The 85,463-nt window shown below is 70.1% G+C and carries 62 protein-coding genes, 5 pseudogenes and 1 riboswitch; of the genes and pseudogenes, 35 read left to right on the top strand and 32 right to left on the bottom strand.

The genetic code is table 11. The features are described 5' to 3' along the window. Both HY68_RS45630 and HY68_RS28730 read right to left on the bottom strand, forming a co-directional pair. A partial coding sequence (locus HY68_RS45630; protein WP_041997459.1) for a type I polyketide synthase occupies window positions 1-4,165 on the bottom strand: 4,165 nt, incomplete at its 3' end. Window positions 4,166-4,350: 185 nt separating this feature from the next. Next, window positions 4,351-5,385 (bottom strand): GDP-mannose 4,6-dehydratase, encoded by a 1,035-nt coding sequence (locus tag HY68_RS28730; RefSeq protein ID WP_041994261.1) that lies wholly within the window; start codon window positions 5,383-5,385, stop codon window positions 4,351-4,353. A gap of 273 nt (window positions 5,386-5,658) precedes the next feature. Between HY68_RS28730 and HY68_RS28725 the strand changes: the two genes are divergently transcribed. Further along, a complete protein-coding gene (locus HY68_RS28725) occupies window positions 5,659-7,416 on the top strand; it encodes an ABC transporter ATP-binding protein (protein WP_041994258.1) in 1,758 nt (585 codons plus the stop codon). Beyond that, a complete protein-coding gene (locus tag HY68_RS28720) occupies window positions 7,394-9,310 on the top strand; it encodes an ABC transporter ATP-binding protein (protein ID WP_078863841.1) in 1,917 nt (638 codons plus the stop codon). Before HY68_RS28725 ends, HY68_RS28720 begins: the two co-directional genes overlap by 23 nt. Here HY68_RS28720 and HY68_RS28715 read toward each other — a convergent pair. Continuing rightward, window positions 9,274-11,352, bottom strand: coding sequence for an alkaline phosphatase family protein (locus tag HY68_RS28715; protein WP_041994255.1), 2,079 nt, complete (start codon window positions 11,350-11,352; stop codon window positions 9,274-9,276). The genes HY68_RS28720 and HY68_RS28715 overlap by 37 nt on opposite strands. Window positions 11,353-11,620: 268 nt before the next feature. Here HY68_RS28715 and HY68_RS28710 point away from each other — a divergent pair, with 268 nt between their 5' ends. The 3 genes from HY68_RS28710 to HY68_RS28700 all read left to right on the top strand — a co-directional run bounded on the left by HY68_RS28710 (window position 11,621) and on the right by HY68_RS28700 (window position 15,356). Beyond that, window positions 11,621-13,057, top strand: a complete 1,437-nt coding sequence (locus HY68_RS28710; RefSeq protein WP_078863840.1) for a lamin tail domain-containing protein — start codon at window positions 11,621-11,623, stop codon at window positions 13,055-13,057. 60 nt (window positions 13,058-13,117) lie between these two features. Next, window positions 13,118-14,080: a polyphosphate kinase 2 gene (gene ppk2 / locus HY68_RS28705; protein ID WP_041994253.1), complete on the top strand. Its 963-nt coding sequence runs from the start codon at window positions 13,118-13,120 to the stop codon at window positions 14,078-14,080. Between the two features lie 160 nt (window positions 14,081-14,240). Further along, the gene (locus HY68_RS28700) at window positions 14,241-15,356 is read left to right on the top strand and encodes an aromatic acid exporter family protein (RefSeq protein ID WP_041994250.1); all 1,116 of its coding nucleotides are present in this window, start codon (window positions 14,241-14,243) and stop codon (window positions 15,354-15,356) included. 92 nt (window positions 15,357-15,448) lie between these two features. Here HY68_RS28700 and HY68_RS42305 read toward each other — a convergent pair whose 3' ends face one another. From HY68_RS42305 to HY68_RS28695, 3 genes are all read right to left on the bottom strand, one after another. Beyond that, the gene (locus HY68_RS42305) at window positions 15,449-15,604 is read right to left on the bottom strand and encodes a DUF6131 family protein (protein ID WP_107070236.1); all 156 of its coding nucleotides are present in this window, start codon (window positions 15,602-15,604) and stop codon (window positions 15,449-15,451) included. Between the two features lie 222 nt (window positions 15,605-15,826). Continuing rightward, window positions 15,827-16,003 (bottom strand): CsbD family protein, encoded by a 177-nt coding sequence (locus HY68_RS41155; protein ID WP_078863838.1) that lies wholly within the window; start codon window positions 16,001-16,003, stop codon window positions 15,827-15,829. A 188-nt stretch (window positions 16,004-16,191) separates the two neighbouring features. Further along, entirely contained in the window at window positions 16,192-16,854 is a 663-nt protein-coding gene (locus HY68_RS28695) for a TetR/AcrR family transcriptional regulator (protein ID WP_041994247.1), read from the bottom strand. Window positions 16,855-17,447: 593 nt separating this feature from the next. On the opposite strand from HY68_RS28695, the pseudogene HY68_RS45625 reads away from it, so the two are divergent. Next, window positions 17,448-18,149 (top strand): annotated as a pseudogene (locus tag HY68_RS45625) (PP2C family protein-serine/threonine phosphatase); the annotation flags it as partial. Between the two features lie 33 nt (window positions 18,150-18,182). Here HY68_RS45625 and HY68_RS28685 read toward each other — a convergent pair. Further along, entirely contained in the window at window positions 18,183-18,908 is a 726-nt protein-coding gene (locus HY68_RS28685) for an SDR family oxidoreductase (RefSeq protein WP_041994244.1), read from the bottom strand. Between the two features lie 145 nt (window positions 18,909-19,053). Between HY68_RS28685 and HY68_RS28680 the strand changes: the two genes are divergently transcribed. Beyond that, a complete protein-coding gene (locus HY68_RS28680) occupies window positions 19,054-19,662 on the top strand; it encodes a TetR/AcrR family transcriptional regulator (protein WP_041994242.1) in 609 nt (202 codons plus the stop codon). Between the two features lie 22 nt (window positions 19,663-19,684). On the opposite strand, the gene HY68_RS28675 is transcribed toward HY68_RS28680, so the two are convergent. Further along, on the bottom strand, window positions 19,685-20,248 hold the full coding sequence (locus tag HY68_RS28675) for a helix-turn-helix domain-containing protein (protein WP_041994239.1): 564 nt from the start codon (window positions 20,246-20,248) through the stop codon (window positions 19,685-19,687). 60 nt (window positions 20,249-20,308) lie between these two features. Here HY68_RS28675 and HY68_RS28670 point away from each other — a divergent pair, with 60 nt between their 5' ends. Both HY68_RS28670 and HY68_RS28665 read left to right on the top strand, forming a co-directional pair. After that, the gene (locus tag HY68_RS28670; protein ID WP_041994237.1) at window positions 20,309-20,890 is read left to right on the top strand and encodes a dienelactone hydrolase family protein; all 582 of its coding nucleotides are present in this window, start codon (window positions 20,309-20,311) and stop codon (window positions 20,888-20,890) included. Between the two features lie 206 nt (window positions 20,891-21,096). After that, entirely contained in the window at window positions 21,097-21,420 is a 324-nt protein-coding gene (locus tag HY68_RS28665; RefSeq protein WP_241778705.1) for an STAS domain-containing protein, read from the top strand. A 114-nt stretch (window positions 21,421-21,534) separates the two neighbouring features. Here HY68_RS28665 and HY68_RS28660 read toward each other — a convergent pair whose 3' ends face one another. The 4 genes from HY68_RS28660 to HY68_RS28645 all read right to left on the bottom strand — a co-directional run bounded on the left by HY68_RS28660 (window position 21,535) and on the right by HY68_RS28645 (window position 29,026). Continuing rightward, window positions 21,535-23,550 (bottom strand): LamG-like jellyroll fold domain-containing protein, encoded by a 2,016-nt coding sequence (locus HY68_RS28660; RefSeq protein WP_078863837.1) that lies wholly within the window; start codon window positions 23,548-23,550, stop codon window positions 21,535-21,537. Between the two features lie 202 nt (window positions 23,551-23,752). Continuing rightward, window positions 23,753-26,077, bottom strand: a complete 2,325-nt coding sequence (metE, locus tag HY68_RS28655; protein ID WP_041994231.1) for a 5-methyltetrahydropteroyltriglutamate--homocysteine S-methyltransferase — start codon at window positions 26,075-26,077, stop codon at window positions 23,753-23,755. A gap of 161 nt (window positions 26,078-26,238) precedes the next feature. Then, a riboswitch (cobalamin riboswitch) is annotated at window positions 26,239-26,459 on the bottom strand. 96 nt (window positions 26,460-26,555) lie between these two features. After that, window positions 26,556-28,115 carry a cytochrome bc complex cytochrome b subunit gene (locus HY68_RS28650; RefSeq protein WP_041994228.1) on the bottom strand — a complete coding sequence of 520 codons (1,560 nt, stop codon included), beginning with the start codon at window positions 28,113-28,115 and terminating at the stop codon, window positions 26,556-26,558. A 155-nt stretch (window positions 28,116-28,270) separates the two neighbouring features. Further along, window positions 28,271-29,026 carry a DeoR/GlpR family DNA-binding transcription regulator gene (locus HY68_RS28645; protein ID WP_041994227.1) on the bottom strand — a complete coding sequence of 252 codons (756 nt, stop codon included), beginning with the start codon at window positions 29,024-29,026 and terminating at the stop codon, window positions 28,271-28,273. Window positions 29,027-29,100: 74 nt separating this feature from the next. On the opposite strand from HY68_RS28645, the gene HY68_RS28640 reads away from it, so the two are divergent. The 5 genes and pseudogenes from HY68_RS28640 (at window position 29,101) to HY68_RS28620 (ending at window position 34,902) form a co-directional block, all read left to right on the top strand. Further along, the gene (locus tag HY68_RS28640; protein ID WP_041997447.1) at window positions 29,101-30,318 is read left to right on the top strand and encodes an MFS transporter; all 1,218 of its coding nucleotides are present in this window, start codon (window positions 29,101-29,103) and stop codon (window positions 30,316-30,318) included. A gap of 33 nt (window positions 30,319-30,351) precedes the next feature. Next, complete coding sequence (locus HY68_RS28635; protein WP_041997445.1) at window positions 30,352-31,113, top strand: alpha/beta hydrolase; 762 nt, start codon at window positions 30,352-30,354, stop codon at window positions 31,111-31,113. Between the two features lie 248 nt (window positions 31,114-31,361). Next, window positions 31,362-32,780: a family 2B encapsulin nanocompartment shell protein gene (locus HY68_RS28630; RefSeq protein WP_041994225.1), complete on the top strand. Its 1,419-nt coding sequence runs from the start codon at window positions 31,362-31,364 to the stop codon at window positions 32,778-32,780. Between the two features lie 94 nt (window positions 32,781-32,874). Then, window positions 32,875-34,008: pseudogene (locus HY68_RS28625) on the top strand (family 2 encapsulin nanocompartment cargo protein terpene cyclase); the annotation flags it as partial. 15 nt (window positions 34,009-34,023) lie between these two features. Further along, window positions 34,024-34,902: a geranyl diphosphate 2-C-methyltransferase gene (locus HY68_RS28620; RefSeq protein ID WP_041994223.1), complete on the top strand. Its 879-nt coding sequence runs from the start codon at window positions 34,024-34,026 to the stop codon at window positions 34,900-34,902. Window positions 34,903-35,000: 98 nt separating this feature from the next. Here the strand turns inward: HY68_RS28620 and cobF are convergent, their stop codons facing one another. The 3 genes from cobF to HY68_RS28605 all read right to left on the bottom strand — a co-directional run bounded on the left by cobF (window position 35,001) and on the right by HY68_RS28605 (window position 37,388). After that, on the bottom strand, window positions 35,001-35,795 hold the full coding sequence (cobF, locus tag HY68_RS28615; protein WP_041997441.1) for a precorrin-6A synthase (deacetylating): 795 nt from the start codon (window positions 35,793-35,795) through the stop codon (window positions 35,001-35,003). Window positions 35,796-35,895: 100 nt separating this feature from the next. Further along, window positions 35,896-36,756 (bottom strand): alpha/beta hydrolase, encoded by an 861-nt coding sequence (locus tag HY68_RS28610; RefSeq protein WP_041994220.1) that lies wholly within the window; start codon window positions 36,754-36,756, stop codon window positions 35,896-35,898. 74 nt (window positions 36,757-36,830) lie between these two features. After that, window positions 36,831-37,388 carry a TetR/AcrR family transcriptional regulator gene (locus HY68_RS28605; RefSeq protein WP_041994217.1) on the bottom strand — a complete coding sequence of 186 codons (558 nt, stop codon included), beginning with the start codon at window positions 37,386-37,388 and terminating at the stop codon, window positions 36,831-36,833. Between the two features lie 104 nt (window positions 37,389-37,492). Here HY68_RS28605 and HY68_RS28600 point away from each other — a divergent pair, with 104 nt between their 5' ends. Continuing rightward, window positions 37,493-38,395: an NmrA/HSCARG family protein gene (locus tag HY68_RS28600; protein WP_041994214.1), complete on the top strand. Its 903-nt coding sequence runs from the start codon at window positions 37,493-37,495 to the stop codon at window positions 38,393-38,395. A gap of 331 nt (window positions 38,396-38,726) precedes the next feature. On the opposite strand, the gene HY68_RS28595 is transcribed toward HY68_RS28600, so the two are convergent. Beyond that, complete coding sequence (locus tag HY68_RS28595; protein ID WP_041994211.1) at window positions 38,727-39,626, bottom strand: DUF3626 domain-containing protein; 900 nt, start codon at window positions 39,624-39,626, stop codon at window positions 38,727-38,729. A gap of 83 nt (window positions 39,627-39,709) precedes the next feature. Between HY68_RS28595 and HY68_RS28590 the strand changes: the two genes are divergently transcribed. From HY68_RS28590 to HY68_RS28560, 7 genes are all read left to right on the top strand, one after another. After that, window positions 39,710-40,345, top strand: a complete 636-nt coding sequence (locus HY68_RS28590; RefSeq protein WP_041994208.1) for a DUF1345 domain-containing protein — start codon at window positions 39,710-39,712, stop codon at window positions 40,343-40,345. A gap of 147 nt (window positions 40,346-40,492) precedes the next feature. Continuing rightward, window positions 40,493-41,497 (top strand): LacI family DNA-binding transcriptional regulator, encoded by a 1,005-nt coding sequence (locus HY68_RS28585; RefSeq protein ID WP_041994206.1) that lies wholly within the window; start codon window positions 40,493-40,495, stop codon window positions 41,495-41,497. Between the two features lie 222 nt (window positions 41,498-41,719). Next, window positions 41,720-43,054 carry an extracellular solute-binding protein gene (locus HY68_RS28580; protein WP_052457210.1) on the top strand — a complete coding sequence of 445 codons (1,335 nt, stop codon included), beginning with the start codon at window positions 41,720-41,722 and terminating at the stop codon, window positions 43,052-43,054. Window positions 43,055-43,061: 7 nt separating this feature from the next. Beyond that, window positions 43,062-44,009, top strand: coding sequence for a sugar ABC transporter permease (locus tag HY68_RS28575; RefSeq protein ID WP_041994202.1), 948 nt, complete (start codon window positions 43,062-43,064; stop codon window positions 44,007-44,009). Next, window positions 44,006-44,863: a carbohydrate ABC transporter permease gene (locus tag HY68_RS28570; protein WP_041994198.1), complete on the top strand. Its 858-nt coding sequence runs from the start codon at window positions 44,006-44,008 to the stop codon at window positions 44,861-44,863. The genes HY68_RS28575 and HY68_RS28570 overlap by 4 nt, the downstream gene beginning before the upstream one ends. Window positions 44,864-44,876: 13 nt before the next feature. After that, a complete protein-coding gene (locus tag HY68_RS28565; protein WP_041994195.1) occupies window positions 44,877-47,594 on the top strand; it encodes a glycoside hydrolase family 38 C-terminal domain-containing protein in 2,718 nt (905 codons plus the stop codon). 74 nt (window positions 47,595-47,668) lie between these two features. Beyond that, complete coding sequence (locus tag HY68_RS28560; RefSeq protein WP_041994192.1) at window positions 47,669-50,644, top strand: glycoside hydrolase family 2 TIM barrel-domain containing protein; 2,976 nt, start codon at window positions 47,669-47,671, stop codon at window positions 50,642-50,644. A gap of 89 nt (window positions 50,645-50,733) precedes the next feature. On the opposite strand, the gene HY68_RS28555 is transcribed toward HY68_RS28560, so the two are convergent. Beyond that, window positions 50,734-52,662, bottom strand: coding sequence for a Xaa-Pro dipeptidyl-peptidase (locus HY68_RS28555; RefSeq protein ID WP_041994189.1), 1,929 nt, complete (start codon window positions 52,660-52,662; stop codon window positions 50,734-50,736). A 290-nt stretch (window positions 52,663-52,952) separates the two neighbouring features. On the opposite strand from HY68_RS28555, the gene HY68_RS28550 reads away from it, so the two are divergent. The 3 genes from HY68_RS28550 to HY68_RS28540 all read left to right on the top strand — a co-directional run bounded on the left by HY68_RS28550 (window position 52,953) and on the right by HY68_RS28540 (window position 56,269). After that, window positions 52,953-54,245 carry an MFS transporter gene (locus HY68_RS28550; protein ID WP_241778800.1) on the top strand — a complete coding sequence of 431 codons (1,293 nt, stop codon included), beginning with the start codon at window positions 52,953-52,955 and terminating at the stop codon, window positions 54,243-54,245. Between the two features lie 83 nt (window positions 54,246-54,328). After that, on the top strand, window positions 54,329-54,787 hold the full coding sequence (locus HY68_RS28545; protein ID WP_041994186.1) for a MarR family transcriptional regulator: 459 nt from the start codon (window positions 54,329-54,331) through the stop codon (window positions 54,785-54,787). A 51-nt stretch (window positions 54,788-54,838) separates the two neighbouring features. Next, on the top strand, window positions 54,839-56,269 hold the full coding sequence (locus tag HY68_RS28540) for an MFS transporter (RefSeq protein ID WP_041994183.1): 1,431 nt from the start codon (window positions 54,839-54,841) through the stop codon (window positions 56,267-56,269). Between the two features lie 36 nt (window positions 56,270-56,305). Here HY68_RS28540 and HY68_RS28535 read toward each other — a convergent pair whose 3' ends face one another. Next, entirely contained in the window at window positions 56,306-57,256 is a 951-nt protein-coding gene (locus HY68_RS28535) for an NADP-dependent oxidoreductase (protein WP_041994179.1), read from the bottom strand. A gap of 49 nt (window positions 57,257-57,305) precedes the next feature. Between HY68_RS28535 and HY68_RS28530 the strand changes: the two genes are divergently transcribed. Further along, window positions 57,306-57,929, top strand: a complete 624-nt coding sequence (locus tag HY68_RS28530; protein WP_041994176.1) for a TetR/AcrR family transcriptional regulator — start codon at window positions 57,306-57,308, stop codon at window positions 57,927-57,929. Window positions 57,930-57,986: 57 nt separating this feature from the next. On the opposite strand, the gene HY68_RS28525 is transcribed toward HY68_RS28530, so the two are convergent. The 3 genes from HY68_RS28525 to HY68_RS28515 are packed head-to-tail and all read right to left on the bottom strand — an operon-like array spanning window position 57,987 to window position 59,988. Further along, window positions 57,987-58,685 (bottom strand): hypothetical protein, encoded by a 699-nt coding sequence (locus tag HY68_RS28525; RefSeq protein ID WP_041994173.1) that lies wholly within the window; start codon window positions 58,683-58,685, stop codon window positions 57,987-57,989. Continuing rightward, window positions 58,685-59,584, bottom strand: a complete 900-nt coding sequence (locus HY68_RS28520) for an ABC transporter ATP-binding protein (RefSeq protein ID WP_041994170.1) — start codon at window positions 59,582-59,584, stop codon at window positions 58,685-58,687. The genes HY68_RS28525 and HY68_RS28520 overlap by 1 nt, the downstream gene beginning before the upstream one ends. After that, window positions 59,581-59,988 (bottom strand): GntR family transcriptional regulator, encoded by a 408-nt coding sequence (locus HY68_RS28515; protein ID WP_041994167.1) that lies wholly within the window; start codon window positions 59,986-59,988, stop codon window positions 59,581-59,583. The genes HY68_RS28520 and HY68_RS28515 overlap by 4 nt, the downstream gene beginning before the upstream one ends. A 336-nt stretch (window positions 59,989-60,324) precedes the next feature. Between HY68_RS28515 and HY68_RS28510 the strand changes: the two genes are divergently transcribed. Continuing rightward, window positions 60,325-60,990: an SDR family NAD(P)-dependent oxidoreductase gene (locus HY68_RS28510; RefSeq protein ID WP_041994165.1), complete on the top strand. Its 666-nt coding sequence runs from the start codon at window positions 60,325-60,327 to the stop codon at window positions 60,988-60,990. 21 nt (window positions 60,991-61,011) lie between these two features. On the opposite strand, the gene HY68_RS28505 is transcribed toward HY68_RS28510, so the two are convergent. Then, window positions 61,012-61,839, bottom strand: coding sequence for a helix-turn-helix transcriptional regulator (locus tag HY68_RS28505; protein WP_041994162.1), 828 nt, complete (start codon window positions 61,837-61,839; stop codon window positions 61,012-61,014). 102 nt (window positions 61,840-61,941) lie between these two features. Between HY68_RS28505 and HY68_RS28500 the strand changes: the two genes are divergently transcribed. From HY68_RS28500 to HY68_RS28485, 4 genes are all read left to right on the top strand, one after another. Then, a complete protein-coding gene (locus tag HY68_RS28500) occupies window positions 61,942-62,769 on the top strand; it encodes an SDR family oxidoreductase (protein WP_041994159.1) in 828 nt (275 codons plus the stop codon). Window positions 62,770-62,835: 66 nt separating this feature from the next. Next, entirely contained in the window at window positions 62,836-64,602 is a 1,767-nt protein-coding gene (locus tag HY68_RS28495) for a GAF domain-containing sensor histidine kinase (RefSeq protein WP_041994156.1), read from the top strand. A 141-nt stretch (window positions 64,603-64,743) separates the two neighbouring features. Further along, window positions 64,744-65,367 carry a DoxX family membrane protein gene (locus HY68_RS28490; RefSeq protein WP_078863834.1) on the top strand — a complete coding sequence of 208 codons (624 nt, stop codon included), beginning with the start codon at window positions 64,744-64,746 and terminating at the stop codon, window positions 65,365-65,367. Between the two features lie 65 nt (window positions 65,368-65,432). Next, window positions 65,433-66,140, top strand: coding sequence for a response regulator transcription factor (locus HY68_RS28485; RefSeq protein WP_041994153.1), 708 nt, complete (start codon window positions 65,433-65,435; stop codon window positions 66,138-66,140). A gap of 33 nt (window positions 66,141-66,173) precedes the next feature. Here HY68_RS28485 and HY68_RS45620 read toward each other — a convergent pair. The 8 genes and pseudogenes from HY68_RS45620 to HY68_RS28450 form a co-directional block, all read right to left on the bottom strand. After that, a pseudogene (locus HY68_RS45620) lies at window positions 66,174-67,712 on the bottom strand (glycoside hydrolase family 3 C-terminal domain-containing protein); the annotation flags it as partial. A gap of 636 nt (window positions 67,713-68,348) precedes the next feature. After that, window positions 68,349-69,641: pseudogene (locus HY68_RS45615) on the bottom strand (discoidin domain-containing protein); the annotation flags it as partial. Window positions 69,642-69,919: 278 nt separating this feature from the next. Further along, entirely contained in the window at window positions 69,920-72,076 is a 2,157-nt protein-coding gene (locus HY68_RS28475) for a glycoside hydrolase family 36 protein (RefSeq protein WP_041994150.1), read from the bottom strand. A gap of 32 nt (window positions 72,077-72,108) precedes the next feature. Beyond that, window positions 72,109-73,674, bottom strand: a complete 1,566-nt coding sequence (locus HY68_RS28470; protein ID WP_041994147.1) for a glycosyl hydrolase — start codon at window positions 73,672-73,674, stop codon at window positions 72,109-72,111. Between the two features lie 26 nt (window positions 73,675-73,700). Continuing rightward, complete coding sequence (locus tag HY68_RS28465) at window positions 73,701-74,912, bottom strand: glycosyl hydrolase (protein ID WP_052457209.1); 1,212 nt, start codon at window positions 74,910-74,912, stop codon at window positions 73,701-73,703. 35 nt (window positions 74,913-74,947) lie between these two features. Then, window positions 74,948-75,838 (bottom strand): carbohydrate ABC transporter permease, encoded by an 891-nt coding sequence (locus HY68_RS28460; RefSeq protein ID WP_041994144.1) that lies wholly within the window; start codon window positions 75,836-75,838, stop codon window positions 74,948-74,950. Continuing rightward, window positions 75,839-76,702 (bottom strand): ABC transporter permease subunit, encoded by an 864-nt coding sequence (locus HY68_RS28455; RefSeq protein WP_041994141.1) that lies wholly within the window; start codon window positions 76,700-76,702, stop codon window positions 75,839-75,841. It lies immediately after the preceding gene. Between the two features lie 143 nt (window positions 76,703-76,845). Then, window positions 76,846-78,552 carry an extracellular solute-binding protein gene (locus tag HY68_RS28450; RefSeq protein ID WP_078863833.1) on the bottom strand — a complete coding sequence of 569 codons (1,707 nt, stop codon included), beginning with the start codon at window positions 78,550-78,552 and terminating at the stop codon, window positions 76,846-76,848. A gap of 258 nt (window positions 78,553-78,810) precedes the next feature. On the opposite strand from HY68_RS28450, the gene HY68_RS28445 reads away from it, so the two are divergent. Together HY68_RS28445 and HY68_RS28440 are read left to right on the top strand one after the other, a co-directional pair. Continuing rightward, window positions 78,811-79,890 carry a LacI family DNA-binding transcriptional regulator gene (locus HY68_RS28445; protein ID WP_041994137.1) on the top strand — a complete coding sequence of 360 codons (1,080 nt, stop codon included), beginning with the start codon at window positions 78,811-78,813 and terminating at the stop codon, window positions 79,888-79,890. 45 nt (window positions 79,891-79,935) lie between these two features. Then, entirely contained in the window at window positions 79,936-81,546 is a 1,611-nt protein-coding gene (locus HY68_RS28440) for an FAD-dependent oxidoreductase (protein WP_041994134.1), read from the top strand. A gap of 16 nt (window positions 81,547-81,562) precedes the next feature. Here the strand turns inward: HY68_RS28440 and HY68_RS28435 are convergent, their stop codons facing one another. Further along, complete coding sequence (locus HY68_RS28435) at window positions 81,563-82,576, bottom strand: quinone oxidoreductase (RefSeq protein ID WP_041997425.1); 1,014 nt, start codon at window positions 82,574-82,576, stop codon at window positions 81,563-81,565. 98 nt (window positions 82,577-82,674) lie between these two features. On the opposite strand from HY68_RS28435, the gene HY68_RS28430 reads away from it, so the two are divergent. Beyond that, on the top strand, window positions 82,675-83,256 hold the full coding sequence (locus tag HY68_RS28430) for a TetR/AcrR family transcriptional regulator (protein WP_041994132.1): 582 nt from the start codon (window positions 82,675-82,677) through the stop codon (window positions 83,254-83,256). A 13-nt stretch (window positions 83,257-83,269) separates the two neighbouring features. Here HY68_RS28430 and HY68_RS28425 read toward each other — a convergent pair whose 3' ends face one another. Continuing rightward, the gene (locus HY68_RS28425) at window positions 83,270-84,865 is read right to left on the bottom strand and encodes an FMN-binding glutamate synthase family protein (RefSeq protein ID WP_041994130.1); all 1,596 of its coding nucleotides are present in this window, start codon (window positions 84,863-84,865) and stop codon (window positions 83,270-83,272) included. A 328-nt stretch (window positions 84,866-85,193) separates the two neighbouring features. Between HY68_RS28425 and HY68_RS44175 the strand changes: the two are divergent. Further along, a pseudogene (locus HY68_RS44175) lies at window positions 85,194-85,463 on the top strand (acyl-CoA dehydrogenase); the annotation flags it as partial.

The raw sequence follows: 85,463 nt of genomic DNA, 5'->3' as shown, positions 1-85,463 counted from the left end.
CCCGCACCTCGCCGCCGCGTACGACCAGTTGAGGCTCGTCCACGCCCAGCGCCCGGCGCGGCAGGGCGGCCGGCGTCTCGGGGTCCAGGTCGACCAGACCGAACCGGCCGGGGTGCTCCGTCTGCGCGGAGCGGATCAGGCCCCACACCGACGCGGCGGCCACATCACGGCCACCGACGGCGCCCCGCGTCACGAACACCAGTCGCGCTCCGGCGAACCGCTCGTCGGCCAGCCAGGCCTGCGCCGTCGCGAGCGCGTCCGCCGCCAGCGTGTGGGCGGAGTCCGCCGCGTTGTCGGTCATGTCGCCGGTGACAGCGGTCAGTACGACGTCCGGGACCGGCGAGTCCGCCGCCGCCAGGGAGGGCAGATCGGGGTGGGTCACGGCGGTGCCCGCCGCTGCCAGGTCGTCGGCGAGCCCGAACACGTCGGTGCCGACCAGGGCCACCCGTCCGGGGTCCGTCGTGCCGGTCCGTACCGGTATCCAGTCGAGACCGAACAGCGCGTCCCTGCCCACCAGGGCGACGGCGCCGAACTGCTGCGCCGCGACGGGCCGCAGCACCAGCGCCTCGACGGAGACGACCGGCCGGCCCGATGTGTCGGCCACGGCGAGCGACACCGCGTCCTCGGCGGCGGGGGTCAGCCGTACGCGCAGCGCGGAGGCGCCGGTCGCGTGCAGCGACACGCCCTCCCAGGAGAAGGGCAGCCCGCCCTGGCTCTCCGTGCCGAGCTGTGCGAAAGCGGCGGCGTGCAGGGCCGCGTCGAGCAGCGCCGGGTGCAGTCCGAACGCGTCGGCCTCGGCCTCGCCGCCCTCGGGCAGCACGACCTCGGCGTACACCTCGTCGTCCCGGCGCCAGACGGCCCGCAGGCCCCGGAAGACCGGGCCGTACTCGAAGCCCTCGTCGGCCAGTTGGGGGTAGAGCCCTTCGATCGCCACCGGTTCGGCGCCGGCCGGGGGCCAGACGTCGGTGTCGAGGACGGAGCGCTCGTCGCCGATCTCACCGACGGCGAGCACACCGGTGGCGTGCCGGGTCCAGGCGCCCTCGTCGCTTCCCTCGGGGCGGGAGTAGACGTTCACGGTGCGGCGGCCCGAGTCGTCGGGGTTGCCGATCCACAACTGGACCTGGACCGCGCCCTGTTCGGGAAGGATCAGCGGCGCCCCCAGGGTCAGCTCCTCGACCCGGTCGCAGCCGACCTCGTCGCCCGCCCGGACGGCCAGCTCCAGGAACGCGGTGCCGGGGAGCAGTGTGGTGCCGCGCACGGCGTGGTCGGCGAGCCACGGGTGGGACTGGAGCGAGAGCCTGCCGGTGAGCAGGACCCCGTCGGAGTCGGCCAGTGAGACGGCGGCGGAGAGCAGCGGGTGGTGGGCCGCGCCCAGTCCGGCGGCCCGCAGGTCGGCGGTGTGTCCCTGGCTGCCCTTGGGCCAGTACCTGCGGCGCTGGAAGGCGTAGGTGGGCAGGTCGGCCCGGCGGGCGCCGGTGCCTTCGAAGTAGTCGTCCCAGCGGACGGCGACACCGCGCACGTGCAGACCCGCGAGGGCCGTGGTGACGGTGTGGGTCTCCGGGCGGCCGGCCCGCAGTACGGGCAGTGCGGTGGCGCCGTCGGCCGCGGCGGCCTCGATGCCGTCCTCGGTCATGGCGGACAGGACGCCGTCGGGGCCGAGTTCGAGGAAGGTGGTGACGCCGTGGCCGAGCAGCCAGTCGACTCCGTCCGCGTACCGTACGGCGCGTCGGACGTGGTCCACCCAGTAGTCGGCGGAGGTCACCTGTGCGACGGTCGCGGGCTCACCGGTGACGTTGGAGACGAACGGCGTCAGCGGGGCCTGGAGGCTCAGTCCTTCGACCACGGCGCGGAACTCCGCCAGCATCGGTTCCATGAGCGGCGAGTGGAAGGCGTGCGAGACCCGGAGCCGCTTGGTCTTGCGCCCTTCGGCCTCCAGCCGTGCGGCGATCTCGCCGACCGCCTGCGCGTCACCGGAGAGTACGAGGGCGGCGGGGCCGTTGACGGCCGCGAGGGAGACCTGGTCCTCGTGTCCCGCCAGCAGTGGCGCGACCTCGTCCTCGGTGGCCTGTACGGCGACCATCGCGCCGCCTGCGGGCAGGGCCTGCATCAGCCGGCCGCGGGCCGCGACGAGGGCGGCGGCGTCGCCGAGGGAGAGCACCCCTGCCACATGGGCGGCGGTGATCTCGCCGATCGAGTGACCGGTCAGGTAGTCGGGCTTGATGCCCCAGGACTCCACGAGCCTGGCCAGGGCGACCTCGACGGCGAACAGGGCGGGCTGCGCGTACTCCGTACGGTCCAGCGCTTCGGCGTCCTCGCCCCACAGCACGTCGCGCAGCGGCCGGTCCAGCCGGTCGTCCAGCTCGCCGAGCGCAGCGTCGAGGGCTTCGGCGAAGACCGGGAAGCGGCCGTACAGTTCCCGGCCCATGCCCAGGCGCTGGGAGCCCTGTCCGGTGAAGAGGAACGCCAGTTTGCCGTCGCCCTGGGTCGCGCCCCGCACCAGGTCGGCCGCCGGTGTGTCCTCGGTGAGTGCGGTCAGTCCGGCGAGCGCGGCGGCGCGGTCGGCGGCCAGGATCACGGCGCGGTGCTCGAAACCGGCCCGGGTGGTGGCCAGCGAGAAGGCCGTGTCGACCAGCGGCGTTGCGGGAGCGGGTTCCGCCTCCATCGCGGCGAGCAGTGCGGCGGCCTGGGCGCGCAGCGCCTCGGGGGTCCGCCCGGACAGCGGTACGGGTACGACACCGGGCTCGACGGTGGGTTCGGTGTGCGTACTGCCCGTGGCGTCGGTGTCAGCCGCTCCGGTGTCCGCGGCCTCGGGTTCGGGTGCCTGTTCGACGATGGTGTGCGCGTTGGTGCCGCTGATGCCGAACGAGGAGACGGCGGCGCGCCGGGGCGCCCCGGTCTCGGGCCAGGCGGTGTTCCGGTCGAGGACCTTGACGGCGCCCTGTGTCCAGTCCACGTGCGAGGAGGGCTCGTCGGCCAGGAGTGTGCGCGGCAGTACGCCGTGCCGCATCGCCATGACCATCTTGATGACACCGGCGACACCGGCCGCCGCCTGGGTGTGGCTGATGTTGGACTTGACCGAGCCGAGCAGCAGCGGACGGCTCGCGTCGCGGTCGCGCCCGTACGTCGCCAGCAGGGCCTGTGCCTCGACGGGGTCGCCGAGCGTGGTGCCGGTGCCGTGCGCCTCGACGACGTCGATCTCGTCGGCGGAGAGCCGGGAGTTGATGAGGGCCTGCTGGATGACGTCCTGCTGGGAGGGGCCGTTCGGCGCGGTGAGGCCGTTCGACGCGCCGTCCTGGTTGACGGCGCTGCCCCGCACGACGGCCAGGATCTCGTGGCCGTTGCGCCGGGCGTCGGAGAGCCGTTCCAGTACGACGATGCCGACGCCCTCGGCCCAGCCCGTGCCGTCGGCGGAGTCGCCGAAGGAGCGGCAGCGTCCGTCGGCCGAGAGGCCGCCCTGCCGGCTGAACTCGACGAAGGTACCCGGGCTCGACATGACGGTGACACCACCGGCCAGCGCGAGGGTGCACTCCCCCGCGCGCAGCGCCTGTGCGGCGAGATGGATGGCCACCAGGGACGACGAGCAGGCGGTGTCCACCGTGACGGCGGGGCCGACCGTGCCGAACGAGTAGGAGATCCGGCCGGACAGGACACTGCCCGTGTTGCCGGTGAGCTGGAACCCTTCGGCGCCGTCTGCGGGCCCGACCCGGTAGTCCTGGGCCATCGCGCCCATGAACACACCGGTCTGGCTGCCCTTGACCGAGGTGGGGTCGATGCCCGCGCGCTCGAAGGCCTCCCAGGCGGATTCGAGCACGACGCGCTGCTGCGGGTCCATCGCGACGGCCTCGCGCGGCGAGATGCCGAAGAAGTCGGCGTCGAAGTCGGGCGCGTCGTGCAGGAAGCCGCCGGAGGTCGTGCTGGACGAGGCGAGCGCCTCGGCGTCCCAGCCACGGTCGGCGGGGAACTCGGTGATGCCGTTCTCGCCGGCCTCGACCATCCGCCACAGGTCTTCCGGCGACGACACACCGCCGGGGTAGCGGCAGGTCATACCGACGATGGCGATCGGCTCCCGGGCCGACGTCTCCAGTTCGGTCACCCGCTGGCGCGTCCGTCGGAGATCGGCGGTCGCAAGCTTGAGGTAGTCCCGGAGCTTCTGTTCGTTGTCCATCTCAACTCAACCCATCTCGACAGCCAGCGACCGAACATGAATCACGCCGGACATCACACGCTCGTCGTCCAAAGCAATAAATGAAAAAGCCACATGGCTTCACAGCGGATTACGGAGAAGCCATGTGGCGAGTGTCGTCGCGACCGCGACAGGAATTCCCTAGTCCTGCCCGGTTTCCCGGACCACTACCAGCTGGAGGCCAGCAGAAGGTCCCCGTACTGGTCCTCCCGGTGGACCTGCGCGAGGTCGGCGTCGACCATCATGTGCATCAGTTCCGGGAAGTCGACGCTGGGTTTCCAGCCGAGCCTGGTCTGCGCGTGCTTGCTGTCGGCGCAGAGGATCTCCACCTCGGCGGGGCGCACCAGACCGGGGTCGATGACCACGTAGTCCTCCCAGTCGAGGTCCACGTGCTCGAAGGCGATCCGGACGGCGTCGGAGACCGAGTGCATGCTGCCGCTGCCCACCACGTAGTCGTCGGGGTCGTCCTGCTGGAGCATGAGGTGCATGGCGCGTACGTAGTCGCCGGCGAAGCCCCAGTCGCGTACCGCGTCGAGGTTGCCCAGGTGCAGTTTGTCCTGGAGCCCCAGCTTGATCCTGGCGACCGCGAGGGAGATCTTCCTGGTCACGAACTCCGAGCCGCGGCGCGGGGATTCGTGGTTGAAGAGCATCCCGGAGACCGCGTACATGCCGAAGGACTCACGGTAGTTGCGGGTGATGAAGTGCCCGTACGCCTTGGCGGCGCCGTAGGGGCTGCGCGGGTGGAAGAGCGTCGTCTCCCGCTGCGGCGTCTCGGCCGCCTTGCCGAACATCTCCGACGACGACGCCTGGTAGAAGCGGATCTGGCCGGCGTTCGCCGCGGTGCGGGAGCTGTTGAGGCCGCTCACCATGCGGATCGCCTCCAGGACCCGCAGGACGCCCATTCCGTTCACCTCGGTGACCAGTTCGGCCTGCTGCCACGACATCGGCACGAACGAGATGGCACCGAGGTTGTAGACCTCGTCGGGCTGGACCGTGTCGACGGCGGACACCAGGCTGCCCTGGTCCATGAGATCGCCCTCGACGAAGGACAGATCCGAGACGAGCTTGCTCACCCGCGACTTGCGCGGGTTGGCCTGGCCCCGGATCAATCCCCATACCTGGTAGCCCTGCGAGAGCAGGTGCTCGGCCAGATACGATCCGTCCTGCCCGGTAATTCCGGTGATCAGCGCGCGCTTGGACATTCCAACCCCTTCTCGACCACGAGAGACCGCCCAAACGCAGAGCTAGGTCGACGACCTTGCATCGAATACGCTTCTGTCCGGACGATAGACATCGGAACGCTCGCAAGCCGCCGACCTCGGTGTCAAGAAATCCCCGGCATACTAGGGAATTCCTGAGTGCGACCGCCGGCAAGAAAGCAAGAAACCGAGAACACTAGTGATTTTCGGGCCTCCGGTGCGGTGCACTGGATGCGTCGGCGTCCGGGCCGGCTCTGTCAACCGGAGTGTCATTCCGTGCTGTTCGGACTCCTGCGCATCCATATACGTCCCCACCGGGGAGCGGCGGCTCTGCTGGTCCTTTTGCAACTGGCCCAGATCCTGGCGACGTTGGTGCTGCCGACGCTGGGCGCGGCCCTCATCGACAACGGTGTGGTCCGGGCGGACAGCGGCTACATCACCCGGGTCGGGGCGGTCATGGTCGCCGTGGCCCTCGTCCAGATCGTCTCGGCCGTCGGCGCCGTGTCGCTGGGCTCGCGCACCGCGATGGCGATGGGGCGTGACATCCGCTCCGTCGTCTTCCGCCGGGTGCTGGACTTCTCGGCGCGCGAGGTGGGCAGGTTCGGTACGCCCTCGCTGATGAACCGTACGGTCAACGACGTCCAGCAGATACAGACCCTGGCCGTCTCGGGTTTCGGCATCGTGGTGTCGGCGCCGCTCATGTGCCTGGGCAGCATCGCGCTGGCCCTCCAGCAGGACGTGCCGCTCGCCCTGATCCTGGTGCTGCTCGTGCTGGTCGTCGGCGTCGCCTTCGGTCTGCTGCTGGCCCGGATGGGCGTGCTCTACGAGCGGATGCAGACCTACCTCGACCGGCTGGGCAGACTGCTGCGTGAGCAGATCACCGGCGTACGGGTGGTGCGTTCCTTCGTCAGGGACGACTACGAGCGCGCGCGGTTCACCCGTACCAACACCGAACTCTTCGACGTCTCGCGGCGCGTCAGCCGTCTCATCGCGACCATGCTGCCCGTGGTGCTGCTGCTCATGAACGTGTTCATGGTGGCCGTCCTGTGGGTCGGCGCCCACCGGATCGACGCGGGGTCGATGCGGATCGGCGCGATCAGCGCGTTCCTCAGCTATCTCTCGCTCATCCTGATGTCGGTCGTGATGGTCGCGTTCGTCTTCCTCTCGGTGCCCCGCGCGAAGGTGTCCGCCGGCCGCGTCCAGGAGATCCTCGGTACCCCGACGAGCGTCACGCCGCCACCGGACCCGGTCGGCGCCTCCCCCTCGGCCGCCGGTCAACTCGTCCTGCGCGGGGCGGAGTTCCGCTACCCGGGTGCGGAGAAGCCGGTGCTCCAGGGGATCGACCTGACCGCGGGGCCCGGCGAGAGCGTGGCGATCCTCGGCAGCACCGGCAGCGGCAAGACGACCCTGCTCAATCTGGTGCTGCGGCTGTTCGACGCGACCGACGGGTCGGTGCGCGTCAACGGCGCCGACGTACGGGAGCTGGACCCGGACACGCTCAGCCGGGCGGTCGGCTTCGTACCGCAGAAGCCGTACCTGTTCTCGGGCACCGTCGCGAGCAATCTGCGCTTCGGGCGCCCCGACGCCACCGACGAGGAGCTGTGGGAGGCCCTGCGGGTCGCCCAGGCCGCCGAGTTCGTCCGGCGGCTGCCCGGCGCGCTGGACGCCGAGATCTCCCAGGGCGGCACCAATGTGTCCGGTGGGCAGCGGCAGCGGCTGGCCATCGCGCGCACCCTGCTGCGCCGGCCCGACATCTACCTCTTCGACGACTGCTTCTCGGCGCTCGACTACGCCACGGACGCGGCGCTGCGGACCGCCCTCGCGCCGGAGACGGCGCGGGCGACCGTGATCACCGTCGCCCAGCGGGTCGACACCGTACGGACCGCCGACCGCATCGTGGTCCTGGACGAGGGGCGCGTCGTCGGCACCGGAACCCACGCCGAACTGCTGCGTGACAGCTCGACCTACCGCGAGATCGCGCTCTCCCAGCTCACCGAAGAGGAGGCCGTCGATGGTCTCGCCCGGCAGCCGTAACGCGTCCGATGCGCACGCATCCGAGACACGCGAACCCGAGAGGCGGCAGCCCGAGGCCACCGGGGCGGGGCGGCGGCTCGTCGGGCTGCTCCGGCCGCACCGCTCCCGTATCTCGCTGGCGCTCGCCCTGGGCATCGGCGGCATCACCCTCAACGCGTTCGGCCCGCTGCTCCTCGGCAAGGCCACGGACCTGATCGTGGACGGCACCGTCGGCGGCGCCCCGGGCGGCGCGGCCGGCTCCGGAACACCCGGGGTCGACTTCGGCGAGGTCGGCCGGGTGCTGCTGCTCCTGCTCGTCCTCTACGTCGCGGCCTCGCTGTTCATGCTCGCGCAGGGGCGGCTGATCGCCGCCGTCGTGCAGCGGGTCGTCTTCGACCTGCGGGAGAAGGCGGAGGACAAGCTCGGGCGGCTGCCGCTGCGCCACTTCGACCGCCATCCGGCGGGCGAGGTGCTGAGCCGCGCCACCAACGACGTCGACAACCTCCAGCAGACCCTTCAGCAGACCCTCGCCGAGCTGATCACCTCGGTCTTCTCCGTCGTCACCATGCTGATCCTGATGCTGGTCATCTCGCCGTCACTGGCGCTGGTCATGCTGGCGAGCGTGCCCGTCTCGGCGGTGCTCGCCGCCTGGATCAGCAAGCGCGCCCAGCCCCGGTTCGCCGACCAGTGGGCGGCCACCGGCTCGATGAACGGGCATGTCGAGGAGATCTACACCGGCCATTCCCTGGTCAAGGGCTTCGGCAGGCGCGCACAGGCCGAGGAGCGGTTCGACGCGCACAACGAGGCGCTGTACCGGGCGGGCAGGAAGGCCCAGTTCGCCTCGGGCACCATCGAGCCGTCGATGATGTTCATCGCCAACCTGGGCTATGTGGCCGTCGCCGTGGTCGGTGCGTGGCAGGTGGTGCACGGCTCGCTGAGCCTCGGGGACGTCCAGGCGTTCATCCTGTACTCCCGCCAGTTCAGCCAGCCGATCGTGGAGGTCGCGAGCGTGGCGGGCCGCCTCCAGTCGGGAATCGCCTCGGCGGCACGGGTCTTCACCCTGCTGGACGCGGACGAGCAGCACCCCGACCCCGCGCACCCGCACACGCCCGAACGGGCCGCGGGGCGCGTCCGGTTCGACCGTGTCTCGTTCCGCTACTCCCCCGGCACGCCGCTGATCGAGGATCTGTCGCTGACGGTGGAACCAGGCAGCACGGTGGCGATCGTGGGCCCGACGGGTGCGGGCAAGACCACACTGGGCAATCTGCTCGTCCGGTTCTACGAGCTCGGCGGCGGGCGCATCCTGCTCGACGGTGCGGACATCGCGTCCATGACCCGCGACGACCTGCGCTCCCGGTTCGGCCTGGTCCTCCAGGACACCTGGCTGTTCCGGGGCACCATCGCCGAGAACATCGCGTACGGCCGGGCCGGCGCGACGCGCGACGAGATCGTGGCGGCGGCCCGCGCCACCTGCGCGGACCGGTTCATCCGTACGCTGCCCGACGGCTACGACACCGTGCTGGACGACGAGTCGGCAGGCGTGAGCGCCGGCGAGAAGCAACTGATCACGGTGGCACGGGCGTTCCTCGCCAAGCCGGCGGTGCTGCTGCTCGACGAGGCGACCAGTTCGGTCGACACCCGTACCGAAGTGCTCATCCAGCGCGCGATGAACACCCTGCGCGAGGGCAGGACCAGCTTCGTCATCGCGCATCGGCTGTCCACCATCCGTGACGCGGACGTCATCGTGGTGATGGAGTCGGGCCGCATCGTCGAGCAGGGCACCCATGACGATCTGATCAGGCGTCAGGGAGCCTACGCCCGCCTGCACGCCGCGCGCGCCCACGACGCTTCCGGTGTGCGGACGGACGCTCCGGCGGATCAGTCCCGGTCGGCCGTGGCGACGCGGCCGGCGTAGCGCCGGCTCCAGGTGGTGTCCTCGTCCACGGTGACGACCACGTCGTAATAGCCCTCCTGGGTGGGCCAGGTGACGGTCCTCGTGCGGCCGTGGGCCACCGTGATCCGCTGGGTACGGCCGAGGTAGTCGTTGGCGGTGAGTACGTAACGCACCGGCGCCGCGCCGTCGTTGTGCAGCGTGAGCTTCACCTCGGCGTCGTGCTTGCCCTTGGCCCGCACCAGGTCGGCCTCCACGCGCGGCAGGCCGCCGTCGTGCTTGTGTGCGGGCGCGACCCGGCCGGCGAAGGAGCGTACGAAACCGTCGTTGGAGTAGATCGAGAACGCGTACGCGCCGTCGGTGGCCCCGGCGTCCCAGGTGTACTCGCGCGGCTCGCGGGCGGTGACGGTGAACGGCGTGCTGGAGAAGGGCCGGTACTTGTCGGGGAAGACCTGGAAGCTCAGGGCCTTGCCCTTCGGGCCGCCGGTCAGCGTCATCCTGGCGGTGACCGTGCCCGCGGCGCGGTCCTCCGAGATCGTCGCGTGCGGGTGGAAGCCCAGCGGGCGCGGCGTCATGTGGCCCGCCGCGATCGACACCGGCTGCTCGGCGAGCGGGTCGGGGAAGGCGGCGGGGCCGGGCTGCGGGTGGGCGAAGTCGAGGGCGCTGGTCAGGTCGCCCGCGACCGAGCGCCGCCAGTCGCTGATGTTGGGGCAGCGGAACGGCTTGCCGAGGTGGGCCGCCCAGGTCTCCAGGAACGTGATGGTCGAGGTGTGGTCGAAGACCTCGGACGCCACGTGCCCGCCACGGGTCCACGGCGAGACCAGCAGCATCGGCACCCGGGGCCCGAAGCCGAGCGGGTAGTCGCCGACGTACTCGCCCGCCGTGCCCGGCTCGGGCCACGGCGGCAGGACGTGGTCGAACTTCCCGTCGTTCTCGTCGTAGTTGAGGATGAAGAGGGTGTGGTTCCAGATGTCAGGGTTGCTCTGCAGGCTGTCGAGCACCTTCTTGACGTAGCGCTCGCCGTGCAGGGTGTCCGCGCTCGGGTGCTCGGACCAGCCGTACGGCGCCACCAGCCAGGAGACCGCGGGCAGCGGATGCTCGGCGCCCGGCCGGCAGGCGTCGTGGAAGTTCTTGAGCACCGCGTCGAGGTTGGCGTCCGAGTCGTCGTTCGGGGCGGTCATGCCGGCGTAGTACGTGGCGTTGCCGCGCCAGATCAGCCCGGTGCCCGGCCGCAGCTTCGGGTCGTCGGCGCTCAGCCCGGCCGGCTCGAACCCCTTGAAGTACTTCAGCTCGTTGTCGCCGTAGTCGCCGACCCAGCCGCTGAGGTAACCCTGCCGCCCGTCACCGCTGTTGTCGGAGTAGAGCCGCCAGTCGATGCCGGCCTGCTGGAGCTGCTCGGCCACCGTGATCCAGGGACGGGAGTAGTTGGACTCGTCCGTGTTGCCCGTCTCGCTGTTGGCGGTGCCGCTCCACAGATACTTCCGGTTGGGGTCGGTGGGCCCGAACTCGGAGCAGAAGTTCTGGTCGGCGACGGTGTACTGGGCGGCGACCGAGTGGTAGAAGCCCATGTAGCCGTCGCTGTGGTAGTTCATGGCGCTGGCGCCGTTGTGCTGCACCCACTTGTCCCAGGTGCGGTGACCGACGTCGCCCCAGGCTCCGTGGTCGTTGCCCCAGGCGCCGTCGTCGACCTGGGGCGAGACGGTGTTGCCCTTGCCGTCCTTCTGCTGGAAGACGGTGGTGCCGTCCTGGAACCGCAGCGCCTGCTTGTCGTTGAAGCCCCGTACGCCGGGGAACGTGCCGAAGTAGTGGTCCTGGGAGCGGTTCTCCTGCATGAGGATGACGACATGCCGCAGGTCGGACAGATTGCCCTTGAAGCCCTTCGGCAGGACGTACCGCTGCTTCGTGCCGGCGTACGCGCCGCCCGCCCCGGCGGTCCCGCCGAGTACGAGCGTTCCGGCGGCGACCCCCGTGCCCTGGAGGAACCGGCGGCGGGTGGTGCCGCTCGGCGCGTCGAATGTGCCTGCGGTGTCGGACTCGGGCGTCGTGGGTGTCGGACCGGGGGCCATGGAGGCTCCTCCCATGCGTGGGGGCAGTCGGGTTCGGGGACAGTCGGGACAGGTGCTGCGACCCGTTCATCGAAGCAAGTGGACACCAACACCGTGTGAACGCGGGCTGAGCGGTGATCACTCCGGGCGGCGGTCCGGGGTAACTCCTGCGGGTTACACGCATTGTTCGTAGCGTGTTCAGCCCCTGGTCGCCGGGGTGCCCGATGCTTCGCCGGGAGCGTGAGCGCGCTCCTCGCCTGCTCGATCCCCGACATGAGGAGCGGCCATCGTGCGTACGCACTGGCGTAGTCAAGCCCCCGTCACCGCCGTTGTTCTGACCTTCCTGGCCCTCGGCCTGTCCGGTGCGCCTGCCTCGGCACAGACCCAGGCCCAGGCCGCCCAGGCCGCCCAGGCCACGGTTCGGATCAACGAGGTCGAGTCGAACAACGGCAGTCCGGGTGACTGGGTCGAGATCGTCAACACCGGTTCCGCGGCGGTCGACGTGTCCGGATGGCTCGTCAAGGACAACGACGACGACCACTCGTACAAGATCGCCAAGAAGACGACGCTGGCCGCCGGCGCTTTCCTGGCGCTGGACGTCGACCCGTCGTTCGGCCTGGGCAGCGAGGACTCGGCGCGGCTGTACAACGGCTCGACGCTGGTGGACTCCTACAGCTGGGACGACCACGCCGACACCACGTACGGCCGCTGCCCGGACGGCACCGGCGCGTTCACCACCACGACCACGCCGACCAAGGGCAAGGCGAACGCCTGCGGCACGACCGGCGGGGGCGGCGGCCAGCCGGTCCACGGGGCCTGGCCGGGCGGTTCGGCCGTGACCAACGCCGACGGCTCGAACGTGTTCGGGGAGAACCTCAGCGGGCTGTCCTTCGAGAGCAGCGGCGTCCTCTGGGCGGTGAACAACGGCCCGAGCAAGCTCTACCGGCTGGTGCCCAACGGCTCGACCTGGCGCCCCGACACGACCGGTGGCTGGTCCAAGGGCAAGGCCCTGCACTACCCGGGCGGCAGCGGCGACCCCGACGCGGAGGCCGTGGTCAGCACCCCCGAGGGGCTGTTCGTCGCCACCGAGCGCGACAACGACAAGGACTCCACCAGCAAGCCCGAGATCCTGCGCTTCGACGGCTCCGCCACGTCGTCCTCGCTGAACGCGACCGCGGAGTGGAACCTCACCTCCGACCTGCCCTCGCTCCCCGAGAACGGCGGGTTCGAGGGGATCTCGTGGATCCCCGACTCGTTCCTGACCGCGCACGACTTCCGTGACGAGCACACGGGAGCGGCCTACGACCCGGCGTCCTACCCGGGCCACGGCAGCGGTCTGTTCTTCGGCGGTGTCGAGGACAACAGCACGATCTACGCGTACGCCCTCAACCAGTCCGGCGGCGGCTTCACCCGGATCGCCACCGTCGCCAGCGGCCTGTCGGCCGTGATGGAGCTGGAGTTCGAACCGGCCACCGGGCATCTGTGGGCGGTCTGCGACGACTCCTGCCAGGGCCAGAGTTCGGTCCTCGACATCAACGCCCAGGGCCAGTTCGCAGCGACCGCGGTGTACGACCGCCCCTCGGGGATGTCGAACTACAACAACGAGGGCTTCGCCGTCGCCCCCCAGTCGGCCTGCGTCTCCGGCCACAAGCCGGTCGTCTGGTCCGACGACGCCGACGACGGCGGCCACGCGCTGCGCGCCGGCACGCTGAACTGCACCGCCTGACACGTCGACACGGGGTGGGGCGGCCGGTTTCCGCCCCGCCCCACCGGGCACCGGCACCACATGGACCGTAAAGAGGCGGAAAAGGCCCTGCTCGACGGCCTCAAAGTGGATGACAGCAGACCCGAGCAGCCGGTCCTCCTGGACGAGCACGGCCGGACGATCGGCACCTGGCGGGAGAACCACCCCTACGACGAGAAGGTCTCCCGCAAGGACTACGAGCGAAGCAAGCGCATCCTGCAGATCGAGATGCTCAAACTCCAGCGCTGGGCCAGGGACAGCGGCGCGCGCGTCATGGTGGTGTGCGAGGGACGGGACGCGGCGGGCAAAGGCGGCACGATCCAGCGCTTCACGGAGCGGCTGAACCCGCGCGGGGCCCGGGTGGTGGCTCTCGACAAGCCGACCGACCGCGAATCCGGCCAGTGGTACTTCCAGCGTTACGTGGCCCATCTGCCCGCGCGCGGAGAGATCGTCTTCTTCGACCGGTCCTGGTACAACCGGGCGGGCGTGGAGCGCGTCATGGGGTACTGCAGCCAGGAGCAGTACGAGCTGTTCCTCACGCAGTGCCCCGGCTTCGAGCGGATGCTCGTCGACGAGGGCATCGTGCTGGTGAAGTTCTGGTTCTCCGTCTCCCGCAGCGAGCAGCGCACCCGCTTCGCCATCCGCCAGGTCGACCCGGTACGCCAGTGGAAGCTCTCCCCCACCGACGTGGCGTCCCTGGACCTCTGGGACGCGTACACGACGGCGAAGGTCGACATGTTCCGCGCCACCGACACCGACCGCGCCCCGTGGACGGTCGTCAAGAGCAACGACAAACGCCGGGCGCGGCTCGAAGCGATGCGCAGTCTGCTGTTCCGCATCGACTACGCCAACAAGGACGCCGAGGCGGTCGGCGAACCCGACCCCCGGATCATCGGCCCGGCCAACACCCTTCTGGAACCGGGCGAGGAGGACACCAGCCTCTCCCCCACGGTCCTGACGGAACGCACGGAAGGCCCGGGCGACCACCCCACCGACCTCACCTGACGCCTGGCCCGGTGACCGTTGGAACTTCCCGTTGCGAAGAGGGACATTGATGGCAAAGAGATCCGCCGGCCCGACCGGCCAAGGGAGTTCACCACGCGGGCGCGGCGTAGCGGGGGCGCTTCGGTGGTATGCGGGGGCGCCTCGGCGTACTGGTGCGCGGGTGGTTCGTCATTGCGTCCGGGGGATCGCCTCGTCCGGTCCCGAGCGGGACGACCTGTTGCTTCAGGCGAAGGGCGTCGTGGCGGCGGTGGCCGCGTGGATGCTGGCCAAGTGGCTGCTGCCGCCGACGGTGACCACGTTCGCGCCGTTCACCGCCCTGCTGATATTGCAGGTCACCCTCTACAAGTCGTTCCGCGACTGCGTCCAGTACCTGACCGCGATGGTCCTCGGCACCGCGCTCGCCGCCGGCCTCGGGGAGACGGTCGGGGTACACGCGTGGAGTCTCGCCGTACTCATCCTCTGCGCCCTCGCGATCGGCAAGACCCAGCGGCTGGGGTACCAGGGGACGCAGGTGTCGGTGATCGGCATCTTCGCCTTCTCGGCGGGGCACGGCAGCATCGCGTACATCGGTCATCTGGTGGCGTCCGTGACGCTCGGCGCGGCCTGCGCCATCGTCATGCACCTGACCCTCGCCCCCGCCCGGCGCACCGGCCGGTCCGAGCAGGTCGTCGAGACGCTCTCCGCGCGGGCCCAGCACGTCCTCGTCACCATCGCCACGGCGACCGCCTCGGCGGAAGGCCTCGACGAGAAGGACCTTCAGGACTGGAACGACCAGTGCACGCTGATCTCCGCCGACGCCGCAGCGGCCCTGCGTGTCATCGACGAGGAGACCGAGAACTCCCGGCTGAATCCGCGCCGTTCACTGCCCGACGCCCGTCGGCTGCTGGTCCGCGCCCCGTCCGCCATCACCGTCGTCGACAGGGCTCTGTGGCACATCCAGTCCATCGTCCGGAGCCTGTCCTACGCCGCCCGCACCGGGGACTACGACCTGCTGCCACGCGAATTCCTCGACGACTACGGCGACTTGCTGCGCCGCTCGGCGGACATCCTGGACGAATTCATGCGGCGGCAGCACGATCCCGCCGACCTCGACGCCGCTCTGCGCGAGGCCGACGACCGGCGCCAGGCCCTGGAGAGCAGCAGCCACCACGGGCGCTTCGACTCACCCGCACAGACCGCCTTGCGCGGCTCGCTCGTCACCGACATCGGCCGGCTGCTGCACGAACTGCGGCAGACCGCTGAGCGGGGTACGCCGACGGGGCCCGGCGGAAGGTGATTCCGCCGGACCCCGGGTTTACTGAAGGGTGCCGTCACTCGGCAGGACAGGACCCTTTTCCCATCGCTCAACAACCGCGCAGGGTGCGGTTCTTAGAAGTAGTGTTTACGCCCACCGACCTTGCGTCCCGTCGAGCCAAGGATCCACAGGACCGCGCCGACCACTACAAGGATGCCGCCGACGGTCGTCAGCAGCGAGACACCGACCAGCAGGCCGATTATGAGCAGAATGACGCCAAGGACAATCATTTCAATTCCGATCTTCACGTCTCTTCGGTGCGTACAGATCCTCATTCCGACGGATCCGCAGCACCCTCTTCCCGCGTTGTCTCCGTGTGCCCCGCTCTCGGGCACCCATGCACGCCGTCCCCATCTGATTTTCGACGGCTCCCACGGCTGCCACCAGGGCCGGAACAGCACTGATCCCGGGAGCCGACGAAAGGAGCGGCTACCCGGGACCGGTGTGTGATGTTACTTGGGCTTGATCGCGTCCTTGGCCTTTTCCTTGGCCGAGCGCAGGTCGCCCTTCGACTCTTCGGCACGGCCCTCGGCACGCATGGACTCGTTGCCCACAGCGCCTCCGACGACCTTCTTGACCTTGCCCTTGGCCTGCTCGCCCTTGCCCTGAGCCTTTTCGTCCGCAGCCACAACCACTCACACCCTGTCCCACTCGAAGATGTTGCACCACCACGCCTCACCCCGAATTCCGCACCTAAACCAGGAAAATTCGGAAGCGGAAATCGCAGACGGAAGTCAGGGCGCTCCGGAACGGTAATTCCCGGGATGTACGGCTCGGCCGGCCGTCCCGGCCGGCCGTCCCGATCAGGCGGGCCCGGTCAGGTCGGCCCGGTCAGGTGAGCCAGCGCGGCGATGATCCGCTCGGCGATGTCCGGCGGCCAGGGGAACGCGGGGGCCACCGCGCGCTGGTGCGCGAGACCGTGCAGACCCAGCCACAGCGCGACCGCGTCGCTCGACGGATCGGTGCTGGCGGACTCCCCCGCGGCGGCGCACTCGGCGAGCGCGTCGATGAGGATCTGCATCGTTTCGTCGCCGAGGGCGGCCAGATCCGCCTCGGTCAGGGAGCTGTCGTCCAGATCCGGCATCCAGAGGCCGCCGAACATCGTGCGGTAGCGCTCCGGGCGGAGCTGGGCGAAGTCCAGATAGGTGGTGCACACGGCGTACAACCGCTGCCGGGGGTCGCTGCCGGCCTTCGCCACCGCAGCGCGCAGACCGTCACGCAGCTCGGCGAACTCGCGCTGTACGACGGCGAGCATGATGGCCGGCTGGTCCGGAAAGTGCGGATAGATCGAGGGGGCGGCGATGCCGACCTTGCGGGCGACCGATCGCAGCGTGATGGCGCGTTCGTCCCCTGCTTCGTCGAGGAGTTCCACAGCGGCGGCGATGATGTCGTCCCGCAGCCGCCCGCCCTCGCCGCGGCGGTTGCGCGTACGGGCGGCCCGCTTCGGTGCGGCCTGGGCTGCTGTTCCGCTGTTTTCCATGGTGTCAGCTTACGCCGTGAAGCTTATCGCCGACCTCCCCGTGGGGACTCCCCCGCCGGGCGGGCCGCAGCCGTGACGCCACGGATGTTCGTGCGGTTCCGGGGAAGGCGTGGTTGCACACGGTCACAAGGACCGATGCCCCGTGGCGGGAGGTGCAGCACCGGACGGCACGGGCGGAAGGTGAGGTGTGCCAGATGTTGGAGGCCATGGACAACCATGAGGAGACAGAGAACCTCGGCGTGACGGACGGTAGTGGCGGGACGAACCGTCTCGGCCGGACGGGGAGTCTCGGCCGGACGGGGAGTCTCGGCCGGACGGGGAGTCTCGACGGGACGGGGAGTCTCGACGGCAGCACCGACAGCCCCGGTGCGAGGTGCGGCACGACGACCGGCATCCCCAGTAGTACGTCCGACACGCCACCCTCCCCGCAGACGAGTGATCTCCTCGCGGCCCTGACCCGCTCGCGGTCGAGCGTGGCCGAGCTGAAACGGCGCGTGGCCGAGCTGGAACAGGCCCACGGGCAGGTAACGGCCCTCAGCGAGGATCTCGCCGCCGAGCTGGAGGAGACCAACCGCGGGGTCGTCGCGCTGTACAGCGAGGAGCACCAGTTCGCCGTAACGCTCCAGCGCACCTTCCTCCCCGACTCGCTGCCCGACCTGCCCGGCGTGGAACTGGCCGTGCGCTACCTTCCGGCGGCTTCCCAGTCCGAGATCGGCGGCGACTTCTACGAGGCCGTCGAGACCCCGGACGGACTGCTGCTGGCCGTCGGGGACGTGGCAGGACACAGCCTCCAGGCCGCGATCGTGATGGGCGAGCTACGTCACGCGCTGCGCGCGTACGCCAGCGAGGGCCATCCGCCGAATGTCCTGCTGTCGCTCCTGGACGGGCTCCTGGTGCAGCACCGCCCCGGCTGGACGGCGACTCTCTGTATCGTCCTCGTCGAGCCCGGTACGGGCCGGATCCACATTGCCAACGCGGGACATCTGCCGCCGCTGCTCATGACGTCCGACGGCGCGGCCCGCTATCTCCACGACCATGGCCCGCTGCTGGGGCTCGGGCTGTCCCACCCGACGCCCACGACCCACCACGTCTCCCCCGGCGCCCGGCTGCTGATGGTCACCGACGGACTCATCGAGATCCCCGGCGCCCACATCGACCGCTCGCTCCAGGAGCTGAGTGACGCGGTCGTCCAGGGCCCGCAGGACTCACAGACGCTGTGCGACACCTTGCTGGAGACCTTCGCCGGCCGGCAGACCGACGACATCGTCATCTTCACGGCCGTCGTCAAGGCCTGAGCCCGGCCCGGCTCCGCCGGGCCGCCCGGCGCGTCACGCGCGGGCGTGTACGCCGATGCCCCCGGAAATCACGAGGTCGTCGCCGGTGATGTACCCGGCGGCGTCCGAGGCGAGGAAGGCGACGGCCTCGGCGACGTCGGCGGGAGCGCCGGCGCGGCCGAGCGGGACGTCCCTCCCCCAGGTCTCGATCATTTCCTGCGAGACACCCATCTTGCTGTAGGCGGGGGTGTTGATCAGCCCCGGGCTGACGGCGTTGACGCGGATCCGGCGGGGCGCGAGTTCGAGCGCGAGGGACCGCATGAGCGGCAGCAGAGCGCCCTTGGCCGCCGTCATGGCGGCCCCGACCCCTTCGCCGGCGCCCACGGTGAACACGACCGAAGCTCCCTCGTTGAGGAGCGGGAGCGCCTTCTGCAGGGTGAAGAAGGTGCCCTTGACGTTGATGTCGAACAGCGCGTCGAAGGCGGCTTCGTCGGTCGACTCGATCGGGCCGGGGCGGGAGATGCCCGCGTTGAGGTGGAGCAGGTCGAGGGAGCCGAACTGCCTGCGTACCTGCTCCATCGCGCGGTCGAGGTCCGGCAGGGACCGCGCGTCCGCCTTGACGACCGTGATGTCTTCGGGAAGTCCGGTGTCGGCGAGGCTGCTGGCGCCGGTGACCATGACGCGGTAGCCGCGGGAGTGGAGCAGTTCTGCGGTCGCCTTGCCGATGCCGCTGGTTCCGCCGGTGATGAGAGCTGCGGGGGGAGCTGCGGGTGCGGACATGATGCGTTCCTTCGCGTTCTTGAGGGAGAGGGGAGGCGGCGGGGCGCGTCGTGACGGCCGCCTTATAGCAGCGTACGACCACGTGGCAGCGACTGCCAACTTGCATGCGAGTGCCACCCTGGCAGCGCTGCGCTAATCTGGGCGCATGACGCAGGAAGCCGAACCGGCGAAGGGCAGACCGGCCACGCTGTGGGACCGGACACGGCTGCTCGCCTCCCGGGAGATCCTCGACACGGCCCTGCGCCTGTTCACCGAGCAGGGCTACGACGAGACGACCATCGCCCAGATCGCCCGCGAGGCCGGCGTCTCCCAGCGCACCCTCTTCCGCTACTTCGGCACGAAGGAAGACCTGCTGGGCGGCGGCCAGGAACGGTTCGGGCAGGTGCTGACCGGCACGATCAGCGGGCTGCCGGCCGACGTCGGCGTGTGGGAGGCCCTGCGCGCGGGAGTCGCCGCCGTACTGGCGTTGCACAACAGCCGCGAAGAGGCGCTGGAGCGGTTCCGTCTCCTGCACAACACCGCTTCGCTGCGGGCCGGTTGGCTCGAAAAGCGGCTGCGTTTCCAGGAGGAGCTGCTGCCGCTCGTCGAGGCGCGCATGGACGCCGCCACCGACGGCGCGGGCGCGAAGGCGCGCGCGGTGATCGGGACGGCGTTCGCCTGCCTGGACGCGGCGTCGGTGACATGGGTCGACCACGACGGCAAGGGCGACATCATGGAGCTGTACGACGAGTGCCTTGCCGCGGTGCGCGGCTGACCGGCCGACCGCCGCCGTCGCGCTAGGCGCGGTCCGGCAGGACCGGGTGGTCCGTCGGGTACAGGCCCGCCACGAAGCTGTACGTCACGTCACCTTCGGCGGGAAGTTGCGAGAACTCGTTGGCCAGCGCGTCCACGCGCCGCCAGAACTCCGACGCCCTGTCAGCGGGGATGCGGGTGTAGCGCTGCGTCGTGTACAGCCGGTCGGCCTCGTGCGCGTCGGCCGACTCGGCGGCCGCCGTGGTCAGCGAGTTGACGCACCGAGGGGTGTCGACGTCGCCCGGGGCGCGGAACACGCGGTTGTGGATCGTACGACCGGTGCGCCCGTAGAACCGCTCGTCGATCGCCCGCACCTTCCGGGTCCGCACTATTCGCAACAGACCGGCGTCCACCAGCACCTTCACATGGTGCGCGACGGTGCTCTTGGGCCGTCGCACCGCCTCGGCGAGCTCCGCGACCGTCGCGGCGCGTTCCAGCACCAGGTCGAGCAGCGTCATGCGCAACGGATCAGCGAAGGCCCGCAGTTGCGCCTTCGTCAGGATCTCGACCGATTCGGCGATCTCGTAGTCCGGCGTATTGATCTGCATTCTTGGATCAATCTATAGTCATGGATCAATCGACAGTTACGGTTCGAAGGAAGTGTACGCATGGCCGAGGTAGTCGTCTTCCATCACTCCCACGGACTCACGCCGGGCATCAGCGCGTTCGCCGACCGGCTGCGCGGCGCCGGGCACACCGTGCACACGCCCGACCTCTTCGAGGGGCGCACCTTCGCCACGGTCCAGGAGGGCGTCGCCCACGCGCAGGAGATCGGCTTCGGCGAGATCGCCCAGCGCGGCGTACGAGCCGTGGAGGGCCTCCCGGCCGAGCTGGTGTACGCGGGCTTCTCCCTGGGCGTGGTACCCGCCCAGCAGTTGGCCCAGACCCGCCCCGGCGCCCGTGGCGCACTACTCCTGCACGCGGCGCTCCCCGTCTCGGAGTTCGGCGACGCCTGGCCCCAGGAAGTCCCCGTCCAGGTACACGCGATGGACGCGGACCCGTTCTTCGTGGACGACGGCGACCTCGACGCCGCCCGAGCCCTGGTGGCCGGCGCGAAGGACGCGGAACTCTTCCTCTACCCGGGCACCGAACACCTCTTCACGGACGAGTCACTGGACTCGTACACCCCGCAAGCCGCCGCCCTACTGGAGGACCGAATCCACACCTTCCTCGCAAAACTCCCCCGGTAGCCCCGGGCCGACTACTCGAACGGACGTGGGCGGCGTAGCCCGGAACCTCCTCGCCCAGGGCGCCGGACCACGTCGCTGAGCAGGGATGTTTGTGGCTTCGCCGGGCAACTCGTGGTCGCGGCCGGTGCCCCGGGTGTCCGAACGGGCCTAGGCTACCGTCGTAGTAGCACCACCTGTGCCCGGCCCCCGCATGGATCGAGAAGCCCTTGACAGACAAGCCCGCGGTTATCGCGGCCCACGGCGACGTTGACATCGACAGCCTCGGCCCCCTGCAGGACGAGCTGGGAAGCGCCGCCGCGTCGCATCGGACGGTCATCCTGGATGCCAGTGACATCACGTTCTGCGACTCCAGCTTCCTGAACCTGCTGCTGCACATCCACCAGGCGACCACCCTGCGGATCGCCGCTCCCTCCGAGCCGGTGCGGCGGCTGCTGGAGGTGACCGGTGTGGACCGCGTGATGAATCTCCACCCCACGACGGACGCCGCCCGCGCGGCGACCGCGGGTACCCGTCTTCCCCTGACGCGGTGACACCGGCGCCGGCGGGCGGACGACGGCCGGGAGGACTCGGCGCCGTGACACGCCTGACCGTCCCGGCCGCCACGGCCCCGGTGCCCCCGGCCGTCACCGCACTGCCGCCGCGGATCAGGCGTTCATGAACTGGCCCGGCTTCAGCGCCCGGTCGGCGATCCGTACGTCACCGATGGTGCCGTGGAAGACCTGGCTGACGGCGCCGGCCCACTCGTAACCGCCCAGCATGAACGGCATGTTGAGGGTGGCGAGACCGACGGCGGGGCTGGTCGGGTTACGGCCTTCCTCGCAGCCGTTGACGTACAGCTTGCTGATACGGCCGTCGTTGACGACGGCGACATGCCACCACTCGTCCTGCTGCAACAGATGGCTCCAAGCCGTCGTGGCACCGGTCTGGTTGAGCGGATAGGCGTTCCACTGCAGTTCGACGGAGCTCGACAGGCTGATGGTGAGCACGGGCTCCTCGGCGGTCGCCGACGGACCGTTCTTCCCCGCCTCGGCCGCCGTGCCCCAGCGGCTGAGCATCGACGACCAGCCGTTGCGGTTCGGGTCCCAGTCGGCGGGCACCTTGAAGAACAGCTCGAAGGTGAAACCGTGCCGGAAGGTCTCCCGGTTGATCGGGGCGCGGTCGAGGGTCTGGAGATACGCGCCGCTGACCGGGTTGCCCTGTCCCGCGAAAACCAGCGCGCCGTGGCCCGGCTGGTCGGGGTGGTGGTCGTCGGTCCAGGTCAGACTGTGTGCGGGGGAACCGGGGACGGTGCGCAGCACCAGGTCGTTGCCATGTCCCGTCAGATCCTTGATCTTCGTGTCGCCCGCGACGTCGCTGCCGGCGGCCTCGCCCTCGTCGAACCGCCAGTAGGCGAGTGTGCCGGGCACCAGCATCCGCCGGGCCGGGCGCGGCGCGCGCGGCGGTACCGGCGCGAAGCCGGCGAAGCGCTCGTCGAAGTCGATCGCCATGGAGAAGTGGTCGACCTTGGAGGTCAGTTCGATCTCCTGCGCGGCGAGGGCGTTCAGCTCGTCCTTCGCCGCCAGCTCACGTATCCACGGCGAGAAGGTCGCGATGTCGATCACCCCGCGGTTGAGGTCGAAGCGGTAGGAACGGATCATCCCTGCGCCGCCGTAGTACCGGTCCTGGTAGTTGGTGATGTGCAGGTGCACGTCGTGGCCGGCGCTGTTCTTCAGCACGGTGTTCCCGGGCGGCCAGAAGTGCCCGTTGAGGGTGAGGAAGATCTGGTCGTTGTCCTTGATGAGCTTGTCCCACATCTGCCGGCCGTACTCGGACAGCGAGGCGTTGCCTTCCCCGTCCGAGTCCACGATCTCGTGTGTGGTCACGATGACCGGCAGCGTCGGGTTGTCGGCGATGACCTTGTTCGCCCAGGCGAAGCCCTTCTCCGACAGCCTCCAGTCGAGGGAGAGCAGCATCCAGGACCGGCCGCCGGCCCGGAAGATGTGGCAGGTGTTGTAGCCGTCGGGGCTGGAGGAGTGGTAGCCGGGCGTCTTCCTCGCCCGCGCGGGGCCGAAGGTGTCCAGGTACGGGGTGGCGCCGCGCTGGTCGTCAGCCGAGACGTCGTGGTTGCCCGCCAGCACCCCGTACGAGGCGCCGGCCCGGTCGAGCATGTCGAAGACCTTGGTCGCCGCTGAGTACTCCTCGGCGAGGCCGTTGTTGGTCACATCGCCGAGGTGGGCGAGGAAGACGATGTTCTCGTCGTCGCCTCCGGCCCGGCGCTCGGGGTCGAGGACGTACCGGAAGGACGCCTCGACGGGGACCGGGTGGATGCGGTCCTGGTCGAACATGTACTGCGTGTCGGGCATCACGACGACCGTGAAGCGCGGATTCTCCGGGTCCGGCCGCCACGTGCCGCGCGGTGCGTGGGTCATCGTCGTCCGGCCGTACGGGTCCTCGTCCGGCCGGCCGGCACCGGCGGCGGCCAACGCCGGTGTGGCGCCCAGCAGTCCGGCCGCAGCCGCGCCTGCCCCCACCGCGCCCGCGCCCCGCAGGAAGGTGCGCCGGCTCGCCGCGGCGATGCTGTCGCCGTCGAGATCGGCCGTGCGGGGGCAACCGCAGTCGTCCGCGTGGTTGTCGACCGGTCCGGGTTTGCCGCCGCTGCCGACCGCAGGAGAGCCGTCCATGATTTCCGCTCCGCACGTTGAGAAAGGGGGATTCGAACGGCGTCACGGTACGGATCATGTCGGAACGGCAAGATTGCTCATCGGCTGCGGACTGCCGAACACTCCCCCAACACCGCGGCGGTCAGCGACCCCGACACGCGGGCAGCACCAGGCAGGTCCGGGGCAGACACCCGTGGTGTCCGCCCCGGACCGCTTCCGTCGGTCAGGAGCCCTCGGTGGCCAGTTCGGCGCGGATCTCGCGGGCGGCCGCGACCAGGTTCTCCAGCGAGGCCCGGGTCTCGGGCCAGCCGCGGGTCTTCAGGCCGCAGTCGGGGTTGACCCACAGCCGCTCGGCCGGGATGGCCTCAAGTCCCTTACGCAGCAGGGCCGCCGCCTCTTCGGCGCTCGGCACGCGCGGCGAGTGGATGTCGTACACGCCGGGGCCCGCCTCACGCGGGTAGCCGTGTGCGGCGAGTTCGCCGGCGACCTGCATGTGCGAGCGGGCGGCCTCCAGGCTGATGACGTCGGCGTCGAGGTCGTCGATGGCCTGCACGATGTCGCCGAACTCGGCGTAGCACATGTGCGTGTGGATCTGGGTGGCCGGGCCGACACCGCTGGTGGTGAGCCGGAACGACTCGGTGGCCCAGTCCAGGTAGGCGGCGTGGTCGGCGGCACGCAGCGGCAGCGTTTCGCGCAGGGCAGGTTCGTCGACCTGGATGACCGAAGTACCGGCCGCCTCAAGGTCGTTCACTTCGTCGCGCAGCGCGAGGGCGACCTGGCGCGCGGTGTCGCCGAGCGGCTGGTCGTCGCGGACGAAGGACCAGGCCAGCATGGTGACGGGTCCGGTGAGCATGCCCTTGACCGGGCGGTCGGTCAGGGACTGCGCGTACGTCGTCCAGCGCACCGTCATCGGCTCGGGCCGTGAGATGTCGCCGGCCAGCACCGGCGGCCGGACGTACCGGGTGCCGTAGGACTGCACCCAGCCGTGCTGCGTCGCCAGATAGCCGGTCAGCTGCTCGGCGAAGTACTGCACCATGTCGTTGCGTTCGGGCTCGCCGTGCACCAGGACGTCGATCCCGGCCTTCTCCTGGAAGGACAGGACGTCCCTGATCTCGTTCTTGATGCGCTCCTCGTACCCGGCGGTGTCGATCCGGCCGGTCCGCACGTCGGCCCGGGCGGTGCGCAGTTCGTCGGTCTGCGGGAACGAGCCGATGGTCGTGGTCGGCAGCAGCGGGAGCCCGAGGTGCGCGCGCTGGGTGAGGGTCCGCTCGGGGTACGGCTGCGAGCGCCGCCCGTCGGCGTCGGTGATGGCCGCAGTACGGGCCCGTACCGCGGGGTCGCTGGTCAGTTCCGACCCGGCGCGGGAGGCCAGATCGGCGCGGTTGGAGGCGAGTTCGGCAGCGATGGCATCGGTGCCCCGTGCCAGACCGCGCGCCAGGACGGCGATCTCCTGCGTCTTCTGCCGGGCGAACGCGAGCCAGCGGGCGATCTGCGGATCGATGTCGCGCTCGGCGTCTGCGTCCAGCGGTACGTGCAGCAGCGAGCAGGACGACGAGACGTCGACCCGGTCCGCGAGACCGAGGAGGGTGCCCAGCTTGGCCAGTGAATTCTCGTAGTCGTTGAGCCAGATGTTGCGGCCGTTGACGACGCCGGCGACCAGCCGCTTGCCGGGCAGTCCGCCGGCCGCTGCGAGGTCTTCGAGGTTGGCGGCGCCCGACTCGGTGAAGTCGAGGGCGAGGCCTTCGACCGGCGCCTTGGCCAGGACGGCCAGCGCCTCGCCGAGCCGCCCGAAGTACGAGGCGACGAGCAGCTTCGGCCGGTCGGCCGCGCCGCCCAGGTCGCGGTAGGCGCGGGCGGCGGCGTTCAGTTCGGCGGGGGTGCGGTCCTGCACCAGCGCGGGCTCGTCGAGCTGCACCCACTGGGCGCCGGCCGCCCGCAGATCGGCCAGCACCTCGGCGTACACCGGCAGCAGCCGGTCCAGCAGGGTCAGCGGCTCGAAGTCGGCCGCGACGCCGGGCGCGGGCTTGGCGAGCAGCAGGTACGTGACCGGGCCGACGAGGACCGGCCGCGCGGTGTGCCCGAGCGCGACAGCCTCCTTCAGCTCGGTGACCTGCTTGCCGGAGTCTGCGGTGAAGACGGTGTCCGGGCCCAGCTCCGGCACGAGGTAGTGGTAGTTCGTGTCGAACCACTTGGTCATTTCGAGCGGGGCGATGTCCTGATTGCCCCGGGCCATCGCGAAATACCCGTCGAGCGCGTCGGCGCCGACCGCCGCGCGGTGCCGCTCGGGGACAGCGCCGACCATGACGCTGGTGTCCAGAACATGGTCGTAGTACGAGAAGTCACCGGACGGCACCTCCTGGATGCCGGCCTCGGCCAGCTGCTGCCAGTTCGAACGGCGCAGGCCTGCCGCGGTCTCCCGGAGGGCGTCGGCGGTGACTCGGCCCTTCCAGTACCCCTCGACGGCCTTTTTCAGTTCACGGTTCTGACCCTGGCGGGGGTAGCCGTGGACGGTGGCTCGTGCTGCCGCGGCTGCGGGCTTCGCTGTCACGGAACTCTCCTTCGCGAGATGTGTCCTGGTATCCCGGGGACGGGACCGCGGACGCGAAGGGACGGACCAACCGGGCCGCCCGCGAGGCTGTGCCGCCGCGTATGCCGCTCGATGTGTACGCCGACCCGCCCACGAGGTCACCGGGATGTCCGCGCGCGATCGGTCGCGCACGGGCAACGGGCAGGTCTTCGGACTCGTGGGCTCGTCTCGTGAAGGTCACGGGACACCTAATGGCCGTCGCTTCCCAGACCCGGCCGGGTCCAGTGCGTATGACGGCGGTCGTTCCCACTCACCGCTGCGGGGCAGTCCCGGATTCTCACCGGGTTCCCTCTTACGAAGCCCTCTCTGGCGGACAGGGCTCACCAGTCGCACGGACCAGCCTAGAGGGAAGAACGGCCCGCGCGCACCCTCGCCCGTAATCCGGGACCACGTCGGACAGGTCGGTGCACGCCGCTCGGCGCACGCCGGCCGCCGCCCGTCACACCCGCGACTTCTCGTCGTAGAAGGCCCGTGACAGCCGTACCCGTACCCGTTGGGCCAGGCCGGTTCTGCGGGTCACGCCGTTGCTGTCCGTCGTGGGGCCGAGCTGGAGCGGCTGCGGCTGTTCGCCCTGCGTCAGGGTGAACAGTTCGGCAGGCGAGAGCTGCTCGTGCACCTCGACGAACTCGCCGTGCGGCAGCCGCTTGACGATGCCGGTCTCCCTGCCGTGCAGCACCTTCTCCCGGTCGCGCCGCCGCAGTCCCAGGCAGACGCGTCGGGTCACGACGAAGACGATCACCGGCATCACGAAGAACGCGACCCGCACGGTCCAGGTGATGGCGTTGATGGACAGATGGAAGTGGGTCGCCCACAGGTCGTTCCCGCCTCCGACGAGCAGGACCAGGTACTCACTGATCCACGCGGCGCCGATGGCCGTGCGGACCGGCCGGTCGCGCGGCCGGTCCAGCAGATGGTGTTCGCGGCGGTCGCCGGTTATCCATGCCTCGACGAACGGATAGGCCCCGATGAAGACCAGCATCAGCGGGAAGACCATCAGCGGCACGAACACACCGAGGACGAGTGTGTGACCCCAGGCGTTGATCTCCCAGCCCGGCATGATGCGGATCAGTCCCTCGGAGAAGCCGAGGTACCAGTCGGGCTGCGCACCGGTCGACACCTGGTCGGGCCGGTAAGGGCCGTACGACCAGACGGGGTTGATCGCCGCGACCGCCGCGATCACCGCGATCGTCCCGAAGACCAGGAAGAAGAAGCCGCCGGCCTTCGCCATGTACACCGGCATCAGCGGCGCCCCCACGACGTTCTTCTCCGTCCGTCCGGGGCCCGGGAATTGGGTGTGCTTGTGGTAGACGACGAGGATCAGATGGACGACGACGAGCGCGGCGATGATCCCCGGGAACAGCAGCACATGCACGGAGTAGAAGCGCGACACGATGTCGTGTCCCGGGAACTCCCCGCCGAACAGGAACATCGACAGGTACGTGCCGACGACGGGCGTGGAGAGGACGGCGCCGTCCACGAAGCGCATCCCCGTACCGGACAGCAGGTCGTCCGGCAGCGAGTAGCCGGTCAGCCCCTCGAAGAGCCCGATGATCAGCATCAGCCAGCCGAACAGCCAGTTGATCTCGCGGGGCTTGCGGAACGAGCCGGTGAAGAAGTGCCGCATCATGTGCACGAGCAGCGCGGCGAGGAAGACGAGTGCGGCCCAGTGGTGGATCTGCCGGATCAGCAGTCCGCCGCGCACGTCGAAGCTGATGTCCAGCGTGGAGGCGTACGCCTCCGACATCCTGATGCCGTTCAGCGGGGCGTAACTCCCGTGGTACACCACCTCGTTCATCGACGGGTGGAAGAAGAGAGTCAAGTAGACGCCCGTGAGGACGAGGATGATGAAGCTGTAGAGGCAGATCTCGCCCAGCATGAAGGACCAGTGGTCCGGGAAGACCTTGCGCAAATAGGTCCTGCCCAGGCCGTAGATGCCGAGCCGGCCGTCCGCCCAGTCGGCCATGCGCTCACCCGCGGGTGCCTGTCGTGTCGTGCTCATCCGTGTCCCCCAGAAACGGCCAGGATGGACAGTTCCGTCCGGACACATGACGGCGCGGGGGGCGCGGTTGTGACACCGACAGGGCCTGATGTGGCGCAGGACACACGGTCGTTGGCCGCGACGTAGGGTGCGATCGCAGCGGGGTCAGCCAGGAGTCACACCTTCCGTACGGTGACCCCGGCCGCGGTCAGCCCGTCGATCTCGTCCTGCGGGGCGGACCGCTCGGTCACCACGGCGTGCAGCGCGGCGGCCGGGGCGACGAACGCCAGGGCCGTACGGGAGAGTTTGGCGGCCTCGGCCACGGCGATGACCCGGCGGGCCGAGGTGATCGCGGCGCGCTTGATCGTCGCGTCGGCGAGATCGTACGCGGTCAGGCCGTCGGCCACGGTCAGGCCGCAGCAGCCGATGACGGCGGTGTCGAAGCGCAGGGCGGCGAGCGACGCCTCGGCCAGCGGTCCGGTCAGGGCCAGTTCGCCGGGGCGCGGCTGACCGCCGGGCAGCAGCAGCGTCAACTGTGTGCCGCTGGTGAGTTCGTTGGCCGCGTGCAGGGACAACGGCATGACGGTCAGCCGTCGGTGCTGAAGCGCGCGGGCCACTTCCAGACAGGTGGTGCCGCTGTCGATGACGACCGACTCACCCTCCGCGATCATGGTGGCGACCTCGGCGGCGATGAGCTGTTTCGCCTCAAGGCCTTCCTGGGTCCTGAGCGCGAAGGGCGGCTCCTCGCCGCGCAGCAGCAGGCTTCGCGCGCCGCCGCGGTAGCGCTCCAGGACCCCCTGGTCGGCCAGCACCTCCAGATCACGGCGGACGGTCATCTCCGAGGCGCCGGTGAGCTCGGCCAGCTCGGCGACGCTGCGTCGGCCGGTCTCGCGCACCGCGTCGCTGATCTGCCTCAGTCGGTCTGTGCTCATATCCCACATTGAACATCGGATGCGTTTGAAACGCAATCTTGTGAACACTTTCCATGTTCGTTATGTTCGTAACCATGGACAGATCACTTCGCGCCGGCCGACTGGCCACGTTCGCCTACTTCGTTCTCAACGGGTTCATCATGGGGATCTGGATCGTCCACATCCCCACCGTCGAGCAGCGGACCGGCGTCAGCCACGCGTTGCTCGGCTGGCTCCTGCTGCTGCTCGGCGGCAGCGCCTTCGCGGGTATGCAGCTGGTGGGGCCACTGACCGACCGGTTCGGCGCCCGGAAGGTCGTCCCCGTGAGCGCGGCCGTGTGCAGTGCGGCGCTGGTGCTGCCCGGTCTGGCCACCAACGCCTGGACGCTGGGCGGCGCCCTGGTGGTGCTGGGCTTCGGCAACGGCTGTCTGGACGTGAGCATGAACGCGCACGCGGTACGCGTCGAGCGCGGCTACGCGCGGCCCATCATGTCCGCCTTCCACGCGCTGTTCTCCATCGGCGGCGTGCTCGCCGCGCTCGTCGGCGCGCTCACCCTGCGGGCGGGCTGGAGCGCCGCGACGACGCTCGGCATCATGGCGCTGCTGGGCATCGTCACGGCCGGTCTCGTCGCCCCCGCACTGCTGCGGCCCGAGCCCGTTCTCCATGAGGACGGCGCCCGCCCGGCAGCCTCGGCGGGCAAGCGCAGGACACCCCGGCGCATCTGGATCCTGGCCGTGCTCGCCTTCATGCTGATGCTCTGCGAGGGCGTGGCCAACGACTGGAGCACGCTCCAGCTGCATGACGTGCTCGACGCACCCGCTGCCACCGCCGCCTTCGCCTACGGGGCCTTCGCCACCGCCATGACCGTCGGCCGCCTGGTCACCGACCGGGTGGCCGCGCGGGTCGGACCGGTCGCCGTGCTGCGCTGGGGCTCGGCCCTGGCCGCCGTCGGCCTGACCCTGGCCGCGCTGTCCCCTGCCGTCCCCCCGGCGCTGGTCGGCTGGGCCCTCTTCGGTGCCGGTCTGTCGGGCTGCATCCCGCAGCTCTTCAGCGCCGCAGGCCACACCGACCCGGAGGCGGCCGGAACCAACGTGTCGCGTGTGGCGGGTCTCGGCTACCTGGGCATGCTCGCGGGACCTGCCGTGATCGGCCCGCTGACCGCGTTCGTACCGCTCAACGTCACGTTCTTCCTGCCCGTGGCCTTCTGCGTACTGGCAGGCTTCACGGCCAGGATCCTGCACGCGAAGCCGTCGGCGCCGGCCGAGGAGGAGAAGACCCCGGTCGCCAACACGACGGCGTCCCAGGAGGCCTGATCCACACGAAAAACCCTGGATATGCTCGGCCCCATGCCGAGCCCCGCCGTGTCCTTCTTCCCCGCCCGTGACGGTGTCCGCCTCGGCTACCGGGAACTGGGCGAGGGCAGGCCGCTGGTCCTGCTGCACGGCATCTCCACCGACGCGACGCTGTGGCTGCGGCACGGCCAGGCCGAGACGATCGCGGCGCACGGCTACCGCGTGATCCTGCCGGACTTCCGCGGCCACGGCGCGAGCGCGAAGCCCCATGAGGCCGAGGCGTATCCCGCCGACATACTGACCGACGACGCCTTCGCGCTCCTCGACCACCTGGGGCTGGACGACTACGACCTCGGCGGCTACTCGCTGGGGGCGCGCATCGTGGTGCGGATGCTGGTGCGCGGCGCCACACCCGGGCGGGCGGTGGCCGCGGGCCAAGGGCTGCGGCAGGTGCTCGGCTTCGGCGGCGGTGCGGGCTCGTTCATGCGGCAGGTCTACGCAGGATCGGCGTCCTTCACGCCGGGTTCGCGGGAGGAGCAGGCGGCGCAACGGCTCCTGGCGGGCGGCGGGGACCCGGTCGCGCTCGTACATGTGCTGGATTCGATCGTCGCCACGCCGGTGGAACTGCTCGGCGGCGTTCAGGTACCGACCCTTGTGATGGTGGGCAGCGAGGACGAGCGGGCCGACTCGGCGGACGCACTGGCAGAGGCGCTGCCCCACGGCACGCGCGCCGTGGTGCCGGGAAACCACGGGACGGCCGTCGCGGCACCGGAGTTCACCACTTCGATCGTGAATTTCCTCACCGACCACCGGTGAGGGCCGGGCTCACCCAGTCCGTATACCGCCGGTCACGGCGATAAACCTGATGCGTGGCGAGATCGCCGCATCGAAGTAACTCAACCGGCATCCCGGGCGAGTTGGGCACACGCCCCGTTACGGTTCCTTGGTGTCTGGACGGATTGCCAGCGATTCACCCTCTGTCTCCCCATAACTCCCCCTATCTCCTCTTTTCTCGCCTGGCGCGCGCACGCCCATCACCGCCGTCGTAAAGGAGCAGTCGCCCGATGACCGTAGAGACCAGTCCGGAAGCCCCGGCGGAGTCGCCTCCGCAGTCCAGCCTGGGCACCGCCGCCGCGCGCAATCTCGCCACGACGACCAAGTCCGCCCCGCAGATGCAGGAGATCACCTCCCGCTGGCTGCTGCGGATGCTCCCCTGGGTGGAGACCAAGGGCGGCACCTACCGGGTGAACCGTCGGCTGAACTACACCGTCGGCGACGGTCGGATCGAGTTCGTCCAGGACGGCGGGAATGTCCGCGTGATCCCCCGTGAGCTGTGCGAACTGGCTCCGCTGCGCGGCTTCGAGGACGACGAGGTACTGGCGGCGCTGGCCGGCCGGTGCGTCCAGCGTGAGTTCCGCGCGGGTGAGGTGCTGGCCGAACGCGGCTCCCCCGCCGAGCAGATCCAGCTGATCGCCCACGGCAGGATCAAACAGACCTCCGTCGGGAAGTACGGCGACGAGGTGACCGTCGCCACGCTCGCCGACGGCGGCAGCTTCGGTGAGAACGCCCTGCTGGACACCGACGCCACGTGGGACTGCACCGCCACCGCCCAGACCGCCGGCACCTTGCTCACCCTGTCCCGCGCCGACTTCGACGCCGTGGTGTCCTCGGCGCCGGGCCTGCGGTCCCATCTGCAGGAGTTCGGCCCGCGCGCCGACCGGCGGCAGAACCGGCACGGCGAGGCCGAGATCGCCATGTCGGCAGGGCACACCGGCGAGGCCCAACTGCCGGGTGCCTTCGTCGACTACGAACTCCACCCGCGCGAGTACGAACTCTCCGTCGCGCAGACGGTGCTGCGCATCCACACCCGGGTCGCCGACCTCTACAACGACCCGATGAACCAGACCGAGGAGCAACTGAGGCTCACGATCGAGGCGTTGCGCGAGCGCCAGGAGTACGAGCTGATCAACAACCGCGAGTTCGGTCTGCTCCACAACGCCGCCTTCAAACAGCGGATCGAGACCCACTCCGGGCCGCCCACCCCTGACGACCTCGACGATCTGCTCTGCCGCCGCCGTGGCACCAAACTCTTCCTGGCCCACCCCCGGACGATCGCGGCGATCGGGCGCGGGTTGAACGCCTACGGGCTCCATCCCGACCACATCGACCTCGGCGGCCAGCGGGTGCCGGCCTGGCGCGGGGTCCCCATCCTGCCGTGCAACAAGATTCCCGTCAGCAAGGAGAACACCAGCTCGATCCTCGCCATGCGCACCGGCGAGGACAACCAGGGGGTCATCGGTCTGCGGCAGACCGGGCTGCCGGAGGAGTACGAGCCGGGCCTGTCCGTGCGCTTCACGGGCATCAACGAGCAGGCGATCATCTCGTACCTGGTCACCACCTACTACTCAGCGGCGATCCTCCTGCCCGACGCGCTCGGCGTGCTGGAGAACGTACAGATCGCGCACCGGCCGGACAGGGCCTAGGCCGCCCCATCGGTCCCGTGGCGAAACCCACCACCTCACCTAGGAGTTACGGATGCCCGATCCTGGGCCCTCCCCTCTGCAGCTGAGCCCCGTCCTGGAACGGCTCCTGTGCGGCCCGAGCGGTCTCGGCACGACCGGTCTGCACTTAGGCCGGCGTGCGGAGCCACCGGCTCCTCCCGATCCCGGCCCACCGGCGGAGGGGGCGCCGGAGGAGGCCGCGCCGGAGACCACACCGGACAGCGCACCGGAGGGCACACCGATCCCGGGGCTCTACCACCATCGGGTGGCGGAGCCCGACGCGGCGCGGGTGGCGGAGGTCAGCCGCAGGATCAAGGAATGGGCGGTGGACGAGGTCCAGGCGTTCCCGCCCGAGTGGGAGGACCAGTTCGACGGCTTCTCCGTCGGCCGCTACATGGTCGCTTGCCATCCGGACGCGCCCACCGTCGACCACCTGATGATCGCCACCCGGCTGATGGTCGCGGAGAACGCCGTCGACGACTGCTACTGCGAGGACCACGGCGGCTCACCCGTGGGCCTGGGCAGCCGCCTCCTGCTGGCGCACACGGCGCTCGACACCCTGCACACCACGAAGGAGTACGAACCGGCCTGGGCCGCGTCGCTGCAGTCGGACGGCCCACGGCGCGCCTACAGCTCCGCCATGGCCTACTTCACCGAGCAGTCCACCGCCTCACAGGCCGACCGGTACCGGCACGACATGGCGCGGCTGCATCTCGGCTACCTGGCGGAGGCCGCGTGGTCCGAGACGGAGCACGTGCCCGAGGTGTGGGAGTACCTGGCGATGCGCCAGTTCAACAACTTCCGCCCCTGCCCCACCATCACCGACACCGTCGGCGGCTACGAACTCCCCGCCGACCTGCATGCCCAGCCGGCCATGCAGCGGGTCATCGCACTGGCGGGCAACGCCACCACCATCGTCAACGACCTCTACTCGTACACCAAGGAACTCAACAGCCCGGGCCGGCATCTCAACCTGCCCGTGGTGATCGCCGAACGGGAAGGCCTGTCCGACCAGGACGCCTATCTGAAGGCGGTCGAGGTCCACAACGAACTCATGCACGAGTTCGAAGCCGAGGCCGCGGCACTGGCGGCCGCCTGCCCCGTCCCGAACGTGCTGCGTTTCCTCCGGGGCGTGGCCGTGTGGGTCGACGGCAACCACTACTGGCACCGGACAAACACCTACCGGTACAGCCTGCCGGACTTCTGGTAAGGAGCGCATCTCACTGTGACCAGCACCGAACTCACCAACGGTACCTCCGTGTTCATCCCCACCCCCGCCTCTCCCTACCAGGGTGACATCGCCCGGTACTGGGACGGCGAGGCGCGGCCGGTGAACCTGCGCCTCGGCGACGTGGACGGGCTCTACCACCACCACTACGGCATCGGCGACGTCGACCACGCCGCCCTCGGGAAGGCGCACGAGAGCGGCCACGAGAAGAGGCTGATCGCCGAGCTGCACCGGCTGGAGTCGGCGCAGGCCGAAGTCCTGCTGGACCAGCTCGGTTCGATCGGGCGCGCGGACACACTGGTGGACGCCGGGTGCGGCCGGGGCGGTTCGATGGTGATGGCCCATCAGCGGTTCGGCTGCAACGTCGAAGGTGTCACCCTGTCGGCCAAGCAGGCCGACTTCGCCAACCGCCGCGCCCATGAACTGGGCATCGACGACCACGTCCGCGCCCGGGTGTGCAACATGCTCGACACGCCCTTCGAGACCGGGCAGGCCGCCGGCTCCTGGAACAACGAGTCGAGCATGTACGTCGATCTGGACGACCTGTTCGCCGAACACTCGCGCGTGCTCGCCGTCGGCGGCCGGTACGTCACCATCACCGGCTGCTGGAACCCGCGTTACGGCCAGCCGTCGAAGTGGGTATCCCAGATCAACGCGCACTTCGAGTGCAACATCCACTCGCGCAGGGAGTATCTGAAGGCCATGGCCGACCACCGTCTCGTCCCGCAGGCGGTCATCGACCTGACGCCCGAGACGCTGCCGTACTGGGAGCTACGGGCCACGTCCGAACTGGTCACCGGCATCGAGGAGGCGTTCATCAACTCGTACAGGGACGGCTCGTTCCAGTACGTCCTGATCGCGGCGGACCGCGTCTGACCGTCGCGGAGCGCCGACCGCCGGCGGAAGGTCAGGGGCCCAGTACCCCGGGCCCCGGGCCTTCCACCGGTCGACGGGTGTTCGTTCGAGGGGCTTCCTCAGCCGTTCGTGCCAACGGGACCGGGGCGCAACAAGTAGGTGTCCATGATCCAGCCGTGCCGGGCCCGCGCTTCGGCGCGTACCTGCTGGATGTGGTCGGAGACCTCGTCCAGCGGCCCGGCCACCAGGATCTCGTCCGGCGTGCCGATGTAGGCACCCCAGTAGATCCATAGGCCCCTGCCCGTCAGATGCCGGAACGTCTGGTGCCCGTCGAGCATGACGACGATGTCGCCGTCGTCGTCGGGGAAGCCTTCGGCGAGTCGGCGGCCGGGGGTGATGTGGACGGGGCGGCCGACCTGGTTGAGGTTGACGCGGTGGCGCGCGGCCAGGGCGGAGACGCTGCTGATGCCCGGGATCACCTCGTGGTCGAAGGCCACGTCGCCGCGGGCCTTGATGTCTTCCAGGATGCCGAGCGTGCTGTCGTACAGCGAGGGATCGCCCCACACCAGGAACGCCCCGCACCGGCCAGGGGCGAGTTCGTCGCGGATGAGCCGTTCGCAGATGTCGGCGCGCCGCTGCCGCCAGTCGTGGACCGCCGTCGTGTAGCCGGACCGTTCGTCCTGAGTGCGGTCACGCCAGGGGTCGTCGGCCTCGACGACGCGGTACGGGCCGGACGCGTGCTCGTCGAGCATGTCCCGGCGCAGCTGTGTCAGGGCGTTCTTCTCCGGACCCTTGCCGAGTACGAAGAAGACCTGCGCCCTGCCGATGGCCTTCACGGCAGCGAGTGTCAGATGGTCGGGGTCCCCTGCCCCGATGCCGATGACCAGGAGGTGCCGCGCCTCAGTGTTGCTCATGGGGCGATTGTCCTCCTCGACCGGCCCGACCCGCCCCGCCCCGACGGGCTCGACCGGCTCGACGGGCTCGACCGGCTCGACGGGCGATTCGCTGTCCTTCTCAGCCGCTGAAGAAGTCACCCAATGAGGTGGCAAGGGCGTCCGGCGCCTCTTCGGCCATGTGGTGCCCGGAGTCGATCCCGTGGCCGTGTACGTCGTCGGCCCAGCACGCCCAGGGTGCCACCGGGTCGCCGTACAGATCCTCCAGATCGTCGCGGAGGGACCACAGGATCAGCGCGGGGCAGCGGAGGCGCGCCCCGGCGGCCCGGTCTGCCTCCTCCGCCTGCCGGTCGACCGTGAGTCCGGCCCGGTAGTCCTCCAGCATGGCCCGGACCACGGCGGGATTGCGCGTGGCCTGACGCCACTCGTCGTAGTTCTCCTGCCCCATGCTCAGCGGATCGCCGTGGTACCAGCTGTCCGGGTCGGCGTTGATGACGCGCTCCGGAATGTCCGGCTGGGCGAAGAAGAACCAGTGCCACCACTGCGTCGCGAACTGCACGCTGATGCGCGCGAGATGCTCGGTGAGCGGCACGCCGTCCAGGAACGCCACGCGTGACACCGCGTCGGGGTGGTCGAGGGCGAGCCGGAACGCCACGTAGCTGCCGCGATCGTGACCGGCCAGTGCGAACCGTTCGTGTCCCAGCGAACGCATCACCGCCACGAGGTCGTTCGCGACGGCGCGCTTGGAGTGGGCGGAGTGGTCCGCCGTCGGCGCCGGGCCCCGCGAGCGACCGTATCCGCGCAGGTCGGGGCAGACGACGGTGAAGCCGCGCCGGACCAGCTGCGGTGCGACGCGGTGCCATGTCGCTGACGTCCGGGGATGACCGTGCAGCAACAGAACCGGCGGCCCCTCCCCCGCGTGGCGGACGAAGATCGACGCGTCGTCGACCTGCCGGTGCTCCGCCACGAAGTTGTCGAACATCGCCCCCGCCTCTCGCGTGAACACCACGGCCCTACCGCCCCGGTACCCGGGACGGCCGTGCGCAGTCACCCAGGTCAGCGGGGGCTGAGGCCGTGCACCGTCAGGCCGAGGAGGCGGTGTGCCTCAGCGACGGGGTCCTGGTGGTGTTCGGTGGCCAGGGCGATGCCCGTGACCAGCGTGACCAGGTCGGCGACCGTCACATCGGGCGCCACGGCGCCGGCCCTCGCGGCGTTCCGCAGCAGCGGGTCGACGGCCCCGCCGAGCTTCGCCGAGCAGACGTTCACATGGTCCGCGTCGTCCGCCCCGTCCTGGACCAGTGCGTCGGCCATTCCCCGTGCGGAGGCCGAGTACGTGGTGAGATCGCCCAGCCACTCCAGCAGCGCGGCCCGCGCATCGGCGGCGTCGGCCAACTCCGCCGCGCGGGCGCACAGGACTTCGACCCGCTCGCTGAACACCGCCTGCAACATCGCGCGCCTGCCCGGGAAGTGCCGCCGCACGGTGGCGGAGCCGACGCCCGCGACGCGGGCGATCTGTTCGAGGGAGGCGTCGCCGCCGTGCGCGGCGACCTCCGCCTCGGCGACGGCGAGGATCCGCGCGTAGTTACGCCGGGCGTCAGCGCGCTGGACGGTCATGACGTCATCTCCGGGGTTGCTAAGCGGCGGGGCCCTCCGTATCGTACCGGAACGTAAGTGGCGGGCCTCGCCACTTAGCTGCGCTTCACCACCCGAGGAACACCATGCCTACTGAATCCGCACCCGCCCTGGTCATCGGCGCCACCGGCCGGCAGGGCGGCGCCACCGCCCGCGCCCTGCTCGCTTCGGGCATCCCGGTCCGCGCCCTGGTCCGTGACCCGGCGACCGACCGGGCGAAGACCGTCGAAGCGCTCGGCGCCGAACTGGTCACCGGCGACCTGGACGACCTGGGCTCGGTGACCCGGGCGGCAGAGGGGGCGCGCGCCGTCTTCTCGGTCCAGATGCCCGACGTGACCGGACGCGCCTTCGAGGGCGAGCTCGCCCAGGCCGTCAATCTGATCGAGGGCGCACGGGCGGCGGGCGTACCGCAGTTCGTGCACACGTCCGTCTCGGGCGCCGGGCAGCACACGAGCTGGGTCAAGGACGACTGGGCCTGGATGGAGCCGTACTACACGGCGAAGTCCGGGATCCAGGACCGGGTGCGTGAGGCGGGCTTCACGCACTGGACGCTGATCAAGCCGGGCTTCTTCATGGAGAACTTCCTGCCCTCCCTGGAGATCATGTTCCCGCGGGGAGTCGACGCCGGGCTGGTGAGCCTGTTGAAGCCCGCGACCCGGCTGTCCCTGGTCGCGGTGGACGACATCGGTACGACGGCCGCCGCGGCGATCGCGGAGCCGGAACGGTTCCACAAGGTCGAGCTGGAGCTGGCGAGCGACAGCCTGACGATGGCGGAGATCGCGGAAATCCTCTCGCGCGCCCTCGGCAGGGAGCTGGCGGCGCCCGACATGACGAAGGAGGAAGCGCTCGCGGCCGGAATGCCCGACATGGGATTCGGGCAGTCACACCTCAACGAGACCCCGCAGCCGGCGCACCCGGAGTTCGCGCGGGCCCTGGGCCTGCCGCTGACGCCCTTCGAGACATGGGCACGCACGCGCTGGCTTGCCTGAGCACGGCGATCCACCGACGGCGAGGAGCCCGCCCGTGAGGACCCCCACACTCCCGTCCCTGCTGGGCGTGTTCGCCCACCCGGACGACGAATCCCTCCTGACGGGCTGCACCTTGGCCCACCACGCGTCCACCCGGCCGACGCCTTGAGCATCCTGGGCACCGGCAAACCAGCCGGACGGCCCTGGGTGCGGCGCCGCGCCGCTGGACGAGGTGATCGCCCAACTGGCCGAGCGAGTGCGGGCGTTCCGCCCGGACCACCGGCACACCCACTGGGTATACGGGCACACTGGTACCCGAGAGCCCCCGCACAACCCGCCCGCCACCCGTCCCTCAGCGGAGGGCATCGAATGCTCCCGTCTCCGTCCGCGTCCCGCGCGCCGGCGTCGGCGCGCCGAAGCGGGCCACGTAGTGCCAGACCCGCTTGAGGGACTGTTCGTCGTGGTCGCCGGTGTGCGCGGCTGTTCCTATCGAGCGTGGGGTCAGGCGGCCCGCCTGCGCTATCGATTCGCCCAAGGCCACGAACTCCGCACCCCGGTAGTCCGGATGGCGTCGTAGTTCCTCCGTGGTGAGGGTGAAGCCCGGGTGCCATTCGAGCGGGCACGGCAGGCGGCGGGCCGAATCTTCCACCTCCGTACCCCGGTAGCAGGGGTCCAGGACCAGTGCCTCCACGTCGTCCTTCAGCACCAGGGGGCCGTGGACCTGCGCCTCGATGTAGTCGTCCAGTGCGTCCCGCCTGTCCGCCTCGGCCAGTTCGACCAGGGGCATGCGGGACGCCACTGCGAAGTCCGACGGTTCCAGGAAGCTGTCCGGGTAGCAGAACGTCGTCCTCGGCAGCGTCTCGCACCTCAGCCGGAAGTGGGCCGAGCCGAAGCGTGGTGCCGCGCCCACCTGCTTATGGCGGAAGTTCAGCGCTCCGTAGACCGGGCGCTCTTCCGCCGGCGCGGCGTCGTACGCCCCGCCGAAGATCCGGCTCTCCCAGCGCCACCGGTCACCGCCGGGGTGGGCGGTCAGGCCGCCGTTGCTCGTGCCCGTCACGAACTGCGAGCGGTACACGCCGTCCTCGGCCAGGGCGTCGAGGATCGGTTTGCCTCGCACCGCTCGGTCCGGATGGAAGTTGAGGGTCACGCGCAGCGCCGGATCCAGCGGGCCGCCCGAGGAGCGCTCCGTGACGTGCCGGAGGGCCCGCTCGTACGGCGTCGAGGTCGAGGTCGAGGAGGGTCGGGAACTCATCGGCGCAGTTTCGCGCACGCCCTGACGTCGGCGCACGCCCATTACCGGCTCACCCCGGCAGCGATCTTGTACCGTTACGCGGCATGACGTCCTGGTTGCCCCTGCACGCACTCCCCCGGCTGATCGGCGCCATCCTGTTCGGCGTCGTGGTCGGCGTGCTCGTCGGCATTCCGGCCGAGAATCCGGTCGGTGTCCTCACCGGCATCGCCGTGACCGAGACCGTCTTCGTCGTGACCGGCTGGTTCGTGCTGTGGCCGATGGACGCCGGCAGCACCCATCGCAACGCCCGGCGCGAGGACTTCCAGCCCGCGATCGAGGAACTCGTCGTCGTCGCCACGGCACTGTGCGGTCTGGTCGGCATCGTCGTCCTGCTCCTCGCGGGGAAGTCAGGGCAGGGCAACGTCGCCGCCGCGCTCGCGCTCGCCGGGGTGTTCACGGCGTGGGCGGCGCTGCACCTGATGTACGCCACCCGTTACGCGTATCTGTACTACTGCCCGTCGGACGGTGGCATCGACTTCAACTCCGACGAGCCGCCCGCGTACCGGGACTTCCTCTACTTCAGCTACAACCTGGGCATGACGTACCAGGTGTCCGACACCGGTGTGTCCGACTCGACGATCCGGGCCGTCGCGCTGCGGCACTGTCTGCTCTCGTACGTCTTCGGTACGAGCATCCTGGCCACCACCATCAACCTCGTCACCGGAATCGTCACCGGCTGAGTCCCCCGTCCCGCCGCACCGCCCGTCCCGCCGCCCGCCCCGCCGGACGCCTCTTCCTGTCCGTGCCCCTCAGCACGCTCCCCGCCCGCACAGGCATACTCAGGCTCTGCGTACGCATCGGCGTCCGCGATAAGCAGGAGGTGGGCGATGGTGTCGGCGTCGGGGACCGAACCCCGCAAAGTCACGATCAACGATGTCGCCAGATCCGCCGGGGTGTCCCGGCAGACCGTGTCGCGGGCGCTGAACGACAAGGGTGAGATCGACGGCTCGACCAAGCAGCGGGTGCTGGACGCGGCCCGTGCCCTCGGGTACCGGCCCAGCCGGTTCGCCCGCGGGCTCGTCCGGCAGGACACCACCACCATCGGGCTGGTCATTCCCGATCTCCTCAACCCGTTCTTCACCGAGGTCGCCGCCGCCGCGCTGGAGGCGGCCAGGGCCCGCGGCTGGCATGTCGTCGTGTACGACACCGCCGACCGGGCCGAGGAGGAGCTGGGGACGTTGCAGGTCATCAGCTCGCAGGTGGACGCGGTCGTCGGGTACTTCAGCTGTCCCGAGGACGAGCTGGAGATATTCACCCGCGGCATGCCGGTGGTGCTCATCGGCCGTGAGCACCACACCGCACGGTTCAGCTCGATCTGGATCGACGGCGCGGAGGGCGTCCACGCCGCTGTGGCACATCTGGTCGCGGAGGGCCACACCCGCATCGGCATGCTCGACCACCACGGCCGCGCCGAGCCGAGCATCCGCCGCGAGTGGTTCACCACGGCGGCGAAGGCGTACGAGATCGACGCGGACATGGTGGTGGGCGCCGACCAGTCGGCGGACGGCGGCGGGGCGGCGCTGGGGACCCTGCTCGCCACGTATCCGGACGTCACCGCAGTGTTCACCTTCAACGACATCATCGCGATCGGCGCGCTGCGCGAGGCACGCAGGCTCGGCAGGAGCGTGCCGCGGGAGCTGGCCGTGATCGGCTTCGACGGTCTGCAGCTCGGCGCGCTCGTGGAGCCGCCGCTCTCCAGTGTCGCCCTCGACACACGCAAGCTCGGCGGGCTCGCCATCGAGCAGGTGGCACGGCTGCTGACCGGGGTGGATCCGCTCGGGAACGCCGGTCTCGTGGTCCGGGCCGAGCTGAGACTCGCCGGGTCCGCTTAACCTGCCGGACTCGTGGGTGACTCGAAAGTCTTGACACTCGACCGTACGGGAGCGCAAAATTTCGAACACTTTCCACCACGTGAGCGTTCACGTGAACGTTCACGGGAACGCTCACGGGCCAGGAGTACCTGCCTGAAGTACCTGCCCAGAAGGCATCCCGCCTTGAGGAGTCAACGTCGACCCGTCTAGCGCCTCCGCTAGTCGTTCTCTGGAACGGAAAATATGAGCAGCACAGTCACGCGCATCCGCCTCGTCGCCGTCGCGGCGGCAGCCGGTATCGCTCTCCTCGCCGGGTGCTCTTCGCCGGCTCCGTCGGACAAGGCGTCCGCGGCCTCCTGTGCGCCCGCCAAGGGCAAAGTCACACTCCAGTACTGGAACACCGTTCCCGGTATGGACCAGGTCGTCGCCCTGTGGAACAAGAAGAACCCGGACATCCAGGTCCAGTCGAAGAACATCTCCAACGACCAGTACGGCACCATCGGCAACGCCCTCAAGGCGGGCAAGGCCCCGGACCTCGCCCAGGTCGGCTACGACGAACTGCCGGCGCTGCGCACCCAGAGCGCGTTCGTCGACGCCTCCGCCTGCTCGGCGGCCAAGGACGCGAAGTCGAAGTTCGTGCCGTGGACCTGGTCGCAGGCCAGCTTCGACAACACCGGTGTGTTCGCCTTCCCGCAGGACACCGGGCCGATGGCCCTCTACGTGCGCAGTGACATCTTCAAGCAGCACAACATCGCGATCCCGAAGACGTGGGACGAGTACGCGGCCGCCGCCGAGAAGCTGCACAAGGCGGACCCCGCCCTCAGCATGACGTTCTTCGACCCGAACAACGCCGAGTGGTTCAACGGGCTGCTGTGGCAGAACAACGCCCACATGTACAACTACTCCGGTGACAAGTGGCACGTCACCGTCGAGTCCGCCCAGAGCAAGCAGGTCAGCGAGTACTGGCAGAAGCTGATCGACGACAAGGTCGTCCGCACCGACCTGGCCAACGGCTCGACGCAGATGTACGCCGCGTACCAGAAGGACCAGATCGCCAGCTACGTCGGCGCCGCCTGGGGCTACAGCATGTTCCGCGACAACCTGCCCAAGCAGGCGGGCAAGTGGTCGATCGTCCCGATGCCGACCTGGGGCTCGAACCCCGCGTCCGGCGACTGGGGCGGCTCGACCGTCGGGTTCATGAAGGGCAGCAAGCACCTGTACGAGTCGGTCAAGTTCAACTCCTGGCTGAACACCGACCCGGAGGCGCTGGCGCTGGAGAACAAGGTGGGCGGCCTCTACCCGGCGGCCACGGCGGGTACGAAGCTCCCCGCGCTCTCGCAGGGCGTCCCGTACTACAACAACGAGAAGATCTTCGACGTCTTCGCCGACTCGTCGAAGAACATCGACACCAGCTTCGCCTGGAGCCCCACGCAGAAGACGGTCAACCTGGCCCTCCAGGACGCGATGGCGAAGGCGGCGGCCGGCGACGGCACGCTCAGCGACGCCCTCGCGGCCGCCCAGGCCTCCGCGCTGAAGTCGATGAAGGATCAGGCGATCCCGGTTACCGCGGGCAAGTGACTGCCGCATGACTGAGACCGCAACCCCGGCGACCGGCGTGCCGGCCGCACCCCGGGGCCGCCGCCGCCTTAACGGCGGCGGCCCGCGGGCGGGCACCATCGCCGCGTTCGTGACCCCGTTCTTCCTCCCGTTCGTGCTGTTCTACCTGGTGCCGGTCGGCTACGCGATCTGGCAGAGCCTGCGTGTGGTGCGCCGCACCGGCGGCCAGTACGGCACGTCGTACACCACCTTCGGCGGCTTCGAGCAGTACGGGAAGGTCTTCGAGAACACCGAGTTCTGGTCCAGCATCGGACGCATCGGATTGTTCGGCATCGTGCAGGTGCCGGTCATGCTGTTCGTCGCGCTGGTCATGGCGCTGCTGCTCGACACTCCCCTGCTGAAGCTCAAGGCGTTCTTCCGCATCACGGCGTTCATGCCGTACGCCGTGCCCGGTGTGATCGCCGCGATCATGTGGTCGTATCTCTACTCGCCGCAACTCAGCCCGCTCGTCGACCTGTTGAAGCACATCGGGCTGCAACCCGACTTCCTGGGCCCCGGCGCGGTGCTGTGGTCGGCGGCGAACGTGTCCACCTGGCTGTGGACCGGCTACAACATGCTGATCATGTTCTCGGCGCTCCAGGCGATCCCGCAGGAGCTGTACGAGGCGGCGAAGCTCGACGGTGCGAGCAACTGGACGATCGCGTGGCAGATCAAGGTCCCGATCATCGCCCCGTCCATCGTCCTCACCACGGTGTTCTCCATCATCGGCACCTTGCAGCTCTACGCGGAGCCGGCCGTGCTGCGGCAGATCTCCTCGAACATCTCCAGCACATTCACACCGAACATGCTCGCCTACGCCGTGGCCTCCGGAAACAACTACCAGCAGGCGGCGGCGATCTCCGTGGTCATCGCCGTCATCACCTTCGTCCTGAGTTTCGGCTTCATGCGACTGACCTCGAAGAAGGCCGGACTGTGAACAACCAGACCCTGAACCGCGAAAGCCGCGTCAGCCGCACCGCTGTCATGGCTCTGATGTTCCTGCTGGCGATCTACTTCCTGCTGCCGGTCTACTTCCTGATCGTCGCCGCGACGAAACCGCAGGGCGACCTCGCCTCCACCAACGGTCTCGCGTTCTCGCACTTCAACCTGTTCGACAATCTGAGCACCCTGTTCACCCGCAGCGACGGCATCTTCGGCCGGTGGGCGCTCAACACCGTGATCTACGCGGGACTCGGCGCGGCCGTCGGCACCCTGATCTCCGCGCTCTGCGGCTACGCGCTCGCCAAGTTCCACTTCCGCGGGCGGGAGTTCCTGTTCTCGGTGATCCTCGGCGGCGTACTCGTCCCCACCACGGCGCTCGCGCTGCCGCTGTTCCTGCTGTTCTCGGCGACCGGCATCGTCAACACCTACTTCGCGGTGTTCCTGCCCAGCATCGTCAGCCCGTTCGGTGTGTATCTGGCGCGCATCTTCGCCGCTGCCGCCGTCCCGCAGGAGATCCTGGAGTCGGCGCGGCTGGACGGTGCGGGCGAGTTCCGTACGTTCTTCTCGGTGGCGTTCAAGCTGATGACGCCGTCGCTGGTGACCATCTTCCTGTTCCAGTTCGTCGCCATCTGGAACAACTTCTTCCTGCCGATGGTGATGCTGCAGAAGGAGTCGCTGTTCCCGATCACACTCGGCCTGTACGAGTGGAACGGCCAGACCGCCCGCGCGCCGCTGCTCCAGGAGTCCGTGATCACCGGCTCCCTGGTCTCGATCGTGCCGGTGATCATTGTGTTCATCCTCCTCCAGCGCTTCTGGCGTACCGGACTCGCTTCCGGCTCCCTCAAGTAAGGTCCCCTTCCTCATGCAGAACTCCGCCGTTTTCGTGCCCCATTTCCATTGGGACCGGGAGTGGTACGAGCCGTTCCAGGTGTTCCGGCACCGGCTCGTCGCCGCCCTCGACACCGTGCTGGAGACGGCCGAGGCCAACCCGGACTTCCGGTTCACGGTCGACGGGCAGATGGCCGCTGTCGAGGACTATCTGGAGATGCGGCCGGAGAACCGCGACCGGGTCAAGGCCCTGGTCACCGGCGGCCAACTCGCCGTCGGACCCTGGCTGATCCTGCTCGACGAGTTCCTCTGCTCGGGCGAGACCATCGTGCGCAACCTGCAGATGGGCTGGGCGGCCGCGGCGAAGCTCGGCGGGTCGATGCCCATCGGCTACCTGCCGGACATGTTCGGCCATGTCGCGCAGATGCCGCAGATCCTGGCACGCGCCGGGATCGAGCACGCCGCGCTGTGGCGCGGTGTGCCGGGCTCCGTCGAGGGCCATGCCTTCCGCTGGCGCGCGCCCGACGGTTCCGAGGTGCGCACGGAGTTCCTTTTCGACGGGTACGACAACGGCCTCGACGTGCTGCTCGTGCCCGACCAGATCGGCCGGGCGCTGGACGAGTACGCGCAGATGACGGCCGAGCGGTGGGGCGACGACCCGCTGCTCGCGATGGCCGGCACCGACCACAACGCACCCGACCCGCGCCTCGCGTCCTGGCTGCGCGACGCGGCCGGCGAGCAGCGTCCCATCACCATCGCGACCCTCGCCGAATACATCCGCGAGCATGTGCGTGACGATGTCTCCGCCGTCGTCACCGGAGAGCTGCGCAGCCATGTGCGCGGCAACATCCTTCCCGGTGTGCTCTCCGTACGGCTCGCACTCAAGCAGCGGATGGCCGTCGCCGAACGCACCGTCGACCACGCCGAGCGGATCAACGCGCTGTGGTCCCGGCGCGACGACTCGCCGTTCCTCGCGCTCGCCTGGCACAAGATCATCGAGTCGACGGCGCATGACTCGGTCGTCGGCTCCGGCACCGACGAGACCTCCGACCAGGTCGAGGCGCGACTCGCGGAAGCCACCCACACCGCGCGGGCGGTCCGGGACGCGGCCCTGGCCGAGCCGGCGGCCCGCGTGCCGAGCGACGGTTATCTGGTCGCCAACCCGCTGCCGTTCCCGCGAACTTCGCTGGCCGAGGTCGATGTCGTGGCTCCGCCCGAGGGGACCGAACTCATCGCGACGGGCGCCGACGGCTCGGCGCGTCCGGTGCAGTTGACCTCGACGGCACCGACCGTGCTCAGCGACGAGCGCATGGACGCGTCGCAGCTCGAACGTGTGCTGCGCCGCATCCACCGCCGCGAGCTCTTCGGCCGGCTGATCGACCGCTACGAACTCACCCCGGGATCGCTGGTCTTCCACCTCGCCGAGGTGCCGGCCGACGGGCCCTTCGACCTGCTGATCCTGCGCCGGGACGTGGCCGCCGCCGCTGCCGCCCACCCCGGCGAGTGGCGGGTGCTGACGCTGGAGGAAGCGCGCGCGACCGCGCTGGTGCCGGTGCGCGTACCCGCCTCGGGACTCGCGGGTTTCCGGGTCGAACCGATCGAAGTGACCGCCGAGTTGGCGACGGATCTCACCCCGGCGACCGGCACGGACCGGACACTGTCGAACGGACAGGTCGAGGTGACGGTCGCCGCCGACGGGACGCTCGACGTGACCGGGGCCGACGGGACCGTACTGCGCGGCGTGGGCCGTCTCGTGGACGGCGGTGACCGCGGCGACAGCTACAACTACGCCCCGCCGGGCCAGGACGTGCTCGTCTCGGAGCCGGTGGACGTCACCGTCGAACTCCTGGAGAACGGCCCGCTGCGGTCGAGGCTGCGGATCACCCGGAGCTACGAGTGGCCGGCCGCGCTCTCCGCCGAGCGTGACGTGCGCGGCGACCGGACGGTCCGCACGCCGGTGGAGACCCTGGTGGAGGTGCGGGCGGGTGAGCCGTTCGTGCGGGTCTCCACGTCGTTCCTGAACCAGTCGGCCGACCACCGGCTGCGCTTCCACGTACCGCTGCCCGAACCGGCGGCGGTGTCGGCCGCCGCCGGGCAGTTCGCCGTCACCGAGCGCGGACTGACCGCCGAGGGCGGCTGGGGCGAGTACCCGCTCCCGACCTTCCCCGCGAGTTCGTTCGTCTCGGCCGGCGCGGCGACCGTCCTGCTGGACCACTCCACCGAGTACGAACTCGTGGGCGAGGGCAGCGAACTGGCCGTCACACTGCTGCGGGCGATCGGCTCCATCAGTGTCAACATCCATCCGCTGCGTGACGAACCTGCGGCCGGCGAGATCCCCGCGCCGGGCGCGCAGGATCTCGGTGTGCGCATCGAGAACCGCCTCGCCGTCCTGCCTTCGGCGTCCGGCTGGCAGGGCGCGAACGCGGTCGCTCTCGCCGAGGAGTTCCGCAACGACGTGCTGGTCACCCGTGGGACCGGGGCCGCCGGACGTCAACTGCCGCCCGCCGAGACGGGTGTACGGGTCGAAGGGGCGGACGTCCTCGTGTCCGGCATCCGCCGTCTCCCGGAGGGCGGCATCGAGGTGCGGCTGGTCGCGATGAGCGACACCGGCTCGACCGCCCGGGTGACCGGCGCGTTCACCGAGGCAGCCACGGTCGATCTGCTCGGCAGGCCGCTCGGCACCACGCCGGTCAGCGACGCGCTCGAACTCGCCCTCGGACCGTGGGAGATCAGAACAGTCGTGGTCCGGTGAGCACCGGCACCCCGCGCACGGAACATTCCTGACCTTCCGCCACCTCCCTTTTCTTGAGAAAGAGTTGTGACCTCTTGGCCTCCGACGTTTCCGCCTATGTCTCGGACCTCGCCCCCGGACGAGGCGCGCTGCGCCCGGCGCGCTCGTGGCTGCACTCCGACGCCCCCTCCCGCTCACTGAACGGGCAGTGGAGTTTCCGGCTGTCGAAGTCGGCGCCAAGTGACGGGGATTTCGCGCCGACGGGCTTCGACGACAGCGGCTGGGACGCCATCCCGGTGCCCGCGCACTGGGTGCTCCAGGGTGACGGGGCCTACGGCCGGCCGATCTACACGAACGTGCAGTTCCCGTTCCCGATCGACCCGCCGTACGTGCCGGACGAGAACCCGACCGGCGACTACCGCCGCCACTTCGACCTGCCCGAGGACTGGACGGGGGCCGAACGCGTCGTGCTGCGGTTCGACGGTGTCGAGTCGCTGTTCAAGGTGTGGGTGAACGGGGACGAGATCGGCAGCGCGAGCGGCAGCCGGCTCGCCCACGAATTCGACGTCACACCCTCGGTCCGTCCGGGCGACAACGTCGTCGCCGTACGGGTGCATCAGTGGTCGGCGGCCAGCTATCTCGAAGACCAGGACCAGTGGTGGCTGCCGGGCATCTTCCGCGACGTCACGCTGATCGCCCGGCCGGCGGCGGGCATCGAGGACCTCTGGCTGCGCGCCGGGTTCGACGCGGGACACGGCCGGATCGAGCCGGAGATCACCGCCGACCCCGCGGCGTTCCCCGTCACGCTGCGCGCCCCTGAACTCGGCGTCGAGCAGGTCTGGTCGACGGCGGCCGATGTGGCGCCGGTCGACATCGCCGGTGTGGAACCCTGGTCGGCCGAACGGCCGCGCCTGTACGACGTCACGGTGTCGTCGGCGGCGGAGACCGTCACCGCACGTGTGGGTTTCCGTACGGTCGAGATCCGCGGCGACCAGTTCCTGGTCAACGGCAGCCGTGTGGTGTTCAACGGGATGAACCGCCACGAGACCCACCCGGAGCGTGGCCGTGTCTTCGACGAGGAGCACGCCCGCGAAGACCTGGCCCGGATGAAGCGGTTCAACGTCAACGCGATCCGCACCAGCCACTATCCGCCGCATCCACGGCTGCTCGACCTCGCCGACGAACTCGGGTTCTGGGTCGTCCTCGAATGCGATCTGGAGACACACGGCTTCGACAAGGTCGGCTGGTCCGGCAATCCGAGCGACGACGTGGCCTGGCGTGCGGCGTATCTGGACCGTGTCGAGCGCACCGTCGAACGCGACAAGAACCACCCCAGTATCGTGATGTGGTCGCTCGGCAACGAGGCGGGCACCGGCAGCAATCTCGCCGCGATGTCGGCGTGGGTCCACGCACGCGACACCGGACGGCCCGTGCACTACGAGGGCGACTACACCGGCGAGTACGCCGACGTCTACTCCCGCATGTACTCCTCCGTGCCGGAGACCGAACAGATCGGCACCGACGGCTCGCGCACATCGCTGCTGGGCTGCACTCCGGCGCAGGGCGCCCGGCAGCGCACCAAGCCGTTCCTGCTCTGCGAGTACGCGCACGCGATGGGCAACGGACCGGGTGCGCTGGACGACTACCAGGCGCTCGTGCACACGTACCCACGGCTGCACGGCGGTTTCGTCTGGGAGTGGCGCGACCACGGCATCCTGGCGAAGGCCCCGGACGGTACTCCGTACTACGCGTACGGCGGTGACTTCGACGAGGTCGTGCACGACGGCAACTTCGTCATGGACGGCATGGTGCTGAGCGACGACGTCCCGACACCCGGCCTGCACGAGTACAAGGCGGTCGTCCAGCCGATCCGCTTCGCCTTCGACGGCGACGACATCGTCCTGACCAATCTGCGGCATTCGGCCGACACGGCCGATCTGCGGTTCCGGTGGCGGGTGGAGCACGACGGCGCGCTCGTCGACTCCGGGGAACTGCCGGTCCCCGCCGTCGCCGCGGGCGGGTCGGCGCGGGTGCCGCTGCCCCCGATATCCGTGGCGGACGAGGCGGAGACCTGGCTCACGCTCGACGCGGTACTGGCGGTCGGCACCGCCTGGGCGGACGAGGGCCATGTGCTGGCGACCGCTCAGCTCGACCGGTCAACGCGGCTTCCCGTCAACGGCGTTCGTCCCGAGACCGAGTGGCGGCGCAGCGACGGCACACTGACGCTCGGTATCGCGGAGTTCGTGAACGGCTCGCTCGTACGTCTCGCCGGACGCCCGGTGGCGGGGCCGCGTCTTGAGCTGTTCCGGGCCCCCACCGACAACGACGAAGGCACGTCGGGCGAGGTCGAGGAGAGCGACGCCGGTGTGGCCGGGGTCTCCAACGCCGAACTGTGGCGCGCCGAAGGGCTGAACAGGCTGACCACCCGCCTGGTGTCCGTGGAGCGCACCGCGCGGGCCCTGCGGACCGTCGCGAAGGTCTCGGCGGCGAACTCCGCCTCGTCCGTCGTCGTGGAGTCGCTCTGGTCGCTCGACGGCGAAGGACTCGAACTCCGCGTAGACATAGAGCCGTCGGGCGGTTGGTCGACGGTGTGGCCGCGCATCGGGATCCGGTTCGAGCTGCCGGACGGCGCGGCCCCCGTGGACGGCGCCGAGTGGTTCGGGCTCGGCCCGTACGAGTCGTACCCCGACAGCATCCGCGCGGCCCGCACCGGCCGCTTCTCCGCCTCGGTCCACGAGCTCTCGGTCGACTACGCGCGCCCCCAGGAGACGGGCCACCGCTCGCAGGTGCGCCGGCTCGCACTGACCAGCAAGGGACGTACGGTGCTACGCGTCGCGACGCTCCCGGACAGCCGGGGACGCCGCCCGGGCTTCACCCTCAGCCGCCACACGCCGCAGCAGATCGCCCAGGCCGACCACCCGTTCGAGCTGCCCGTTTCGACGGCGAGCCAGCTGACCCTCGACGCGGCCCAGCACGGACTCGGTTCACGCGCGTGCGGCCCGGACGTACGACCGGAGTTCGCGCTGCGCCCCGAGTCCCGCACGATCAGGCTCCGTATCTCCGAGGGCTGAGCCGCGGGGGCACGGAACCAAAAGCGTCCCGGGCCGGACGGCCCTGAGGCAGTCCGGTCCGGGACAGTGTGACGGTGCTCAACCCTTTGTCATCGGAAGGAGCGGTGCGGTTTCGGCAGGGTCACGCGGGACGGGCCGTGCCAGGCCCGCTCTGTGGAGAAGAGCGGGTCGGCCGCTCGCCCGGTGACCACCGGCAGGGTGATGCCGCTGCCCGCCAGGTCGACGCTGATCCGGGCGCCGGTGGCCCGGTCGCTCTGGATGTCGGTGTCGGTGCCGACGAGCACCAGCGCGAGCCGGTGTCCGGCCTTGAAGACGTAGTCCTGCGGGAGGGTGTCCCAGCGGACCGGCGTGGCGACGCCCGGTTCCACCGGGGTCGGGTGGCTGAGCGAACGACGGTTCTGGGCGTCGATGTAGCCGCGCGCCACCACGTTGACGTCGGACGTCACCGTGTCGGTGACCACCTGCTTGTAGCAGGCGTCGTCCAGCGCCGTGCTCTCACCGTTGCAGTCCTCGGTGGTGAGGGTCTTCACCCCTTCCCTGCCGTCCAGGTAGTTGACCCGGGTGTCGGTGCCGTAGTCGACGAGGAGCGCGCCGAGGTTCGCCGTCGGCTTGTCCAGCTTGACCTTGAGGCTCACCTTCGGCGTACCGGACACCCTGGTGTCGCGCGTCAGCGGCGGTGTCGTGTAGGCGAGGCGGTACGGTGCGGCGGCCGTCGGGTCGCTCACCACCGTGGCCTCGTCCTGCCCGGTGTCGGTGTAGGTGGCGGTGCCCCTGGCCGCTGCGAGACCGAGCCCGCCGTCCGCCTGCGGACGCAGGGTGACCGGCTTGGCCTGCGGCGCCGGCCAGTCGGACTGGGTGGCCCAGGTGTCGGGACCGACCTCCAGGTCCACCCGCGGCTTCTTCATGATGTCGTTGGGTATGCGCCACAGCCAGTGGTCGAACCACTGGTGCAGGGTGTCCACCCAGGCGTCGCGCCGGTAGTCGAACGGGTCGACATGGCCGTACTGGGACAGCCACACCTTGCGCGGGACGCCCTGCTCGGCCAGCCCCGACCACCACGTGGAGAACTGGTTGGGCTTGACGTTGAGGTCGTTGAGACCCTGCGTGGCGAACACGGACGCGTGCACCTTGCTCACGTCGCCGATGGTTCCGCTGCGGTAATCCCGTTCTTTCCAGAAGGCGTTGTAGTCGCCGGTCGTGTCGTCCTGGCCTGTCAGCAGCTCCTGCTGCACCGCGGCGCACTTGGCGGGCGGATCGGTGTCGACGGTGTCGGCGAGGCCGTCCTCCTGGTGCCGGGAGAACAGGGTGCCGCTCATGCGGCTGTAGTCGTACCAGGAGCTGATCGCCGAGATCGGCACGATCGTCTCCAGGCCCTTCACCCCGGTCGCGGCGACGCCGTTGGCCAGCGTGCCGTCGTAGGACTTGCCGATCATGCCGGTACGGCCGGTCGTCCAGCTCGCCTTGACCCGCTTGCCCTGCGCGTCGTACGCCGTGGCGCGGCCGTTCAGCCAGTCGACGACGGCCTTGCCGCCGAGCACGTCGGAGGCGCCGCCCGAGGTCGGGCAGCCGTCGGACTTCGTCGTCCCGTCCATGTCGACGTTCAGCACGGCGTAGCCGCGCGGCACGAAGTAATTGTCGTAGTACAGCGGTGACTTGGTCTGGACCCCGGCGGCGTCGTAGGTCTTGCGCTCCGACTCGTTGCCGCGGCCGAGATTGTCGTAGTACGGGCTCTCGTCCATGATGACGGGGACCTTGAGCCCCCGGTCGCTCTCCCTGGGGCGGACGATGTCCACCCTGATCAGGTCCTTCTTGCCGTCGCCGTCGGAGTCGACGGTCGACTGCACCCGGACGTACTCCCTGATGGCGTCCTGGTACGAGAAGACGGGCTGCGTCCCGTCGGCGGTGACCTTGATGGAAGGTTTCTGCGCCGCATGGGCGGCGGCAGGCATCCCGGCCGCCGCGAGGGCGGCCGTGACGGCGAGCGAGACGAGAGCTCTTCGGTGTGATGGGATCCGCATGCACTACCTCCTGGGGGGTTACGCGCGCAATCTCCCGCAGACGATCACTCATCCACAAGCGACATTCACGCCACTCATGGGGATTGACCTCCGCGAACCGCGAGGTAGGCTTACCTAAGTTTTCTACCGGTGAACTCGTAAGCGTTAACGTCAATCAACGCGTGAACCTTCAGCCTGCGACAACGGCTCGGGGTAAGCGTGGACGACGCTGAGTTGACCGTGGCTGCCCCGGCCGGGAATGGATCCGCCCGGTGGTACGGCACATACCCGAAGAGATACCCGAAGAGCAGCTGCCCCGGCGCCGATCGCCCTTCTCCCGCCGGGTGCGGGGTCTCGCGATGGACACCGCCCCCTTGCAGATCGCGTCGTTCCGGCGGCTGTGGACGTCCACGGTCGTCACCTCGGTCGGCAGCCAACTCACCGCCGTCGCCGTCCCCTTGCAGATCTACGACGACACGCACTCGTCGGTCTGGGTGGGGGTGTCCGGCGTGGTGGCCCTGGTGCCGCTGGTGGTGTTCGCGCTGTGGGGCGGCGCCATCGCCGACATGATGGACCGGCGCAAGCTGCTGCTCATCAGCAACTGCGGCATCGCCGCCACCTCACTGCTGTTCTGGGCGCAGGCAGCGGCGGGACTGCACTCGGTGTGGGTCCTGATGGTCCTGCTCGGGCTCCAGCAAGGCCTGTTCGGGATCAACTCGCCCACCCGGACGGCCTCGGTGGCCCGGCTCGTACCGCCCGAGCAGCTGCCGTCGGCGACGGCGCTGATCTCCACCGTGACCCAACTCGGCCAGATCGTGGGACCGATGCTGGCCGGTGTACTGGTGCCGGTGGTCGGCCTGTCGAGTCTGTATCTGTGCGACACGATCGCGCTGTGCGCGACGCTCTGGGCGGTGTGGCAGCTGCCCCCGCTGCCACCACTGGGCGGCGTGGTCCGGCGGGCCGGGCTGCGGGACGTGGTCGAGGGGTTCCGGTATCTGTCGACGCAGCGGCTGCTGCTGGTGTCGTTCCTGGCCGACGTGATCGCGATGGTGTTCGGGATGCCGCGCGCGCTGTTCCCGCAGATGGCGCAGGTCGACTTCGGCGATCCGCCGGGCGGCGGCTACGCGCTCGGCGTGCTCTACGCGGCGATTCCGGCCGGCGCCCTGCTGGGCGGTCTGCTGTCCGGCACGTTCGCCCGGGTACGACGGCACGGGGCGATGGTGGTGGGCGCCGTGTGCGCCTGGGGCCTCGCCGTGGCCGTGTTCGGTCTTTCCGGGCCGCTGTGGCTGGCGGCGGTCGCCCTGGCCGTGGCGGGCGCCGCCGACATGGTCTCGATGGTCTTCCGCGGCTCCATCCTGCAGCTGGCGGCGACGGACGAGATGCGTGGCCGGATGCAGGGGGTGTTCACCGTGGTCGTCGCGGGCGGTCCTCGGCTGGCGGACGCCCTGCACGGCGTGACCGGCTCGTCGATCGGCCCCCGCGCGACCGTGACGGGCGGGGGGCTGCTGGTCGTGCTGGCCATGCTCGCGATGGCCTTGGCCGTACCGGCGTTCTGGCGCTACCGCCTGGCGACGACACCGACGGAACAAATCCTGGAGAAGTGACGGGGCGGCGCCAGAAGGCTGGACGAGAAGGATGAGAAGGCTGGGTTTGCAAACCTGACTTTGGAAGCCTAACCTTCCAAAGTGTGACTGAGGCAGAGAAGTCCGCCGGCGAGAGCGCCGCGGTCCGCGGGACGGCGACACGACTACGCGTCTCCCTGGGGGCGTTCAGGCGCCGGGTCCACGAGGCCGCGACCGAGGGTGACCTGACAGGTCCGGAGCTGACGGCCGTTTCGCGGCTGGACCGAGGGGGCCCTTCGACCATCGCCGAGCTGGCCAGACGCGAGCAGATCAGCCCGCAGGCGATGGGCGCGACGGTCGCAGGGCTCGAACGGCGCGGTCTGGTCGTACGCGAGCCGGACGCCAACGACGGACGCCGTTCGATCCTCACGCTCACACCGGCAGGCCGGACCGCGATCCGGTCGGGTCGCAGCGCGATCGTCGACAAGATGGTCGTCGCGCTGGACGAGTCGTTCACCCGCGAGGAGATCGCCGCCCTCGACGAGGCCGCGCTGTTGATCGAGCGGCTCGCCGATCTCCTCTGACCCCCGCGCCGACCTGCGTCCCTCCAGCCTCTCCTATCCCGTGGAGTTGTGATGTCCCCCGCCCGTCCCCCGGCCACTCCAGCGCAGGCGCCCGCGGACGCCGCACCCTGGGGTGACCACCCGTTCTCCCGGAGATTCACCAGCCCGCTGTTCATCGGCTCGGCTCTCAACCCGGTCAACAGCTCCCTCATCGCGACCGCCCTGGTGCCGATCGCCCACGGGCTCGGCGTGTCGATCGGGCAGACGACCGCGCTGGTCACCGCGCTGTACCTGGCGAGCGCCATCGCCCAGCCCACCGCGGGCAAGGCCGCCGAGGTGTTCGGGCCACGGCGGGTGTTCCTGGCCGGCATCGTGCTCGTCGCGGTGGGCGGTCTGGTGGGCGGCTTCGCCCAGAATCTGCTCACGCTGCTGGTCAGCCGGGTGCTGATCGGGCTCGGCACGTCGTGCGCGTATCCGACGGCGATGCTGCTCATCCGCCGCCGCGCCCACGACGCGGGGCTCGACCAGCCGCCCGGCGGTGTGCTGGGCGGGCTGCAGATCGCCGGTATCGCCACCGCCTCCCTCGGGCTGCCGGTCGGCGGGGTCCTGGTCGGTGCCTTCGGCTGGCGCTCGGTCTTCTTCGTCAATGTGCCCGTCGCGTTGATCGCACTCGTCGCGACGCTGGCCTGGGTGTCGCCCGACGGACCGCTCGACCGCTCGCGCAGCGCCCGTACCGTCGCCTCCAACCTCGATGTGACCGGGATAGGGGGTTTCGCGGCCGCGATGATCGCGCTGCTGCTGTTCCTCTTCGAACTGCCGACCGCGCACTGGTATCTGCTGGCTGTCTCGGTCGTGCTGTGGATGGCGCTCGTGGCCTGGGAGCTGCGCGCCCGCACCCCGTTCCTCGACATCCGGCTGCTCGCCGGAAATCTGCCGCTGACCAGGACGTATCTGCGCTACGGGCTGGTGCTGCTCTGTGTCTACGTCGTGCTCTACGGCATCACGCAGTGGGTGGAGACCGTGCGCGGTCTGTCCGAGACGGCGTCCGGTCTGCTGCTCCTGCCCATGACGCTGGTCTCCGGGCTGGTGATCTACCCGTTCTCCCGGCGCAATCTGGTCCGGAGCCCCGTCATCATCGCGTCGCTGACGTGTCTGGTCGCCTCCGCCGGAGTGCTGATGCTCAGCGCGTCGGCCTGGATCGGCTGGATCGTCGTCATCACGCTCGTCTTCGGCGTGGCGATGGGCGCGGGCGCGGCGGGCAACCAGACCGCCCTCTACGCCCAGGCCCCGGCGGAGCAGCTCGGCACCGCCTCCGGGCTGCTGCGCACCTTCGGTTACGTCGGCTCGATCGCCTCGTCGGCCATCACCGGCATCGTCTTCCACACCCATGTCACGGACGGCGGTGTCCATCTCATCGGCTGGATCATGATCGGCGTCAGTCTCGTGCTGGTCGCGATGACCGTGACCGACCGCAAGCTGGGGTCCGTGCGCAGCAAGGGGTGACGAAAGCCGCGGCTACGGTCAACGCGCCCGCCGGGATCAGCTCATCAGCACGATCTTCCCTCGGGCATGGCGGGTCTCGCTCAGTTCGTGCGCTGCCGCCGCCTCCGCGAGCGGGAACGCCGCGGCGACCGGCACCCGCAGCCGGCCCTCACCGGCGAGCGTGACGGCGAGCGCGAGCCCGTGCACCGCCAGCGGGTCGGCGCCCGCTCCGACCGCCTTGCCCGTCTCGTCGGCCGGCGCTCCGTGCGACATGTGGACGCCGTGGGCCGCCGCGTCCATGTCGGCGATCGTCACCACGCGCGCGGTGTCGCCCGCGATGGCGACGAGGTCCGGCAGCGCGCCTCCGGCGCAGTCGAAGACGGCGTCGACCCCGGCCGGTGCCAGCGCGCCGACCCGGGCGGCGAGCCCCGTCCCGTACGTCGTCGGCTCGGCGCCGAGGGAGCGCAGGAAGTCGTGGTTGTGCGCGCTCGCCGTACCGATGACGGTGGCGCCACGGGCGACGGCGAGCTGGACGGCGACGGTGCCGACCCCGCCGGCCGCCCCCTGTACGAGCAGGGTCTGTCCGGCGCGGACGGCGAGCCGGTCGAGGACCCGGGTGGACGTCTCGACGGCGCCGGCGGCGCCACCCGCCTCTTCCCAGCTCCACCCGGCCGGTTTGGGCGCCCAGCCGGTCAGGACCGCGAACTCGGCGTTGGCGCCGCGGGTGGCCGCACCGACCATGCCGAACACCTCGTCGCCCTCACCCACCCCCGCGACACCGTCGCCGACCTCGTCCACGACACCTGCGGCGTCGAAACCGGTCCTGAAGGGGAACGTGACCGGTACGACGTCGCGCAGGGCCCCGGAGCGGATCCGCATCTCTCCTGGTGAGACGCCCGACGCCCGGACGGCGATCCTGATCTCACCCGGCCCCGCGTGCGGCTGCGGCACCTCGGCGACGTACACCACACTGGGCGGCCCGTACTCGGCGAACTCGATTGCTCTCATGCGCCGGACCGTAACGGAACACCCCGTCCGTTTGACTAAAGTGAGAGCGGTGACGACGCAAGTGATAACGCATCTCCGCTCCGACGCCCGCGACAACCGCGAGCGCATCCTCGCGGTCGCACGCGCGGCGTTCGCCGCCGAGGGTCTGGACGTACCGATCCGGGAGATCGCCCGGCGCGCCGAGGTGGGTGTCGCGACCGTCTACCGGCACTTCCAGACCAAGGAAGCGCTGCTGGCCGAGGCGTTCGAGGAGCAGCTGGCCTCCTGCTCCGCCGTCGTGGCGGAGGGAGTGGCGGCGGACGATCCGTGGCGCGGGTTCTGTCTGGTGATCGAGCGGCTGATGGAGATGCACGCCCTCGACCGGGGCTTCGCCCGCGCGTTCACCTCGCAGTATCCCGGCGCCGCGGACTTCGCCGCCGACCGTGACCGCACCCTGCGGCTGCTGCTCGAACTGGTACGGCGGGCGCAGGAAGCGGGCCCGTTGCGGGACGACTTCGTCCTGGAGGACATCAGCCTGGCGCTGATGGCGAACGAGGGCATCCGCGCCGAGACCCCGGAGCTGCGGGTGGCGGCGTCGCGCCGCTTCGCGGCCCTGATGCTCCAGTCCTTCCAGGCGAACCCGGTCCGTGCGCCGCTTCCGCCCGCGGTCCGGCTGCCGCTCTCCCGGCGATAGCGGTTCAGCGGCAGCGGTCGGGCAGTCCGGGCGTACGGCGCCGGGTGCGCCGCGAAGTCACACCGTCACGCGGCGGATGGTGGCGAAGCCGCCCGCCAGCATCAGGGCGACGACGACGGCGAGCACGCCGGTGAAGCCGGTCGCGGTGAGCGCGGTGAAGAAGTGGCCGATGCCCGTCCAGCCGTGCACCCACGTCGCGACGACCGCGGCGAGGGCCAGCGCGCCGAGCTGCGCCCCGCCGAAGATCATGGTGCCGGTCAGCCCCGCGCGGCGGTGGATCAGGCCGTACCACATCCCCCAGAGGAACAGGAGGGCGAACGCGGTCGCCGCGGTGAGCCACGACTGGTACCACGCGCCGTCGAGCAGGTACGGGACGCGGAAGTACGCCATGTGCATCCCCCAGCCGCCGGTCGCGCGCTCGGCGATCTGGCCGACGGCGACGGCGAACCCGAAGCACACGGCCAGCGCGAGGGCCAGCGAGGAGACGCCGAGGAAGTAGACGCGGCGGCTCACCCCGAGGGCGACGGCGAACGGCAGTGCGCGGGCGGCCGACTGCACGCCGGCGGAGAACATCACGATGAAGACGGCCGCCAGCCCGCCGACCCAGCGGTGGTCCGAGTCGCCCGCCGGGGTAAGGCCCAGGATCACCACGTCGAGGACGAAGCCGAAGACCGCCCAGCCCCAGGGCATGACGAGATAGGTGACACGGTCGAGGAGCAGATAGCGGACGACGGCGCCGACCGGGGTGGGACGCATCAGGATGCCCTCGCTGTCGTGAGGTCGGACGGGTCGTGGCCCTCGGCCGCGTAGACCGCGAGCTGTTGCAGGGTGACGTCCTCCAGGCGCAGCCGCAGATGGTCGGCGAGTTCCCGGTCGCGTGCGTCGAGCCTGCCGACCATCACGGCCCTGGTCTGCGCGCCCATCGTGCGGCGGCTCACCGTCGTACGGCCCGCGACGAACCGCTCGACGCCGCCGACCGGTCCTGTGACGGTCGTGGCGGTGCCGCGCAGGTCGTCGGCCGGCGCGTCGAGGACGAGCCGGCCGTGGTCGAGGACCAGGACCCTGTCCAGGAGTTCGGCGGCCTCGTCGACGAGATGGGTGGAGAGCACGATGCACCGCGGGTGGGCCGTGTAGTCGGCCAGCAACTGGTCGTAGAAGAAGCCGCGTGCGACCGCGTCCAGACCGGCGTACGGCTCGTCGAACAGGGTGAGTTCGGCTCGGGCCGCCAGTCCGACGATGATGCCGAGCGCGGTCCGCATACCGCGCGACAGCTTCTTGACGGGCCGGGCGGGCGGCAGTTCGTACGCGTCCAGCAGGGCGCCGGCCAGACCTGCGTCCCAGTTCGGGTACAACAGCGCTCCGGCCGCGAGGACTTGACGGACCTTCAGGTCGGGATAGGTCTGGTCCTCCCTGATGAGGATCATCCGGCGCAGCACCGCGTCGTTCTCCAACGGCCGGGCCCCGAAGACATGCACCCGCCCGGCGGAGGTCAGCTCCTGGCCGGCCAGGATGCGCAGCAGTGTGGTCTTGCCCGCACCGTTGCGGCCCACGAGTCCCGCGATGCACGGTGTGTCGAGTGCGAAGGTGACATCGGTCAGCGCCTGGTGACCGCGATAGTGGCGATCGACCCCGGTGACCGAGACGGCCGGCGTCATACCTCTCCCCCCGTGACCGCCTCGGCCGAGGTGACCTCGGCCGATGCCATTTCCTCGCGCACGAGACCGAGCAGTTCGTCCGCCCCGATCCCGAGCCGCCCCGCCTCGACCACCATCGGCCGTACGTACCGGTCGGTGAAGCGGCGGCGCCGGGCGTGCACCAGCCGGCCCCGCGCGCCTTCCGCGACGAACATGCCGACGCCCCGCCGCTTCTCCACCAGCCCGTCGTCCAGGAGCTGGGTGAGGCTGCGCGCAGCCGTGGCCGGGTTGACCCGGTAGAACGACGCGAGTTCGTTGCTGGACGCGACCCGTTCACCCTCGCCCACGGTGCCGTCGGCGATCTGGTTCGCCAACTCGGCGGCGATCTGGGCAAAGATCGGCCCGCCGTCGTCAAGAAGTGACATCTTCTCTCCTTTACCTAACCGGTTCCCTACCCTACTAGGGAACCAGATTGGCGGGCAAGCCTGCGGAGAACGGTTCGCCACGCTGGTGCCGGCCCGTAGCAGCGGGGAGATCGCCGATACCGCCTAGGTCCTGTCCGGTCGATCTTCGCGGATCAGCCCGCGGCGTCTGGTGCGGTGCATCGCAAGGCGGAGGATCATCCCCGTACTGGTTGTACGGGGATCGGTCCGACAACGCGGCGAGGTGCCGTGCCAGGCGGTGCGGGCCCGCGAAGATCGACCGGACAGGGCCTAGGCTCGGACGCGCGCCCCGACGAGCCACCACCTACGGAGACGGTCATGACCAGCATCGCCATCATCGGAGCAGGACGCGGTCTCGGAGCCGCCGTCGCACGGCAGTTCGGCCGCGAGGGCTTCGGCGTCGCGCTGATCTCCCGTACGCGGGACCATGTGGACGCGCTCGCGGCCGAGCTCGGAGCCGAGGGCCTGAACGCGCGCGGCTTCGCCGCCGATGTGCGCGATCCGGCCGCCCTCACGGCTGCCCTGGCGGACGCCGCATCGGCGCTGGGGCCGGTGGAAGTGCTCCAGTACAGCCCCCTGCCGCACCGGGACTTCATGAAGCCCGTCCTGGAGACCACCGCCGCCGATCTCCAGGCGCCCTTCGAATTCTCCGTCCAGGGCCCGGTGACGGCCGTACGGCAGGTACTGCCCTGGATGCTGGCCGAGGGCCGTGGCACGATCCTCTTCGTGAACGGCGGCACCGCCGTACAGCCCCACTCCGAGCGGGCGGGTACCTCCGTCGCTTTCGCCGCCGAAAGCGCCTACGCGCAAATGTTGCACGAGACGCTGACCGACAGGCGGGTGCATGTCGCGCAGCTGATCATCCCGGGCGCGATCACCGCCGGGGATCCGAGGAAGGACCCCGGCGTGCTCGCCGGAACCCTGTGGACCATGCATCGCGAGCGCACCGGCTTCCGCCACTTCGCCGAGCCCATGGACGCCTGAGCCGCCGCACCGGACCCGCTCCTACGCCATGTCGCCGGCCAGCGCGGAGAGCAGCGCGAGCGCCTCGGCCGACCGGGAGCCGGGCTCGGCCTGGTAGATCACCAGGAGCTGGTCCTCTGCGCCGGCGACGACAAACTTGTCGTACCGCAGCTCCATCTCGCCGACCTGCGGATGGTGCATGTGGTGGACGCCGCCGCCCGGCTGGGGGCGTACGTGATGGCGCGACCAGAGCCGGCGGAACACGTCGCTCTTCACCGATAGTTCGCCGACCAGCTCCGTCAGACGCGGATCGTCGACGTCCGCTCCTGCCGCCGCGCGCAGGCTCGCGATCAGACCGCCGATGTTCCGTTCCGACACGTCGAGGAGCGCCTGCGCCGCCGGGTCGAGGAGCGCGGCGCGCAGCAGATTGGTGCCGGGGGTGTAGATCGGGGACAGCGCGACGGCCATCCGGTTGGAGGTGAGCACGTCGAGGTAGCGGCCCTGCACATAGGCGGGGGTCCTGTCCCACGAGGCGACCAGCTGGGTGACGGTGGGGCGGACCCGCTCGGTGCGGCGCGGGGCGCGCCGCCGGCGGTGCGCCGGGTCCGCGAGGTCGTGCAGATGCGCGGACGCCTCGCGGTCGAGGCCGAGCGCCCGGGCGACGGCGTCCAGCACCTGGGCCGACGGGTTGCGGTCGCGGCCCTGTTCGAGCCGGGTGTAGTACTCGGTGCTGATGCCGGCCAGCAGCGCCAGCTCGTCGCGGCGCAGGCCCGGTACGCGCCGGTGGCTGTTGACGGTGATCCCCACGTCCTCGGGACGCACCTGTTCGCGCCTGGCGCGCAGGAACTCGCCGATCAGATTGGCTGCCACCCCTCCACCATAGGTCGCCACCGCCGCCGCCGGGTGGCCCTGCCGGCACCCCCCTCAGCGGGGCGCTGGCTACGGGGCGCCAGGTCGGGCGAGGCTCGGTCCATGACACGAAACTGGCTCATCACCGGAGTGAACACCGGCTTCGGCCGCCATCTCACCGAGCAGCTGCTCGCCCGCGGCGAGCGCGTCGCGGGCACCGTCCGCCGGCTCGATTCGGTCGCCGACCTCACCGGCAAGTACGGCGACGCGTTCCATGCCGCCCTCCTCGACCTGACCGACACCGCGCGTATCCGGGAGGTGGTGGACGCGGCGCACGCCCGGTTCGGGCGGCTCGACGTGGTCGTGAGCAACGCCGGGTACGGCCTGATCGGCGCCGCCGAGGAGCTGAGCGACGAGCAGGTGCGCCATCAGATCGACACCAACCTGCTCGGCTCGATCCAGCTGATCCGTGCCGCGCTCCCCCACCTGCGGGCGGCGGGCGGCGGCCGGATCCTCCAGCTGTCCTCGATGGGCGGCCAGGCCGCATGGCCCGGCGGCTCGCTCTACCACGCGACGAAATGGGGCATCGAAGGCTTCGCGGAGGCGCTGGCCGGTGAGGTCGCACCGTTCGGCATCGGCGTCACGATCGTCGAACCGGGCGGCGCCCGCACCGAGTTCCGGCACGGCGGGGTGCGTCTCGGCGCGCGGCTCGACGCGTACGACGTCACCCCCACAGCGGCGGTCCACCGCATGGTCGAGGACACGACGCGCCTCCCCGTCGGGGACCCGGCCCGGATGGCCACGCTCATGATCGAAAGCGTCGGCCAGGATCCCGCACCGCTCCGGCTGGCGCTCGGCAGCGACGCGTGGACCGCGATGACCGGCGCGCTCGAAGAGCGGCTGGCCGCCTTGCGTCCCCAGCGGGAGACGGCCGCTTCGACCGATTTCTGACCTTCCGGCCGCCGTCGTGGCGCATCATGCGTACAGGCTTGATCCCGACGGTGTGGAGGCTCCTCGATGGCGGACGCGGGCAGTACGGCGGCCGGTGCGGAAGAACGGATACCTCGGCTGCGCCTCGACGAGCTGCTGGAGGAGCTGCAGGTCCGCATCGACGCGGTGCGCGGCACCCGGGACCGGGTGCACAGTCTGCTGGAGGCGGTCCTGTCCGTCGGACGGGAGCTGGATCTGGCCCAGGTGCTGCGGGACATCGTCGAGGCGGCCGTGGTGCTGGTCGACGCGCAGTACGGCGCGCTGGGGGTGATCGGCGGGGAGCAGAGCCTGTCGGAGTTCATCACGGTGGGCATGGACGACGAGCGACGGGCCCGGATCGGGGATCTGCCCAGCGGCCACGGGCTGCTCGGTGAGCTGATCCGGCATCCCGTACCGCTGAGACTGGCCGAGCTGGCCGACCACGAGTCGTCGTCGGGTTTCCCGCCGAACCATCCTCCGATGCATTCGTTCCTCGGCGTGCCGATCCGGGTGCGTGACGAGGTCTTCGGGAATCTGTATCTCACGGAGAAGCGCAGCGCCAAGGAGTTCGACGCCGAGGACAAGTCGGTGCTGCGGACCCTGGCCGTGGCCGCCGGTGTGGCCATCGAGAACGCCCGGCTCTACGAGGCTGCGCGCAGCAGGGAGTTGTGGCTGTCGGCGAGTTCGGAAGTCACGAGCCGGCTGCTGTCGGGCGATCCGCGCCCGCAGGTGCTGGAGCTGATCGTCGAGCGGGCACGGCAGATCCTCGACGCCGACGTGGGGCTTGTCGCCGTTCCCGTCGGCGGCGGCGGTCTGCGTACGGAACTGGCGGTGGGGCTCGAAGTGTCGGCGCACGGCGGCCTGTCGGGCGGCGGCCCGGACTCCGGGGCGGACGGCGAGGCGGACACCGGGCCGGACGGTTTCATCGGGGCGGCGTTCACCGGGACGCAGCCGGTCGTGAGCAAGGACATCGCCACCGATCCGCGGATCGAGGGCGGCGCGGCCCGCTGGACGGGGCTGGGCCCTGCGGTGGCGGTGCCGATGGGGACGGGGGAAGGTGTACGGGGTGTGCTGGTGCTGGCCCGCAGCGCCGGGCGTCCGGCGTTCGGGGCCGCGCAGTCCGCTCCGCTGCTCGGCTTCGCGGGACAGGCGGCGCTCGCGATGGAACTGGCCGAACGGCGCAGTGACACCGAGCAGATCACCCTGCTGGAGGACCGCGACCGGATCGCCCGTGACCTGCACGACCTGGCCATCCAGCGGCTGTTCGCGACCGGTATGACACTGCAGAGCGCCCAGAAGTTCGTCCAGCACCCGGAGGTCGCGGAGCGTCTCGAACGTGCGGTGAACGACCTCGACGAGACCATCAAGATCATCAGGTCGACCATCTTCGGGCTGCGCGCGCACGAGCCGGGCCGGTCGGGGGACGGCGTCCGCAGCCGGCTCGCCGTCGTGGTGGAGCGTGCGGGTGTCTCGCTGGGCTTTCCGCCGGCGCTGCGGCTTGAGGGGCTGATCGAGACCGAGGTGTCGCCCGCGGTCGCCGACCATATGATCGCGGTGCTGGTCGAGGCGTTGAGCAATGCCGCCCGGCACGCGCACGCCCGGTCCGTCGACGTCCGTCTCGCGGTCGCCGCTGGGACGTTGACGCTGACCGTCGCCGACGACGGGGTGGGCGTGGGCCCCGGAGCCGCGCACGGTGGGCTGAAGAACATCGAACAGCGGGCGACCGCGCTCGGCGGCACCTTCGTCCGGGACACCCCGGCCGGTGGCGGTACCCGTCTGGTGTGGCGCGTACCGGTGCGGGGCGGTGCGTCCTGAGCCCAACCGGGCTGACGAACAGGGCCGTTCGGCCCTGCGGTCGGAGCCGAAGAGCCGATGCGCCGGCGCGGGTGCCGGAGGAGATTGAGGACACGAACCCGAACTCACCGCAGCACGCCAGCCCTGAAAGGGATGTATCCCATGGCAGTTCACGAAAGCCCCCGGCCCACCGGATTGCGCCTCCCGTCGTCGCGCAAGCACACGGCGGACCCGGCCATCGCCGCCGACCGGCCGCAGGCCATGTCGTGGGCGCTCGCCCGTACCGCCGCCGGCGCCCGCATCCTGCTCGGCTTCGTCTTCCTCTGGGCGTTCTTCGACAAGCTCTTCGGCTGGGGTTACGCGACGCCGTCGGCCGGGGCCTGGATCAACGGAGGCTCGCCCACCAAGGGCTTCCTCGGCGGGGTTTCGGCCGGACCGCTCCAGTCGGCCTTCCACGCGTGGGCCGGCCAGCCCTGGGCGGACTGGCTGTTCATGCTGGGCATGCTCGGTCTCGGGGTCGCCCTCACATCCGGTGTCGCGCTGCGGGTCACCGCCGTCGCCGGGACTGTGATGATGGCGCTCATGTGGGCGGCGGAGTGGCCCCCGGCCAAGCACCTGGCGGACGGGTCACCCAGCATGTCGTCCAATCCCCTTGTCGACTATCACGTCATGTTCGCCGCTGTCATGATCGTTCTCGCGGTCGCCGCGGCGGGCCGCACCTGGGGGCTCGGCAAGGTCTGGCAGGAACTCCCCTTCGTACGCGACAACAGCCGCTGGCTGGTCTGAACGGCCGCCGGTCCTTCACGGACCGGCGGTTCCCGCAGTACTCCCCATCACCGCGAAGGACGGCCATGACAACAGACGCACCGCAGGATCCCATCCGGGTGTTCCTGCTCGACGATCATGAGGTCGTCCGGCGAGGCGTACGTGACCTGCTCGGCGCCGAACCCGGTATCGAGGTCGTGGGCGAGGCGGGCAGCAGGGAGCAGGCCCTGGCCAGGGGGCCCGCGCTCCGCCCCGACGTGGCCGTACTTGACGTGCGGCTGCCGGACGGGAACGGGATCACGGTCTGCCGGGAGCTGCGCTCCCTGATGCCGGAGCTGGTGTGTCTCATGCTGACGTCGTTCGACGACGACGATGCGCTGCTGGACGCGATCATGGCGGGTGCCGCCGGATACGTACTGAAGGAGATCAGGGGCTCCGACCTGGTCACGGCCGTACGCACCGTCGCTTCGGGCCGGTCGATGCTCGATCCTGCGACCACCGCCCGGCTGATGAGCAGCATTCGCGGCGAAGCGGGACCCGCGCAATCCGAGTTCGCCGTGCTCGCCGAACTCACCCCGAGGGAGCGGGAGATCCTGGGGCTGATCGGCGAAGGGCTCACCAACGCGCAGATAGGCAAACAGCTTTATCTCTCCGCGAAGACCGTCAAGAACAACGTCTCCCGGCTGCTGGCGAAGCTCGGTGTCGAACGGCGCATCCAGGCGGCCGTACTCGCCACCGCCGCCGACGGACCGGCGTCCGGTACGCGCGCACGCGGCGCGTACCGGACGCCGTAGGCCCGTGCGGACCAACTGATGTCCTCTCCGGGGCTAGTTCCAGGAGGTCAGTCCCGCGCCGTACGGGTAGAGCGGGTTCCCGTACGTCGTCGGAACGGTCTGACCCGCGTCAATCTTGGCGCGGATATCGGTGCGTTCGGCGGCTGTCGCCCCGAGGTCGTACGGCAGGTCCCAGCTCTCGTTGGCATCCGCCTGGGTGTCGGCGCCGCCGGGCTTGAGCACCTGGTCGACGCTTCTGGGCATCTGCCACGGCAGCTTGCCCCGTGGGGTGTAGTCGCCGAAGAGCAGGCCGGCCGTCGCGGGGCCGACCTCCTCACCGCCGCGGTAGGTGATCACGATGGCGTCCGCCAGGTCGTTCCAGTCGCTCATGACGATGGGTCTCGGCAACGTCAGCACGACCACCACCGGAATGCCCTGGGCCTTGAAGTTCTTGATCAGGGCGAGCTGGTCGGCGGGCAGATACGGCTGGGTGTTGAGCCACGAGGTGGCGTGGGTGTAGGACGGCTCCCCCACCGCGACCACGGCCAGTTTCGGCGCGGGCCCGGTGTCCTGGTAGACGTTGACGCCCGCTTTGGCCGCTCTGGCCTTGATGGCGTCCAGTGTGGTCAGCGAGCCGTACTCCTGGTGGAAGTAGCTGGACCAGATGCAGCATGAAGCGCCGTCGGTCGCCCTCGGTCCCGCGACGACGATGTTGTCGCCGGCGTTGAGCTTGACCGGCAGCACGCCGTTGTTCTTCAGGAGCGTGTTGGACTCGCGGGACGCCTGGTTGGCGAGCGCCGTGTAGCTCGGCTGGTGGAAGCGGTAGGGACCGTTCACCGGGTCGCCGTACGGGTGCTCGAAGACGCCCAGTTGGAACTTGAGCGTGAGGATCCGGGTCACCGCGTCATTGATCCTGGCGAGCGGCACCTGCGAATCGAAGCTCGCCATGGTGAAGTCCGCCGCGCCCGGGTCGGCTCCGCCCATCACGTCGGACCCCGCGTTGGCCGCGTTGATCCAGTTGCCCGGCGGCAGCCAGTCCGTGGTGATCAGACCGGTGTAGCCGAGGTTCTGCCGCAGGTACGCGAGGATCTTCGCGCTGTCGCCCGCGCCGGGGCCGCCCGGGTCGAGGAACGAACTGCCCGCGTAGCCCGGCATGATGTTGACGGCGCCCGCCTCCATCGCCGCCCGGAACGGGATCATGTGGTACTTGATGCTCACCCCGTCGTAGACGATGCCGGCCTCGCCGCCCGCCCCTTCGCCGGGCCAGTGCTTGACCGTGGCGAGTACGGAGCCGGGGTTCAGCTCGGGACCGCCCTGCAGACCGGCGACCAGGGCCCGGAGCTGGGCCGCGGCGACGTCGGCGTTCTCACCGCCGCCCTCCTGGATACGGGGGTAGATCACCTTCGTACCGACCTCGGCGAGCGGCGAGAGCGTGCCCCGCGCGCCGACCTCCAGCTCCTCCTTGCGCTGCATGTCGCCGAGTTGGTAGTCGAGCGGGTAGTCCTTGCCGGCTGCCAGCGCGCTCTGCAGCGGATACGTCGTCTGGTAGCCGGCGGTCGTGTCACCCGCGGAGACGGGCGGGATGCCGAGCCGGGTGGCCGCCGTCGACAGCAGGATCTTGTGCAGGTCGGCCGGCTGCGCGGGGCCGAAGTGCCAGCCGGACTGCGGGAACGTCTGGACGTTGTAGAACATCTGGTAGGCCTTCTCCTCCAGCGTCATTCTGCCGAGGAGATCGTCGACCCGGGTGGCGACCGGCTGCCGCCAGTCCTCGTACGGCTCGATGGTGCCGTTCTTGTTCAGGTCGCGCGCGCCGTTGACGATGCCGACGCCGTCGTCCGTCTTCTCCACATCGGGCAGATAGACGCTGAAGGTGCGGATGTTGGAGGTGGTCTTGGTGCCGGAGCCGCTCACCGCGACGACGAACCACTTGTAGGTCCAGCGGTCGGTGATGTCCCAGGTCGGCGTGTAGCTGGTGCCGGTGGGTTCGGCGACCTTGGTGTAGAGGTCGAGCAGCTTGCCCGAGGCGGCGAAGTCGTAGTCGGTGCGGCTGATGTTGAGCCACACCTCGTAGTGGGCGGCGCCGCCGACGGCCGCCCAGGACAGCGCGGGCCTGCGGGTGTTGGTCACCATCGCCTTGTCCGCCGGTGCGGACAGCGCGAACTGGTTGAGCGTGGCCGGTGCCTTGGTGGGCGCCGAGAGCAGCGGCGGGGTGGCGGTGGAGGTGTCGACCGTGCCGTAGACCTGGAACTCCCACAGGGAGTAGCCGTAGGCGCTGGCCCGCGCCGTGCCGTTGAACCGTACGTACCGGCCCTGTCCGGTGACCGGCAGTCTCTCGATGCCGCCCTTGCCCGTGGTGGTGGTGTAGATGGGCGTCCAGTTGGTACCGTCGTCGGACACGTCGATGTGGTACCCGGTGCCGTACGCGGTCTCCCAGTTGAGCACGATGCCGCTGATGGTGCCTTTGCCGCCGAGGTCGACCTGGAGCCACTGGTTGTCACTGACCTCGCTGGACCAGCGGGTGTTGGTCCTGCCGTCGAGCGCCGCCGCCGGCGCGTTGCCGCCCTCGGACGAGGAAGCGGAGACCTGCTTGTACGCGGAGATGACGGATCCCGAGAAGTCGCCGTCGTCACCGCCGGGTCCGCTGCCGGGTCCTGTGGTGTGGACGGTGAAGTCCCAGAGCGAGTAGCCGTAAGCGGTGGCGCGCGCGGTGCCGTTGACGCGGACGTAGCGGCCCGAGCCGCTCACGGCGAGGGTCTGCTTGCCGCCGGCCCCGGTGGTCGTGGTGTACACCGGCGTCCAGGTCGTGCCGTTGTCGGAGACCTGGATCTGGAAGCTTGTGGCGTACGCGGCTTCCCAGTTGAGGACGACCTCGCAGACGGTGGCGGTGGCGCCGAGGTCGACCTGGATCCACTGCGGGTCTCCGGGCGCGCTGGACCAGCGGGTGCCCGCGTTGCCGTCCACGGCGGCGGAGGCCGGGGTGCCGGCGTTCTCCACCGAGGACGCGGTCGCTGGGTGGTTGAGGGCGGCGTCGGCCGTACCGCAGTCGCCGGCGGACGGGCCGCTGCCGCCGGAGCCGTAGACCTGGAACTCCCAGAGGGAGTAGCCGTATCCGGTGCCGCGCGCGGTGGCGTACAGCCGGACGTAGCGCCCGGAACCGTGCGCGGTCAGCGTCTGTTTGCCGCCGGGGCCTGTCGTGGTGGTGTAGATGTCGGTCCAGTCGGTGCCGTTGCCGGACACCTGGATCTTGAACGCCTTGCCGTAGGCGGCTTCCCAGTTGAGGGTGACGGACGAGATGTCGGCGGTGGCGCCGAGGTCGACCTGGATCCACTGCGGATCGGCGGCGGCGCTGGACCAGCGGGTGCCCGCGTCACCGTCCACGGCGGCGGAGGCCGGGGTGCCGGCGTTCTCCGTGGACGAGGCGGTGGCGGTCCTGCCTTGCGAGAGAAGGGTGTCGGCGGCCTGGGCCGTACCGGCGGTGGTGCCGACGGCGCCGCCGGTCGCGAGGGCCATGGCGAGGGCCATCGCGACCAGCGGTCTGCGGCGCCGGACGGAGCGGAGTAACAGCGACAAGCGGCTCATGTGCATCTCCATGGGCGGTGTGATGCCTGACCGCCCGTGAGACCGTCGCCGAGACCTGACCCCGCGATCCCGCACGGGCGCTCGACAACGGCGTCACGGGCAGCCGTGGGTGGCTCCGGACCCTGTTCCCACGGTCCGGAGAAATGTCGGAGAGCGCTCTCTCGGGAGTTTCTTCTAATGACTGACCACTGTCAATCCCTGTGCCGGACGGACGGGCAGGCTCAGCCGCGCGCGGGACGGACGAGCCGGCAGGCGGTCGCGGTGAAGGGGGCCGGCGGTAGCCAGTACAGGGCTCCGTCGTGGAGTTCGGGGGGCGGGCCCGAGGCGACTGCGGCGTCCAGCGTGAAGGCGGGGCCCGGTGGCAGGGGCACCCGGACCGGGGTGGTCGGCGGACTGCCGAAGGCGTGCAGCACCGCGAGTACGCCGTCGCCTTCCGGGGTCGGCCGGACGAGCGCCTGCCACCCCTCCGGATGGCGGTAGCCGGAGACGGGCGGGCCGTAGCGGTGCCAGCGGCCCGACGCGAGCGCGGGGCGCGCCCGCTCGTACAGGTCGAGCGTGTCGGCCACCAACTGCCATTTTCCGGGGTCGAGTTCGAGGAAGTCGCCGGACAGGCAGAGTCTGCCGAGCAGCCCTGAAGCCAGCTTGTAGACGAGCGTGGCGTCGCTGTCGCCGGTGCGTGGGACGGCCCAGACGAGTGAACGCGCGCCGGGCACCAACCGGTTGGTGTCCGCGGCGACGATGGGCAGGTGGTCGCCCTCCATCGCGTCGGAGAAGGAGGTCACATCGCTGACGGACATCGTGGCGGGCTCCAGGCGGTGGCCGCCGGACGCGCAGTGCTCGATCACCACGTCCGGCAGTCGCTCGCGCAGCCGGGCGTAGAAGTCGAGGGCGGCGGCGGCCTGTTGGCGCAGCCCCTCGCCGACGGACTCGGCGCCGTCGCAGCCCGCGCCGAGCGGCTCGTTGTAGTCGATCTTCAGATAGCCGATGCCGTGGTCCGTGACGAGCGTGGCGATCCGGCCGAGCAGCAGCTCAGCCGTCTCGGGCCGGCGCAGGTCCCAGAAGCGGCGGCGTCCCGCGGTGACGGGGACACCGTCGCGGTGGAGGAGGTGCTCGGTGAGCGAGAAGGCGGTGGACTCCTCGTCGCAGGTCTCGGCCTCGACCCACAGCCCGAGCACCAGACCGTGATCGCGTACCGCCTTCGCCGTGGCGGCGAGCCCGTCGGGGAAGGCCGACTGCTTGATCTTCGTCCAGTCGCCGTGGCCGCCGTCGTACCAACCGGCGTCGGCCACCAGATATTTGACGCAGGTGCCTGCCAGCCGCTCGGCCATGGCCACCAGCCGGTCGTGGGTGGGCCGGCCCCAGGTGGTGGCGAACTCGTTCACCTGCGCCGGGAGTTCACGTTCGGCGGCGCGGTCGTGCGGGCTGTGAGCGTCCTGCATCGCGACCAGTCGCTGAAAGCAGCTGTCGGCGGACTGCCTGGATTCCGCCGAGGTCGTATCGGCCGTCGCAGTCGTGGCGGGCGCTGCGGTCAGCCAGGCGCGCGGCGCCGTGAAGCTGTCGCCGGGGGCGAGAGCCTTGCGCCAGTGTCCGAAGTCGCCGTCGGCCAGCCCTCCGGCGACGGACAGCGCGCCCCCGTGCCGGAACAGCTCGATCTGCCAGGAGCCCGGCCAGCACAGCTGCACGCCCCGTACGGTGCCCGTCGCGCGGTCCTCGACGACGACGCTGGGGGCGAAGCCGCGTACCGGCATGGTGCCGAGCTGGCCGAACCGTTCGACGCCCAGCGCCACACGTGGCCAGCCCTCCAGATGCAGCTCCCGCAACGTCTGGCTGACCAGCTGTCCCTCGCTCGACCAGCCGCTGCGCAGCCGGTGGACGACGGTGTCGCCGGGGTCGTCCCGTCCGGGACCGACGGCGGCGACACCGTCCAGGCTGAAGCTGCTGAGGAGTTGCAGGGTGAGCGGACGGTCGGTGCCGTTGACGACGCTGGTCTCGATCTCGACACAGGGCTCCCCCTCGCGCCAGCGCAGCACATGCGTGGCGCGTATCCCGTCCGGGGTGGCGAGTTCCACGGTCGCGGTCGTGGTGCCCGCGTGGACGTCCCTATGGTGCCCGGTCAGGGCGAGTTCACGGGTCGTGGAGCGGTCGCGCAGGGTGACGCCCTCGGACCACTGGTGCACCGAGCGGTCGCCGGTGACCGAGAGCTGCACCAGTGGCGCCGTGCCGGCCTCGGGCGGCCGCTCGTCGGCGGGTGCGGCGAGGCCGGTGGCGGCGTTGATGGGAACGGTGGCGGGGGCCAGGGTGAAGCCGACGGTGCCGGTGGCCTCGTCGTGGTCGTAGCGCGCGGTCATGTCGCCGCAGGGGACGGAGAACAGGTGCACGGTGGCCCCTTCCGATCGTCGGGACGCGCGGGTCAGAAGCGGCGGGGACAGAAGCCGACGGTGTCCAGGTTCACGTACTCCCAGATGCCGGCGGACACCGTCCGGTCGTCGTCCGGGTCGATCTGGACGGTGACGGTCGCACCGGCCGGAATGTCCACCGGTACGGTCACCATGGCGTACTCGGTGGGCAAGGTGCGGTCGACGGCGGGTAGTTCGACGTGGGCCACGGCCTTCGTGCCGTCGATGTAGAGGGACAGGTAGATGTCGCCGTTGACCGGGGTCTGGTAGCGCAGCATGAGGGAGGCTGCGGCCGGCACGCCGGAGTACGACACGGCGGGTGCGACGGGCGCGCCCGAGCGGATCAGCGAGGCGAGCATCCGGTCCTTCGCCCAGGGATTCCCGTACGGCCGGGCCCTGGTGCCGGCCGGCTGGGTGAACGTGCCGTTGTGCGCTTCCCGTGCGACGGTGCCGGACGGAAAGGCGGTGGGTCCCGCCGCACCCGACGGGTGGACGGTGCCCGACGTCACGCGCCGTGGGCGGGGCAGCCGGCCGGACGGGTTCCAGAGCCGCTGGAACTCGGCGGACGCCTCGGGGAAGAGGTAGGTGTCGTACAGGTCGTGGTTGCCGTCGCTGGCGTACACGTTGAAGTACACGTTCCAGACGACGTCGTTGGCGTTCAGCCAGTCGTACATCTGCCGGATGAAGTACGCGTTGTCGTTGCCGCCGTGCCCGGCGTTCTGCTGCCAGACGCCCCATTCGGGCACGGCGAGTCGCCTGCCGTGGTCGGCGGCGAGCCGCTGGATCCTGTCGATGCCCCAGTTGGGGTCGGTGCGCAGGTCCTGCCAGGCCTGTTCGCGTAGTTGCGCCGTCGGCGGGACGGTCGGGCTGTAGACGTTCCAGTCCTGGTCGTAGATGTCGATGCCGACGAGGTCGACGTACGGGTCGCCGGGATAGCAGGCGGCGAGGTCGACGCCGGACTGTCCGGGGACGGGGTTCCAGACGAAGGTGAAGTGCCCGCCGTGCACCGCCCGGACGGCCGTGACGAACTGCCGGAACGCGGCGGCGAAGTCGCGCTCCCCCGCCCGCACACCGTCGGGATGGTTCAGGGGCGACCAGGGGTACCAGTTGCCGTTGAACTCGTGGCCGAAGCGGAGGACCGCGTTGCCCATCCCGGCCTGGACGAGGTTGGCGGCCAGCTCGGCGTAGTGGGTGTTGTACGTACCGGCGGCGGCCTGGGCCAGGTCGCCCTGGCCGTCGGGGAACGGGTAGGCGGCCCACACCATACGGTCCGCCCATGGCGTGTCCTGCCAGTACGACAGCCGTTCCGCCCCGGTGAGGGACGCCCAGCTGTCCCTGAGCAGGAAGTCCTCGGCGTAGTGCACCGGGCTGTTGATCCATTCGGCGAAGTCGCCGATCTGGCCCGGCTGCCGGTCCCAGTGGTAGACGCCGATCCTGCGGGCCGGCACGTCGGTGTGACCCTGCGGCCCGGTGTGCGGTGCGGCGAGCGCCGCGGGGGGCACGACGCCCGCGAGTGCGGTGAGTCCTGTGGTCGCGCCGGCCAGTGCGATGAACCGCCGCCGGTTGAGCGATCTCGTCACGATCAGTCCTTTCGGTGAGCGATGGGTCAGGCGCCGGTACCGCTGAACAGCTCCAGGTACTTCGCGGCGGAGTTCGGGAACTCGGTCGTCACCGGGTTGCCGCTGGGATCGACACCGGGTGACAACTGGTGTGCGCCGTCCGATGCGTTGACGTCGAAGTACGACGCGTAGGGGACGTTCGCGCTCACCAGGAAGTCGTGCATGTTCTGGACGAAGGCGGGGTTGTCCAGGCCGCCGTGGGTATCGCCGCGGTCGCAGACACCCCACTCCGGGACGACCAGATACTTGCCATGGCTGTCGGCGTAGGTCTTCCAGTAGGCCAGGCCGTGGTCGCCGCCGTGGATGTCGTTCGTCCAGGCGGTCTGCTGGGCGGCGGCGATCTGCGCGGCGGTCGAACCGGCGGGCCACGGGTAGGTGTTGGCCGCCCACGACTGGTCGTAGACGTCGAGGCCGATGAAGTCCACGTAGGAGTCGCCGGGGTAGAGCTGGTCGGCGGGCACCTGCTGGTAGCCGATGGTCGGGTTCCAGATGAAGCGGAAGTCGGACCCGGCCACCCCGCGCATCGATCCCACGACGGCCTGGAAGAAGGTCGCCCAGTGCGCGGTGTCGGAGGACGCCCGCCAGGCGTACCAGCCGCCGTTGAACTCCCAGCCGATCCGCAGCCAGGCGCTGCCGAGTCCGGCGGCGACCAGGGACTCGCCGAGGGTACGGAAGTACCCGTCGTAGTCGCCCGCCGCGCCGGCCGCCAGCGACACGGCCTTCCCTGCGCCGGTGCCCGTGGTCGGGCCGCTGAGGTCCCAGGGGCCCGGCAGCATGGGTACGGACAGGACGAGGTTGCGGCCGGCCCGCGCGCCGACCCACTTTCCCCACACGGGCAGTTCCCAGGTGGGGTTCATGATGTTGTCCCAGGTGTCGGTGGCCATGAAGTCCAGCGCCCACACGTCGGGTTCGCCGATCCAGTCGGCGTACGCGTCGACCTTGGCGGGTGCGTCGGGGGCTCCCCAGCGGTAGACGCCCAGATGCGGGACACCGACGCGGGCGGCGGTCGAGGCCGCCGCACGGGTCGCCGCACGCGCGGGTACGGCCTGCGCGGGTGCGGCCAGTGCGCCGGTCGCGGCGAGTGAGACACCTGCGGCGAGGCCCAGCGCGGTGCGCCTGCTGATCGGTCGGCCGGCGGACGCGGCTGCGGCTGCGGTTCCGGATGCGGGACGTGGGCGGGGGGTGGATGCGTCGTTCATCGTTCTGGGCCCTTTCTCGTACGGGGGGGGGACGGTCAGCCCTTGATGGCGCCGGTGAGGACGCCCTTCGTGAAGTACCGCTGCGCGAAGGGGTACACGGCGAGGATCGGGACGGTGGCGATGACCACCACGGCCATCTGGACGGTCTGCGACGGCGGCCTCGCCTGCTGCACGTCGGTGACCGTGGAGAGCTGGCCGCCCTGCAGCACGTACTCGTTGAGCACCTGGGACATCGGCCACTTGGTGCTGTCGTTGAGGTAGAGCATCGCGTTGAAGAAGTTGTTCCAGTAGCCGACGGCGTAGAACAGCGCGATCACCGCGATCACCGCCTTGGAGAGCGGCAGGACGATCCGCAGCAGGATGCGCAGTTCGCCGGCTCCGTCGATCCGGGCGGACTCCATGAGTTCGGCCGGGATCTCCATGAAGAAGTTGCGCACGACGACGAGGTTGAAGGCGCTGACCATGCCGGGCAGCATCAACGACCAGTAGGAGTCGACGAGTCCGAGGTTCCTGATCAGCAGGTACTGCGGGATGATCCCGGCGCCGAAGAGCATCGTGACCAGGATCAGGTAGAGCGCGACCTTCGATCCCGGCACGTCCTTGGTGCGGGAGAGGCCGTAGGCGGTGGTGACGGTGAACAGCACCGACAGCGCCGTACCTCCGGCGGTCACCCCGATGGACACCAGCAGTGCGCGGGTCACCACGTTGCCGGAGAAGATGCTGCGGTAGGCGTCGAGCGAGAAGGCGGTCGGCAGCAGTCCGCCGGAGTTGGCGGCGGCGGGGGTGGCGAAGCTGGAGGCGACCACGTACAGGAACGGGTAGAGCATCACCGTGACGATGGCCGCGATGACCACGGCCTTCACCAACTGCGTGAGCGGGGAGGGCTGTTCCATCCACGCCGGGCGTTCGGTCCTGCTGCTGCTCATCTAGAAGACCCCTGCCGTTCCGAACCGTTTGGCGGTCTTGTTGGCGGCGACGACCAGCGCCGTGCCGACCACGCCCTTGAAGATGCCGGCGGCGGTGGCCAGCCCCCAGTTCCCGCCGAGCACACCGTTGTAGTAGACGAAGGTGTCGACGACCTGGGCCGCGTCGTTGCCGACCGCGTTCTGCTGGAGGATGATCTGCTCGAAGCCGACGGAGAGCACATCGCCGATCCGCAGGATCAGCAGCAGCGCGATCACATTGGCGATGCCGGGCAGGGTGATGTGCCAGGTGCGCCGCCAGGGTCCAGCGCCGTCCACGACGGCCGCCTCGTACAGATCGGTGTTGATGTTGGAGATGGCGGCGAAGAAGATGATCGTGCCCCAGCCGGTCTCCTTCCAGATCACCTGCGCCGTCAGCAGTCCTTTGAAGGTGCCGGCGTCGGTCATCAGATGCGATGTGCTCATCCCGATGTGGGAGAAGAGCTGGTCGACACCGCCGGTGTCACCGAGCACGTTCTGCCAGATCGAGATCACGATCACCCAGCCGATGAAGTGCGGCAGGTAGACGATCGACTGGACCAGCCGTTTGACACGTGGCGAGACCAGGCTGTTGAGCAGCAGGGCGAGCGCGATCGGCGCGGGGAAGGCGAAGATCACCTGGAGCAGGCTGATGACCAGGGTGTTCCTGATGGCGGTGAGAGCCTGCTGATCGGAGAAGAGCGCCTGGAAGTTGCCCAGCCCCACCCAGGGCGAGCCCTGGAAGCCGAGGAAGGGCGAGTAGTTCTGGAAGGCGGCGACGTTCCCCAGGAGCGGGACGTACGCGAACACGACGAAGAACAGCACACCCGGCAGGAGAAAGACGTACATCCATCGCTCACGCCAGATCCGCTTGTGCAACGGTCTTCTGCGGGACGGCGGTTGGCTCGCCGGTAGCTCAGTGGTGGGGGCAGGCCGGGGCGGCGTGGCGCGGGCCGGCCGGTCGGTGCTGTGCACGGTCACCGTCCGCCGCCCTACCGGCTCTTGGCCAGGGACTGCTCGAACTCCCTGCGGATCGCGTCGCCGCCCTGCCCTGCCCACTGGCTGCGCAGCTCCTTGAGGGCGCTGACCGGCTTGCGGCCGGTGATGATCCCCACGAAGGCGTCGTTCAGGTTCTGTTGCAGCGCCGGGCCCTTGGACACCGACGACTGCGAGATCAGGTTGACGGTGGGATCGGCGACGGTCCGCGGGATGAGCTTCTCGGCCTGTTTCTGGGCGGTGACCGACTTGTTGGGCGGCCCTGGCAGGTAGAGCACGGTCTCGGTCGGCTCGCAGAAGTACTGCCCAGCCAGCTCGGCGAGGCGGCCCGCGTTGGTGGACTTGACCGGGGCACCGTGCGCGAGGTCGTAGTTCCACCCCTCGATGCCGTAGGTGAGGAAGGTGTTCTCCGCACTGCCGAAGGGCGCGCCGAGGTAGTTGAGGATGCGCAGCAGCTCCTTGACCCGCTCCTTGCCCTTGCCGGAGTTGCCGACCTTGGCGGGGATGGCGAACATCCCGAAGATGCCGCTCGATTGGTAGAGCGAAGCGACGCCGCCGTCGTGGCCGGGCGGGACGAGCGGCCCGAGGTCCGTTGACCAGTCCTTCACACCGGCGATCTGCGGGACGGAGCGGACGTAGGTGGTGTTCAGCGCGGCGCCGGACATGCCGATCTTGCCGGCGTTCCACAGGGCCATCTGCTGGTCGTAGGTGTTGGCGGCGGCGTTGGGATGGAAGGCACCGGCCTTCCACAGTTTGACGATGTACTCGGTGGCGGCCTCGAACTCGTCGGTCTCGACGTCCTTGGTGAGGCTCCCGTCCTTCTCCAGCCGCCAGTTGTTGGGGACGCCGAACATGTTGAGGATCGGGGTCGACTGCCAGTAGATCTGGAGCGACGACAGCGCCCAGGTGTCCTTCTTGCCGTTGCCGTTGGGGTCGCTCCCGGTGAATCCGGTGAGCAGGGCGAAGAGTTCGTCGGCGTCCGCGGGCTGCTGCCGCATGCCGAGCTTCCGCATCCAGTCCAGCCGCAGGGTGGGGATGCCGCTCTGGAGCAGCGGGGTCGGCCGTGGCACGCCGTAGATACGGCCCTGGATCGAGGCGTTCTTCCAGGCGTACGACGGGAAGAGCGCGAGGTTGGGGTAGTCGCGGATCGCGTCGCCGGAGACGTATTCGGTCAGGTCGGTGAAGGCGCCCTGGAGCACCGACTGCGCCGCTGCGGGGGCCTGTCCGGTGGCGGTGTTGAGGTAGAACAGGTCGGGGATGTCGCCGCCCGCGATGACGGTCGCGGTCTTCTGCGCGAGGTCGGCCGGGTTGACCAGGGTCGGTTTGACCTGCACCCCGAGCCGCTTGTCGAGTTCGTCGGCCCAGCGGTTGTCCGCCGGTGGCGGCGGTGTGTACGTGATCTGGAACGTCGTCACCGTGCCGCCGCTGCCGGGCTTCTCGGTGACGGTCCTGTACGGCGTGGGGTAGCGGGTGAACGCGGCCGGCACGTCGGCGACGCTGCTGAGCACCTGCCCGTCGACCGGCTTCGGGGTCAGCCGCGCCGGCAGTTCGAGGCTTTTGACGTCGCCTTTCGGTACGGCGTTCGTACCGCCGCCGGAACAGGCGGCGACCGCGGCCATTCCCACCGCCGCACCCGTCATGCTCAGTACCCGGCGTCTGCTGACACCTTCCAGATCACGCCGGTCCTGTCCCGGTCCGCTCACTGCTGTCACCTCTTCCCGAAGGGGTTCGAACGTCGGCAGCGCGGGTGATGATGCGCTACATCAACGGCGGGCCTCAAAGTATGAGCCCGGCCACATGGGTGTCAACAGATGTGTACGATGACGTAACACTTCACTGAACCAGCAGCACGCTTGACCGGCCGTAACGGAATCCGCCGACCTCTGATATTGCGCAATATCATGTGAGAGAGTGTCCACGGCCCGAGCAGTCTCAGCCGACCAGGGAGAGAGTCGTCGTCCATGGGAAATCCCCGATCGTCGCGCAGACCGACCCAGGCCGATGTCGCCCGCCTCGCCGCGGTGTCGCCCTCGGTGGTCTCCGCCGTGGTCAACGGCCGGCACGACGGTGCGGTGCGGGCCAGCGAACAGACCGCGCAGCGCGTGTGGGAGGCGGTCCGCACGCTCGGCTACACCCCGAACCTGGCGGCCCGCAGTCTGGCCGGCGGCCGCAACAACATCGTCGGTGTGTTCACGTACGAAGCGGTGTTCCCCACGGACCGGCTGAGCTTCTTCCACGACTCGCTGATCGGCATCGAGGAAGCCGCCGAGGAACTCGACTGCCATCTCCTGCTGTTCACCGGATCGCGCGGGCGCGGCCAGGACGACGGCAAGCGGCGCCGGTCGATCTACAAGGACGGTGTCAACACGCTCCAAGTCACCGACGGCGCCGTCCTGCTGGGCCAGGACGAGGACCGCGAGGAGCTGGCGGCGCTCGTCGACTCCGGCTTCCCGTTCGTCTACATCGGCCGCCGCGAGCTGAGTTCGGGCGAGATGTCGTACGTGACGGCCGACTACACCAGTGCCACCCGCGCCATGGTCGAGCGGTGCGCCGGGCTCGGCCACCGCCGGCTGGCCCTGCTGCGCAGCGCGGTCGCCTCCGAGGCCGTACTGGAGCGCGAGGCCGGGTACTTCGAGGCGTGCCGCACCGATACCCGCGTCGAGTCGGGCGCCGTCCACCTGGTGGACCCCGAAGGGGTCGGCACCGACCTGCTGGCGACGCTCGTCGACCAGGGCGTGACCTGCGTGGTGACCGACGACTCGGACCACGCGGCGAGTGTGCGCGCCGGGGCCGGTCTGCTGGGGCTGCGGGTGCCGGAGGACCTGTCGGTGGTGGCGCTCGGCGATTTCGCGAGGAGCCGTCCGGACGATCCGACGATCACCTCACTGCTCACACCGCGCGAGGAGATGGGCGGGCAGGCGGTGCGGCTGCTGGCCGACCTGCTCGCCAGGCCGGAGGACCAGACGCCCCGCCGGGCCGTCGCCGCCTGCGGTGTCCGGACAGGTGAGACCCTCCAGCCGCCGCCCGCCCGCCGATCCTGATGACCTGCCCATCCTGATGACCCGTCGATCCTGATGAGGAGCGCCATGCGCGAAGACCGATGCGACGTCCTGGTGGTCGGCGGCGGACTCGGCGGTGTCGCCGCCGCGCTCGCCGCGGCCCGCCGGGGGTACGGAGTCGTCCTGACGGAGGCCACCGACTGGATCGGCGGCCAGCTCACCACCCAGGGCGTGCCGCCCGACGAACACCCGTGGATCGAGGAGTTCGGCTGCACGCGCGGGTACCGCGCGCTGCGCGACGGCATCCGCGCCTACTACCGCCGCAACTACCCGCTGACCGCCGCCGCCGCTGCCGACCCCCGGTTCAATCCGGGCAACGGGCGGGTCAGCCGGATCTGCCACGAGCCGCGGGTGGCCGTCGCCGTGCTGGAGGAGATGCTCGCCCCCTACCGGGCCGCGCGCCGCATCCGGCTGCTGACCCGGCACGAGCCGGTCGCGGTGGGCCGGGACGGCGACCGGATCACATCGGTGTCGCTACGGGACGCCGCGGGCGAGGTCGTCGAGATCGCAGCCGCGTACACCGTGGACGCCACCGAACTGGGCGATCTGCTGGAACTCGGCGCGGTCGAGCATGTCACCGGCGCCGAGTCGGCGGCGGAGACCGGCGAGCCGCACGCGCTGGACGGCGAGGCCGAGCCCCTGGACCAGCAGGCGGTGAGCTGGTGCTTCGCCCTGGAGCACCGGCCCGGCGAGGAGCATGTCATCGACCGCCCGCGCGACTACGCCTTCTGGCGCGACCATCAGGCCGACTTCTGGCCGGGGCCTCAGCTCAACTGGGCCGAGATCAACCCCTGGGACCTCACCGAGCACCGCAGGGCGCTGTTCGAGGACTCCAGCGGCCGGCCGGACGGCTTCGGGCTGTGGGACTTCCGGCGCATCCTGGCCCGCGCCAACTTCGCCGAGTCAGCGGGGCTGGGTGATGTCACGCTCGTCAACTGGGCCCATATCGACTACTGGTTGGGCCCGGTGGTCGGCGTACAGCCCGAGGAGCGCGAACGGCACCTGGAGTCGGCGCGCCAGCTCAGCCGCTCCTTCCTGTACTGGATGCAGACCGAGGCCCCCACGGCCGACGGCGGCGCCGGCTATCCGGGGCTGCGGCTGCGCCCGGACGTCCTCGGCACCTCCGACGGCCTGGCGAAGGCCCCGTACGTACGCGAATCACGCCGTATCCAGGCCGAGTTCACCGTCACCGAGAACCATGTCGGCGCCCGCGCCCGCGAACCGCTCGTGGGCGCCGAGGTCTTCGCCGACACCGTCGGCATCGGCTCGTACCGGATCGACCTGCACCCCAGCACCGGCGGGAAACGCGGCCCGCGCACGTTCGTCGACATCGAGACCTGGCCCTTCCAGATCCCGCTGGGCGCCCTGCTGCCGGTCCGGGTCGACAACCTGCTGCCGGCCGCGAAGAACATCGGCACCACCCACCTCACCAACGGCTGTTACCGGCTGCACCCCATCGAGTGGAACATCGGCGAGGTGGCCGGCACGCTGGCGGCGCACTGCCTCGACACCGGACTGATACCGCGTCAGATACGCGCGCGTGCGGACCGGTTGGCCGAGTTCCAGCGGCTGCTGGCCGCCGACGGGGTGGAGCTGGCGTGGCCGCGGGAGGTCAGGGGTCTCAAGCAGTACTACTGACCGGTCGGGAGTGACGTCACCGCCCCGTGCCGGACGGCTCGGTGTCGGACAGCTCGGTGTCGGACAGCCCCGTGTCGAGCAGCAGTTTGCCGGTGGTGGCCCGCGACGTGATGTCGGCGTGCGCCTGCCGCGCCTCGCCGAGCGGGTAGCGGCGGGTGATGTCGATGTGCAGCTTTCCGTCCCTGATCTTGTCGAACAGGTCCGAGGTGTGCTTCAGCAGCAGCTCCCGGGTCGGGATGTGGTCCGAGTACACGGCGTAGCTGAGCCGGATGCTCTTCGGCAGGTCGAACAGGTTCACCGTGGGGACCTCACCGATCAGCGGGCCGTACCAGACGTGCGTGCCGACCCGGCGCAGTACGTCGAGGGACGGCTGGAAGGTGCTCGCGCCGCCGCCGTCGAACACGGCGTGGACGCCTTCTCCCCCGGTCAGCTCTCTGACCCGGTCGATGAAGTCGCCGCCCGACGAGATCAGCACCTCGTCGGCGCCCGCGGCCTTCGCGACCGGCACCTTCTCCTCGCGGGAGACCAGGCCGATCACCCGGACACCGCGCAGTGTGAGCAACTGGCTGACCGTCCGCCCGACGCCCCCGGCCGCGGCGTGCACGAGCGCCGTGTCCCCCGCGTTCAGCGGGGCGACCTCGTTGACGAAATGGTGCGCCGTGAGGCCCTGCATCATCGTCGCGGCGGCGACGTCGGTGGGGATGTCGTCCGGCAGCGGGACGGCGTTCGCCACCGGTACGGCCAGGCGCTCGGCGTAGCTCCCCCACACGGAGATCCAGGCCACCCGGTCACCGACGGCGAACTCCGTGACCCCCTCGCCGAGGGCGGCGACCCGGCCGGCTCCCTCGACACCGGGGACGAAGGGGACGCCGCGCGTGGCGCCCAGGGTGCCGGCCGCGGTGTCCATGAAGTTGACGCCCGCGTGGGCGACGTCGACCAGCACCTCCCCGGGGCCCGGCTCCGGGTCGGGCCGCTCCTTGAGCTCCAGCTGAACGACTCCGTCGAGCTGTCCACCAACGATCGCACGCATGTGCCACACCTCCACTTGTCAGGCTTTTCCTTACGCCGCCGAAGGTAGGCACAGATTTTTGGACCTGCAAGTCCAGAACGTGTGGTACGTTCGAGGACGTGGGACTGACGACGAAGGGCCGGGCCACCCGGCAGCGCATCATCGACGGGGCCGCCGCCCATCTGCGCAGTGACGCTCCCGGGGACATGACGCTCGACGACGCCCTCGCAGCCACCGGCACCAGCAAGGGCCAGCTGTTCCACTACTTTCCCGGCGGCAAGGAGGAGCTGCTGCTGGCGGTCGCACGGGCCGAGGCGGACAAGGTCATCGCCGACCAGCAACCGCACCTCGGCGCGCTCACCTCCTGGGCGGCCTGGGAGAACTGGCGGGACGCGGTCGTGGCACGCTACCGAGCGCAAGGCGCGAGTTGCCCGCTCGGCAGCCTGATGAACCAGGTCGGCGCCACCCCCGGCGCCGCAGAGGTGGTCACGACGCTGCTCAACCAGTGGCAGGGAGACGTCCTGCGGGGCATCACCGCGATGCAGGCGCAGGGTGACGTACGTCCCGCCCTGGACGCCGACCGGATGGCGGCCGCGTTCATCGCCGGGATCCAGGGCGGTGTGCAGATGCTCCGGACGACCGGGAGCACCGCGCATCTGGAGGCCGCCATGGACGTACTCATCGAGCATCTGCGCCGCTGAGGCGACCGGCGCGCTACGCGCCCTGGACGGCGTGGAAGGTGTCCGGGTCGGCCGCTTCCCAGTCCTGTCGCCAGGACGCCGGTGTGTCCGTGAGGAGTTGACGCGGTGTCAGCCAGTCGTAGAGGTCCGCGTAACTGCGGGTGGTGTGGGCGTCCACGCGGTGCAGCAGCATGTGGGGCCCCAGTTCGGCCGGTTCGGCGACGCCCATCGAGGCCATGATCTGCAGCGCGCTCTTGACGGTCGCCTCCTGGAAGCGGCGCACACGCTGCGACTTGTCGGCGACGTCGACCGCGCGCCCCCGGCGCGGGTCCTGGGTCGCGACGCCGACGGGGCAGGTGTTGGTGTGGCAGCGCTGGGCCTGGATGCAGCCGACCGCGAACATCATCGCCCGCGCCGCGTTGGTGTAGTCCGCCCCTTGCAGCAGCCGTTTGACCACGTCACTTCCGGTGGCCACCTTGCCGCTCGCCCCGATCCGGACCCGGTCCCGCAGCCCCGTGCCGACCAGGGCGTTGTGTACGGTCATCAGCCCCTCGGTCAGCGGCAGTCCGACGTTGTCGGCGAATTCGAGCGGCGCCGCGCCCGTACCGCCCTCCGCGCCGTCCACGATGATGAAGTCCGGTGTGACCTGCTCGGCCAGCATGGCCTTGCAGATGGCCAGGAATTCGTGGCGCGAGCCGACGCAGAGTTTGAAGCCGACCGGTTTGCCGTCAGCCAGTTCACGCATCCGGGCGAGAAAGAGGACCAGTTCGCGCGGGGTGGAGAAGACCCGGTGGTACGGCGGCGAGGTGACCGTCTCACCCTGCGGCACGCCGCGCACCTTCGCGATCTCCGCGTTGACCTTCTTGCCCGGCAGGACACCGCCGATGCCCGGCTTGGCACCCTGACTGAGCTTGAGCGAGACGCACTTGACGTTCTCGTGGCCGGCCTTCTCGGCGAACTGCTTCTCGTCGAAACCGCCGTCCTCGGTACGGCAGCCGAAGTAACCGGTACCGATCTCCCAGACCAGATCACCGCCCGGCCTCTCGTGGTACTCCGAAAGACCGCCTTCACCGGTGTCATGGGCGAAACCCCCCAGCGCCGCACCGGTGTTGAGGGCCAGCAGCGCGTTGGGCGACAGCGAACCGAAGCTCATGGCCGACACGTTCAGCAAAGCCATGTCGTACGGCTTGGTGCAGTCCGGGCCGCCGATCCGCACCCTGGGCGGGTCGGTGCGCACCGGGCGCGGGGCCATCGAGTGGATGAGGTATTCGCTGCCCACGTCGTTGAGCTGGCGCTCCGTGCCGAAAGGCTCCTCGGCGTCGGTTCCCTTGGCCCGCTCGTAGACGATGCTGCGGGTGTCGCGGTCGAAGGGGCGGCCGTCGAAGTTGCGCTCGATGAAGTACTGCTGCAACTCGGGCCGGAGCCCCTCCAGCGCGAACCGCAGATGGCCCAGCACCGGATAGTTGCGCAGGATCGAGTGCCGGCGCTGGAGCAGATCGTGCACGGCCAGCAGCAGGGCGGCCGCCGGCGGGGCGCCGGCCAGCCACCACCAGGGAGAGAGCAGCAGGGCGGCCACCACTGCCGCGGCGAGCGTCACCCCCAGCAGAACAAGCGCAGATATTTTCGACACCCCAGCCACCTGTCCCCGTCCCGCGGACGCAATCCAGGGACATGGTCGAGAAATGCCCATGGATCCCCCCGACGAACGTTTGCGGGTGCCGGCGGCACGGGGCACGGTGTGACAGATACGTCACAGCTGTGACTGATGTGACATTCCATGGCGTTTGTGCCGAGTGGACAGGGGCATTCGGCACTCCCCCGGTGCGATGACCGCCCGGGACCGAACGCCTTCCCCACAGGAGGAACGAGTGACCGCTGAAGCGGCTGCCGCCACCGGCCGGTCGGCCGGGCCCGCCACGGACACCACCGACCCCACACGGCTGCTCGATCCGGCCACGCTGCGCCAGGACGTCGCCGCGCGGTTCACCGCCCTGGTCGAGAGCGGTGCGCTCGTGGCGCCACTGCCCGGCAGTGGCAGGACCGGGGAGCGTTTCCGTGCGCTGTCCGACCTCGGCCGCGCCGACCTCTCGCTGGCCCGGCTGGGCGAAGGGCACCTCGACGCCGTGGCGATCCTCCACGAGCTGGACGGGCCCCGCCCAGGGCCCGGCGAGCGCTGGGGCGTCTGGGCGGCGCAGCCGCCGGGCCCCGGGCTGAGCGCCGAGCGGCGG

Source organism: Streptomyces sp. AcH 505, from assembly GCF_000818175.1.
Lineage (GTDB): Bacteria > Actinomycetota > Actinomycetes > Streptomycetales > Streptomycetaceae > Streptomyces.
Note: the sequence above shows the minus strand (reverse complement) of the source record. Positions and strands in the feature narration are given on the sequence as shown.

Excerpts from the sequence above, each read along its gene's own strand:
- HY68_RS28500 (WP_041994159.1), top strand. The coding sequence starts at position 61,942 with ATGACACGAAACTGGCTCATCACCGGAGTGAACACCGGCTTCGGCCGC.
- HY68_RS28670 (WP_041994237.1), top strand. The coding sequence starts at position 20,309 with ATGGCCGAGGTAGTCGTCTTCCATCACTCCCACGGACTCACGCCGGGC.
- HY68_RS28660 (WP_078863837.1), bottom strand. The coding sequence starts at position 23,550 with ATGGACGGCTCTCCTGCGGTCGGCAGCGGCGGCAAACCCGGACCGGTC.
- HY68_RS28445 (WP_041994137.1), top strand. The coding sequence starts at position 78,811 with ATGGGAAATCCCCGATCGTCGCGCAGACCGACCCAGGCCGATGTCGCC.
- HY68_RS28730 (WP_041994261.1), bottom strand. The coding sequence starts at position 5,385 with ATGTCCAAGCGCGCGCTGATCACCGGAATTACCGGGCAGGACGGATCG.
- HY68_RS28630 (WP_041994225.1), top strand. The coding sequence starts at position 31,362 with ATGACCGTAGAGACCAGTCCGGAAGCCCCGGCGGAGTCGCCTCCGCAG.
- HY68_RS28580 (WP_052457210.1), top strand. The coding sequence starts at position 41,720 with ATGAGCAGCACAGTCACGCGCATCCGCCTCGTCGCCGTCGCGGCGGCA.
- HY68_RS28510 (WP_041994165.1), top strand. The coding sequence starts at position 60,325 with ATGACCAGCATCGCCATCATCGGAGCAGGACGCGGTCTCGGAGCCGCC.
- HY68_RS28600 (WP_041994214.1), top strand. The coding sequence starts at position 37,493 with ATGCCTACTGAATCCGCACCCGCCCTGGTCATCGGCGCCACCGGCCGG.
- HY68_RS28680 (WP_041994242.1), top strand. The coding sequence starts at position 19,054 with ATGACGCAGGAAGCCGAACCGGCGAAGGGCAGACCGGCCACGCTGTGG.
- HY68_RS28490 (WP_078863834.1), top strand. The coding sequence starts at position 64,744 with ATGGCAGTTCACGAAAGCCCCCGGCCCACCGGATTGCGCCTCCCGTCG.
- HY68_RS28640 (WP_041997447.1), top strand. The coding sequence starts at position 29,101 with ATGGACAGATCACTTCGCGCCGGCCGACTGGCCACGTTCGCCTACTTC.
- HY68_RS28485 (WP_041994153.1), top strand. The coding sequence starts at position 65,433 with ATGACAACAGACGCACCGCAGGATCCCATCCGGGTGTTCCTGCTCGAC.
- HY68_RS28440 (WP_041994134.1), top strand. The coding sequence starts at position 79,936 with ATGCGCGAAGACCGATGCGACGTCCTGGTGGTCGGCGGCGGACTCGGC.
- HY68_RS28515 (WP_041994167.1), bottom strand. The coding sequence starts at position 59,988 with ATGTCACTTCTTGACGACGGCGGGCCGATCTTTGCCCAGATCGCCGCC.
- HY68_RS28605 (WP_041994217.1), bottom strand. The coding sequence starts at position 37,388 with ATGACCGTCCAGCGCGCTGACGCCCGGCGTAACTACGCGCGGATCCTC.
- HY68_RS28585 (WP_041994206.1), top strand. The coding sequence starts at position 40,493 with ATGGTGTCGGCGTCGGGGACCGAACCCCGCAAAGTCACGATCAACGAT.
- HY68_RS28455 (WP_041994141.1), bottom strand. The coding sequence starts at position 76,702 with ATGTACGTCTTTCTCCTGCCGGGTGTGCTGTTCTTCGTCGTGTTCGCG.
- HY68_RS28595 (WP_041994211.1), bottom strand. The coding sequence starts at position 39,626 with ATGAGTTCCCGACCCTCCTCGACCTCGACCTCGACGCCGTACGAGCGG.
- HY68_RS28575 (WP_041994202.1), top strand. The coding sequence starts at position 43,062 with ATGACTGAGACCGCAACCCCGGCGACCGGCGTGCCGGCCGCACCCCGG.
- HY68_RS28555 (WP_041994189.1), bottom strand. The coding sequence starts at position 52,662 with ATGCGGATCCCATCACACCGAAGAGCTCTCGTCTCGCTCGCCGTCACG.
- HY68_RS28465 (WP_052457209.1), bottom strand. The coding sequence starts at position 74,912 with ATGAACGACGCATCCACCCCCCGCCCACGTCCCGCATCCGGAACCGCA.
- HY68_RS28495 (WP_041994156.1), top strand. The coding sequence starts at position 62,836 with ATGGCGGACGCGGGCAGTACGGCGGCCGGTGCGGAAGAACGGATACCT.
- HY68_RS28520 (WP_041994170.1), bottom strand. The coding sequence starts at position 59,584 with ATGACGCCGGCCGTCTCGGTCACCGGGGTCGATCGCCACTATCGCGGT.
- HY68_RS28720 (WP_078863841.1), top strand. The coding sequence starts at position 7,394 with ATGGTCTCGCCCGGCAGCCGTAACGCGTCCGATGCGCACGCATCCGAG.
- HY68_RS28460 (WP_041994144.1), bottom strand. The coding sequence starts at position 75,838 with ATGAGCAGCAGCAGGACCGAACGCCCGGCGTGGATGGAACAGCCCTCC.
- HY68_RS28675 (WP_041994239.1), bottom strand. The coding sequence starts at position 20,248 with ATGCAGATCAATACGCCGGACTACGAGATCGCCGAATCGGTCGAGATC.
- HY68_RS28525 (WP_041994173.1), bottom strand. The coding sequence starts at position 58,685 with ATGCGTCCCACCCCGGTCGGCGCCGTCGTCCGCTATCTGCTCCTCGAC.
- HY68_RS28650 (WP_041994228.1), bottom strand. The coding sequence starts at position 28,115 with ATGAGCACGACACGACAGGCACCCGCGGGTGAGCGCATGGCCGACTGG.
- HY68_RS42305 (WP_107070236.1), bottom strand. The coding sequence starts at position 15,604 with ATGATTGTCCTTGGCGTCATTCTGCTCATAATCGGCCTGCTGGTCGGT.
- HY68_RS28635 (WP_041997445.1), top strand. The coding sequence starts at position 30,352 with ATGCCGAGCCCCGCCGTGTCCTTCTTCCCCGCCCGTGACGGTGTCCGC.
- HY68_RS28695 (WP_041994247.1), bottom strand. The coding sequence starts at position 16,854 with ATGGAAAACAGCGGAACAGCAGCCCAGGCCGCACCGAAGCGGGCCGCC.
- HY68_RS28685 (WP_041994244.1), bottom strand. The coding sequence starts at position 18,908 with ATGTCCGCACCCGCAGCTCCCCCCGCAGCTCTCATCACCGGCGGAACC.
- HY68_RS28540 (WP_041994183.1), top strand. The coding sequence starts at position 54,839 with ATGTCCCCCGCCCGTCCCCCGGCCACTCCAGCGCAGGCGCCCGCGGAC.
- cobF (WP_041997441.1), bottom strand. The coding sequence starts at position 35,795 with ATGAGCAACACTGAGGCGCGGCACCTCCTGGTCATCGGCATCGGGGCA.
- HY68_RS28645 (WP_041994227.1), bottom strand. The coding sequence starts at position 29,026 with ATGAGCACAGACCGACTGAGGCAGATCAGCGACGCGGTGCGCGAGACC.
- HY68_RS28565 (WP_041994195.1), top strand. The coding sequence starts at position 44,877 with ATGCAGAACTCCGCCGTTTTCGTGCCCCATTTCCATTGGGACCGGGAG.
- HY68_RS28590 (WP_041994208.1), top strand. The coding sequence starts at position 39,710 with ATGACGTCCTGGTTGCCCCTGCACGCACTCCCCCGGCTGATCGGCGCC.
- HY68_RS28435 (WP_041997425.1), bottom strand. The coding sequence starts at position 82,576 with ATGCGTGCGATCGTTGGTGGACAGCTCGACGGAGTCGTTCAGCTGGAG.
- HY68_RS28715 (WP_041994255.1), bottom strand. The coding sequence starts at position 11,352 with ATGGCCCCCGGTCCGACACCCACGACGCCCGAGTCCGACACCGCAGGC.
- HY68_RS28535 (WP_041994179.1), bottom strand. The coding sequence starts at position 57,256 with ATGAGAGCAATCGAGTTCGCCGAGTACGGGCCGCCCAGTGTGGTGTAC.
- ppk2 (WP_041994253.1), top strand. The coding sequence starts at position 13,118 with ATGGACCGTAAAGAGGCGGAAAAGGCCCTGCTCGACGGCCTCAAAGTG.
- HY68_RS28610 (WP_041994220.1), bottom strand. The coding sequence starts at position 36,756 with ATGTTCGACAACTTCGTGGCGGAGCACCGGCAGGTCGACGACGCGTCG.